This window comes from Jannaschia rubra, from assembly GCF_001403735.1.
In the GTDB taxonomy this organism is placed as follows: Bacteria; Pseudomonadota; Alphaproteobacteria; order Rhodobacterales; family Rhodobacteraceae; genus Jannaschia; species Jannaschia rubra.
Genome location: NZ_CXPG01000020.1, coordinates 556,107 through 665,588 on the forward strand (window position 1 = coordinate 556,107; position 109,482 = coordinate 665,588).

Below are 109,482 nucleotides of genomic sequence, written 5' to 3' on the forward strand. Positions count from 1 at the left end.
GGTGGGCAAGCTGGTCTGCCCTTATCACCAGTGGACCTACGATCTGGACGGGGCGCTGGCACTGGCGCCGCACATGGGCGTCGATTTCCCGCGCGGCCTGCATCACCTCAAGCCTGTGGCGCTGCGCGACGTGGGCGGCATCCTCTATGCCTGCCTGTCGGACGATCCGCCGGACGACATCGACGAACTGGCACGCGTGATGGAGCCGCGCCTTGCGCCCTACGACCTGCGAAACGCCCGTGTCGCCCATGAGCAGGATGTGATCGAGGCGGGCAACTGGAAGCTGACGATGGAGAACAACCGCGAGTGCTATCACTGCGCGTCGAAACATCCGCAGCTGTCGCTTTCGTTCCATGCGGCCGACTTCGGATACGACCCCGACGGCCTGTCCGACGGCGAGCGTGCCGAGTCCGACGCGCTGGCCGAGGCCTACCGCCGTCACGGCGCGCACTGGGATGCCGAAGGGCTGCCCCATGCGGCCGTGGAACATACCGTCGGCTGGCCCACGAATTTCCGCACCCAGCGGCTCATCATCGCGGGGCTGGGCGAAAGCCAGACGCCCGACACGCGGGCGGCGGTGACGCTGCCGCTGGGCGGGCAGGACCGGCCGTGGTCGGGGGACATGCATCTCTGGGGCATCAACTCGTGGAACCACGTCATGTCGGATCACGCCGTCGTCTTCGCGGCCTATCCGCTGGGGCCCGACCGGACGCTGGTGCGGACCAAGTGGCTCGTCCACCGCGACGCGGTGGAGGGGGAGGATTACGACCTCGACAACCTGACGGCCGTCTGGCGCGCGACGAATGCGGAGGACGCGCATCTCGTGGCGCTGGCGCATCGCGGCGTGGCGTCGGCAGGCTATCGCCCTGGACCCTATTCGCGGTTCACCGAACGTGCGCTGGACGAGTTCTCGACCTGGTACGTCGACCGAATGACGGCCCATGGATACGCGGGATGAGCGATTGGGCGACCCGCCGCCGGCGCCGGTTTCCGTCCGACCGCTGGGGCACGTTGACCTGTCGCGCCGTGCGCGATGACGGGCCCGGTGTCCGCAGCTTCCTTCTGACGCCGTCGGACGGCAGCCGCGTAGAACACGACCCCGGCCAGTTCCTGACCTTCCGGATAGAGACGCCCGGTGGCACGGTCGAGCGGTGCTATACCATCGCTTCCTCGGCGGCGCGCGACGGCGGGGTGGAGATCACGGTGAAACGACAGCCCGGCGCGGCATCGGGCGTGCTGCACGATGTAATGACCGTCGGGGCCACCATCGAAGCCTTCGGGCCGTCCGGTCGGTTCGGCCCCGTCGCCTGGCCGGGCGAGGCCCATGCCCTGATCGCCGCCGGAAGCGGGGTGACGCCGATGCTGTCGATCCTGCGGACGGCCGCGGACCGGGGCATCGACCTCGACGCCGTCCTTGTGCAGGTCGCGCCGACCGTCGCCGACCTGATCGCGGGCGACGAACTGGCAGTCCTGTCGCGTTGCCTGCCCCGCCTTCTCGTCACGCGGATCGCCACGCGCGCGGCCGGACAGGTGCGGCCCGATGCGGCGATGCTGACGCGGATCGTGCCCGACATGGCGGCGCGGACGGTGCTCTGCTGCGGACCGCAGGGGTTCATGGAAATGGTGCGCGGGGCGGCACGCGATGCCGGCGTGCCCCCGGACCGCTACGGCGAGGAGAGCTTCGACTTCTCGTCGCCGGAAACCGAGATCACGCCGGGCACCGACGCCCCCCTGCGCCGCATCACCTTCGCGCGCACCGGCCGGGCCTTCGACTGCGCCGAGACGACGACGATCCTCGGCGCCGTGCGGGCGGCGGGCCTGCCGTTGCCGTCCTCTTGCGCGCGGGGCTTGTGCGGGACCTGCAAGACCTTCAAACATTCGGGCGAGGTCGTGATGGCGCACGAGGGCGGCATCCGCCAGCGAGAGATCGACCGGGGATTCATCCTGCCCTGCGTCAGCCGCCCCCTGACCGACATCGTTCTGGATTGCTGAAAGGTTCGCTGCCATGAAGGACACCGTCACCCGCGACCCGCTGCTGCAGCCTTATCGGTTGAAGCATCTGACGCTGAAGAACCGGGTGATGACGACCAGCCACGAGCCCGCCTATCCCGAGGACGGCATGCCCAAGGAGCGGTACCGGGCCTATCACGCGGAACGGGCGAGGGGCGGCGTGGCGCTGGCCATGACCGCGGGGTCGGCCGCCGTGTCGCGCGACAGCCCCCCTGTCTTCAACAACATCCTGGCCTATCGCGATGAGGTCGTTCCGTGGATCGCGGAGTTGACCGACGCCTGCCACGAACACGGCTGCGCGGTGATGATCCAGCTGACGCACCTGGGTCGCCGAACCACCTGGAACAAGGGCGACTGGCTGCCCTCCGTCTCGCCCGGGCCGCACCGCGAACCCGCGCACCGCGCCTTTCCGAAGGTGATGGAGGACTGGGACATCGCCCGCATCATCACCGACTATGCCGACGCGGCCGAGCGGATGCAGGCGGGCGGCATGGACGGGGTCGAGCTTCAGGCCTACGGGCACCTGATGGACCAGTTCTGGTCGCCGCTGACCAATGCGCTGACCGGCCCTTACGGTGCCGACACGCTGGAGAACCGGCTGCGCTTCACCTTCGACGTGCTGGGCGAGGTCCGCAAACGGGTCGGGCCCGAATTCATCGTGGGGCTGCGCTATACCGCCGACGAGACCCAGCCCGGTGGCATCGACGCGGAGGAGGGTATCGAGATTTCCCGCCGTCTGCGCGACAGCGGGATGGTCGACTTCCTGAACGTCATCCGGGGCCGCATCCACACCGACCCCGCCATGACCGATGTCATTCCGATCCAGGGCATGCGCAGCGCGCCCCATCTGGATTTCGCGGGCGAGGTGCGGCGGGCGACCGGCATGCCCACCTTCCACGCCGCCCGGATCCAGGATGTGGCCACCGCGCGCCATTCGATCGCGGAGGGCCTTCTGGACATGGTCGGCATGACGCGCGCGCACATGGCCGACCCCCATATCGTGCGCAAGATCGTGGAGGGCCGGGAGGAGGACATCCGGCCCTGCGTCGGCGCGAACTACTGTCTCGACCGGATCTATCAGGGGGGCGAGGCGCTCTGCCTGCACAACGCCGCCACCGGGCGGGAGCTGTCGATGCCGCACGATATCCCGGCCGCCGCGACGCCCCGTCGCGTGGTCGTCGTGGGCGCCGGTCCCGCGGGGTCGGAGGCCGCGCGGGTGGCGGCCGCGCGCGGGCATGACGTCACCGTTCTGGAGGCGGCGGACGGCCCCGGCGGCCAGGTCCGCCTGACCGCCCGCTCGCCCCGCCGGGCCGAGATGATGGGGCTGATCGACTGGCGCGTCGCACAATGCGAGGCGGCGGGCGTCAAGTTCCGGTTCAACACCTGGGCCGAGGCCGGGGACGTGCAGGCTTTGGCCCCCGACGTGGTCATCGTCGCCACCGGTGGCATGGCGCATACGCGGCTTTATGAGACGGGCGAGGATCAACCCCATGTCGTGACGAGTTGGGACATCCTGACCGGCGATGTCGTGCCCTCGGGCCACGTTCTGATCTACGACGAGGCGGGCGACCACGCCGGCCTGCAGGCGGCCGAAGTCGCGTTGAAGGCCGGGGCGACGGTCGAGATCATGACCCCCGACCGCACCTTTGCCCCGGAGGTGATGGCGATGAACCTGGTGCCCTACATGAAGACCTTGCAGCACGACGACGTGACCTTCACCGTGACCCGGCGCCTGAAGGGGGTGGAGCCTGCCGGCAACCGTCTGCGCGCGACGATCGGCACCGATTATTCGGACCGGCTGACCCATGCGGACTACGACCGGATCGTCGTGAACTATGGCACGTTTCCGCTGGACGACCTCTATTTCGACCTGCGCGACGGGTCGGTCAACGACGGGGCAGTGGACCATGACGCCCTGATCGCGGGCCGCCCGCAGGATGTGCGGACAAACCCGGAAGGAAGCTATCAGCTGTTCCGCATCGGCGACGCGGTGTCGGCACGCAACACCCATGCGGCAATCTATGACGCGCTGCGGCTGATGAAGGACCTGTGACCGGAGATGGTGGCGGTGCAGGGACTTGAACCCCGGACACGCGGATTATGATTCCGCTGCTCTAACCAACTGAGCTACACCGCCACTGGCGCGCGAAATACGGCCAGTCGCGGGGGGCGTCAAGTCCGTGAGCGCCTTTTCATCCTGCCTTGCACATGCCATCGACCGTCGTCGGAGGAGACCGCGATGAAAGATCATTCCGACGCCCTGTCCGACCTGCGCGACCTGCTGGGCAACGGCCACGTCCTGACGGGCGATGCCGTCGCGCATCTGGCGACGGACTGGACCGGCAAGTGGCATGCCGATCCGCTGGCTGTGGTGCGGCCCTCCGATACCGCGCAGGTCGCGGAGGTGGTGAAGCTGGCGGCGCGACACGGGCTGGCCGTGGTGCCGGTGGGTGGCAACACGGGTCTCGTCGGGGGCACGGCCAACACCGGGGCCCTGATGGTGTCGCTGGAGAGGATGGCGGCAATTCGCGAGATCCGGCCGGAGGCAGGAATCGCAATCGTCGAGGCTGGGGTTGTCCTGTCCCATCTTCATGCGGCGGCGGAGGATCACGATCTGATCTTTCCCCTCACCTTCGGCGCACGGGGCTCGGCGCGGGTCGGCGGGTTTTTGTCCACCAACGCGGGCGGGTCCAACGTGGTGCGGTATGGCCCGACGCGGGGGCTGGTGCTGGGGCTTGAGGTAGTGCTGGCGGACGGGCGCGTGCTCGACCTCATGTCGGAGCTTCGCAAGGACAACTCGGGCTACGACCTGCGCGATCTCTTCATCGGGGCGGAAGGCACGCTGGGCATCGTGACCGCCGCCGTCCTGCGGTTGGCCTCGCGCCCGCGCCACCATGCGGCGGCCTTCGTCGCGGTCCGCGACCTGCCCGCCGCGCTGACCCTTCTGCGCCGGCTTCAGGCCGCCACCGACGGCGCGGTCGAAGCCTTCGAGTACATGCCGCGCACCTACATGACCGAACTGGTCAGGCACCGTCCCGACCTGCGACAGCCGTTCGCCCCACGCGACCATCACGTGATGGTCGACCTCGGTGGTCTGTCCCGGCCCTTGGGCGATGTGCTGGAGGATACGCTGGCGGAGGCGGTCGAGTCAGGCGAGGTGCTGGACGCGATGGTCGCCCAGAACGAGGCGCAGCGCCGCCTGATCTGGGAGATGCGCGAGGCGGCGGCCGAAATCACCTTCACCCGCCTGCCCATCGTCGACAACGATGTCGCGCTGCCGCTCGACCGGGTCGAGACCTTCATCGACGACATGCACGCCCGCCTGGCCAAGATGGACCCCGCGGCCGAGACGCTGATCGTCGCGCATCTGGGCGACGGGAACGTGCATCTGACGGTCTATCCGACCGACGACGGCGATCTGGACGGGATTCGTTCCATGGTCGAGGATGTGACGGTCTCGCTCGGCGGATCGATCAGCGCGGAACACGGGATCGGGTTGTCGAAGCTGTCCACCATGTCGCGGCGCAAGGATCCGGTGGCGCTGGACGTGATGCGGGCGATCAAGCGCGCGCTCGACCCCGATGGGCGCATGAATCCCGGCAAGGTGGTCCCCGACGCCTGATCCCCGTCAGCCGCGCGGCGCGAACTGCGTCAGCGCCAGCCCTGCGGCCATCAGGACCAGGCCGCCCACGCGCAGCGGCGACAACGCGACCTGCCTTGCCCCGAACAGGCCGAACTGGTCGATCAGGCCGGCGGAGACAAGCTGCCCCAACAGGACGAAGAATACCGCGTTGCCCACACCGAAGACCGGGGCGATCCAGGTGATCGACAGGACGTAGAAGGCCACGAGGACGCCTGCGCCGAACAGATGCGGCGGCTGACCCGCCAGCCGCGTCAGCGCGCCGGGACCTGTCAGCAGGGTCGCCACCCCGGCGCAGGTCAGCGCCACGGTGAACAGCACCAGGGCCGCCGCAGCCGGTCCGCCGATGTTCGCGCCGAGCCGGGCGTTCAGGGCGGCGAGGACGGGGATGCCGAACCCCGCCGCGAGCATGATGAGGGCGTGATGCGTCATGCCCTGTCCACCCTGTCCAGCCAGCTTCGCAGGGCGCGCGTGGTCACCTCGGGCTGTTCCAGCGTGGGCAGATGGCCCGCGCCTTCGACGACCACCAGCGTTGATCCTTCGAGCAGGTCGTGCATCGCCTCATGCCGGTGGAGCGGGCAGAGCGCATCGTCCCGCCCGCAGAGGACGAGGGACGGCACGGTCACGGTGGCCAGGGTATCCTGACGGTCGGCCCGCGTCTGCAGGGCGCGCGACTGGCGGACGAAGACGGCGGGGCCGAGAGCTTCCGCCATCGCCGTGCAGGTGTCGAGGATCGCGCCGCGACGGGGTCCGTCGGCCAGATAATTGGGCTTCATCTCGTCGCGCATCACAGCGCGCAACCCGCCGTCGCGCACGCTCGCGATCTGGGGTTCGCGGCCTTTGGCCACCTCGGGATGCTCGGCCTTGGGGTTCGTATCCATCAGGCACAGCCCCGCGATCCGGTCGGGGGCCTGCGCCAGCATCTCCATCGCCACGATCCCGCCCATGCTGAGGCCGGCCAGGGCGAACCGGGGCGGTGCGTGGGCCAGCACCTCCGCGGCCAGGGCGGCTGTGGTATCGTGACCGGTGATCGGAGCGATCATGACGGCGCGATCATGGATGGCCGCGATCTGGGGGGCGAACAGTCGCGCGTCGCACATCATTCCCGGCAAAAGCAGCAGCGCGGTCAACGGCAGCTCCCGGAAAGGATCGGGACCATCGGTCCGATGGGGGAGGGCAGGGTGGTCATCTGCGGCATACTCCGGCGGCTGCACCCCTGTTTCTGGCCTGCTTCCGGCTTCCATCGCAAGCGCCGGGGCGTGGAATCGGGGTCCGTAGCTTTTGCATACGGTAACAGGGGCGCGGACACGACGTGGCAGGTTTCCGCCGATCATGAAATATGGAAGTCGGGCGCAGGAAGGCAGGTTCATCAACGTGTCCGTCCCGGTCGCGCCGAGGCTTCCATCCACGTTAACCATTACGCGCTTTCTGGCGGGTTTCCGCCGTGCTAGCCTCGTCTTCGATGGTTCATGCCTTCGGGAGAGAATGAATGACTGAGTTCTTCTTGCTCGCCGTTGCGGTGTTCGCCGCGCTGGTTCTGGTGAGGCTGCTGACCCATGACTGGAAAGCGCCTGAGGACACCGAGGAGGCGGAGGGCTAGACGTCCGCGCCCAGATGTCGCGCGCCACGGGCGCGGGCCAACTCCATCTGCCGCATCCTTTCCCGGAACCGGTTTCGATCGGCCTCGGCGAAGGTGTCGAGGCAGAGGTGACAACTGACCCCCGCCTCGTATTCCGGGCGCGACTTGTCCGAGGGATCGAGCGGCCGGCGGCAGGCATGGCAGAGGACATGGTCGCCGGGCACGAGACCGTGCCCCACGCTGACCCGGTCGTCGAAGACGAAGCAGCCCCCGTGCCACAGGCTGTCGGACGCGGGCACGTCTTCGAGATACTTCAGAATCCCGCCCTGCAGGTGCATCACGTCCTTCACCCCCTGCGCGCACAGGAAGGCGGTGGATTTCTCGCAGCGGATGCCGCCCGTGCAGAACATGGCGATCCGCCTGCCCTGGAACCGTGCCGCATTGGCCGCCCACCACGTGGGGAACTCCCCGAAGGACGCTGTGCCGGGGTCCACCGCGCCAGCGAAGCTGCCGATCGCGACCTCGTACGCATTCCGCGTGTCGATCACGACGGCGTCCGGGTCGCGGAGGACCGCATTCCAGTCGCCCGGCTCAACGTAACGTCCGACGTTGCCCAGCGGGTCGATATCGGGTTGACCCATCGTCACGATCTCGCGCTTCAGGCGGACCTTCATCCGCCCGAACGGCGACGTGTCCGCACGGCTGATCTTCGGCTCCAACCCGGCACATCCGGGCAGGCCGCGCAGATGGTGCAGCAGAGCGTCGATGGCCGCCCGCGTGCCGGCGACGGTTCCATTGATCCCCTCGGGTGCCAGAAGGAGCGTGCCCGTGATCCCCTGCGCCTCGCAGAGGGCCTGCAACGGGCCCTGAAGGGTCGCGAGGTCGGCAAATGCCGTGAAACGATAGAAGGCTGCGATGACGGTCATGGGATGCCGATATGCCGTTGCGCCCGCCCCCTCAACCCGTAGGCTGCGACGGACAAGGAGAGTGACGCCATGACCAACGCCCTGATCGTGATCGACGTGCAGAACGGCTTCTGCCCCGGCGGCAACTTGGCCGTGGCGGGGGGCGACCGCATCGTGCCGGGCATCAACGCGCTGATGGAAGACTTCGACCATGTCATCCTCACGCAGGACTGGCATCCGAAAGGACACTCATCCTTCGCGTCCTCGCATTCCGGCGCACAGCCCTATTCGACCACGCAAATGTCCTATGGCCCCCAGACGCTCTGGCCCGACCACTGCGTCCAGGGCACCGAGGATGCGGAATTCCACCCCGGTCTGCGGACCGACCGTGCCCGTGCCATCGTCCGCAAGGGGATGAATTCCGCCATCGACAGCTACTCCGCCTTCTTCGAGAACGACCGCACCACGCCCACGGGTCTCGACGGGCTGCTCCGCACGCTGGGCGTGACCGACCTGACGCTGGTGGGGCTGGCCACCGATTTCTGCGTCGCCTTTTCCGCCATCGATGCCGCGCGGCTGGGGTTTGCCGTGACCGTGCGGCAGGATCTGACCGGCGCGATCGACCTCGACGGCTCGCTCGCGCGGGCGCGCGACGACATGGCCGCTGCCGGCGTCACCCTCGCCTGATCCGGGCGCCCACCCTTTCCAGGAATTCCGCACATGATCGACATCGCCACGCGCGTCTGGAACCAGCGATGGAGGATCGACCCGATCGTCCGATCCCTGATCGACACCGATTTCTACAAGCTGCTGATGTGCCAGTCGGTGTTCCGCAACCACCCGGACACGCGCGTGCGGTTCAGCCTCATCAACCGCTCCTCGGACGTGCCCCTCGCGCGGTTGATCGACGAGGGAGAGTTGCGGGAACAGCTCGACCACCTGCGATCGCTGTCGCTGACGCGCGGGGAGTCCACCTGGCTGCGCGGCAATACCTTCTATGGCAAACGCCAGATGTTCCGTCCCGATTTCATGGAGTGGTTCGAGACGATGCGCCTGCCGCCCTACGACCTGCAGCGGGTGGGCGACCAGTACGAGCTGACCTTCGAGGGCAGCTGGCCCGAGGTCATGCTGTGGGAGGTTCCGGCCCTTGCCATCCTGATGGAACTCCGCTCCCGCGCGGTGCTGCGCGACATGGCCCGGTTCGAGCTTCAGGTCCTCTACGCCCGCGCGATGACGCGGGTGTGGGAAAAGGTGGAGCGGTTGCGTGCCCTCGACGGGTTGCGGCTTGCGGATTTCGGCACCCGGCGGCGCCATTCCTTTCTCTGGCAGGACTGGTGCGTCCAGGCCCTGCACGAGGGGCTGGGCAGTGCCTTCACCGGCACGTCCAACTGCCTCATCGCCAAGGACCGCGACGTGGAAGCGATCGGTACCAACGCCCACGAACTGCCCATGGTCTATGCCGCGCTGGCCGAAGGCGACGCCGCCCTCGCCCGCGCGCCCTATGACGTGCTGGCCGACTGGCAGGAGGAGCACGACGGCAACCTGCGCATCATCCTGCCCGATACCTACGGCACGCCCGGCTTCCTGCGGAACGCGCCCGACTGGCTGGCCGGCTGGACCGGCATCCGCGTCGATTCGGGCGACCCGGCCACGGGCGCCGAAACCGCGATCCGCTGGTGGAAGGAGCGGGGGGAGGACCCGACGGAAAAGCTCGTCATCTTCTCCGACGGGCTCGACGTGGCGAAGATCGAGGAACTCCACGCCCGCTTCGCCGGCCGCGTCCGCGTGTCCTTCGGCTGGGGCACGCTGCTGACCAACGACTTCCGCGGCCTCGTCGCCGGCGACGCCCTGGCCCCGTTCTCGCTAGTCTGCAAAGCCGTCTCGGCGGACGGCCGGCCGACGGTCAAGCTGTCGGACAACCCGAGGAAAGCGATGGGGCCGTCGTCGGAAGTCGAACGCTACAAGCGGGTGTTCGGGGTGGGCGAGCAGGTGGGGATGGAGGTGGTGGTTTAGGGGCCGGAAATTAAATCTTCAATTGAGTACACTAGCCCAACAATAAACATTCGAGTCCGGATCGCATCATTTAGGCGTATCTTAGTTTTTACGCCGCCTGAGTCATCGAAATCTGCGTTGTGTACGATTAAATTTCGTCGATTTGCAATCGACGAAAGTAAGCCTCGACAACTCTTTGCCGTGAGACCAAGATATGCGCCGATTTTCTTCCATTTTTCGTCAGCCTTCCAGATGAACGAAAGTCCATCTGCAACGTCATTCGGAGATTGAAATGTCATTCGTTCGACTGTTTCACGTATTAGTGAGCGAAAGGCTATCGCACTTGCGGCGGAATTATTTTCCAGTAACGAGTATATACTATCAAATCGGCACGCCTCCGAAAGAAGCCTTTTTTCTTGAACGATGCTATTCTCAAAACGATGCGTCGAGATTTCGATGATGAGCTGCGTGATGTAGTCATCAAGCGCAGACACCGTGCTCACCCAAACAAACCGGAGTGCGAAATCAGCCCTTAGCCCGTTTTTATTAAGGTGATTATAAATAACAATAGCTTCATCCGCCTCTTCAATGTGTTGAAGAAAGCGGTTACCGGCTGCAGTCTTCATCAAGTAGAATCTCAATTTTTTCTACAATAGCATTAAAGATTAGATTGAAACTTTCAGCATTCTTTACGGCATTATCGAGAGCATTCCCATATAGACCTTTAGCACTCAACGCAGCGCGATCCATGGAAAAAACAGGAACCTCATCTTCATTTGCATAATGAATAAGCGATTGAAAATCTGGTATCCGAGCCAATGCGTAGATACCCTCGATGTCGTAACGTAGTTCAGCCTGCCACTCTTCATACGCTGCTTTGTAACAAGATTTTTTATAGGTCATCCCGTTCTTTTGGAGGCGAGGGAAAAGTTGATCTTTCACAACGCCATCGACAAGTCGGATTCTTTCGTCGAATTTCTTGGCGGCTTTACTCGAGTGCTTGTTAAATCTTGAATTTAAAGTCCCTAAAAATTTCGGAACGGTACCGGGCAGTCTATATTCCGCCGACTCAAAGCGGTCTAGGTGCATTTTTTTCCAGTTCGTCCAGCGTGTTAAGTATTCACCTAACGTCTTCACTGCCATTGCGGAAAAGGGATCTGGATTGGTCGGGACAATGAAAGATGAGCAAAACATCAAAAAGTTTTGATTGATCGCGCCAAGGCCAGGGTTCAGATCAATTAGCGTTATATCGATATCATGGTATTCCTCAATTTCACTTACAAGTTCGCTTAGTGCTCCTGGGAGATTTTTCAATGCCGAAAGGGAGCCGGCAGTCTCTTGAGCAAGGCTTAGTTGACCTTCATAAATTGAGAGTTCTGGGTGCCCTGGAAGGAGAAACAGTTCGTCATTATTTGTAGCAGTCGGACAATCAAAGGGTTCGATTGCTGAAGGCTGTCCGTCGAAGACCGGCAGGACTCCATCTTTAATATTTTTACTTCGGGTATTGGCGTCCTCGTAGTAGGCATCGAACCTATCGGTTCCCAAGACCATTGCCGATAAATTAACCTGAGAGTCACCATCGACAAGAAGGACCTTTTTTCCTTTCTCAGTATATTTCCATCCAATATTATATGCTGATACAGTTTTCCCGACGCCGCCCTTATGATTGAATATAGCAATACGTTCAGTCATGAGAGAGCCTTGTTAATGATTAGCAGTCGTGATCGTGCACTATGGAAGACGGCCCCGCAACGCCTTTATTTCCCCCCGCCGCTTCTTCGCCTCCACCCGCTTGCGCTTCTGGTTGGCGGAGACCTTCGTCTTCACCCGCTTCTTCGGCACCACCGTCGCCGCCCGCACCAGCTCCGCCAGCCGGTCCCGTGCGATGTCGCGGTTGCGGGCCTGACTGCGTTCGTCGGAGACCTGGATGACCACCGCCCCGTCCTTCGTCCAGCGTCGGCCCGCCAGCCGCCGCAGGCGTGCCTTGACCGGGCCGGGGAGGGAGGGCGAGCGGTCGGCCTCGAACCTGAGTTCCACCGCGCTCGACACCTTGTTGACGTTCTGCCCGCCGGGGCCGGAGGCGCGGACGAACTGCTCGGTCAGCTCCCAGTCCTGGATCTCGATCTTGGGCGTGACGGTCAGGGGCATGGCGATTCCGCTACGGGTCGAAATTAAGAAGGCCGCCCCTAGTGTGGAGCGGCCTTCCGAAAGGTTCAGGAGGCGGGGTCGGTTAGACGCATCCACCCCGGATGAGAACGTCCAAGGGCTGCCTCAGACGTGGACACCCGAAGTTGTCCCGACCGCATTCTCCACCATCTTTCTTGACACTGGATCACCTCCTTTCAATGGGTTGCCGATGGGGTACGTTCGCACAGATGTGGTGTGCGTCAACCCCCTTTACGCAACCCGTTGCGCAAACTTCCGCGTGATGACGCGAAACGGCACCAGCGCCAGCAGCGCGATCGACAGCTTGACCGACCAGTCCGCCAGCGCCAGCCCCACCCAGTAGGGCCCGACCGCCGTCACCGCGTTCGCCCAGGCGACGTCGCCCCAGCCGGCGGACAGGGGCAGGAAGGCGGCGAAGGCCAGGGTGAAGAAGATCGCCGTGTCCACCACGCTGCCCACCAGCGACGACACCAGCGGCGCCGTCCACCACGCCCGGTCCCGCAGGCCGGAGAAGACGGCAAGGTCCACCGTCTGCGCCGCGAGAAACGCCGCGGCCGAGGCCAGCGCGACGCGCGGCGTGACCAGCGGCCCGAACTCCCCCGCGATCTGCGTGCCGATCAGGGAGCAAACCAGCCCCGCGGCGAACCCGCTCAGCACCACGCGGCGGGCCGCGCGGGGGCCGTACAGACGGTTGGTGACGTCGGTCACGAGGAACGCCAGCGGATAGCTGAACGCCCCCCAGGTGAGCCAGCCGTCGGCCACGAGGAACTGCACGCCCACGTTCGACGCGACGACGATGACGGCCATCGCGATGATGGCGGGAAAGAGCTTCATGGATCTGGTCCGTTTTGACATGGTGGTCGGAGACATGGCCCGAAAGGGCAGGGCCGCGATCTACTCCGACGCCTTCCACGGTGCAAGGTGGTCGGTCCGGAACGCCCGGGGAACGGCATCGCGCCCGTCGAGGATCAGATCGGCCATGACTTCGGCCACCTTGGGCGCCATGCCGAACCCGATCTTGAACCCGCCGTTGACGATATGATGCCCGGGCCGGCACGGCCAGGCCCCCAGAAACGGCGCGCGGGAGCGGGCACGGGGGCGGACGCCGGCCCAGCGGGCGATGACCCTGGCCCCGGTCAACGCGGGCACAGCCGCGATGGCCCGGTGCAGGACGCAGTCCAGTTGCGTGTCGGTCGTATCGGGGGTGTCGAACTCGCGCTCCGACGTCGATCCGATCGCGGTGGTGCCGTCGGCATGAGGCACGATATGCAGGCCGTCCGCATAGAGTTGCGGCAGGTCGCGGCGGTCGAGGTCGAGAAGGATCGCCTGACCCTTGACGCCCCCGCCCGCCGGTCTTCCGCGGTCGTCCCGCATCGCAGCGAGCCCCTGCCAGCCGGTGGCATGCAGCACCTCACCCGCGACGTCTCCCCGCCGTACGATCTCACCGCCATGCTCGCGGATCGCCATCGCCAGCGCCTCACAAGCGCGACGGGGATGGAGGCGGGCGGTCAGCGTATCGCGGATCACCAGCGCCGTGCCGGGCGACCAACCGTCCGGCGCAGGCTCCACCGACCACTCCGCCCGCCCCTGCCAGAGCGCCGCCACCCCTGCCGCGCGCTCCTCTGCGCGGGCCAGCGCTTCGGCACCCGCGATGGGTTGCAACCGGCCGGTGCGGGCATAGCCCGGATCGTCCCCGGCATCCGCGACGCCGGCCCACCAGTCGTCAGCCATGAGCAGGCTCTCCAGTTGAAACGCCTTCTTCTCGTTCCATTGCTCGGGCACATGCGGCGCCAGCGCGCCCACGATGCCGCCCGAGGCACCCGCGCCGATACCAGCAGGGTCGATCACCCGGACGCGCGCTCCGCGTCGCGCCATTGCCCAGCCGCAGGCCAGCCCGAAGGCGCCCGCCCCCAGAATCGTCACGTCGACAGTCATCGCGCCCCTTTCCGTCCGGTCCCATCAGCGCCATAGGACAGGACATGGACGGCGAAAACCTCTCTCCGGCGATCGAATGGCGCGACGGCACGCCCGTCGCTCTCCGGTTCGACGATCCCTACTATTCACTCGCCGGGGGCGCGGCCGAGACGCGCCATGTGTTCCTGGCGGGAAACGGCATTCCCGCGCGTCTGCGCTCCGGGTTCCATATCGCCGAACTCGGGTTCGGCACGGGCCTCAATGCGCTCGTGACCGCGCAGTCGTGGAAGGGTGACGGACGGTTGCGCTTCACCTCCTTCGAAGCGTTCCCGATGACGCGTGACGACATGGCAAAGGCCTTGGCCGCGTTCCCCGAACTCGGCGGCGGCGCCTTGCTGGACCAGTGGCCGGGGTCACGCATCGTCCTGCCCGGCATGGACGTCGAGCTCGTGATCGGAGACGCGCGTGAGACGTTGCCCGTCTGGGAAGGGCACGCCGATGCCTGGTTTCTGGACGGGTTCTCACCCGCCCGGAACCCCGAACTCTGGACCCCGGACCTGATGGCCGAGGTGGCGCGTCACACGGCGTCGGGCGGAACCTTCGCCACCTATGCCGCGGCGGGGCACGTCCGTCGCGCGCTCGCGTCCGCGGGTTTCACCGTCGAACGGGTGCCCGGCTTCGGCCGCAAGCGCCACATGACGCGCGGGTGTCTGTCGCGATGTGATCCGGCCTAGTTGCCGCGCGTCGCCTTCGACCCGGCCGGCGCAAGCTCTGCATAGCCCGATTTCAGCCATGACATCAGGCGCACGTCGCCCGTGCTGCCGCTGAGCCGCGCGCGATAGGGCAGCAGGCTTTCGGACACGCGCATGATATAGTTGCGCGTCTCGGCGAAGGGCACGTCCTCGATCCAGTCCACGATATCCACCGACGGATCGGCGGGGTGGCCCATGTCGGACGACCAGCGATGCGCGCGGCTTGGGCCTGCGTTGTATGCGGCGGGAACGAGAACGGGGGAAAAGCCGAACTCCGTCTCCAACTCGCCCAGATAGGCGGTGCCGAGGCGCGCATTGTAGAGCGGGTCCGAGGTCAGCGATGCCTGCCGGTACTCCGCCCCGAGCAGCTTCGCCATCTCGCGCGCGGTGCCCGGCATCAACTGCATCAGGCCGGACGCGCCCGCGTGGGACACCACGACCGGATCGAACTCCGACTCGCGGCGGGCAATTGCCAGCGCAAGCTCGGGCGCCACGGGGCTGTCGAGCTGGGCAAGGTCGGTCAAGGGGAAATACCCCTCATGCAACTCATGCCCCGCTTGTGCGGCCCGCTTGGCGATCAGGAGGGCGATGTGCGGATCGTCCATCTCGTCCAGCGCCACGTCGATCAGGCTGCCGATCTCCGGCCGTGTCAGGCTCTCGGCCAGATGGGTCATGAACCGCTCGGCCAGCGTCCGCTCGCCCGCCGCGTCGAGCAGGCGTGCGGCGGCCAGAACGCTGCTGCCGGCGAAGGTGGTGCGGTCAAGCGGCGGAAAACTCTCTGTCCCTGCAAGGAGCGGATCGGCGGGCAGCGACGCCCGTTCGGCCGCGAGCTGGCCGTAGAAGCTCGTCTGATACTTCGCCCCCATGCCATAGGCCGAGGCCGCGCCCGCTGCGTCGCCCGAAGCTTCCAGCGCCCGGCCCAGCCAGTATCCGGCGCGCCCCTTGCTGATGGGCGACAGGACGTTGGCATCGAAGGTGCGGAAGTGCTCCACCGCCCGCGCCGGGTCGTTCATGAACCGCAGCGCGATATACCCGGCCAGCCATTCGTTCGCGGCGACGGTGCTGTCCGCCTCCTCGGTCGACAGTGCATTGGGCAGGTGATGGTTCGCCGCGACGCGGTAGGCATCCTCGCGGCGGCCGTCCTGCATCAGGCCGCGTGCCAGCCGCTCGCGATGCTGGGCCCAGGCCTCCGGGTGGCCCAGCGTGTCGGCGCTTTCGTCATGCGCGAACAGCAGCGTCAGCGCGTCGTCGATGCGGCCACGGTCGAGCCGCCAGCGGAACCGTTCGTAGGCCAGCCCCTGATGGTCGCGCCAGCCTTCGGGCACCGCCTCGATCAGGGTGTCGACCCCGCCGCGCCCGTCGCGCAGGGCAATGCGCGCCCGCGCCAGCGCGGCCTCCGGGCCCGAGACGCGGTCCAGGACCCGCTTCGCGGACTGCGTGTCGCCCGACCAGGTCATCGCATCCAGCCGCGCAGCGTCGAAAGGGTGCAGCAGGGTGCCGAAGATCTCGCGGAAACCCGCCTCGGCCGCGGCGGACATGGGGCGGGTCAACCAGGCCTCGATCGCCACGGTTTCAGCCTCGGTATCGCGGCCCAATGCCTGCAATGCGATGGCAAGAACGAGCGCCCCGTCCGGTGTCTCCGGCGTCCGGCCGTCGAAGAAGGCCACGATGCGGTCCGGCGCCGTCGCCGGCGGAATGTCCTGCTCGACCTTGGCTCTCAAAAGCTCCAGCCCCGGCCAGTCGGGGTTCCGCTGCAGAAAGGCCTCCCCCTCCGCGAACGTCCCCTGCCGCGCGCGGAGCAGGTGCCACATCAGGATGTCGCGGGCCACGGGATCGGCGATCGGCGTGAGGGCGGCGCGGATCGCGGTCTCGCCCCCGGTCCGGAGCGCGGCCATGCCCGCGGGCAGTGCGGGATCGGCGAGAGCGGGTGACCCGCAGGACAGGGCGGCACAGACGGCCAGGGCAAATCGGAATGTCATGGCGCGACCATAGCGTGAATTCGCGGCTTGCGCGACGGGCAATCCTGCGCCCGATTAAAGATCAGCGCCTTGCCGCGCGACCCTGCCGCCGTTAGGTTCCGCGCGACCCCCGACCGACAGAAGGACGCGTCGATGTTCAAAGGCTCCATGCCCGCGCTGGTGACGCCCTTTCGGGGCGACGAGGTCGATTTCGACGCGCTCGACGCCCTTGTCGACTGGCAGATCGACGAAGGCAGCGACGGTCTCGTACCCGTCGGCACCACCGGCGAGAGTCCGACCCTGAGCCACCGCGAACACGAAGCCGTGGTCGAGGCCGTCGTCCGTCGTGCCGCGGGCCGTGTGCCCGTGATCGCCGGCGCAGGTTCCAACAGCACGCGGGAGGCGCGGCGCCTGGTGGAACACGCCAAGGCCGTTGGCGCCGATGCGGCGCTGGTCGTGACGCCCTACTACAACAAGCCGACGCAGGCGGGACTGATCGCTCATTTCACCGCCGTGGCCGAGATCGGTCTGCCGATCATCATCTACAACATTCCCGGCCGTTCCGTCGTCGACATGTCGCCCGTCACCATGGGGGAGCTTGCAAAGCTGCCCGCCATCGTCGGCGTGAAGGACGCGACCGGCGATCTGGCCCGCGTGTCGGCGCAGCGCATGACGTGCGGCACCGATTTCATCCAGCTTTCGGGCGAGGACGCGACGGCGCACGGCTTCAACGCGCAAGGGGGCACGGGGTGCATTTCCGTCACCTGCAACGTGGCGCCCGGCCTGTTGGCCCGAATGCAGGCGGCTTGCCTCGCAGGGGATTATGCCCCCGCGCTCGACATCCAGGACAGGCTGATGCCGCTGCATCAGGCCATATTCGCCGAGCCGGGCGTGGTTGGAGCGAAATACGCATTGTCGCTCCTGGGGCGCTGCGCGCCAGACGTCCGCCTGCCGCTGGTGGGTGCGACCGATGGCGTGAAGGACCGCATCCGCGACGCAATGGTCCACGCGGGCCTCATCGACTGACCGCCCCGGCTGGACAGCGCCGGGGGCCGCGCCTATCTGGCGACCATGGCCAAGGACGTCAAAGACAAGAACTACAAGGTGATCGCCGAGAACCGGCGGGCGCGATACGATTACGCGATCGAGGACGATCTGGAATGCGGGATCATGCTCGAAGGGTCCGAGGTCAAGTCGCTGCGGCAGGGCGGCGCGAACATCGCCGAAAGCTATGCCGAGGTTAAGGACGGCGAGCTATGGCTCGTAAACGCGTACATCGCCCCCTATTCGCAGGCCAAGACCTTCGGGCATGAAGAGCGGCGTCGGCGCAAGCTGCTGGCATCCAGGCGCGAACTGTCGAAGCTCTGGAACGCCAGCGCACGCGAGGGCTACACCATCGTGCCGCTGGTGATGTACTTCAACCACCGCGGCATGGTGAAGCTGAAGGTCGGCGTCGGCAAGGGCAAGAAGACCCACGACAAGCGCGAGGCATCGGCCAAGCGCGACTGGCAGCGTCAGAAAGCCCGGCTGATGAAGGACCACGGCTGAACCCCCATCCGCGCATCGTCGCTTGGGCGGCCTTGCCGGAGCCGGGCTTGCCAGACCGGCGGCGGGCTGGCACCTGACGATCTGGATCGCCGGAAGGAACCCGTCCCATGTCCATCCTCTCTGCCCTGCGCCTGAGCCGTGCGCCGGTCGCGGCCTTCATGGCCGTGGGCCTGACCTGGGGCTGCGTGGCGGCGATGGCGCCTGTGCTCAAGGCACGGATCGGCGTCGATGACGCGACCTTCGGGCTGCTGCTGCTGGGCACGGCGGTGGGGCTCGCGACGACCCTCTATGTCGCGCCGCGCTGGGACAGGCGGATGCGCGCGTTGGCCTTGCCGGTGGGCACCGTGATCCTCGGTCTGGCGGCGATGCTGCCTGCGGTGGCCTACACGTTGCCGCTGTTCTTTCTCATCCTCACGGTGATGGGCGCGACCTCCGGCCTCACGGACGTCGTGATGAACGCCCGCGTCTCGGAAATCGAATCCCGCCACGGGCAGAGCTTGATGAACGTGAACCACGCTATGTTCTCGGTGGCCTATGCCGTCTCGGCCCTGCTGACCGGCGCCATGCGCGAGGCGGGGTGGCCGCCCGAGACGATCTTCCCCGTGATCGGCGTCCTCGTGCTGTCCACGGCCCCGTTCCAGATGATGCAGGTCCTGCCGCCCGAAGACGGCGACGGACCGGCGCCACGCCTTCCGCTGAACCTCGTGGCGGTCTGCGGCGTGATCGTCCTGATCGCCTTCATGGCCGAATCCACCGTCGAATCCTGGTCCGCCCTGCACGTAGAGCGGACGCTGGGCGGCGGGGCGGCCGAAGGCGCCTTTGGCCCGGCGATGCTGGGCATGACCATGGCCGTCGGGCGTTTCTCGGGGCAGGCCGTCGCCGCGCGCCTGTCCGAACTCGGGGTGATCCGGGTCGCCACGGGGTTCGCCGTCGTGGGCGTCCTGATCGCCGCATCTGCACCCACGCCGACGGTGGCCTATGCGGGCTTCGGCATGATGGGCCTCGGCATTTCGGTGATCGGGCCGATGGGGCTTGCGCTGGCCGGTCGGATGTCGGCGCCCGGCCTGCGGACGGCGGTGATCGCGCGGGTCGCCGTGATCGGCTTTCTCGGCTTCTTCATCGCGCCCGCGCTCATGGGTCTGGGCGCGCAGGTTTTCGGCCTGCGGTTGGCCTTTGCACTCGTCGCGGTTCTGCTGACGGTGATCTGGCCGCTCAGCGCGGCGGCGCGGCGGGTTCCCAGTCGCCCCTGAACCCCCTGGGGACCAGCAGGTTGTGCGGCCCGAGGTCGTGGATGTCCTTCTCGCCGCATAGCGCCATCGTCGTGTCCAGCTCCTTGCGGATGACTTCCAGCGCATGGGTCACGCCCTGCTGGCCCATCGCGCCCAGGCCGTAGACGAAGGCGCGCCCGATGTAGGTGCCCTTCGCGCCCAGGGCGAGCGCCTTCAGCACGTCCTGACCCGACCTTATGCCGCCGTCCATGTGGACCTCCACCCGGTCGCCCACGGCATCGACGATCTCGGGCAGCATGCGGATAGACGACAGCGCACCGTCGAGCTGCCGCCCGCCGTGGTTCGATACGACGATGGCGTCCGCGCCCACCTGCAGCGCCATGCGCGCATCCTCCGCATCAAGGATACCCTTGAGGATCAGCTTGCCGCCCCACTTGTCCTTGATGCGCCGGATCTTGTCCCAGTCGAGCCGGGGGTCGAACTGCTCCGCCGTCCAGGACGACAGGCTCGACGCATCCCCCACGCCCTTGGCGTGTCCCACGATGTTGCCGAAGAACCGCCGCTTCGTCCGCGCCATTCCCATCCCCCACCGGACCTTGGTCGCTAGGTTGGCGATCGACGCGGGCGTCAGCTTGGGCGGTGCCGACAGGCCGTTCTTCAGGTCCTTGTGCCGTTGCCCCAGGATCTGCAGGTCCAGCGTCAGGACCAGCGCGTCGCAGCCTGCCGCGCGCGCCCGTTCGATCAGCCGGTCCACGAAGTCCTCGTCCTTCATCACGTAGAGCTGGAACCAGAACGGCTTGGTCGTATGTTCGGCCACGTCCTCGATGGAACAGATCGACATGGTGGACAGGGTGAAGGGCACGCCGAAGGCCTCGGCCGCGCGGGCCGCGAGGATCTCGCCATCGGCGTATTGCATCCCGGTCAGGCCGACGGGGGCCAGCGCGACGGGCATCGTCACCTCGCGCCCGATCATGGTGCCGGCGACCGATCGCCCCTCCATGTCGACGGCGACGCGCTGGCGCAGGCGGATCAGGTCGAAATCCGTCTCGTTCTCGCGGAAGGTCTGCTCGGTCCAGCTGCCCGACTGGCAGTAGTCGTAGAACATCCGCGGCACGCGGCGGCGATAGAGGGCGTGCAGGTCGTCGACGGTGGTGATGACGGGCGGCATGGGCGGTCTCCGGCGATGTTCGGGTGATGCTAGCGGGTCGGTCCGGGTGGCTCAATCCGCGAAAGGATCGGCTGGATAGGTCACACCCGTCAGAAACAGGCCGAACGGCGGCGCGACTGGCCCGCATGCGGCGCGGTCGCGGGCGGCCAGGGCCTGCGCCACCCGTTCCGGCGGCCAGGCGCCCGCGCCGACGCGCTCCAGCGTGCCGGCGATGGACCGCACCTGATTGTGCAGGAACGACCGCGACCGCAGGTGCAGGCGGATATCCTGACCGGTGGCGCAGGGCACCTCCTCGACCGTGATCTCGTCCATCGTCTTGACCGGCGACTTCGCCTGACACCCTGCCGCGCGGAAGGTGGTGAAGTCGTGCCGTCCGATCAGATGCGCCGCCCCCTTACGCATCGCCGCGACGTCGAGCGGTCCGATGACACGCCACGCCTGTCCCGCGTCGAGCGCGAGCGGTGCCCGTCGCGCGATGATGCGGAAGGTATAACGCCGCTCGACGGCCGAAAACCGGGCGTGCCAATCGTCCGGCACCCGCGCGCAGGCGACGATGGCCACGGGCGCTGGCTTCAGGTGCCAGTTGACCGCTTCCGACAGGCGGAACGGCGCCCAGTCGCGGCGCAGGTCCGCATGCGCCACCTGTCCAGTCGCATGCACGCCCGCGTCGGTCCGCCCGGCGGCCGAGACCGCTCCCATGTCCGGCTCCAGCTTCCGCAACGCCTCCTCCAGCGTCTGCTGGACCGATGCGGGGCCGTCCTGACGTTGCCAGCCCGCGAAGGGGCGGCCGTCGTATTCGATGCGGAAGGCATGGCGGGGCATGGCCCGCTGATACGGCGGTGCGCCGGCGGGGCGCAAGACGCCCCGAGGGACGGGCGGTTTCCCTTCGCCCGTTCCGCGCCTACATTGCCCGCGGAACCCCTGGGGATGTTTGCGCGACATGATCGGACGGATGGCGGACGCGGTGACGCGCGGGGTGGGCGACCTGACGGCAGGCGTGACCGAGGTGTTCGACCCGACCCTGCGGCTGGGCGTTACCGGCCTGTCGCGGGCCGGCAAGACGGTTTTCATAACCTCGTTGGTGGCCAACCTGATCGACCGGGGCCGGATGCCCGGCTTCACTGCCGGCAGCCGGATCGAGACCGCATTCCTGCAACCGCAGCCCGATGATACCGTGCCGCGCTTCGACTACGAAAGCCACCTGTCCGCGCTCACGTCGCGCGACCCGCACTGGCCCGAAGGGACCCGCGCGGTGTCGGAGTTGCGGCTGTCGTTCAAGGTCCGTCCGGCGGGGCTTCTGTCGGGGTTGCGGGGGGTGCGGACGGTCCATCTGGATATCGTGGACTATCCGGGCGAATGGCTGCTGGACCTCGGCCTGATGGAAAAGACCTACGACGAATGGTCCGAACGCGCACTGGCGCGCCTGACCTCCTGGAACGCTTCCGACTACGAGGCGGCGATGCAGGCCGTGGATGCGACCGCGCCGCTCGATGAGCCGATCGCCCAGAAACTCGCCCGCAGCTATACCGCGGCACTGCACCTTGCGCGCGATGCCGGCGCCTATGACCTGACACCCGGCCGGTTCCTTCTGCCCGGCGATCTGGAGGGATCGCCCGCCCTGACGTTCGCGCCCCTGCCGCCCGGCGAGGCCCCTCGCGGCAGCCTGCGCCGTGAGATGGCCCGCCGGTTCGAGGCCTACAAGTCGCAGGTCGTCCGCCCCTTCTTCCGCGACCACTTCGCCCGGCTCGACCGGCAGGTGGTGCTGCTCGACGTGCTGGGCGCATTGCGGCGCGGCCCCCGCGCGGTCGAGGAGATGCGTGCGGCCATGGCCGACATCCTGACCGCGTTCCGCCCCGGCACGCTGGGATGGCTCATGTCGCTTCTGGGTGCTCGCCGCGTCGACCGGCTGCTGTTCGCGGCGACCAAGGCCGATCACCTGCACCACGGCCAGCACGCCCGCCTGACCGCCCTGACCGAAGCGCTGGTCCGCGATGCGCGCAGCCGGGCCGATTTCGCCGGCGCCCGCACCAGGGCCATGTCCATCGCCGCCCTGCGCGCCACCGTCGAGGAGACGCGCGAGCATCAGGGCGTCGACCTGCCCGTCGTGCGCGGGCGCCTTCTGTCGACGGGGCGCGAGGCGGCGCTTTATCCGGGCGAGCTGCCCGACGATCCGTCCCACATCCTGAACCCCGCGCGGCAGGGGGCCGATGCCTGGCTCGACGGCGACTACGACCTGATGGACTTCGCGCCCGCGCCTCTGACCCTCCGGCCGGGGGAGGGGCCGCCCCATATCCGCCTCGACCGCGCGGCGGAGTTCCTGCTGGCGGACCGCCTGTGACCTCGCTTGCAATGGCTTGCATCGTGTCTAGCTATGGGACGACGCATCACCGGGATCGCCAGCCATGACCGACAGACCCCCACCCCGGTCGATCCTGTTCGACATCGACGATGCCGCACCGCGGACGCCCCGACCCGGAGCCGTCACCCTCGACGCCAGCGGCCCAATCGACCCGGCGTCGGCGCCACCCATCCCCGATGACGAAGTGCCGCCCGCCGCATCGGGCCGCGCGATGCAGACCATGGCCCTGCTCGCCACGCGGCGGCGGTCGCGGCTGGGCCGGTGGTTCTGGGGCCTGTTGGGCGCGGTGCTCACCTTCGCGATCTCGGTCGCGGCCTGGTCCTTCGTCACCGGGTTGTTGGCGGCGAACCCGGTGCTGGGCTGGGTCGCCACGGCGCTGATCGCGGCCTTCGTCGCCGTCAGCCTCGCCATCGCCTTGCGCGAACTCGTCGCGCTGTCGCGGCTCGCACGGATCGACGACCTGCGGACCGCGGCGCTCTCGGCGACGGACCTCACGTCCGCACGCCGCTTCGCCGACAGCCTCGTGGCCTTCTACGCGGGCCGTCCCGACACCCGCTGGGGGCGACAGGACGTCGCCGCCCGAAAGGACGACGTCTTCGACGCCGATGCCCTGATGGCCCTGGCCGAGCGTAGCCTCCTCGCCCCCCTCGACGCCGCCGCGACCCGCGAGGTCGAGGCGGCGGCCCGGCAGGTCGCGCTGGTGACGGCGGTGGTGCCCTTGGCACTGGCCGATGTGGTCGCCGCGCTGACGTCGAACCTGCGGATGATCCGGCGCATCGCGCTCATCTACGGCGGACGGGGCGGCACGCTTGGGTCCTGGCGGCTGGCGCGGACGGTGCTGACGCATCTGGCGGCAACCGGCGCGGTGGCGGTGGGCGACGACCTGATCCAGTCCGTCGCGGGCGGCGGCGTCCTGTCCAAGCTGTCGCGCCGGTTCGGCGAGGGCGTGGTCAACGGCGCGCTCACGGCCCGCGTGGGCGTCGCCGCGATCGAGGTGTGCCGGCCGCTCCCCTTCACCCACGAACGCCCGCCGCGCGTGACCGACGTGATCGGACGCGCCCTCACGGGGCTGTTCGGACGGTCGGGCGCCTGACGCGGCAGGTTTGCCACGTGGCCTTTCAATTCTGCTCCGCCCACTGCCGCGGGCTGCAAGGCTGCCCTAGGGTCGCACCGCGCAGTGTGTGGGGACGATCATGGAAGTGACGCTCGGGCTTTTGGCCCTGTTGATCGTATTCGGCATCCCCGGCACGATCATCGGCATCCTGATCCATCTTCGCCGCCTGGGCCGGCGCCTGAAGGACGTGGAGCGACGGCTGGCGATCCTGACGGCCGGGCCTGCGGACGGTGCGCCCGTCGCGCGGACCGATACGGGTCCCGCGTCTCCGCCGCTTCGCACGCCCGACGCCATCCTGCCGACGCCGCCCGTCGAGCCCGCGGCCAAGGATAGCCCCTGGCCCGCCGTCGCGCGGCCGGAGAGGGAGGGGCCGGGGCCGGTCGACCGCCTGTTCGCCTGGATGGCGGTCAACTGGTTCTATGTCGTGGCGGCCGCCTCGCTGGCGCTGGCCGGCATCTTCCTCGTGCAATACGGCGCCGAACGGGGTCTGCTGCCGCCTTCGGTGCGCGTGCTTTCGGCCGCGATCTTCGGCGCCGCGCTGATCGGAGCGGGCGAGTGGATCCGCCGCCGCTGGGGCGACGGCGAGGACGTGGCCACCGCCTATCTGCCTTCGGTCCTGTCGGGGGCAGCGGTCGTCACGCTCTTTGCGGCGATCCTGGGGGCGCGGCATCTTTACGACCTGATCGGACAGGGCACCGCACTGATCGGGATGGCTTTCGTCGCTATGGGCGCGGTGGTGCTCGGGTGGTTCCACGGGCCGGTCCTCGTGGCCGTGGGACTGATCGGCGGTGCGGTCGCCCCCTTCGTCGTGGGCGGCGACCGGGGGTCGGATCTGTGGCCCCTGCACGGGTATTTCCTGATCCTGACGCTTGGGGGGCTGGCGGTGGATGCCGTGCGCCGCTGGCAGGGTCGCTGGGTCAGTATCCTCGCCCTGACCCTCGGGTTCGGGGCCTCCGCCCTCCTGGTCACGGGCGCGCCGGAGACGACGCTCGCTCACCTGCTGGCTTGCGCCGCAATGGCACTCGCGGCGCTGGCACTGCCCATCGGACGGTCGGTGCCGGACCATGAGGCTCCGACCGTGACCGAAGCCGTGATCCGGCGCAGGCCGCCGCCAGTCACCACGTTGATCGCCTTCGGTGCGGTCGCCGTGGCCTCGGCGCTGGCCGTGCTGGGGACAAGCGACAGCTTCTGGCCTGCCGTCGCGGTGCTGGCCCTGCTGTTCGGCGCCGTCGCGCTCTGGGCGGCACCGGCGGAGGGGGTGCAGGACGCGGCCGTCCTGCCCGTGGTCGGGTTGATCGCGTCGGTCGCCCTCTGGCCGGCTCCGCCCGGCGATGCGGCGGTCACGCTCGTCCTGATGGTCGGGGCGGCCATGTCGGCGGCGGCGCTTTTGCGTTCCCTGCGGACGGCGGCGACACTCCGGCTTGGCTGGTCGCTCGGCACCGTGCTGATCGCGCCGGCAACGGGTCTTGCCCTGCATCTTTCGTGGCAGGCTCCCTTCCTGGTCGGGGCCTATGCCTGGTCGCTGCACGCGCTGGCGGTTGCGACGGGGCTGACGCTGGCCGCGGGGGTCTGGGCGGCGCGGGACGGCGAGGACCGTCTGCGCCCCTCGCTCGCAGCGCTCGTGGCCTTCACGCTGATCGCCTATGCCCTGGCCCAGATCGCGGGGGAGGCGGCGCTGACGGCAGCGGTGGCGACGATGGCCGCGCTGGCGGTTTGGATGGCGCGGCGGTTCCGGCTGCCGCTTCTCGACTGGTTCGTGATCCTGGCCGCGCCTTTCACCGTCTGGCGCCTGACGGCAGAGCCGGGGATCGCGTGGCATGTCGACGGCCCGTTGCCTCCCGCGCTGCTGTCGCTCGGAACCTCAGTCGCGGGCTTCGCGCTTGCCTGGATGTGGCTGCGCGGGCGCGGTGCGGCCACGCCCGTGGCGGTCGCGGAAACGGCCGCGCTGTCGGCGGGCGGCTATGCCCTGACCGTCCTGCTCTGGCGCGGGCTTCGCGCGGCGGGTTGGGAAACCGGGCATCTGAACCTCGGCCTGACGGCGACGATCTGGCTGTCGCTGATGTGGGCGCAACTGGAACTGCGTCACCGGGGTGGAGGCCTGCCTTGGCTGCGCTCCGCTCTCGCGGCGTTGTTCGCGCTGTTCGCGGCGCTGGCGCTGGCGGGTGCGGTCTTCCTCGGCCCGCTGTTCAACGATTCAACCTCGTTCTTCCGGTCCTTCGTGCAGGGCTGGCCAATCGTGAACAGCCTGATCCCGGCCTACCTCTTGCCTGCTGCAATCCTTCTCGCCGCGGGATGGCAGCAGCGGCGCGTGCATGGTCCGGGCCAGCCAGGCCGAAACCTGACCATCGCGGGAACGGCGCTGGGCGCGTTCTGGGCCGTCCTCGCAATCCGGCACTTCTGGCGCGGAGCGGGCGAGATGGTCTGGTGGTACGGCATCTCGGACCCGGAACTGACCAGCTATACCGTGGCCCTCCTGATCCTCGGCGGCGTGCTGTTCTATCAGGGGGTCGCGAAACGGTCGGATACCTGGCGCCGGGCGGGAACGGCGGTGCTGGCCCTGACCATGCTCAAGGTCTTCCTGATCGACGTGTGGTCGCTGGGCGGCCTGATGCGCGTCGGGGCCCTTTTCGCGCTGGCGGCCGCGCTTCTCGGCCTCGCGTGGCTCTATCGCTGGGCGAGTGGAGCCGGCGCATCGGGAGCGGTGCCTTCCGCCGGGCCGGACTGACCGGCGAGCGGCACGGGCCGTCCGCGTCGTATCGGCAGGCAGAGTGGGCCGAGCACGAGCGCGCAGGTCGCCATGAAGGCAAGGAACAGGGACAGGGACATGGGGCAGCACCTCCTGAAGCGGAGACTGCACCGCAAACATGAAGGTTCCGTTAATCCGGCAGCCCAAGGCCCGACAGGACCGGCGGCACCAGATGCCCGCGGACCAGCGGCGGCAGCATGGCGCGCGCGGGCCAGGCCTGCGACAGCGGCATGAGCAGCCTGTCGCGCACCCAAGGCAGGACGCGGCTGTCGGATTGATACTGTGGCGTAAACGCCCCGCTCAGCGCCTGATAGGCCCGGACATGGGCGCGCCGGGCGTTGAACATGCGCCGCCCCGCCTCCTCCACCGGACCATCGGTCAGCGCGCGCACCAGCGCCCAGGCGTCGAGCAGCGCCATGTTCGCACCCTGGCCCAGTTGCGGGCTGGCCCGGTGCCAGGCATCGCCCAGATGCACGATGCCATCCGAGAACGGGCGCCGCAGCGTGCCGTGGGAATAGCATGCCATCGTCATCGCGTCGTGCGCGCCGATCCCGGCGAGGAAAGGCTCGACCGCGGGCCAGAGGGCAGTCGCTTCCGCCTTCCAGTCGTCGAGGGGACGCGCGCGCCAAGCGTCATGCGCGGCGCGGGGCATCGACCAGAAGACTGCGGCAAGCTCCGGCCCCTGCGCCGTCTGTCGCCCGACGGGCAGGATCCCGATCATCCTGTCGGCCCGGCGATAGCATTGCCGAAGCTCGTCACGGGGCAGGTCGGTGCCCTGGGGCCAGGCCACGTTGCCCCAGATCGCGCCGTAGGGCAGCGGCCGGGCGCGCAGCGGCGAGAGCACCGAACCGGCGCCCGCCGCATCCACCAGCAGGTCGAAGGCGGCGCTTCTGCGGTGGCCGATCAGCAGGCGGGTACCGTCCCGGCCGGTGATATCGGCACCCAGTTCGAACGCGGCACCGGCCTTTCGCGCGGCGTCCAGCAGCACGCCGTGAAGCGCGGCCCGGTGCATGGCGAGCCCGTGCCAGCCGCGGCCGGTCGGGTCATAGGTCACGTCGAGAACCTGCCGCCCCGTCCGCGCCTCGTGCCCTGCCATGCGGCGGATGCCCCGGCCCAGCGACCGGGCCGCCGGTCCCGCACCGAGCGCCTCGAGAACCGCCAGCCCTACCGGCTGCACCACGAGGCCCGACCCGACGGGCAGGGGCGCCGCGAACCGGTCGAAGACGGTGACGTCGTGGCCGCATCGTGCAAGCCCGGCCGCCGCCCCCAGACCCCCGATACCCGCCCCCGCGATCCCGATGCGCGCCATGTCCCGTCCCGCTTGCCGTTGCCGTCCGCGCCCGCCTATAAGGCGCGCGATGACGGGGCCAGTGTCCATAGCGTCCGATGTCGGACGAATTAGCCCCCCGGCGCCCTGATCCGCAGGGCGGCCGGGCAAAGGTGTCGCGCGACGGCATCGACATTCACGCACGCAAGACCCGAAGGACGCCTGACATGAGCGCCGAGTCCCACGACTACAAAGCCACGCTGAACCTGCCGCAGACCGACTTTCCCATGCGTGCGGGCCTGCCGAAGCGCGAACCCGAATGGCTGGCGCGGTGGGAGGCCATGGGCATCTACGACCGCCTGCGCGAAAGGCGCGACCGCGCGCCCTTCACCCTGCACGACGGCCCGCCCTATGCGAACGGGCACCTGCACATCGGCCATGCGCTGAACAAGACGCTCAAGGACATGGTGGTGCGGTCGCATCAGATGATGGGGTTCGACGCGCGGTTCGTGCCCGGCTGGGACTGCCACGGCCTGCCCATTGAATGGAAGATCGAGGAAGCCTATCGCGCCAAGGGCCGCGACAAGGATGCGGTCGACGTGATCGAGTTCCGGCAGGAATGCCGCGACTTCGCGGCGGGCTGGGTCGATGTCCAGCGCGAGGAGTTCAAGCGCCTGGGCATCACCGGCAACTGGGCCGATCCCTATCTGACGATGAACTTCCACGCCGAGGCGGTGATTGCAGCCGAGTTCCAGAAGTTTCTGATGAACGGTCTGGTCTATCAGGGGTCGAAGCCCGTGATGTGGTCGCCGGTGGAAAAGACCGCATTGGCCGAGGCCGAGGTGGAATATCACGACCGTCAGGTGGATGCGGTCTGGGTGAAGTTTCCGGTGATCCAGGCGCAATCGGACATCTACGACAGCGAAATCGTCTACGCCGAGGAGGAGGAGACGCAGGAGGGCCGCGCGGAGATCGTCAAGGCCGGCACCCGGCGCGAGCGGGAGCTTCTGTCGGCGACCGTCCTGATCTGGACGACGACGCCCTGGACCATTCCCCAGAACCGGGCGATCTGTTTCGGACCGGGGATCGGATACGGGCTCTACGAGGTGACGGGTCGGCCCGAGGAGTGCTGGGCCCGGATCGGCGACCGATACCTGATCGCGGACGCACTGGCCGAACAGACGCTGGCAGCCGCGCGGCTGGAGTCCGGAATGTGGCGGCGTCTGCGCGCGGTGCAGACGGAGGAACTGGCCGCGCTGGTCTGCGCCCACCCGCTGCGCGGCGTAGCGGGTGGAAATGGCGAATGGGACTATGACGTGCCGCTGTTTCCAGGCGACCATGTCACCGACGACGCGGGCACGGGCTTCGTGCATACCGCGCCCAGCCACGGCGACGACGACTACCAGATCGGGTTGAAGCACGGGCTGGAGATGACCTTCAACATCGAGGCCGACGGCAGCTATCGCGCCGACCTTCCCCTGTTCGGCGGCAAGGCAATCATTCGCCCGAACGGCAAGCCGGGCGACGCCAACAAGGCGGTGATCGACGCGCTGGTCGGGGCGGACGCCCTGCTGGCGCGGTCGCGCATCACCATCAGCGATGCCCATTCGTGGCGGTCCAAGGCGCCTGTCATCCGCCTGAACCGCCCGCAGTGGTTCGCCGCCATCGACCGACCCGTGGGCGACGGTCAGGACGAATACGGGGAAACAGTGCGGGGTCGCGCGCTTACCTCCATCGACAAGCTGGTCGAATGGACACCGCGCACGGGTCGCAATCGCCTCTATTCCATGATCGAGAACCGGCCCGACTGGGTGCTGTCGCGGCAGCGCGCCTGGGGCGTGCCGCTGACCTGTTTCACGCGGGTGGGAGCCAAGGCAACTGACGACGACTTCATCCTGCGCGATGAGGCGGTGAACGCCCGCATCGTCGCCGCCTTCGAGGCCGAGGGCGCGGACGCCTGGTATCGCCCCGACGCCAAGGCGCGATTCCTCGGCTCCGATCACGATCCCGCCGAATGGGATCAGGTGTTCGACATCCTGGACGTCTGGTTCGACTCCGGCTCGACCCATGCCTTCGTCCTGCGCGACCGGCCGGACGGCACGGCGGACGGCATCGCCGACGTCTATCTGGAAGGGACCGACCAGCATCGCGGCTGGTTCCATTCGTCGATGCTGCAGGGCTGCGGCACCATCGGGCGCGCCCCCTACCGCGCCGTCGTCACGCATGGCTTCACGCTGGACGAGAAGGGCGTGAAGATGTCCAAGTCGCTGGGCAACACCATCGTCCCGCAGGAAGTCGTGGACCAGTACGGGGCCGACATCCTGCGCCTCTGGGTGGCGACCGTGGATTACACCAGCGACCACCGGATCGGGCCCGAGATCCTCAAGGGCGTGTCCGACGGCTATCGCCGGCTGCGCAACACGATGCGGTTCCTTCTGGGGTCCCTCACCGATGACCCGCCGGTCGATCCGCTGGAGATGCCGGAGCTGGAACGCTGGGTGCTGCACCGGCTGTCCGAGCTCGACGATCAGGTGCGCCGGGGATACGCCGACTACGACTTCGCGGGCGTCTGGCAGGCGATCTTCCAGTTCGCCACCGTGGACCTGTCGGCGTTCTACTTCGATATCCGCAAGGACGCGCTCTATTGCGACGGCGACACCCCTCGCCGCCGCGCCGCGCGCACCGTGCTGGGCCTGTTGCACGAACGGATGACGACCTGGCTTGCCCCGATCCTGCCCTTCACGATGGAGGAGGTCTGGCTGGAGGTGCATCCGGGTGACGACAGCTCGGTCCACCTGCAGGATTTCCCGTCGGCGCGTCCCGGCTGGCGCGACCCGGCGCTGGCCGACAAATGGTCGCGCATCCGCAGCACCCGCCGCGTCGTTCTGGGTGCGCTGGAGGAGGCGCGGCGCGACAAGGTCATCGGCTCCTCCCTCGAGGCGGCGCCCACCGTGCATGTCGACGGATCGACGGCGGCAATTCTGCGTGACGTCAACTTCGACGACATCTGCATCGTCAGCGGGATCGAGGTGACGACGGACCCCGCGCCGGACGATGCCTTCACCCTGGCCGACGCGCCCGGCGTGGCGGTCGTCTTCGCGCAGGCCACGGGCGGCAAATGCGAGCGGTGCTGGAAGATCCTGCCCGATGTCGGCCACCATGGGCACGACGGGGTCTGCCGCCGGTGCGACGCGGCGCTGTCCTAGGCGCCCCGCTCCGGCGTCACGCCTGCCGGCGCTGACGCTGCAACTTCTGCTCCAGAAGGCCCGCCCGCTGCGGATAGCGGGCGGCGTGCAGCTTGGCCCAGGGCGCTTCGACGCCCAGACGTTCGCAGAGCAGGACCAGACGCTCCAGAAGGAAGGGCCGGTTGCCCGTCATCTCCCATGCGCGTTCCAGCAGCAGGCGGGCCGCGACGGGGTCGCCCGCCGCCAGATGCAGGTTGGCCCGCTGCACCATCATGTCCGGGTCCGCCATCGTCTGGTTCGGATGGCCGTCGAGAAGCCGCGCGAGCGCGTCGGTATCGCCCGTCCGCGCCAGCATCCGCGCGACTTCGGCCAACCAGTCCGGATCGTCGATCCTGACCTGCCCCAGAATGGCGTCGACGTAGGCAAGAACCTTCCGCTGTCCGTCGGGTCCAAGGCGCACCGCCTGGAGGGGGCGCGACCGGATCGGCGGGCCTTCGGCGGGATCGTCGACGTTGAAATCGGCGAAGAGCGAGGTGTAGCGGCACCCCGAGGCGATGGTGTGGGGCAGGAAATCGCGCCAGCGGAAGCGGCAGGTCTGATGGGTTCCGATCTCGATGCAATGCGTCTCGGGCGAAGCGAAGAGCATGTTGGCGAAGCCAGCACCGTGGTAGGACATCATGATCTCGGCCTGCGCCAACAGGGCCACCTGTTCGAGGGGGGAATAATCCTCGAAGTAGACGATCTCGAACCCTCGCTTGGCCAAGGCGCGGGTCAGGGCCGCCTCGCCTTTCATCGGACGGTGGCGCTGCGACTTCCGCCCGACCCAGAACCGGCGCGGCAAATGGCTCCAGTCGCCCCCTTCGATGCGGGAGAGGGCCGTTTCCCGCAGCAGCAGCAAGGTATCGTCGCAGGAATTCATGTCGAGCACGAGCATCGACTTGCGGTCGGGGACGCGTCCAAGCCAGTGCGGTGTTTCCGGCGCCTCCTCCTCCAGCCCGTCGATGGCGCTGGCGCCCGTCTGAAACCAGAGGTGCCGGGCATTCAGGACCGACAGGCAGCGGTCGTAGGAATGATTGCCCGACAGGAACTCGACCCGACCCCGGAGGCGGGGGAAGATCTGGTCGATCCAGTCGCGGATGAAGGTCTTCACCTCGGCCCGGTCGCTGTGGATCAGAACCCGGCCGGTGAAGTCGTCGCGGTCGACAAGGCAGAGTTGGCCCAACGTTTCCGTGGCGAAGTGGTAGAAGTTGAACGCGTTGCGCGTGTCGATCACGAAATCCAGCCCGTCGATCGATCCCTCCCACACCGGGGGCACGGGATCGGCCGCCCGCAGTTCGGCGAAATGCGCGGCCGTCTCCGCGTCGGCGTCGAAATGCCCTTCGTTTGCCCAGCTGTACTTGTTCCGCAGGCGCGTCCCCGCGGCCCCGTTGAGAATGTGCTTGCCGTCGATGGCCAGGAAGTGCCCTTCGGTGGTGACGTTCTCCAGTACGACGGGAACCGTCCGCATGAGGAGGCCGGACCGAAAGATGCGGTCCCTGAATGTCGAGGTGACGTAGTCGCGGGTGGCGGTGCGGAACTTGTCATAGTCGCTGACCGAAGCGGCGGCGATCCGCCCCTTCGGTCGCCGCTCCCACATCTGCGGCAAGGGCGCGGTCGTCCAGAGACCCGCATCGACGCCCGGTGCGAAGAAGAACTCCTGCGGGGGGCGCCGCCAATCGAGTTGAACCCTGGGATTGAAGCCGTTCATGACGCGGGCATGGCATGGGGCGGTGACGGTGTCATGGCAAAACCACGGCCCCGCGGCTTCGCGCGGCCGGGTGCCGACTCGCCGCCGTCAGCGGGTCGTCAGAACTCCACGCCCGCCTGCGCCTTCACGCCGGACCGGAAGGGGTGCTTGACCAGTTCCATCTCGGTAACGAGATCGGCCACCTCGATCAGCTCCTCCGCCGCGTTGCGGCCGGTCAGGACGACATGCGTCATCGGGGGCTTTTCGTCGCGCAGGAAAGCCACCACCTCGGCCACATCCACATAGCCGTAGCGGATCGCGATGTTGATCTCGTCCAGCAGGACCATCCGGTTGCCGGGGTCGGCGATCAGCTCCTTCGCGGTGGCCCAGGCCGCCTGCGCCATCTCGGTGTCGCGGGACTTGTCCTGCGTCTCCCAGGTGAATCCCTCGCCCATGGTGTGAAAGGCGCATCGGTCGGTGAAATGGGCCAGGATCAGGTCGCGTTCGCCGGTGGACATGCCGCCCTTGATGAACTGGACGACGGCACAGGGCATGTCATGGGCGATGCAGCGGAAGATCATCCCGAAGGCGGCGGACGACTTGCCCTTGCCCTTGCCCGTGTGGACGATCACCAGACCCTTTTCCTCGGTCTTGGTGGCCATGATCTTGTCGCGCGCGGCCTTTTTCTTGGCCATCTTGGCGTTGTGGCGGTCGGCGTCGTCGGGTTGCGGCTGGATGTCTGACATGGGGGCCTCCGGTTCGGAACGATCCTAGCCATCCTCCGCCGGGCACGCCACCGTTTGCGGACCGGCCTTGGCGGGGCAGTGCCTGCCCGCCGCCCCGGATGAGGGCCCCAAACGTCCGAAGCCCGACACGAAGATGGTCTCCGCCCTCGCCAAGGCCAGCTTCAAGGCCCGCCGCAAGATGGAGGAGGCCATCGACGACGAGAAGGAAGCCTGGCGGGAGGCCCGCAAGGACGAGAACCGCCGCGCCCGCCTGATGCTGCGCCGCCTGAACTCGCGGCGTCTGGACTTCGTGGCGCGCGATCCCCAACCTGCGGACTGATCCGCCGTTAACCTGCCGTTCATCTATCTGGGCGAGACCGGGAACATGCGCTTTCCGGTCTTTCTTGTTCTGATCCTGTCCGCCTGCAACACGGCCCACCCCCTCGACCGCCTCGACCGGTCCGGGGCGGCCAGCGCCGGGGGGCATGATTTCCGCGTCAACTGGAACCTCGAGTCCGCTCAGGCAACCCGAACCAACGTGACCTGGAGGCCCGGCTTGCCGCAGGTGGTGATCGCCGCCGTGGAGGCCACGGAACAGGTCACGGGATGCGCCGTCAAACCCGGCAGCGCGGTGGGCGACATCGCGTTGGTGAACATGGCCCTGGATTGCCGCGCCGGTGACCCGGCGCGACAGGGTCGTTAGCGGGCGGCCTTCTGGCGCTCACCTTCCGCCTTGCAGATCGCGTCGGCCTGGCCGACCGACATGCTGGCGGGGCGGTCGATGGAGCGGTCCCAGACGACCCGCCTGGGGGTATAGAGCTGGCATACGACATTGCCCGCCTCGGTCGGGACGGTAACCGGCGCGGTCTCATAGTTCTCGGGGCTGGGGACGCAGCCGGCGACGAGGCCGGCGGCAACGATGGCGAAAGCACAGCGGGTCATAGGGGGTCTCCTCGGTTCGGGGGCATCCTGCGCGGCGTGGCGCAACCTGCCGGTCAGGCCGCAGCTTTGCCAAGCGCGCTGCCGTGGCGGCAAGGGATTCCCGGCAGGTCGGCTCACCTTGGGGGCGATTTGTTGCATCGTTGCCCGCGCGGTGCGGGGCGGTCCAATCCGCCGATCCGCACCCGTCAGTCCCGACCCCGCGCCAGCCGGTCGATCAGATCGCGCGCCGAATTGGATCGGGGCCGCCAGAGCCCGCGGTCGATGGCTTCGGCCAGGCGGTCGGCGATGTCGGCCAGGGCGGGCGCATTGGCCTCGGCGATGAAGTCGCGGGTCGCCTCGTCCTCCAGCACGGCGGCAGCGACCAGATCGAAATGGTGGTCGCGCACGGCGCCCGTGGTCGCGGCGAAGGCGAACAGGTAGTCTACCGTCGCCGCGATTTCGAACGCGCCCCTGTAGCCGTGGCGCTTGACCCCCGCGATCCACTTCGGGTTGACCACGCGGGAGCGGACAACGCGGCCGATCTCCTCCTCCAGGGTGCGGATGACGGGGCGTTCTGGGCGGGAATGGTCGTTGTGATAGATCGGTCGCCGGACGCCCTGAAGCATCTCGACCGCAGCCGCCGCACCCCCTTCGAACTGGTAGTAGTCGTCGGAGTCGAGGAGGTCATGCTCCCGGTTGTCCTGATTCTGGACGATGGCCTCAACTTGGCCCAGCCGCTGCCGCAGGCCGTCGTGATCCGGCGTGCCCTCGCCCGTGCCATAGGCATAGCCGCCCCATTCGACATAGGATGTGCCGAGGTCGGCCGCGTCCGACCACAGCCTCTCGTCGATCATCGCCTGAAGGCCCGCGCCGTAGGCGCCCGGTTTCGAGCCATAGACCCGGGCGGCGCTCTCGCCCGCGCGGAACCGCGCTGCGGCGGGGTTGTCCTCCTCCGCCTCGTCGAGCGCCTGCACGGCGCGCGCGGCGGCATCGACGAGCGCCATCTGCTGCGGAAAGGCGTCGCGGAAAAAGCCCGACACCCGCAGCGTGACATCCACGCGCGGGCGCCCGAGCGCGGTGGCGGGGATGATTTCGAACCCCGTGACGCGGCGATTTGCGGCGTCCCAGCGGGGCCTGACCCCCATCAGCGCCAAGGCCTGCGTGATGTCGTCGCCGCCCGTCCGCATGTTGGCCGTGCCCCATGCCGTGACCAGCATCGCGCGGGGCCAGTCGCCATGGTCCTGCAGGTGCCGCTCGACCAGCAGGCTGGCGGACTTCCAGCCGAGCTTCCATGCGGTGGGCGTCGGCACGGCGCGGCTGTCTACGGAATAGAAATTGCGCCCCGTTGGCAGGACGTCGGGCCGCCCGCGCGTCGGCGCGCCGGACGGGGCGGGGGCCACGAACCGGCCGGACAGCGCCGCGAGCAGCCCCTCGCCCTCGGCCGGGCCGCAGCGGTCCAGCACATCGCGCAGCCGGTCCGCATCCTCCAGCACCGCGCGGGTCGCGGGGCCGGGGGGGGGTGCCTCTCCGGTCAGCAGGCGCGTGGACAGCGTCTCGATCCGCTCCACGGTGTCGCCATGGCTGCGCCAGGCATCGTCCCCGGTCAGCGCATCGGGACGGGGGCCATCCCAAAGCGCGGCCATCTCGCAGTCGAGGGGGTCGAACCCCAGCCCCAGGTCGGCGGCGATGGCGCGCGGCAGGCTGCCCTCCTCGCCTCGCGGCAGGCGCAGCAGGGCCTGAAGCAGGTCGTCGCGCAGGCGTCCTTCGGGGCTTATGCCGAAGATGTGCAAACCGTCGCGGATCTGCGCCTCCTTCAGGTCGCAGAGATAGGCGTCGAGCTTCGCCAGATCGCCTTCGTCGCCCGAGAACCCTGCGTCGACGTCGATGCCGGTGACGGAGGCTAGACTGAGGATCTCGCCCCGCAGAACGTCGATCCGTCGGGGGTCCACGCCCGCGGCCTCGTAGTATTCATCGACCAGCCCTTCCAGATCGCGCATCGGGCCATAGCTTTCGGCGCGCGTGAGCGGCGGCGTCAGGTGGTCGACGATGACTGCCTGCGCCCGACGCTTGGCCTGCGTGCCCTCGCCCGGATCGTTGACGATGAAGGGGTAGACATGGGGCATCGGCCCGAGCGCGATCTCGGGCCAGTCGGTGTCGCCCAGGGCCACGGCCCGGCCGGGCAGCCATTCCAGATTGCCGTGCTTGCCCATGTGGACGACGGCGTCCGAATTCGCCCGCAGCCAGGCGTAGAAGGCGAGGTAGTTGTGCGGCGGCACGAGGTCGGGGGAGTGGTAGGTGTCGGTCGGGTCGATGTTGTAGCCCCGCGCGGGTTGCAGCGCCACGACCGCCTTGCCGCAGCGATGGATCGACAGGGCAAAGTGGCCGCCGGTTCCGTCCTCGGCTTGGCAGAAGAAAGGGTCGTCCGCAGGCGCCCCCCACCGTTCGGCGATCCGTTCCCGTGCGGCGAGCGGCAGGGTCGCGTGGAACCGCAGGTAGGCGTCGAGCGGCAGCCGCTCACCCCCTGTCCGCTCCGCCCGGTCGGTCAGCCAGTTCGTCGGCCCGGCCATGATCCGCGCCATCAGCGCGGCGGCGTCCTCGGGAGGGGTGGCGTCATACCCCGCGCCGGCCAGCAGCCGCAGGACGTGGACGGTCGCCGCCGGCGTATCCAGCCCCACGCCATTCGCCAGCCGCCCGTCGCGGTTCGGATAGTTCGCCAGCACCAGCGCGACGCGCCTGTCGGCGGGGGCGAGGCGGCGCAGCCGGCACCACTTCGCGAGAAGGTCGGCCACGAAGACGATCCGGTCGCCCTGCGCCTTCCACGTCGCGATGGGGCACTGCGTCGCCGTATCGAAGAAGGCTTCGCCCTTGAACCCGATGGCGCGGGCCAGGACCCGGCCGTCAAGTTCCGGCAGGGCGACGTTCATGGCGATGTCGCGCGCCGCGAGACCGGTCAGCCCGGCCTGCCATGCCTCCTCCGTCCCGCCCGACAGGACCGCCTGGAACACCGGCGCGGCATTTGCATAGGGCGCCGCGAGGGGGTTCGCGGCCGGGTCGCCCACGGCGAAGCTGGTCAGGTTCAGGATGGCATCCGGAGGAGCGGCGGCGAACAGCGATTCGAGCGTCGCCTGCGACACCGGGTCCTTGAGCGACGCCACGAAGACGGGCATCGGGTTCATTCCCGCCCGCAGCAACGCCCGCACCATGCGGTTCACCGGGTTCAGGCCCGCGCCTTGCAGCAGCGCGCGGTAGAAGACGACTGGGACCACGGGGGCATCGTCGGTCCAGGCCGCGCGCAGGGTGGCGAGATCGGCGTCCTGCAGGCCGGGCCAGTAGAGGCCCGCGCGCAGAAGGGGGCGGGCGGGGGCGGGGCGGTCCTTTCCCCGGACCATGGCGCGGGCATGGGCGAGGAAGGTCGTCGCGTTCTGCGGGCCGCCTTCGACGAGGCAGGACCAGAGGGCGTCGTAATCCTCGGCCGACACGGTGCTGAGGTCGCGCAGTTCGGCGTCGGGCCGGTCATCGCCCGGCAGGGCGGCGAAGGGCACGCCGGCCTCGTGCAGGCGGGCGGCGTATTGCTCGAGGCCATAGGACCAGTATCCGCGCCCGCCCAGGATGCGCGCGATCACCAGCCCCGAGCGCGTCGCGCAATCGTCGAGGTGCATGTCGACCGACATCGGGTGGCGCAGGTGCATCAGGTTCGCCAGCCGCAGGTCGGGCGGATCCTCCATCGCGGCACGCGCTCCGGACAAGGCCGCGAGTTCGGTATCCGCGGCGGTGATGACCACGACTTCGGCGGGTGTCTGCCCCAGGTCGACGGCCTCGCCCTTGTCGATTGAACCGGGCTGGGCGGCTAGGAGGTGCATGGCAGTCCCTTTTCATGACACGTGACGGGATGGCAAAGAAGCGCGTGACCTTGGCCCTTCGACAAGGCAAGAGGTGGCCCTAGAACAGGAGGTGCCAGATGATCCAGCCGCAGATGACCCAGGAAGTCGCCGATGCCGTGGCCGAGGGGCGACCCGTCGTCGCTCTCGAATCCACGATCATCAGTCACGGAATGCCCTGGCCGCAGAACGCCGAAGTCGCCTTGCAGGTGGAGCAGGCGGTCCGCGACAACGGCGCCGTGCCCGCCACGATCGCCGTGATCGACGGCATGCCCTGCGCCGGCCTGTCCTCTACTCAGGTGGAGCGGCTCGGCCGCGACAAGGGCGTGGTCAAGACGGCGTCGCGCGATCTCGGGGCCTGCATCGTCAAGCGGTTGACGGCGGGCACCACGGTCAGCGCGACCATGCGGATCGCCCGCCTGGCCGGCATCGGCGTCTTCGCCACCGGCGGCGTGGGCGGCGTGCACCGCGGCGACGGCATGGACATCAGCGCCGACCTGACCGAGCTGTCGCTGACGGACGTGCTGGTTGTCTGCGCCGGGGTGAAGTCGATCCTGGACATCCCGCGCACGATCGAGGTGCTGGAAACCCTGCGTGTTCCCGTCGTCACCTTCGGCACTGACGAGTTTCCCGCCTTCTACACCCCGCGGTCCGGCTTCACGACGGGCGAGCGCTTCGACGACCCCGCGCAGATTGCGGCCGCGCGCCGGGCGAATGCCGATCTGGGTCTGGGCACGGGGATGCTGGTCGCGAACCCCATCCCCGACGAACATGCGCTCGACGCCGACGAGATCGGCGCCACCATCGACGCCGCGCTTGCCAAGGCGGAGGCCGAGGGCGTGGGCGGCAAGGACGTCACGCCGTTCCTTCTGGGCCACCTGAACGCCGTGACCGAGGGGCGCGCGCTCGGGGCGAACATCGAACTGGTGCTCAACAACGCCCGGCTCGCCGCGCGCATCGCGGTGGCCGAGGCGCAACTTTAGGGCCGCCGGACCGCAGGTCGGGACGGGCTGCGCCATTCAGCGCAATGCCGCCTCGATCGCCGGGCGGTCCAGCCCGGCCTGTCCGATCACGACGAGGCGCGCGCCCCGGGTATCGGACCCCAACGGCCGGTCGAAATAGTGATCCACCCGGGGCCCGACCGCCTGCACCGTCAGGCGCATGGGCTTGCCCGCGACCGAGGCGAAGCCCTTGAGGCGCAGGATGCCGTGGTCGCGGATCACCTGCGACAGCTTGCGCGCGAAGGCGGCGGGATCGTCAACCTCCGGCGTCTCGACGACGAAGCTCTCGAAGGCGTCGTGGCCGTGCTCGTGGTGGTCGTCGTCGTGGTGGTCGTCATCCTCGTCGTGATGGTGATGATGATGCACCTCGTGACGGGCTGCGATGTCGTCCTCCGCACCCTGGCCCCGCCCCAGAAGGACGTCGGCGGGCAGCGCGCCCATGACGGCGGGGATGACCTGAACGCCGTCCCGCGCCTCATTCCGGATACGCGCAAGCAGCGCATCGGTCGCGCCGTCCAGCAGGTCGGTCTTGTTGACGACGATCATGTCGGCGCAGGCCACCTGATCGGCGTAAAGTTCCGATAGCGGTGTCTCATGGTCGAGGCCGTCGTCCTGCGCGCGCTGCGCGTCCACGGCCGCGACGTCCGCCGCGAAGGTGCCGGCCGCGACCGCCGGTCCGTCCAGCACCGTGATGACGCCGTCCACGGTCACTTTCGTCTTCAGGCCAGGCCAGTTGAACGCCCGGACCAGCGGCTGCGGCAGCGCAAGGCCCGATGTCTCGATCACGATGTGATCGGGCGGCACGGGACGCGCCAGCAGCGCCTCCATCGTCGGAATGAAGTCGTCGGCCACGGTGCAGCAGATGCAGCCGTTGGACAGTTCCACCACGTCATCCTCGGTGCAGGTCTCGATCCCGCATCCGGTGAGAATGCCGCCGTCCACGCCCAGATCGCCGAATTCGTTGATGATGAGGGCGATGCGCCGGCCGCCCGCGTTCTGCAGCAGGTGACGGATCAGGGTCGTCTTGCCCGCGCCCAGAAAGCCTGTGACGATGGTGGCGGGTATCTTCGATTGCATGGCGGGCCTCGTGTCGAAAAAGGGTGAACGGATGATCGTCTGCGGCGGCTGCCTGCCGGAGCGGACGGAGAAGATGGTGGCGGCGCTGCGGTCGGCAGTGCCGGATTGCCCGGTCGAGGTGGCCGCCTGCCTCAATGCCTGCGGGCAGCCCGTGTCGCTTGCCTTTCGCGCGCCGGGGCGGGCCGTCTATCTGTTCGCGGGCACGGACCCGGTGGATCAGGCGGCGGAGGTCGCGGCCTTCGTCGGACTCTGGCGCTCGGCGCCGCGGGGCGTGGTGACGGACGCACGCCCCTGCGGGCGGCTCCGGACGACGCTGCGCGGCTGCATTCCGGCCTAGGTCGGAGCCGGCCGCGCCCAGAGCCAGCCCGCGACCGCCCCGAGGAACACCCAGATCGCCGCCGACACCGCCAGCACGCGCGCCGCGAAATGCGCCGACAGTTCCGGCGGGCTGACGCCGAAATAGGTGTCGAGCGTGGGCGCCCCGACGATATGCGGCAAGGCAATGGCGACGGCCCCGGCGAAGACGGCAACAGGGCCCTTGCCGAAGGCGAAGGCGGCAAGCCCCCCCGCCGTCAGTACGACCGTCGCCGACCACCAGATCTGCCGCGCGCCCAGTTCCGCCGCGATCGTGCCCGGCAGCTCCGGTGCCAGCCCCATCGCCGGGGCCAGCGCCACCGCAATGAATCCGGCAAGGCCCCAGATGGCGCCCTTGCGGGCATCGACCGAATGACCGGCCCGCGCGGCCAAGGCGAAACCTACGACAAGCAGCAGGGCGAAGCCGATCCAGGACACGAGGCTCATGGCCAGCGTGCCCGCATGGCGCATCATCTCACCGTCGATTGCGGGGGCGCCTGCGATGGACTCGGGACCGCCGGTGCCGAAATGCACCCGGTCGCCCGATTCGTAGAGTTCCCCTTCCAGAAGAAGCGGCACCACGAATGTCAGTTGCAGCAGCACGGCGAACAAGCCGGCGACAAGCCCGGCGATCAACCCGCCGGTCAGCACGTGTTTCGTCATGGAACGACCCTCAGTGGCAGGGAAATGCCATCGAGTGGCGCTGGTCATGGGCCACGTCGTGGATCGTCTGCGAATGGCTGAAGCCCGCCACGAAGATGAGGCCGAGCCCCAGGATCGCGGCGAAGGCCAGCCCGGCGAGGTCCCTGCCTTTGGGAACGGCGTGGCCGGCGGTCTGCATGGGGGCGGTCTGCGTTCGGGTCGTCATGATGTCTCTCCTTCGTCCCGTCACACCCGACGGGGTTGGGTTCACGTCGCGCAGGGCTGGTCTCCTGGCTTGCGGGTCGAAGCTTGGTGCCGCCTTCCCGGGGCATGCCCCAGTGGCTTCGTGGCACCGCGCTCACCGCTTACAGTCGCGGGGGCGGCTGCGGCATCGGGGTCCTGGTTGGATCCCCCTCACCGCATTCCCATTTCATTCCCCGATGGCCTTAGGCCGGGGAAACCTTGCCCATCCGTGATGCGCGGGACGGCCCGTGGCGTCAAGGGCGTTCGCCGCGCACCTCGCGCGGCTAATCCCGCCATCGGTCCTTGACCTGACGGCCCGGCAACGCGGAAAAGCGGTCATGCAATTCTCGCGCCTGCGACTGAACGGCTTCAAGAGCTTCGTGGACCCGACCGATCTGCTGATCGCCGACGGGCTGACGGGTGTGGTGGGGCCGAATGGCTGCGGCAAGTCCAATCTGCTCGAGGCGCTGCGGTGGGTCATGGGCGAGAACCGCCCGACCGCCATGCGCGGCGGGGGGATGGAGGACGTGATCTTCGCGGGTGCCGCATCGCGGCCCGCGCGCAATTTCGCCGAGGTGACGCTGGCCCTCGACAACAGCGCGCGCACCGCACCCGCCACGTTCAACGACGCCGACGCGCTGGACGTAGTGCGGCGCATCACCCGCGACGCCGGATCGGCCTATCGCCTGAACGGCCGCGAGGTGCGGGCGCGCGACGTGCAGATGCTGTTCGCCGACGCTTCGACGGGGGCACACTCCCCGGCTTTGGTCCGGCAGGGGCAGATCTCGGAACTGATCAACGCCAAGCCGCAGCGGCGCAGGCGAATCCTGGAGGAAGCAGCGGGGATTTCGGGGCTCTACCAGCGGCGGCACGAGGCGGAGTTGAAGCTGAACGCGACGGAGGCGAACCTGGCACGCGTCGACGACGTGATCGAGCAGCTCGCCACGCAACTCGCCGCGCTTGCCCGGCAGGCCCGGCAGGCGGCGCGGTATCGCGACATAGCGGCCCGCCTGCGCCATGCGGAGGGCCTGCTGCTCTATCGTCGCTGGCGCGAGGCCGAGGAGGGGCGTGCCATTGCCGATGCGACACTGCGGACCCGCCTGACCGAGGCCGCCGCCGCCGAACGGGCCGCCGTACAGGGCGAAACGGCGCGGACCGCCGCCGAAGACGCGATGCCCGCCCTGCGGGAGGAGGAAGCCGTGGCCGGCGCCATCCTGCAACGCCTGTCGGTTCAGCGTGACACCGTGGCGGAGCGCGAGCGGCAAGCGCGCGAGGCGATCGAGGCACTGGAGACGCGGATCGCCCAGTTGATCGCCGACGCGGAGCGGGAGGGCACGCTCAACCGCGACGCGGGCGACACCATCGCGCGGCTGACGACGGAGGAAGAGGAGCTCGTGCATGCCGCCGAGGGCGAGGACGACGCCCTGCGCGCCGCCCAGACGGAGGCGAAGGAGGCGGCCGACGTCCTGGGCAAGCGGGAGGAGGAACTGGGCATCCTGACCGAGGATCTGGCGCGGTTGTCGGCGCGTCACCAGTCGGTCAGCCGGATGGCCGAGGATGCCGGGAAACGGGTCGCCCGCATCACCGCAGACGCCGACGGCGCCCGAACGGCGGCTGACGCCGCACGGACGACGCTGGCCGAGGCAGACGGCCGTGTCGCCGCCGCCGCCGCCGACCTTGCCCGTGCGCAGGATGCCGCCACGGCTGCCGAAGCGGCCCTGACCGGGGCCGAGACAGCGCGCGAGGCGGCGCAGGACGCCGAAGGCCGCGCCCGCACGGAACGGGCCGAGGCCGAGGGCGTGGCCAACACGCTGGGCGCGGAGGTCAGCGCGCTGGCCAGGCTTCTGACGCGCGACACGGGCGAGGGGGAGCCGCTGCTCGACCGCCTGACCGTCGCGCCGGGGTTCGAGGCGGCTCTGGGCGCGGCCTATGGCGACGACCTGCGGGCCTCCGAGATCGACAAGGGGGAGGAGGACACCGGCTGGGCGACGCTGCCCCCTTACGACCGCGCGCCCGACCTGCCCGAGGGGATCGTGCCGCTGGCGCCTCACGTTCAGGGCCCGGATGCGATGGCGCGGGGGCTGGCGCAGATCGGGCTGGTGGCGCCGGAGGAAGCGGCACAGATGCAGCCGCGCCTGCATCCCGGTCAGGTCCTCGTGTCCACCGACGGCGACCTCTGGCGGTGGGACGGGTTTCGCGCGTCGGCCGAGGCGGCGCCGTCCTCGGCCGCGCTTCGCCTGCGGCAGGTGAACCGGCTGGCCTCGCTCCGTCAGGATCTGGAGGAGGCGACGGGCCGGGCGGAAGGCACGCAGGCCGCGCATGAGGCGCTGGCCCGGACCCTGACGCGCCGCAAGGAGGCCGAGGCCGAAGCGCGCGAGACCCGCCGCGCCGCCGACCGCGCCATGACCGAGGCGGGCCGGGCGCAGGCGCAGGCCGAGGGAGCGAAGGCCACCGCGGCATCCCGTCTGGAGACCGCGCAGATGGCCGTCGCGCGGCTCGAGACCGAGATGCTGGAGGCCCGCGAGGCGCAGCGCGAGGCCGAGGCCACCCGGCGCGGCCTGCCCCCGCTCGACGGGGCGCGGCGGGCGCTGGACACGATCCGCACCACGGTCGAGGCGGCGCGGATGGCGATGATGGCCCGACGCGCGCAGGCCGATGCGATGAAGCGTGACGCGCAGACCCGCGCCGCCCGCGCGCAGCAGGTCGGCAAGGAGCTTGGAAGCTGGCGCCAGCGGCTGGAGAGTGCGGACAGGCGGCTTTCCGACCTGACCGACCGGCGTGCACGATCCGAGACGGAGCTGGAGGCCGCCCGGGCCGTGCCGCCCACTCTTGCTGTGCAGCGCGACGATCTGGCCGGAGAGATCGACCGCGCGGAACGACGGCGCGCAGCCGCAGCCGACGCGCTGGCCGAAGGCGAGACCGCGCTGCGCCAGCGCACGCAAGGCGCCCGCGATGCGGAACGGCGGGCGGGCGAGGCGCGGGAGGCGCGAGCCCGGGCCGAGGCCCGGCTGGAGGCGGCGCGCGAGACCGCGACCCTGGCCGAGGAGCGGATCGCGGAGGTACTCGACACGACACCTGCGGAGTTGCTGTCGGTGCTGGGGGTGGACCCGGAGGGCCTGCCCCCTGCCGAGACGATCGAGGGAGAGGTGGTCGCCCTGAGACGTCAGCGCGACGCGCTCGGCGCGGTGAACCTGCGGGCAGAGGAGGACGCGGCCGAGGTACGCGGGGAGCACGACCTGCTGGCGAGCGAGAAGATCGACCTCGACCAGGCCGTCGCGGAACTGCGCGCCGGCATCGCCACGCTGAACCGCGAGGGGCGACAGCGCCTGCTCGATGCCTTCGACACCGTGAACGCCAACTTCTCGACGCTGTTCCGGCACCTGTTCCAGGGCGGCGAGGCGCGGCTGGAGCTGGTCGAATCCGATGATCCGCTGGAAGCGGGGCTCGAGATCATGTGCCAGCCGCCAGGCAAGAAGCTGTCCACCCTGTCGCTCCTGTCAGGGGGAGAGCAGACGCTGACCGCGCTCGCGCTGATCTTCGCGGTGTTCCTCGCCAATCCCGCGCCGATCTGCGTGCTCGACGAGGTTGACGCCCCGCTCGACGACGCGAACGTGACGCGGTTCTGCGACATGCTGGATGAGATGACGCGCCGGACTGCCACGCGATTCCTCATCATCACGCACCACGCGGTAACGATGGCGCGCATGGACCGCCTGTTCGGGGTCACCATGGTGGAGCAGGGGGTCAGCCAGCTCGTCTCGGTGGATCTGAAGAAGGCCGCCGCGCTGGTTGCCTGAGGCCGCGACGACGCCATGGTCATTCGGAACCGAACGCCGGTGCCGCGCGCTTGTCACGATGGACCTTCGCATCGAAACCCGCCTCGACTATGACTTTCCCCTCATGACCGATCTGCTTTTGCAGATCGAGGTCGCACGAATTGCCGGACAGGAGGTGCAGGAGGACGCGCTGTTCACCACGCCTGTCGAAGGGTTCCGGCGGGTTGCGGGCGACGCGGCCCTGGGCACGCGCGCCTGGATGCAGGTCGGAGGCCGGCTGGAGGTGACGTATACCGCGCAGATCCGGGTGACGCGTCCTGCGCCCGACCTGACGGCACTATCCGCGACCCCGCCGCGCCTGACGCCGGCGGAAGCGACGCCGTATCTCATGGCGTCGCGCTATTGTCCGTCCGACGTCTTCGAGGCGTTCGTCGGTTCGGAATTCGCGGGGCTTCAGGGCGGTCCAATGGTAGCCGCGATCCGCGACTGGATCTTCGGCGCCTTCGCCTATGTTCCGGGGGCCAGCACCTCGACGACGACGGCGGCGGACACCTTCCTGCAACGTCAGGGCGTCTGCCGTGACTATGCTCATGTCGCCGTCGCCATGGCGCGGGCGGCGGGGATCCCGGCGCGAATGGCTAGCGTCTACGCCCCCGGCGTCGATCCGCCCGACTTCCACGCGGTGGCCGAAGTCCTGCTCGACGGCGCTTGGCACCTGGTGGATGCGACGGGCATGGCCGATGCATCCGAGATGGCGGTGATCGGGGTAGGGCGCGATGCGGCGGACGTTTCTTTCATGACGTCCTTCGGCGCGGCGCGGCTGAACGCGCAATCGGTCGCCGTGTCTGCCGCCTGAGGCGGCGCGTCACAGCAGGCCGATCAGGATGGCGATGCCGAGCGCCAGGCCCCATGTCCGCCAGAGCACCGCCACCATCCTGTCGATGTCGCAGGGACCGGCGTCCTTGCGTCCCATGGGGTTGACCCAGGGGAAATCCTGCATCCGGCCGTCATAGCTGCGCGGCCCGGCCAGCGACAGGTCGAGAAGCGGGGCCGCCGCCGCCTCGGGCCAGCCCGCATTGGGCGAGCGGTGTTGGCGCGCATCGTTGGGAACCCGGTGCCAATGCCGTAGCGCCAGATGCGACAGCAGGATCAGAAGGGCGGTCAGCCGCGCGGGGACCCAGTTCATCACGTCGTCCAGCCGCGCCGCCGCCCAGCCGAACGCCTCATGGCGCGGGGTGCGGTATCCGATCATGCTGTCGGCGGTGTTGACGACCTTGTAAGCGAGCATCCCCGGCAGGCCGCCGACAACGAACCAGAACGCGGGTGCGATCACGCCGTCGGACAGGTTCTCGGCCGCGCTTTCGATGGCGGCGCGACTGACCTGCGAGGCCTCCATCGCGGTGACGTCGCGGCCGACGATCCGCGCGACGGCCTGCCGCCCCGCGCCCACGTCGTCGCGCAGCGCGGTCGCCACGGCGCGAACGTGGTCGGCCAGGCTGCGCTGTGCCAGAAGGGTCGCGGCGGCGATGGCCTCCAGCACGCCGAAGTCCGGCACGGCGGCAATGAACCCGCCCAGGATCAGGGCGACGATCAAGAGACCCGCGATGGCCACCACACCCTTGAGTTGCCGCCGGTCGCCCCGGTTCAGCCGCCCGTCGCACCATTCGACGGCACGCCCCATGACGACCGCTGGATGCGGCACCCGCGACCAGAGCCATTCCGGCTCACCGAACACGGCGTCGAGGATCATCGCCGCGGCCAGGATCATGCCAGCGTCCTTTCCAGCCGTTCCCAGCCGTCACGGGGCGGCAGGCCCAACCGCAGCCACCCCGTCGAATAGGGAAAGACCCGCGACCAGATGCGGTGCCGCGCCAGACGGTCCTGCATGGCGGCCGCGTCGCCGACGTCGAACAGGCGGTACAGGTCGGTCCCGCCCACGCACGTCCCATGCGGTGCGAGCAGCCCGTCGAGCTGCGCGGCATCGGCGGCCAGACGCCCGCGGGTGCGCGCGGCCCAGTCGGGATCGGCCAGCGCCGCTGCTCCGACCCGCAGGGCGGGCCCGGCCACGGGCCAGGGCCCCAACATCCCGGCCAGTCGTGCCAGCAGGTTCGGGTCGCCCATGGCGAACCCCAGGCGCAGGCCGGCCAGGCCCCAGAACTTGCCGAAGCTGCGAAGGACGATGGTCCCCGGGCGTGCTGCCAGCGACATCAGGCTGATCTCGGGCGCGACATCGCAGAAGCTTTCGTCGATGACGGTGAGCGGAGCGCTGGCATCGGCAGCCGACCAGCGGCGTCCGTCGGGGTTGTTGGGGTGGACCAGGACGCGCGCATCCGCCGCGCCTTCGGCCAGGGTCCAGCCGGCGGCGGTGAAGGCGGCGGCATGTTCGTTGTAGGTCGGGCCGGGGATGTCCACCGATCCGGCCGGCAGCAGCGCCGGGATGCGCGCGATCAGGGCCGAGGCGCCGGGAGCGGCCAGCACGGCAGCGCCGTCAGGCACGTTCCAGAACCGCCGTGCCGCATGTTCCAGCGCCTGTCTTGCGTCGCGGTCGGGCAGGGCCGTCCAGTCGCGGTCCGTGAAGGTCGGAAGGGGGTACGGCTCCGGATTGATACCGGTGGAGAGATCGATCCAGTCCTCCACCGCGCCGCCCCAACGCGCGCGCGCCGCATCGAGACCCCCGCCGTGGTCGCGTTCGCAGGCCACGAACGTCAGGCGGGCAGCGGTGGATGCCGGGTCACGAAATGACCCTTGATCGCGGGGGGCCATTGCCGGAAAGGCACGACGCCCGTGTCCGTCTGCGCGTGCATTCGGGCATAATCCACGATGCCCTGCGCCGCCTCGGCCGTTGGATCGAAACGGCCGAGCGTATAAGCCATCTTGCCCGGCGCCTGGAGCGCGATGTTGCAGGCCCCCGAACACCCCATCAGGCACGAATGGCGGCGCGTCTGCACACCGTCGATGCCCTGCGCCGCCGCCTCGACCAGCGCGGCCAGCGCTTCTCCGTCGCTGAGTTCGGTGCCGGCGGTCCAGCCGTCGCGCTTGCAGGTGTCGCAAATGGTGATCGTCGTGGGCATCGGAACTCCGGTCGTCGGGCATCTGTGCTGTCCGCCCGATGGATAGACGGCGGGTCGCCGAGGGGCAATCGGCAGGATCACGCCGGGTGCCCGACACCGGCCGGGGGCGTTAAGGTTTGCTTAAGGAATGGAACGCATCGTCGAGGCAGGAAGGGGTTCCTGTGCGGCTTCGCCGCGAGAGGTATTTACATGTTGCGTGCATTCAATCCGGTGCTGGCGGTCGGTCCCTGTTTCGCATCCGACGCCGAATTTCGAAAGGCACGACAGGCCCTCGCTCGCGAGGGGATGACGCTCCTGTCGGCAAGGACCCAAGACGAGGCGGCGCTGATGCTGTGCGAGACGGCGCCATCGGTGGTGATGATCCACCTGTCGCTGGACGACGGCAGTCCGCTCGCAGTGGCGGATTTCGCCAACTATCGCCGCCCGGACGCGCGGGTGATCCTGCTGGGCGGGGGTGGGCTGATGGCCGATGGGTCGCTCTTCGCGCATGTCGGTAACGCCCATGCGTTGATCTCGGGCGACATGCCCCCCACCGACCTGACCGCCCTCATCGCTTTCCACGCGGGCGCGGCGTCGATGATGCACTAGCCCGGCTTGCCGACCGCGTCGCGTCCGTGCGGCGCGGTCCAGTCGATGTCCGGGCCGACCGGCACGATGCGGTGCGGATTTATCGTGTCGTGGCTGAAGTGATAGTGCCGGGAAATATGGTCCAGATCCACGGTCCCGGCCACGCCCGGATGCTGGAACAGCTCGCGCGTATAGGCCCAGAGGTTCGGATAGTCGACGATCCGCCGGCGGTTGCACTTGAAGTGGCCATAATAGACCGTGTCGAACCGGACGAGGGTGGTAAACAGCCGCCAGTCCGCCTCGGTCAGCCGATCGCCCGCCAGATAGCGCGTCTGCCCCAGCAGGTCTTCCAGCCAATCGAGCGTATCGAACAGCGCCGCGACCGCCTCGTCATAGGCGGCCTGCGTGGTGGCGAACCCGGCCTTGTAGACGCCGTTGTTGACCGTCTCGTAGACGCGCGCGTTGATGTCGTCGATCCGGGGGCGCAGGTCCTCGGGATAGAAGTCGACGTCGTTGCCGGTCAGCCCGTCGAAGGCGTCGTTGAACATGCGGATGATCTCGGCCGATTCGTTGGACACGATGGTCCCCCGCTCCCTGTCCCAGAGCACCGGAACGGTGACGCGGCCCGACACGTCCGGTTTGGCGCGGATATAGACGTCGCGCATGAACGGCAGGTTCATGAGCCGGTCGCCCGTCGCGCCGGGGAAATCCGTGGCGAAGGTCCAGCCGTCGGACAGCATGTCGGGATGCACGACGGAAACGCCGACCAGGCTGTCCAACCCCTTGAGGCTGCGGAAGATCAGCGTCCGGTGCGCCCAGGGGCAGGCAAGCGAGACGTAGAGGTGATAGCGCCCTGCCTCGGCCGGGAACCCGCCATCGCCGGTGGGACCGGCGCTGCCGTCCCGGGTGATCCAGTTGCGGAACCCGGCGGTAGACCGGACGAACCGGCCGCCCGACTTCTCCGTGTCATACCAGTCGTCGTGCCAGACGCCGTCGATCAGCTGTCCCATTCTGTCCTCCGTTCGTGCGATGACTGAAAGGTGGTGCTGCGGCGCCGGAAGGGAAACGCCGGCGAACGCGCAGGCTCTGCGCCCTGACGAACCGTCAACGTCAATCGAAGGTGCCAGCCACGCGTGCGGTCAGCATGAAGGCCCGCGCCGTCCGCGTCTCCGCGAAGCGCATGATCTCGGTGTCGGACGCGGTTTCGGCGAAATCGGCGAAGACGCGGTCGAAGGTCCGCAGGAAGTGGTGGACGGTCTCGCGGAACACGGAATCGTCCTTCATGCGCCCGGTCGTCAGCGCCACGCTGGAACGGTCGCGGATGCCGCCCAAGGCCGCCACGTCCGACCCATGCGTGCCGTCCGCGAAGGCGCGCCAGAGGACGGGGTCGGCGCGATGGACCGACAGATCGTCCATGTAGATCCCGTCCTGCGCCAGAAGGGTCAGCAGGTCCTGCGACGCCTTCACCAGTTGCGCGGTCGGATGGTGACGCAAGGCATCGCGCAGCACGCGGAACCCCTCGGCATCCCGCTCGTTCGCGGGAAAGTCGAGCGCGCGGATGAAATCCTCCGGCGGCAGGGGGTCGGCATCGCGTTCGGTGGGCTCCAACGCGAGACCGGGTTGCATGGATTCGGTCAGGCGCAGGCGGGGGCGCAGGCGGGTCAGGGCCGCGTCGTCGTCCTCGGGCCGCTGCATCGCCGCGACCTCGGCGGCCAGGGCATCCTGCGCGCGCGACATGCGGTCGATGCGGTCCTCGACCTCGGGAGGCAGGCCGGCGGGCGCGCCTTGGCCACCGTCGAGCCAGGTCATCCGCATCTGCTCGATCATCGTCTGCAGGCGCGCGCTTTCCTCGCGCATGGTCCGCATCGTCCGGGCGACGGCGGCCGCGACCCAGACGAGCGCGACCGGCAGGAGCACACCCAGGATGGTGAACGTCGCGGCCAGCGGGCTGGCGCGCGTCAGCCGTGCCTCTTGCGGATCGAGGGTGAGGAAGAACCACCCTACCAGCAACAGCCATCCCGCACTCAGGATGAGGGCGACCACCTCGGGCAGCGACAGGGCTGCGGCCCGCGCCGCCCGGCCCTGAGGCCTGCCGCGGTGCCCGGCCGTCAGGCGGGGGTGGCGATGGGAGGTGTCGGTCATCGCGCGCGCCCCGGCGTCACTTGTATTCGACGAGGGTGACCTCGTAGTCGCGGGTGCCGCCCGGCGTGCGGACCTCGACGCTGTCGCCTTGCTCCTTGCCGATCAGCGCGCGGGCGAGGGGCGACTTGATGTTGAGAAGCCCGTTCTCGATATCGGCCTCCTGTTCGCCCACGATCTGATAGGTCCTTTCCTCCTCGGTCTCCTCGTCGACCAGGGTCACGGTCGCGCCGAACTTGATCGGGCCCGACAGCTTGGCGGGGTCGATCACCTCGGCCAGCGAAATCAGCCCCTCCAGCTCCTTGATGCGGCCTTCGACGAAGGACTGCTTTTCCCGCGCGGAATGGTACTCGGCGTTCTCGGACAGGTCGCCATGCTCCCGCGCCTCGGCGATGGCGCGGATGATGGAAGGGCGTTCCTCGGATTTGAGGAGCTTCAGTTCCTTCTGAAGGGCATCGAGACCCCGTGGCGTCATGGGAAACTTTTCCATGCAAATCTCCTGCCGGGGGCGGCCCCGCTGCTCTCGTTTTCCGGACTGTATCAGGGGTGCGGGCAGGCGCAACGGGCTCGCGCACCCGTGCAGTGTCACCCTGGCTCGACGGTGGCGGACGGGTCAGAACGACCCCGTCACCCCCATCTCGGCGCTGCCCGACACGACGAGGCCCGGAGGCGGCGGGCTGTCGGACTCCGACGGCGGCCTGGGCGCTCCGTCGACGCCGCAGGCGCCCAGCAGAAGAAGCAGGGGGAAAAGGCGGATCATGCCAGCAGCTCCTTCCAGCGCGCCACTTGGGCGCGGACGTTGTCGGGCGCCGTGCCACCATAGGAGGTGCGGGAGGCGACGGAATTGTGCACCCCCAGCACCCCGAAGACATCTTCGGTGATGCCGTCATGCACCGATTTCATCTGGTCGAGCGTCAGGTCCGGCAGGTCGACACCCGCCTCCTCGGCCATGCGGACCAGCGTGCCGGTAACGTGGTGCGCCTCGCGGAAAGGCAGGTCCAGTTCCCGAACCAGCCAGTCGGCGAGGTCGGTGGCGGTCGAGAACCCGCTCGACGCCGCGGCCTCCAGATTGTCCTTCTCGGCCGTCATGTCGGCCACCATCCCCGTCATCGCGGCCAGCGCCAACATGAGGCTGTCGGCGGCGTCGAAGACCTGCTCCTTGTCCTCCTGCATGTCTTTGGAATAGGCCAGCGGCAGCCCCTTCATCACCATCAGCAGCGCCGTCTGCGCCCCGAAGATGCGACCGATCTTGGCGCGCAGAAGCTCGGCCGCGTCGGGGTTCTTCTTTTGCGGCATGATGCTCGACCCGGTGGTCCAGCGGTCCGACAGGCGCACGAACCGGAACTGCGCCGAGGACCAGATCACCAGCTCCTCCGCCAGCCGGCTCAGGTGCATGGCGCAGAGCGACGCGGACGACAGGAACTCCAGCGCGAAATCCCTGTCGGACACGGCGTCGAGCGAATTGGCCGATGGCCGGTCGAAACCCAGGGCCGCGGCCGTCATGTCGCGGTCGATGGGAAAGGAGGTGCCGGCCAGCGCGGCGGCCCCCAGCGGGCACTCGTTCATCCGCCGGCGCGCATCGGTGAAGCGCGACAGATCGCGGGCGAACATCTCGGCATAGGCCAGCATGTGATGACCCCATGTGACCGGCTGCGCGGTCTGCAGGTGGGTAAACCCAGGCATCACCCAGTCGGCCCCCGCCTCGGCCTGGGCGACCAGCGCGCCGATCAGCCGGGGCAGGGCGTCGATGGCCGCGTCGCATTGGTCGCGTACCCACATGCGGAAATCGAGCGCGACCTGATCGTTGCGCGACCGCGCGGTGTGCAGACGTCCGGCGGCGGGGCCCATGATCTCGGTCAGGCGCGCCTCCACGTTCATGTGGATGTCCTCCAGCGCGGTCGAGAACGCGAAGGTGCCGCCCTCGATCTCTGACAACACCGTGAGGAGGCCTTCCCGCATCGCCTCCGCATCCGTATCGGTGACGATACCCTGCGCGGCCAGCATCGCGGCATGGGCCCGGCTGCCCTCGATGTCCTGAGGGGCCATGCGGCGGTCGTATCCGATCGAGGCGTTGATCGCCTCCATGATCGCATCGGGCCCTTGCGCAAACCGGCCGCCCCACATCTTGTTCGACCCGGATTCGGACTTCGACATCGGAACGCCCCATGCTTGAGAAACTTCGCCTTGCCCTATACGGCCTCGCCCTGACGCTCGCCACCCCTGCGCTGGCGCTCGACCCCGCGCTCCTGATTGGGGAAATGGAAACGCTGGAGCCGGTCGAAAGCTACACCCCCGCCATCACCGGCTACCTGCGCGAGGATGGATCGACAGGTGACCTGTCGGACTACGCCGGAAAGGTCGTCGTGCTGAACTTCTGGGCGACGTGGTGTGGCCCCTGCAAGGCCGAGATGCCGTCGCTTCAGGCCCTGCAGGACGAGCTTGGCCCCGAAGGCCTGGACGTGGTGACCGTGGCCTTCGGACGCCACAATCCGGCCGCGATGCGGGACTTCTGGGACGATGCCGGCATCACGAGCCTGCCGCTGTATCTGGACCCGCAGACCGAACTGGCGCGGGGGTTGGAGGTCAGGGGCTTGCCGCACAGCTTCGTCATCGGCCGCGACGGCCGCATTCTGGCGCAGCTCATCGGCGACGCCGACTGGTCCGCGCCCGAGACGCTGGCCGTGATACGCGCCTATCTGGAGGATGAAGCGCCGGAATAAACGCAACCGGAGCTCTTGCCTTCGCCTGGAGAGCATCCGATCTGCCCTCCGACCCCGGATTTGATCGTGCGTCCCGGATGCGGGGTATCCCGCTGTTCGGCGCCCGAGGCTGTCCATGTCGTATCTGATGGTTCTGGGGGGTCTCGCGGCCCTTCTTCTGGGCGGGGGTGCGCTCGTCTCGGGGGCGGTGGCCATCGCGCGCCGCTGGGGGCTGTCGCCCCTCGTGATCGGCGTGACGCTCGTCGGCATCGGCACCTCCCTGCCCGAACTGCTGACCAGCCTGCGGGCGGCCTTCGCCGGTGCGCCGGGGCTCGCCTTCGGCAATGTGATCGGCTCGAACACGGCGAACGTCCTTCTGATCCTCGGCCTCTCCGCGCTCGTGGCGCCCATTGCCTTCGCGCGGCGGACCTGGCGGCGGGAGGGGCTGACCGTCCTTGCGGTCAGCGTGGTGACCGCGCTCTGGATTGCGCTGTCCGGGGGTCTCGGCCGGTTCGGGGCGGCGGCCTTCCTGCTGACCCTTGCCGGGCTGATGACCTGGCAACTCCGCAGCGGCGGGGACGACGCGGAGGACGAGGCGGCGGACGACATGTCGATGCCCCGTGCCTGGCTCGCCGTGGCGGTGGGTTTCGCGGGCGTCCTCATCGGGGCGGAGCTTCTGGTGCGCGGCGCCATCGACATCGCCCGCGCCCTGGGCGTCAGCGAGGCGGTGATCGGGCTGACCGTAGTGGCTGTCGGCACGTCGCTGCCCGAACTCGCCACATCCGCCGTGGCGGCCTGGAAGGGGCGGTCCGACGTGGCCCTGGGCAACGTGCTGGGGTCCAACTTGTTCAACCTGCTGGGCATCCTCGGCTTGACGGGCCTCGTCATCCCGATCCCGGCCGAGGCGCGGTTCGCCACACTGGACCTGCCGGTGATGGTAGGGACGGTCGCGCTTCTGCTGACCATCGGATGGCGGGGCACGATCGGCCGGGTCGCCGGGGGTGGCATGGTCGCGGCCTACGCGGGATATGTCTGGATGCTGCAGATGTGATGCCGCGGTGCGGCGCTTGCATGGAGGCGGGTCACATCGTAGCTGTCGGTCGGATCAGTCGCGCAACATCCTTACCCGGAGAGATCATGAGCTTTCGCCTGCAACCCGCCCCCGCCGCCCGTCCCAACCGGTGCCAGTTGTTCGGCCCCGGATCGAACCCCAAGCTGTTCGCCAAGATGGCGGCGTCGGAGGCCGACGTCATCAACCTCGACCTGGAGGATTCGGTGGCACCGTCGGACAAGGACGCGGCGCGGGCGAACGTCATCGCGGCCATCGGCGACGTGGACTGGGGCGGCAAGGTCCTGTCCGTGCGGATCAACGGTCTCGATACGCCTTACTGGTATCGCGACGTGGTCCACCTGCTGGAACAGGCGGGCGACCGGCTGGACCAGATCATGATCCCCAAGGTCGGCTGCGCGGCGGATGTCTATGCCGTCGATGCGCTCGTCACCGCTGTCGAGGCGGCAAGGGGCAGGACGCGCCGCGTCGATTTCGAGGTCATCATCGAAAGCGCCGCCGGGCTGGCCCATGTCGAGGAGATCGCGGCGAGTTCGCCCCGTCTCGTCGCCATGTCGCTGGGCGCCGCCGATTTCGCGGCCTCCATGGGGATGCAGACGACCGGCATCGGCGGGACCCAGGAAGACTACTACATGCTGACCCAAGACGGCGAACGCCATTGGTCGGACCCCTGGCACTGGGTTCAGGCGGCCATCGTCGCGGCTTGCCGGACGCATGGCGTGCTGCCCGTCGACGGACCCTTCGGCGACTTTTCCGACGACGAGGGCTACCGCGCGCAGGCCCGCCGGTCGGCGGTTCTGGGAATGGTCGGGAAATGGGCGATCCACCCCAAGCAGATCGCCCTGGCGAACGAGGTCTTCACCCCGTCGGACGCACGCGTGGCCGAGGCGCGCGAGATCCTGGCCGCGATGGAGGAGGCGAAGGCATCGGGCGCGGGGGCCACGGTGTACAAGGGCCGGCTGGTGGACATCGCGTCGATCAAGCAGGCCGAGGTGATCGTGCGCCAGGCCGAGATGATCGCCGGGGGTGCTTCGCGGGCGGAGTGACGGCGAGTCAGGCGCGGGCCGCGCGCGTCAGTTTGCGCTGCAGGTCGTCAAGGGCTTCCTGTCGCGTCCCGCTCAGCTGGCCCTCGCCGAGGGTTTGAAGGAACGGCTGAAGATCGCGCCAGGCGGTGCCGTCGTCGATGCGGGCGAGTCGTCGGCCGACACGGCCCATCGCGGCCTGGCCAGATCCGCATTGGGCAACCAGCCAGCGGGCGAGCGACAGCATCTCGTCCGCCTCCTCCTCGCCCAGGCGCCAGCGTCGCCGGGTCTCGACCAGCAGCCGGGTTCGGTCATCCCGGGTGGGCAGGTCATCGAGCTCGGTGAAGGCGCATCCGAGCGTGACCATGGCCAGCACCGGATCGTCAATGCCCTCCACCGGGTGTTCCTTGGACTGGCGACGGAAGGGCCGGCCTGCGGGGCGCGTTGCGCGCCACGGTCAGCGCGTCGTCCGCCACGCCGAGCGCGTCGCGCGGATTGCCGCGCGCCCACCAGAACAGCGCACCGCCCAGGGCGGTCAGGATGGCGATGGCTACGGCCATCGGGTGTCCTCCGACGCGAAACACGAATGGCGTAGCGTCCGGCTTACCCTTCGGCAAGCGCGGCATGGCGCTCGCGGGAACGGCGCGTCGCGCGGCGGCACGCAAGCCACGCGGGCGGTCCCGGCCGATGTTGCATCGCGGCGCCCGGAACGTCATATCGGGCGCATAGCGCGTGGAGGCCGACGACGATGACCCAGTATCTCGACTTCGAGAAGCCGCTGTCCGAGATCGAGGGCAAGGCCGAGGAACTGCGCGCCATGGGACGCGCCGATTCCAAGGTCGACGTCAGCAAGGAGGCCGCGCAGCTTGACGCCAAGGCGCGGGACATGCTGGCCAGTCTCTACAAGGGGCTGACGCCCTGGCAGAAGGCGCAGGTCGCCCGCCACGCCGAACGGCCCCATTGCAAGGACTATGTCGACGCCTTGTTCACCGACTGGACGCCGCTCGCCGGAGACAGGAACTTCGCCGACGACCACGCGGTGATGGGCGGCCTCGCGCGGCTGGACGGACGGTCCGTCATGGTGATCGGCCACGAAAAGGGCCACGACACGCGCACCCGCATCGAACGCAACTTCGGCATGGCCCGTCCGGAAGGCTATCGCAAGGCGATCCGCCTGATGGAGATGGCCGACCGCTTCGGCCTGCCGGTGGTCACGCTGATCGACACGCCGGGCGCCTATCCCGGCAAGGGCGCCGAGGAACGCGGACAGTCCGAGGCCATCGCCCGGTCGACGCAGGCCTGCCTGCGCCTTGGCGTGCCCCTGGTCAGCGTCGTCATAGGCGAGGGCGGGTCCGGCGGCGCCGTGGCCTTCGCCACCGCGAACCGCGTCGCCATGCTGGAACATTCGATCTATTCGGTGATCTCGCCGGAAGGCTGCGCCTCGATCCTGTGGAAGGACGCCGACAAGATGCGCGAGGCGGCGGAGGCGCTGCGCCTGACCGCGCAGGACCTGCTGAAGCTGGGCGTGATCGACCGCATCGTGACCGAGCCATTGGGCGGGGCGCACCGCGACCGGGACGCGGCCATCGCGTCGGTCGGAAAGGCGCTGCAGGCGATGCTCACGGAGTTCGACGGCAAATCCACGGACGAAATCCGGAGCGCACGCCGGACCAAGTTCCTCGACATGGGGTCGAAGGGCCTCGCCGCCTGATCCGTCAGACCCGGCGGCGATAGACTCCTTCGGGCAGGTCCAGCGCCGTCGCCAGATCGCGCAGCTGTCCCGTCGTCAGGGTGATGCGGACCGGCTCGCCCGTGCGTGGATCGGCCTGCGTCAGCGTCACGCATTCCTCGAAAGCCGCGATAACGACATCTTCCGCAGGCGCGCGCCCGGTCTCGCCCTCGTCGACGAGCGTGATGACGGTGGCGTCGAACTCATGCTCGATCGAGAACATCAGGCAGATTCCCGCAAAGACGAATGCGGAAAATCGACGTGGGGCGCTGACATCTGCTGTCTCCTTCGATATTGCGATGGACAGTACAGAACCTCCGGGGAATTTCCATGCGCACACTCATTCTCGCCACCCTGGCGGCAGCCGGCCTGTCGGCCTGCGTCGCGGTGGAGCCTGCGACCGCCCCCGCGCCGGTCGCACCGCAAAACGTCCCGCCGCCGATTTCCAGCGGGGCTGCCAACAGTAACTTCCAGGCCGCGGTTCGCCGCGTGGAACCCGCGGCGGAGACGCTGTGCCGCCAGCGGGCGCAGGCCGCGAACTGCGACTTCCTGATCCGCATCCACCCCGACCCGAACGCGCCGCCCAACGCATTCCAGTCGCTCGACCCGCGGGGCCGTCCCATCCTGACCTTCACCCGGTCGCTGATCGCCGAGACCCGCAACCAGGACGAGATCGCCTTCGTCATCGGCCACGAAAGCGCCCACCACATCGAACAGCACATCGCGCGTCAGCAGCGGTCGGCCAGCACCGGCGCGCTGGTAGGCGGGCTGATCGCCTCGGTCGCCGGTGCCGATACGGCCACGGCGAACGAGATCAGCCGCATCAGCGCGGGCGTCGGCGCGCGCCGCTTTTCCAAGGATCATGAGCTGGAGGCGGACGCGCTCGGCACGATCATCACCTCCCGCGCGGGTTACGACCCGGTGCGCGGCGCCGCGTTCTTTACCCGCATCCCCGATCCGGGCGACCGCTTCCTCGGGACGCATCCGCCCAACGCATCGCGCATCGACGTCGTGCGCCGCACCGCCGCGGGGTTGTGACGACAGGGGCCGGGGGGGCGACCTTCCGGCCCCTTCTTACGTTCAGGCGCTGCTTGCGACAGGTGTGCCCCAGAGGTCGTATTCACTCGCCTCGTCCACCTCGACCGTCAGGATATCGCCGGGCGACAGGCGCGCGAAGTCGTGGTCGATGAACAGGTTGCCGTCGATTTCCGGCGCATCCGCCTTGGTGCGGCAGGTGGCACCCTCGTCGTCCACGGCATCGACGATCACCTCCAGCCGGCGGCCGACCTTCCCGGCCAGCTTCTCGGCCGAGATCGCCTGCGCCTTCTCCATGAAGCGGGCGAAACGGTCTTCCTTGACGTCCTCGGGCACATGACCCGGCAGCGTGTTCGACCGCGCGCCGGCCACGTTCTCATAGCGGAACGCCCCGACCCGGTCGAGTTGCGCCTCGTCCAGCCAGTCCAGAAGCGTCTGGAACTCCGCCTCCGTCTCGCCCGGATAGCCGACGATGAAGGTGGACCGCAATGTGATATCGGGGCAGATCGCGCGCCATTCGGCAATGCGGTCCAGCGTCTTCTCGGCGGCTGCGGGACGCGCCATGCGCTTTAGCGTCTCGGGATGCGCGTGCTGGAACGGCACGTCCAGATAGGGCAGGATCAGCCCATCGGCCATCAAGGGCACGAGGTTGCGCACGAAGGGATAGGGATAGACGTAGTGCAGCCGGACCCAGGCCCCGAGGCCCCCCAGATCGCGCGCCAGATCGACGATGTGCCGCCCCGCGCCGGCGCGGTCCTTCCAGTCGGTGCCATAGGCCGAAGTGTCCTGGCTGATGACCAGAAGCTCCCGCACGCCGGCATCGACCAGACGCTCCGCCTCGCGCAGGACGGCCTTGGCGGGGCGCGACTGAAGGCGCCCGCGCATGTCGGGGATGATGCAGAACCGGCACTTGTGATTGCAGCCTTCGGAGATCTTCAGATAGCTGAAGTGCCGGGGCGTCAACGACACGCCCGACGCGGGCAGCAGGTCGACGAAGGGATCGGGGGAGGGGGGTGCGGCGGCATGGACCGCGTCCAGCACCTGCTCGTATTGCTGCGGCCCGGTCACGGCCAGAACCTTCGGATGCGCGCCGGTGATATACGCCGGGTCCGCGCCGAGGCATCCCGTCACGATCACGCGCCCGTTCTCGCGCAGGGCTTCGCCGATGGCGTCGAGGCTTTCGGCCTTGGCCGAGTCGAGGAACCCGCAGGTGTTCACGATGACCGCCTCCGCCCCGGCATAGTCAGGGCTGATGGCGTAACCTTCGGCCCGCAGCCGGGTCAGGATGCGTTCGCTGTCGACCAGCGCCTTCGGACAGCCGAGGCTGACCATCCCGATGCGAGGCTGGCCGGGGCGGGCATCCGACGGCAGTACGGCGCGCGGCGCGAGGTCGGGGCGAAGATCGGGCGGGTTCTGCGACATGGGCGCCACATAGGGCCATGCCCGCCGCTGCGGAAGCCCTTGCGGCCCGGCGGAGGGCGATTCATCGTCGCGTAAAGGAGGGACTGCGCATGAAATGGCTGATCCGCACGGCGCTGACGCTGACGATGGTGCTGGCTTTGGCGGTCGCGGTCCTGCTGCTCATCCCCGCCGAACGCATCGCGGGGCTTGCCGCCGACCGGTTCGAGACAGCCACGGGCCGCAAGCTGTCCATCGCGGGGCCGGTCAAGGCGACGCTCTGGCCGCGCATCGGGGTCCGCGCCGAAGGGATCGTCGTCGCCAACGCCGACTGGTCCGACGAGGGGCCGATGCTGACGGCCGATACGCTGGAGGTGGGGATCGCCGCGTCGTCGATGTTCGGTGATCTTGCCATCCGCACGCTGGAGGTGACGGGCGCGCGGCTCATCCTGGAGAAACGCTCCGATGGAACCGGCAACTGGACTTTCGGCGCGCCGTCCCGGCCCGGTGCGGCCCCGGGTTCCGGCACGACCCGGACGCGCGATGTCGCGGTGGACCGCGCCGTCCTGACCGGCGCCGAGATCACCTGGATCGACCATGCGGCGGGAACGAACCTGCGGATGCGGGCGGTCGACCTGGAGACCCGCCTGTCCGATCTCGACAGCCCCGTGACGGTCGATGCCTCCGCGCTGGTGAACGGCGAGGCGCTGACGGCGCGGCTGTCGGCCGTCGCACTGCGCCCGCTGATCGACGGGGCGCTGACGCCCGTGACGCTGGACCTGACCGGCGGCGCCAGCAGCCTGCGGGTCGAGGGACGCGCCGACCGGGACCCGCCATCGTTCGAGGGGCGGATCGAGGGCGAGACGACCGACCGGTTCGCACTGTTGCGGGCCGCCGGCATCGCCGTGCCGGACCTGCCGGAGGGGCTGGGCGCGCGCCGCATGGAGATCGACGCCGCCGCCACCCTGGCACCGGCCGGCACCCTCCACCTGCGCGACATGGTGCTGGACCTAGACGGAAACCGCCTGACCGGCGCCATCGACGTCGACCCCTCCGGCGCCCGCCCGCGGGTGACCGCGACCCTGGCGGCCGAAACGCTGAACCTCACCGGCCTCAGCCGTCAGGGGCAGGGGGGCGAGACCGCGCTGGTATCCGAGACCGGCTGGGGACGCGAGGAGATCGACGTGTCCGGCCTCTTCGCCGCGGACGGTGACGTCACCTTCGCCTCCGGCCCGATCCGGATGGGTGACGTCACACTGGACGATCTGCGCGCCCGTGTCGCCGTGGAAAACGGCCGCGCGGTCGTCACCCTGCAACCGCTGATCGCCTACGGCGGCACGGTGACGGGGGATGTCGTCGTCAACGGTCGGGGCGGCCTGTCGACCCGGGCCCGGCTCGACATGTCCGGGCTTCAGTTGCAGCCCCTGCTGACCGGCTTCGCCGATTTCGACCGCTTCGTCGGACGGGCCGACCTGGCCGTGGATCTTCTGGGCGCGGGCGACACCGCACAAGCGCTTGTGGAGAGCCTCGCCGGCACGATCGACCTGCGGGTGGGCGAGGGCGCGATCCTCGGGCTCGACATCGTCGGAATGGTGCGGACGCTGGACCTCGGCTATCGCGGCGAAGGGCAGAAGACGGTGTTCGACGATCTGGCGGCCAGCTTCGTCGTGACCGATGGGGTGGCGCGGAACGACGACCTGTCGCTGACCGCGCCCTACCTGACGGCCACGGGGGCGGGCGACGTCGACCTGGGCGCGCAGACGATAAGCTATCGCTTGATGCCCACGCTCCGCGCCGACCGCGACGGCAAGGGCGTCACAGTTCCGATCTCGGTCGAAGGGACGTGGTCCGATCCCCGTGTCCGTCCCGACCTCGAATACCTTGCCCGGCAGAGGATGGAGATCGAGCGCGCGGAACTGGAGGCGCGCGCCCGGGCCGAGGCCGACGAGGCGCGCGCCCGCACCGAGCGGATCGCCCGCGACCGGCTGGCGCAGGAGCTGGAGGTTCCGGCCGAGACGCTGGACAGCCGCGAAGCCATCGAGGACGCGATCCTCGACCGGGTGGAGGATCAGCTTCTCGACCTGCTCACTGGGCGCTGACCGTCGCGCTGGACCCGGGGCGCCGCGCGCGCTATCTGCCCTGTCTCAACGGAGGGTCCACAATGAGCGTCAGTCTGGTCGGCACGGTCGTCAAGCCAATCCACCCGGACGGCAGGAAGTTCATCGCGGCCTTCGCGATCGCGACCGTCATTCTGTGGTTCATTTGGACACCGCTGGGCCTCCTGGGGCTCGTCCTGACGATCTGGTGCTACTACTTCTTCCGCGATCCCGTCCGCACGGTTCCGATGGACGAGGGGCTGATCGTGTCCCCCGCCGACGGCATCGTCTCGCTGGTCGAGCCTGCGGTCCCGCCGGCCGAACTGGGGCTGGGGCCGGATCCGCTCACGCGGGTATCGGTGTTCATGTCGGTCTTCGATTGCCATGTGAACCGGGCACCCGTGGCGGGTGAGGTCACGGCGGTCGCCTATCGGCCAGGCAAGTTCCTGTCGGCCGATCTCGACAAGGCGTCCGAGGACAACGAGCGCAACGGGATCGTCCTGACCATGGCCGACGGCACGCGGCTGGGCGTGGTGCAGATTGCGGGGCTGGTCGCGCGGCGCATCCTCTGCGAGGTCGACCGGGGCGTGCGCCTCGACCGGGGCGACCGCTTCGGCCTGATCCGCTTCGGCTCCCGGCTCGACGTCTATCTGCCCGACGGGACGGCGCCGCGCGTCGCCGTCGGCCAGAAGATGACCTCGGGCGAGAGCATCATCGCGGTCCTTGGCGACGACCGCCCCGCCATCGCGAGGGTCGAATAGATGCTCGACACGGATAACAACGGCTCCGGGCGACTGCCCCTGGTCACGCTGGTACCGAACCTGGTGACGATTTTGGGCCTGTGTTTCGGCCTCACCTCGATCCGCTTCACCTTCGCCGACCAGTTCCATTTCGCGGCGGGCCTGCTGATCCTGGCCGCGCTGGTCGATGGGCTCGATGGGCTACTCGCCCGCCGGCTCAATGCGTCGTCGCCGTTCGGGGCGGAGCTGGACTCACTGTCGGATTTCGTCTGCTTCGGCGTCGCCCCGGCCCTCATGGTCTATCACTTCGGGCTGGAGCGTCTGGCCGGCATGGGATGGCTTGCCGCGTTGTTCTTCGCGATCTGCTGCTGCCTGCGGCTGGCGCGCTTCAACGTCGCGGCCAAGGCGGAAACCTCTGACGGCAAGTCGTTCACCGGCGTACCCGCGCCGGCCGGCGCGATGCTGGGCATCTTTCCGGTGACGCTCTACCTCGCCGGGTTCGCAGACCTGCGCGACATGCAGATCCTCATCGCGATCTGGGTCGTTTTCGTCGGCGCGATGATGATCGCGCGGTTCAGCACCATCTCGCTCAAGGCGATGCGCGTCGACCGCGACAACGTGGTCTACGTCCTGCTCGGCGCGGCGCTCATCATCGGTCTGATGCTCACGCGCATCTGGCTGTTCCACGTCTGCGCGACGGTCATCTATCTGGCGATCCTGGGATGGGGCCTCGTCCGGCGCCGGGCCTGACCCCCCCGACCTAGCGTTTGCGATCGCGGCGCGACGACATGGGCTGGAAGGCCACGGAGACATGCGCCTCGCAATAGGGCTTGCCCGTCTGGGTCTGAAGTCCGCAGAACCAGAACTTCTCGGTCGCAGGGTCGCCGATAGGCCACTTGCAGGTCCGTTCGGTCAACTCCATCAGGCTGATCTTCTTGGCCGTCTTCTCGACCGCGTTCACCTTGGCCAGCGCCTCGGGCGAGATCTCGTTGGCCGATGGCTGCGGCGGCAGCGGCTGGCCCGCCATCAGCGGCTTGCGAAGTGAGGTGACATTGGTGCCATGGGGAACGGCCGCCATGGTGCGCGGCTCGTCATCGTCCTCCTCCTCCTCGACGGCGGGCGCCTCGGCGGGCTGCTCGGGCTCGACCACGGGCTCCGGCGCGGGCGCGCGGGCGGGCTTTGCCGCAACCGGCGTCGCCGCAGCGGCGTCAGCCTTGCCGTCGTCCGCGTTCCGGTTCGACAGGCCAAGGCGATGCACCTTGCCGATGACCGCGTTGCGGGTCACGCCGCCCAGTTCCTTGGCGATCTGCGAAGCGGACGCGCCTTCGCCCCACATGCGCTTGAGCGTCTCGACGCGGTCGTCGGTCCAGGCCATTCATCTCTCCTCAAAACTCTCCGTGCCGGCCGCGCGCCTCTGACTGGGGTGGCGATCCCGGGGGAAATGCTATTCTAAGCACTGGGCGCGCCGGTCACAAGAAGCGCGCGCAATCCGGAGGCCGCTTCATGTCCGATACCACCGAGAGGCAACAGGGCACCCGTCGCTTCGGGCGCGTCAACTGGCTGGGAATGTGGACGCTGGCCCTGCGCGAGACGCGCCGCTTCCTCGCCGTCTGGACGCAGACCCTCATGGCGCCGCTGGTGACGGCGGGATTGTTCCTGCTGATCTTCAACGTGGCCATCGGACCGACGCGCGGCGACGTGATGGGCGTGGGTTTCGTGCATTTCCTGGCGCCCGGCATCCTGATGATGACGGTGATCCAGAACAGCTTCGCCAATGTGTCCTCCTCCATCGTGATCTCCAAGGTGCAGGGCAACATCGTCGACACGCTGATGCCGCCCCTCTCGGCGATGGAGCTTCTTGTGGGCTATCTGGCCGGCGGCATCCTGCGCGGCCTGCTGGTCGCCACGGCCATCGCGGTGATCCTGTTCCCGTTCATCGGCCTCTGGGTCCAGAACCCCCTGCTGGCCCTGGTCTGGATCGCGCTCGGCGGGGCGTTCCTGGGCTCGCTCGGCATTGTTGCGGGGATCTTCGCCAACAAGTTCGACCAGATCGCGGCGATCACGAACTTCATCGTGACCCCGCTCAGCTTCCTGTCGGGCACGTTCTATTCGCTCGATTCGATGCCGCCGATCCTGCGGACGATCAGCCATGCGAACCCGGTCTACTACCTGATCGACGGGTTGCGGTTCGCGGTGCTCGGCGCGTCGGACAGCCCGCCGGTGCTGGGTTTCGTCGTCGTCGCCCTGTCGACCCTCGCCGTTGCGGCGCTGGCCTGGTGGATGTTCCGCACGGGATACCGGCTCAAATCCTGACCGCCGCTAGAGGCCCAGGCACCAGCGCATGATCGCCTTCTGCGCATGCAGCCGGTTCTCGGCCTCGTCGAAGACGACCGAGCGGGGTCCGTCGAGCACGGCGTCGGTGATTTCCTCGCCGCGATGGGCGGGCAGGCAGTGCATCACCAGCGCATCGGCGGGAGCGGCGGCGACCAGCGCCTCGTTCACCTGATAGGGCCGCAGCAGGTTGTGGCGCCGCTGGCGCGAGGATTCCGCGTCGCCCATGCTGACCCATGTATCGGTGACGATCAGATCGGCGTCGGCGACGGCCGCCGAGGGATCGCGCTCGATGCGGACGTCGCTGCCCGCCCGCCGTGCCGCCCCGATCAGGTCGTCGCGCGGGTCGAGTTGCGGCGGCCCGGAGAAGGTGAAGTCGAACCCGAAGCTGCCAGCCGCATGCAGGAACGACTGCGCCACGTTGTTGCCGTCGCCCATCCAGGCGATCCGCTTGCCGCGGATCGACCCGCGATGTTCCTCATAGGTCATGACGTCGGCCATGATCTGACAGGGATGGCTGCTGTCGGTCAGGCCGTTGATGACCGGCACGCTGGCATGGTCCGCCATCTCGGTCAGGATGTCCTCGCCGAAGGTGCGGATCATGATGAGGTCGACATAGCGCGACAGGACGCGCGCCGTGTCGGCGATCGTCTCGCCATGGCCGAGCTGCATGTCGGTGCCCGACAGCACCATCGTGGTGCCGCCCATCTGCCGCACGCCGAGGTCGAAGCTGATGCGGGTGCGGGTGGAGGGCTTCTCGAAGATCAGCGCGACGACACGGCCGGCGAGGGGCAGCTCGTCGTCGGGCGTGCCTTTCGGCCGGTCGCCGCGCGCCGTCTTCATCTGCCGCGCCTGGTCCAGGATCGCGCGCAGGTCGCCCGGATCGGTGCTGTGGATGTCGAGGAAATGGGTCATCGGGATCTCCGGTCGGAAAGGCCGGGGGCTGTCTGCCCCCGGACCCCCGAGAGTATTTTCGACAGGAAGACGTCAGGCCCTTTCAAGGGCGGTGGCGGCGCGGTCCAGACGGGCGACCGCCTCGCGGATGTCCTCGTCGGGAATGTTGAGCGCGGGCAGGATGCGGACCACGTTGTCGGCGGCGGGCACGATGCAGGTCCGCTCGGCATAGGCCGCGTCGAGCAGGTCGGTATTGGGCACCCGGCATTTCAGCCCCAGCATCAGGCCCGCCCCGCGGACCGCCTCGAACACGTCGGGGTGGGAAGCGACCAACCCCTCCAGCCCCTGCCGGAACAGGCCCGCCTTGCGGCGCACCTCGCCCAGGAAGTCGTCGTTGGCGACGATGTCCATGACGGCGTTTCCCACGGCACAGGCGAGCGGGTTGCCACCGTAGGTCGAGCCATGGCTGCCCGCCGTCATGCAGGAGGCGGCGTCTTCGGTGGCGAGCAGCGCCCCCAGCGGGAACCCCCCGCCGATGCCCTTGGCCACCATCATGATGTCGGGCGCGATGCCGGCCCATTCATGGGCGAACAGACGCCCCGTCCGGCCCATGCCGCACTGCACCTCGTCCAGGATCATGAGCGCGCCGGTCTCGTCGCAGAGGTCGCGCAGGCCCTTGAGGCACTGGTCGGGCACCGGCACGATGCCGCCTTCGCCCTGCACCGGCTCAAGGATGACGGCGGCCACATCGGGAGCCTTCATCGCCTCGTGCAGCGCGTCGTGGTCGCCGAAGGGCAGGTGGCGGAAGCCGGGCAGGAGGGGGCCGAACCCCTTGGTCATCTTTTCGGACCCGGCGGCCGCGATCCCGGCGGAGGAGCGGCCGTGGAAGCTTCCGGTGAACGCCAGGATCACGTGGCGCTCCGGCTGCCCCCGGTCGGACCAGTAGCGGCGCGCCATCTTGACGGCCAGTTCGCAGGCCTCCGTGCCGGAGTTGGTGAAGAAGCAGGTGTCGGCGAAGGTCGCCTCAACCAGCTTTTCGGCCAGCGCCTCCTGCTGGGGGATATGGTAGAGGTTCGACGTATGCCAGAGCGCCCCCGCCTGTTCGGTCAGCGCCCGCGTCAGCGCGGGGTTCGCATGGCCCAGGACGTTGACGGCGATGCCCGCGCCCAGGTCGAGAAAGCGTCGCCCGTCCGCTTCCACAAGCCAGCTTCCCTCGCCCGAGACGAAGCTCAGAGGCGCGCGGTTGTAGGTGGGGAGAACGGCGGAAATCATGGCGCTCGGGCCTTCTGTCGGTTGGATGGAACGCTTGGCGTGGCGCAATTCGACAGACCTGTCAATTCCGGCGGGGGCGGGGCGGCGCGATCCGGTCGGCCGCGTGCCCCTGCGGCATCCATGTCTCGACAAGGCGGGGGATTCGGGGGCATGGGTGACACATGATCTGGCCCCGCACCCGCGCATTGTCCGTCCATCTCCTGACCGCGACCGGCGTCGTCTTCGCGATGTTCTCGCTTCTCGCGGCGGTCGAGGGGGCCTGGTCGGGCATGTTCCTGTGGTTGCTCGTCGCGCTGATCGTCGATGGCATAGACGGCCCGCTGGCCCGCCGCTGGGACGTGACGCTGCATGCGGCCCGCTTCGACGGGGTGCTGCTGGACCTCATCATCGACTACCTGACCTATGTGTTCATCCCGGTCTACGCGCTCTATGCCTCGGGGCTGGTCGCGGGCTGGGCCGGCTGGGGCATCCTGATCGTGGTTCCCTTCGCCAGCGCCCTCTACTTCTGCGATACGCGGATGAAGACCGAAGACGCGAGCTTCGAAGGCTTCCCCGGCACCTGGAACATGGTCGCGCTGGCGGTCTTCATCCTGGAGCCGAATCCATGGCTGACGCTCGTGGTCTCGATCCTCCTGTCGATCGCGATGTTCCTGCCGCTGCGCTTCGTGCATCCGATGCGGACGCAACAGTGGCGTCCGCTGACCCTGACCGTGACGACGCTCTGGATGGTGCTGGCGCTGGTCGCGGCCTGGGGCGAGTTCGGGCTCGGCCCGTTGCTCGGCTGGGTCTTCGCGGCCTGCAGTGCCTATCTTCTGGTCGCGGGACTGGTGCAGCAGGCTTTGGCGGGTCTGTCGGGCCGCGGTTGACGGCTCAGAGGTCTAGCGACCCATCCTCGTTCGGCGTCACGCCATCGGGCAGCGGACCCTCCAGCGGTTCCTTCCGGCGGATCAGGATATCGCCGTTGGGCAGGATCTCGGGGGCGTGGTAGGTATCCAGATCATCGACCACTTCGCCCAGTTCGTCCTGCAACCGGCGCAGAACGGGGGCCGCGTCGCGTGCCAGGCCCTTCAGGTCGCGCAGCGCCGGCTCCATCTGCTCCGACAGGCCGTCGAGGAACAGGCGGAACCCGCGCTCCATGTCGCCCGACCCCGCGTCGGTATCGGTATCCTGGGCGACGGCGGGCGTCGCGGCGAGCAGCAGGGCGAGGACGATCTGTTTCATCACCCGAATGTGGGGTCCGTCGGCGCGAGATCAAGAATGACGGGGAAATGGTCCGACGCATCCAGCAACGCCTGACGCAACACCGCATCTCCGGTCGCCTCCGCATCGTCGAAGGGGTGCAGGATGCGCCAGGTCGCGCGCGGCCGCAGGTCGGGGCTCACCATGGCGAAATCGAGCAGCGCGTTCAGGTATCGCCGGTTCCCGTTGTCCCAGAACCGCGCCGTCGAGGGCAGCGCCGCGCCGATGCGGGGCGGACGCGCGCTCGGGTCGAACAGGGCGTTCCCGCCGCTGCCCAGCACGATCTCGACCCCGGACCGGCCGAACAGCGTCTCGAAGGCGTCGAGGCCGGGGCCGTCGTTGAAATCGCCCGCCACGATCAGGCTGCGACCCTGGGCCAGATGCTGATCGACGCGGCGGCGCAACCAGACGCATTGGGCCAGTTGCTTGCGCCGGTTCAGGATATTCAGCCGCAGCGCGTCCTGCGGGTCACTTGCGCCATGGGCGGATTTCGATTTGGCGTGCACCCCGATCAGATGCAGCGGCCCGATGGGCGTCACCAGATCCAGCTCCACCGGCGGCTTCGACCAGACGAGATGCTCCGCCCGCAGGTCGCTGTCGAGGTCGAAGCCGAACATCCGGTCGAACCGGGGGGCGTCGTCCGCTTCGCCCGGGGCGTGGCGGGGGGTGACGCGGGCGGGGTCGAACATCAACGCCAGTTCCTGACGCGTATCGTTGGCGAAACCGATCATCGCCCGCGACACCCGCAGCCCCCTGTCCTCGGCGAAGGTCTCCAGCGCCACGCGGGTCGACCGGCTGGGGCTGTCGTCGGGCGCCTCGACCACCAGAACCGCATCGGCGTCCACATGACGCAGCACATGGGCCACGGCGTCGAGTTGCCGCGCCTTGGTCACGCCGTATCGCGCCGACCAGTCGTCGGTCGCGTCGGGGGTGCCGTCGTCGCGGAACAGCCGGTCGAACCATTCCACGTTCCACGTCACCAGACGAAAGGTCACGCCGTTCCGGCCTGGATGTTCTCCCACGCGCGGTTGACGGCGATCAGCCGCTTCTCGGCCAGCTTCACCGCCTCCTCCGGCAGGCCCCGCGCCATCAGGCGGTCGGGGTGGCTTTCGCGCACCGCAGCTCGCCAGGCGGCGCGGATGTCTTCCATCGCCGTGTCGCGGGTCACGCCCAGCACCTCATAGCAATCGGGCTCACCCCCGGCGAAGCGGGCGCGCAGGCTGCGGAACTCCCGGTCGGGCAGGCGGAAGATGGCGGCGACCCGGTGCAGGAAATCGTCCTCCGCCGGGTGATACTGGCCGTCGGCCATGGCGATGTGGAACAGCCCCTCCATCAGGTCGCGCAGGGTATCGGCATCCTCGGCAAACATCGTCTTGATGCGGCGCGCATAGTCCTCGTAGCCGGCGACATCGGTGCGGGCGAGGTCGAAGACCCGGGCGGCATGGGCCGTCTCGGACGGAGCGATCGTGAACACTTCGCGGAAGGCCGCCACCTCGTCACGGGTGACGCGGCCGTCGGCCTTGGCCATCTTGGCGCCCAGTGCGATCACCGCGATGGTGAAGGCGACGGACCGTTCGGGCGGGGTCCTCAGGCGGTCGAACAGGCCCGACAGGGCCTCGCCCGGCGCAAGGCTCGACAGGGCGTCCAGGATGCGGGTCCAGAGGCTCATGCCGCCACCCTAGCGCGAGGTCAGCGCGACGAGAACGGCAATCTCGGAAAGTTGCTGGATCGTGCCCAGCACGTCGCCCGTCTGTCCGCCGATCCGCGACCGGGCCAGATGCCCGACCCCCAGCAGGACGCCCGCGACCAGCATTGCCGCCACCAGACCGTGCCCGCCGAAGAACAGGAGCACGAGGCCGGCCAGCAGCAGCCCGGCCTGCGCGGCCCAGGCGGGGGGGCGCCCGGCGCCCCGCGACACGCCGTCGTCCCGGGCGGCAGGCAGCCAGCGCATCGCGATGGCCATGGGCGCGCGGCTGACGATGGCGGCCGCCAGCACCACCTCGACCATCTGTCCCTGTTGCAGCGCGATGGCGATCAGCGCCCACCGCAGCAGCAGCGACAGGACCAGCGCGATCACGCCGTAGGTGCCGATCCGGCTGTCGCGCATGATCTCCAGCCGACGGTCGCGGGTGCCCCCGCCCCAGAGGCCGTCGGCTGCATCGGCCAGCCCGTCCTCGTGCAATGCCCCCGTCAGCAGGATCAGCGACAGAAGCACCACCGCCGCGACCACCGGCGGCTCGGCCCCCATGGCGCCGAGGGCCGTGCCCACCCCCGCCGCGATCGCCCCGATGAGCCCGCCCACGACGGGCCAGGCCCAGGCGGCGCGCGCGGCGGGATCGGTCGGCCGCCCGCGGACGGGCAGGCGCGTCAGGAGCATCGCGGCCGAAACAAGGTCTGACGTCGGGGACATGTCGTTCCACGGCTGGAAATGGTTCGCTCCGTCGCATATCGCGGGCCACCGGCACCGTAAAGCCGGAGCCGCCCGGAGACCCGATGACCGATCTGACCAGCCTCGCCGCGATCCGCGCGATCCTCGCCGCCGCCCCGGATGCGTCGGGCGCCGCCCGCAGCGCAGCCGCCGACCGCAACCTGCAGCTGACCAAGCCCCCCGGCGCGCTTGGCCGGCTGGAGGATCTGGCCGCCTGGTATGCCGGCTGGCGCAACGATCCGCGTCCCCGGATCACCGCGCCGCAGGTCCTGATCTTCGCGGGCAATCACGGCGTCGCGGCGCAGGGCGTCAGCGCCTTCCCGGTCGCCGTGACGGCGCAGATGGTCGAGAACTTTCGGGCGGGCGGGGCGGCGATCAACCAGCTTGCCGAACTGGCCGGGGCCCGCCTCGACGTCCATGCGCTCGACCTCGACCGGCCGACGGCCGACTTCACCCAGGGCGCCGCGATGACGGAGGCCGAGGTCTGCGCGGCCTTTGCGACGGGGTGGACGGCCGTCGACCCGAAGACCGATCTTCTGGTCACAGGCGAAATGGGCATCGGCAACACCACCTCGGCCGCCGCGATCGCGGGCGCGCTCCTGGGCGGGGAAGGCTGGGCAGGGCGGGGCACCGGCGTGGACGACGCGGGCCTCGCGCGCAAGGCGGCCGCCATCGCGCAGGGTCTTGCCGCCAACCCGGACCGCAGCGGCCTCGGCGTCCTCATGGCGCTCGGCGGACGGGAGGTGGCGGCCGTGGCCGGCGCCATCGCGGGGGCGCGTGCGCGGCGCATCCCGGTCATCCTCGACGGCTTCATCTGCACCGCGGCCGCCCTCTGCCTCCATGTCGAAGACGCGCGGGCGCTGGACCATTGCGTCGCGGGCCATCTGTCGGCCGAGGGCGCGCACGACCGGATGCTCGCGGCGCTCGGGATGCAGCCGCTCCTGTCGCTGGGGCTGCGATTGGGCGAAGGTTCGGGCGCGGCGCTCGCGATTCAGGTGCTCCGGGGGGCGCTGGCCTGCCATTCCGGCATGGCGACCTTTGCCGAGGCGGGGGTGTCAGGCGCCTAGCCCCGCGCGTCGCGCTCGGCCACCATCGCGGACAGGGCATCGGCCATGATCCGCGTCTCGGCCCCGCCGGTGACGCCGCCGATGCCGACGCGTCGGCCCAGCCGCCACCACATGCCGGGCACCCAGGCATTGCCCACAGGCTGCCGCAGGCGAACGACGAAGCCGTTGGACGGCTTGAAGCTGAACAGCGCCCGATCCACCGAAGCGATATCGGCCAGCGGCGCGATGGGCCGGCCGTCTTCCTGGCGCAGGCCGTCTGCGTCCAGCGCAATGCCCTGCATCGACCCGCGCCACCCCTTCTGCGCCAGCACCAGCGTCGCGAGCCCCAATCCGATCAGGAACACTTGCCACGCCGCGCTCGCCGGCGGATGCACGAAGCCCAGCCAGAGCAGCATGGCCCCGAGCGCGAGTTGAACGGCAAAGGCCATCGTGCGGCGCATGGCCGAGGGGCGCAGGACGTGAAGCGGTTCCATTCCCCGGCCCTAGCGCCCCGCCCCCGTCCGCACAATGGTGGGCGGACGTCTGGCGTTCGGCGGCGGGCGCGGCTACCTCTGGCCCATGCTCAACACGATCCGCCACGGCGGCCCCACCGACCGACCGCCCCTGTTGATCGCGCATGGTCTGTTCGGATCGGCGCGAAACTGGGGGGTGATCGCCAAGCGCCTGTCGGATACGCGGGAGGTGGTCGCCGTCGACATGCGGAACCACGCCGGCAGCGACTGGGCCGACAGCCATTCCTATGCCGATCTGGCCGAGGATCTGGCCGAGGTCATCGGCGACCGGCCCCATGACGTGCTCGGCCATTCCATGGGCGGCAAGGCGGCGATGGTGCTGGCGCTGACGCGGCCCGACATCCTGCACCGGCTGATCGTGGCCGATATCGCGCCCGTGACCTATGCACATACGCAATCGCATCTGATCGACGCATTGCGCGCCGTCGACCTCAGCCGCGTGACCCGCCGGTCGGACGCGGCCGAGCAGCTTGGCGCCGTACCCGACGACGGCACCCGGTCGTTCCTGCTGCAATCGCTCGACGTGGGCGCGGGGCGCTGGACGCTGAACCTCGATGCGCTTCAGGCCGAGATGCCGGGCATCATCGGCTTTCCCGATCTGGGCGGCGCCTTCCATGGCCCCGCGTTCTTCCTGTCGGGCGGGAACAGCGACTATGTCCGCCCCGAGCACCGCGACCGGATCAAGGCGCTGTTCCCCGCGGCCCGCTTCGCGAAGATCCCAGGCGCGAACCACTGGCTCCACGCCGAGAAACCGCGCGAGTTCGAGGCCGCCGTCCGCGCCTTCCTCGACGCCTAGGGCGTCAGCCCCTCAGGCTCCGGCAGGCCGTGCGCCCGGCAGCAGGCGGTCAGGGTGTTCGCCAGAAGGCAGGCGATGGTCATGGGGCCCACACCGCCCGGCACCGGCGTGATCGCACCGGCGACCCGGACCGCGCCATCGAAATCGACGTCGCCTACCAGCCGCGTCTTGCCCTCACCCGCATCCACGCGATTGATGCCCACGTCGATCACCGTCGCGCCGGGCTTGATCCAGTCGCCCTGCACCATGCCCGGCCGACCGACCGCCGCCACGACGATATCCGCCCGGCGCACCACGCCGGTCAGGTCACGCGTCCGCGAGTGGGCGACCGTCACGGTGCAGTCGTCACCCAGCAGAAGCTGCGCCATCGGCTTGCCCACGATGTTGGACCGGCCAACCACGACCGCCTCCATCCCCGACAGCGAGCCGTGGTGGTCGCGCAGCATCATCAGGCACCCGAGCGGCGTGCAGGGCACCATCGCCTTCTGTCCGGTGGCAAGGCGGCCGACGTTCAGCACATGGAACCCGTCCACGTCTTTCGCGGGATCGATCGCATCCAGCACGGCGGCGGAATCGATATGGCCCGGCAGGGGGAGCTGCACCAGGATGCCGTGGATCGACGCATCCGCATTCAACTCCCCGATCAGCGTCAGCAGCGCGTCCTGCGCGACCCCCGCGTCCAGCCGGTGTTCCACCGATTTCATCCCCACCTCGCGCGTCTGCCGCCCCTTGTTGCGGACGTAGACGGCGCTGGCCGGATCCTCGCCCACCAGCACGACGGCCAGACCGGGAGTGATGCCGTCGGCGCGCAGCCGCTCCACATCACCCGCGATCCGCTGGCGCAGACGGGCGGCGAAGGCCTTTCCATCGAGGATCGTGGCGGTCATGGGCGCTCCTTCCGGTATGGACAGAAGGTGTATCCGACGGGCGGCACCGTCAGAACAACCCCTCCACCTCGCCCGCGTCGTTCAGGCGGATCGACTCGGCCGACGGCACACGGGGCAGACCCGGCATCGTCATGATCTCGCCGCAGATGACCACGACGAACCCGGCCCCTGCCGACAGCCGCACTTCGCGTACGGGGACGGAATGGCCGGTGGGCGCGCCGCGCCGTTCGGGGTCGGTGGTGAAGGAATACTGCGTCTTGGCCATGCAGACCGGCAGATGGCCATAGCCGTCGGCTTCCCACGCCTTCAACTGGTCGCGGATCTTCTTGTCGGCCAGCACCTCGTCGGCGTGATAGATGCGCTTGGCGATGGTCTCGATCTTCTGGAACAGCGGCATCTCGTCGGGGTAGAGCGGCGCGAAGTTCGCCTGCCCTGCGTCGGCGATCTCGGCCACCCGGGCGGCCAGCGCCTCGGTGCCCTTCGACCCTTCGGCCCAGTGCTTGCAGACGATGGCCTCCGACCCCTGGCCCGCGACGAACTCCTGCACCGCGGCGACCTCGGCCTCGCTGTCGCCGGTGAAATGGTTGATCGCCACGACCACGGGCACGCCGAACGATTTCAGGTTGCCGATATGGCGCCCGAGGTTGGCGCAGCCCGCCTTCACGGCATCGACGTTCTCGGCCCCGAGGTCGGCCTTGGCCACGCCGCCATTCATCTTCATCGCTCGAACCGTCGCCACCAGCACCACGCAATCGGGCGCCAGGCCGGCCTTGCGGCACTTGATGTTCATGAACTTCTCAGCGCCGAGGTCGGCGCCGAACCCGGCCTCGGTCACGACGTAATCCGCTAGCTTCAGCGCCGTGGTCGTGGCGATGACGGAGTTGCAGCCGTGGGCGATGTTGGCGAAGGGTCCGCCGTGGACGAAGGCGGGGTTGTTCTCCAGCGTCTGCACCAGGTTGGGCTGCATCGCGTCCTTCAGAAGGACTGTCATCGCTCCGTCGGCCTTGATGTCGCGGCAGTAGACGGGCGAGCGGTCGCGGCGATAGGCCACGATCATGTCGCCCAGCCGCCGTTCCAGATCGCCCAGGTCGGTGGCGAGGCAGAGGCACGCCATGACCTCGCTCGCCACGGTGATGTCGAACCCGGTCTCGCGCGGGAAGCCGTTGCTGACGCCGCCCAGGCTCGCCGTGATCTGGCGCAGGGCCCGGTCGTTCATGTCCACCACACGCCGCCAGACGACGCGGCGGGTGTCGATTTCCAGCTCGTTGCCCCAGTAGATGTGGTTGTCGATCATCGCCGACAGCAGGCTGTGCGCGCTCGTGATGGCGTGGAAGTCGCCGGTGAAGTGCAGGTTCATCTCCTCCATCGGCACGATCTGCGCGTATCCGCCGCCCGCGGCGCCGCCCTTCATGCCGAAGTTCGGGCCGAGCGACGCCTCCCGGATGCAGACCATCGCCTTCTTGCCGATCGCGTTGAGCCCGTCGCCGAGACCCACCGTCGTGGTCGTCTTGCCTTCGCCCGCGGGCGTGGGATTGATCGCCGTCACCAGGATCAGCTTGCCGGTCGGCCGGTCCTGCACGCCGTCGATGAAGGACTGGCTGACCTTGGCCTTGTCGTGGCCATAGGGCAGCAGGTCGTCCGCCCCGATGCCGATGGCGGCGCCGATGTCCTGGATCGGGCGCTTGCTGGCGGCGCGGGCGATTTCGATGTCGGTCTTGAAGGTCATGGGGCCGGGTCCTTTCGTCGCACGCGGTCTAGCACGATGCCTATGCCGACGGGCAGGGGCGGCGTTCGCGAAAACCGACATTCCGGCGCGCAACCCCGCCTTCGGTCGACGCAGCCAGGGGCGGGGGCGACTCGCGGAACCGAAACCGGATGTTAAGTGTTGGTCGTGCAAGAACTTTGAAAGCCATCGGCAATTCCCCGCCGATCCACACGACGGAGACATCGCATGACCGCCACCAGCCTTCTCATCCACGCCGGTTTCGTGACGGGCCTGGCCCTCGCCCTGCTCACGGGTTTCGCGCTGGCCTGACGGATCAGCCGCGCCATGCCCTTTGATCGGGCACATGCAGCCGGATCGCGTCGCCCAATCTGACGAACCCTTCCCGTTCCACCCACGCCGTCACGCCGCGTCGCCCCTGGGCCGCGGCCTTGAACGCGCGACCATGTCCCGGCCGCTCGCCTTCGATCACGCGGGCGGGCAGGGTGCAGGGACGGTTCGCCATATCTACCACCATCGTCGCTCCGCCCTCGACCTGGAGTCGTGACGAGGGCGGCAGATGCGTGAAGTCGGGGATGCCCGAGACGACCATCGTAGCGCCGAGCCAGGCCGGGTCCAAGGCATCGAGATCCATCGCCGCGGCGATCTCAGCCACTTCCTCCGCGCTCAGGATCGAAAGCTGCCGGGTGTTCCGTATCTCGGTCCCCAGCGGATACTGCGCCGTGACGCGCGAACAGGAGGGACGGACAAGGCCGCCGTGGTCCTCTCCCTCGGGCCCTGCGAACGTCAGCCGTAGCGCCTCACGCGGGGCGGACGCCAGCGCGAGGTCGCGCGACGCCACCGTGCCGAGCCAGACGATGCGCCCCTGCGTCTGCGTGGGGTTCAGGGCGGGCATGGCGGTCTCCGGTCTCAGGCGTTTCGACGAAGCCAGAGGAGAAGCGATAGCAGAAGCGCCACGGCGAAGGAAAACTCCAGCAATTCCTCCACCACACCCGCAAGCATCCCCTGCGCCTCACTCACCTCGATGCCGAAGGGGGCAAGCTTGCGCCCCAGCCCGTCGATCCCCTTGGCGACGATCGCCACGACCGTGCCGACCGTTATAAGGATGGCCCATCGATGGCCCGCGCGCAACGCGGCCACGAAGTCCCGCCGGTTCCGCGCGACGAGGCGGTAGAGGCAGACCAGCGCGAGCGCGATGACGGCCACACCCACCAGCTTCAGCAAAAGCGGCGCGTCCCCGGTATAGGTCCGCAGCTTCAGGATCCCGTTCTCTGTGAACCGCTTGTCGAAATCGAGTTCCCGCATCGCGAACAGGGCCGTCAGCACGGGAAGATGCCATTGCGGTCCGAACGCGAGGCGCGGCAGGTGCACGACGAACAGGCCCGTGACCAAAAGCAGCGTGACGACCGTGGCCAGTTCCACGGCGCCGCCTTCCTTCCAGAGGCCCGCGTTCTGCCAACCGACAATCAGCGCGAGGACGACCGCCGTGAGGCAGACGAGAGCCGTCGTCCGCGGCGACGGCGCGGAATCTGTGGCGAGCATCGGGGACTCCGGTTCGGCGATTGCGGCAACCTTCTAACTGCGGCGATCGGCGGAAAAAACCCCGGAAAGCGAACACCCCGGTGCGGGACCGGGGTGTCGTTGCGTCAGGCGCTCGGTTCGGGCTCGGGAGCGATGTCCGGCCCCTTGGGCTTGCGCGGTTTGGTCTTGGGCACCGACGTCAGGCTGCCACCCCCCAGATCGGCGGAATCGTCGTCGTCGCCGCGGTTCAGCGGCTCGCCGTTGATGACCTTCATTATCTCGGGTCCGGTCAGCGTCTCGTATTCCAGCAAGCCCTGCGCCAGGTTCTCCAACGCGTCGGCCTTTTCGGTCAGGATGCGCTTGGCGGTCTCATAGCCATCGTTGATGATGTCCTTGACCTTGTCGTCGATCAGCTTCTGCGTCTCGGACGAATGGTTCGTGCCGCCGCCGTAGGCGCCCAGGTATGACTGCTGTTCATTCGCATAATCGACGAAGCCCAGTTCCTCATGGGCATAGCCGTATTGCGTGACCATCGCGCGGGCCATCTGCGTGGCCTGCTTGATGTCCTGCGACGCGCCCGAGGTGATGTTCTCCTTGCCGAAGATCAACTCCTCCGCCACGCGCCCGCCCATGGCCATGGCGATGCGGGACGTGAACCACAGATAGCTGGCCGAGATCCGGTCCCGCTCCGGCAGCGACAGGACCAGACCCAGGGCACGGCCGCGGGGGATGATCGTGGCCTTATGGATCGGGTCGTGCTGCGGGACGTTCAGGCCGACGATGGCGTGCCCGGCCTCGTGATAGGCCGTCAGCTTCTTCTCGTCCTCGGTCATGACCATGCTGCGCCGTTCGGCACCCATCATGACCTTGTCCTTGGCCTGCTCGAAATCCTCCATCGTGACGACGCGCCGACCGATGCGGGCGGCCATGAGGGCCGACTCGTTCACCAGGTTGGCAAGGTCCGCGCCCGAAAATCCCGGCGTGCCGCGCGCGATGATCCGCAGGTCCACGTCCGCGCCCAGTGGCACCTTGCGCGAATGAACGGCGAGGATCTTCTCGCGCCCCTTGATGTCGGGGTTCGGGACCTGCACCTGCCGGTCGAAACGTCCCGGCCGCAGGAGCGCGGGGTCGAGGACGTCGGGGCGGTTCGTGGCGGCGACGATGATGATCCCCTCGTTCGCCTCGAAGCCGTCCATCTCGACCAGAAGCTGGTTCAGCGTCTGCTCGCGCTCGTCGTTGCCACCCCCATAGCCCACGCCACGCGACCGGCCGACGGCGTCGATCTCGTCGATGAAGACGATGCAGGGAGCGTTCTTCTTGGCCTGCTCGAACATGTCGCGCACGCGGCTCGCGCCGACGCCCACGAACATCTCGACGAAGTCCGACCCCGAGATCGTGAAGAAGGGGACGCCCGCCTCGCCCGCCACGGCCCGTGCCAGCAGCGTCTTGCCGGTACCCGGAGGGCCGACCAGCAGCGCGCCCTTGGGGATCTTGCCGCCCAGGCGCGAGAACTTCTGCGGGTTGCGCAGGAACTCGACGATCTCCTCCAGGTCTTCCTTCGCCTCGTCGATGCCGGCCACGTCGTCGAAGGTGACGCGACCCTGCTTTTCGGTCAGCAGCTTGGCCTTCGACTTCCCAAAGCCCATGGCGCCGCCCTTACCGCCGCCCTGCATCCGGTTCATGAAGAAGATCCAGATGCCGATCAGCACGAGGAACGGCAGCCACAGCGACAGCGCGCTGAGGAAGCCCGACTGTTCCTGGCTCTCGGCGCTGATACTGACGTCGTTGGCCAGCAGCGTCTCGGTCACATCGACGTCCGATGGTTTGATGGTGATCTGTTGCGCGCCGCCCGTTCCGGTGAAGACGATCCGTTCCCCGTCGAGCGTGACGGAGGAGACGGTGCCGTTCTCGACCTGGCCGATGAAGTCGGAATAGGGCACCTCGCGCGCCGACATGGCCGAATTGCCGTTGGAAAACAGCTGAAACAGCGCCATGACGAGGACGAAAAGCACCACCCAGAAGGCGATATTGCGCGCGTTACCCAAGGGATATCTCCGATCTGGGCCCGGACCTCGTCCGCGCCATGTGTTTGGAGGGCAACATAGGCGCCTGCCCCCCCGGGTTCAATCGCCCAGGGGGCCGCAGGGGCGGAGTGTCGCGGAAAAGGGGCGTGCGAGCCGCAGATCGTATCCTGCCGCCAGGCCGGCCAGCGGGGCGGCGATCAGCGTGCCGTCCGCGGCCCGGACGGCGGGCGAGGACATCAGGGACCGGCGCGGCAGCCCCGTGTTGCGCCATGGCACCTTCGTCACGTCGTCGCCCAACGCCCCGACCGTCCGCCCCTCGCCGCCCGGCCCGGCGATCCGCCACCGCCCGTCCCACAGAACGCCCTTGCCGGTGGCGGGCAGGACCATGGGTCCGGCGCAGGCCGATGTTTCGCGCGCGAAACAAATGCCCTCCGCCGTGCCCCGGATCAGGCACCCCGCGAGCGTCACGGCCGCCATGTCGGGGCCGATGGCGGCCAACAGTCGGGATTGTTCGGCATCGCGTGGCATTGGCGCCCCGCCGATCCACGCGAGGGCGGCCAGGATCAGTCGACGGAGTTGCTCAGGCTCACGCGTGCGCAGGTCCTCCACGGCGTCAGGGGCAAGGATCAGGTCGCCGCGATCCTCCGTCACGACCCGGATGGCCAGATCGGCGGTCCGCCGCGCAAGCGACAGACGCGCCTCCCTCAGCCGCGCGGCGCTGCGTGCCAGCATCAGCGGGTCGAGGTCGAGCGTTGCCATCGCCTTGCGCACCGCCACCCTCTCGAACCTTTCGTCGTCGTTGGACGGATCTTCGATGGCGGTAATGCCACGGGCATCCAGCATTTCTCGCAGGGCCGCCCGCGTCAGGTCCAGAAAGGGGCGACCGAAGACGACCGGCCCGATGTCGCGCCATTCGGGAATCGCGGCCAACCCGTCGATCCCGACCCCACGACGCAGGCCCATCACCAGGGTTTCCGCCACGTCGTCGGCGGTATGGCCCAGCAGGACGACGGGCAGGTTCGCGGCCTTCGCCCATCGAACGAGGGCGGCATAGCGCGCGTCGCGGGCGCGGGCCTGAAGGGCAGGACCGTCGATCAGGGTATCGACCGTTAGCGTGGAATGACCGATGCCGAGCCTGCCGCAGAGCGCGGCGACCTGTGCCGCCTCCTCTGCCGACCCTGCGCGCAATCCATGGTCGACCGTGGCCGCCGTGATCGCTGTGCCTGTCGCTTCCGCCCAGTCCAGCGCCGCGAGGAGGAGCACGGTGGAGTCCCCCCCGCCTGAGACGGCGATGCCGATGGCGGAGGGGGGGGTGTCGTAACGCGACCGGATCAGCCGCTCGATCGCCGCTTTGCCCGGGTCAGGAGCAGCCAAGACCCGCGCGCGCCGAATTGGCCTGCGCGACTGCAGGCGACTGCGGAAACCGCACCGCGACCTCCGACAGGGTCAGGCAGGCTTCGTCCGTTTGCCCCAATGCGCCGAGCGCCGTGCCCAGCCCGACCAGCGCCTCGGGTGCCTTCGGCCCTTCCGGTGTGCCGGAGAACGATTCGAGGAATGCCCGTGCCGCATCGGCATGCTGATTGTCCGCCGCGAGCGCCTTGCCGCGCAGGAACTGCGCCTCCGCCGACAGCGGGCCGGTCGGATAGGCCGTCACGAACTGCTCGAACGCCTTGGCGGCATTGGCGTTCTCGCCCGCGTCCAGCATCGCCTTGGCGCGGTCGAAATCGCCGCGTTCGCCCACGGCAAGCTGTGCGCCGCCCCCGTCCGACGGTGCGTCGGCAGGAGGCGTGATGCTGCCACCGGCCGATCCGTTGTCGCTTTCGTCGCTGTCGCCCAGCGGGCCGGGGTTCGGCAGCGAGCCGAGATCGCAGTCGGGCGTCAACTCGCAAAGCTGGAAGCGCAGATCTTCGATCCGGGCGGATCCGTCGCGGGACACGCTCTCGATGCGGAACTCCATGCGTTCGGTGGCCTGCGTCAGACGCTGAAGCTCCGCCTCGATGGCGTTGACGCGGTCCGGCACGGTCGAGCCGCCGGTGGAGACCGAGGGCGCGCCAGTGGTGTTCAACTCGCCCCGCAGCTTTTGCATCTCGACGCTGAGGACGGCAAGCTGCTGGCGGATGTCGGCAAGGGTCTGGTCCTGCTGCGCCGCCGCAGGTGCGGCCAGCGCCAGCATCAGGACGGCGGCGCGCAGCATCATACGCCCGCTCCGGCCGCCAGCACCGTCACCGCGCGGCGGTTCTGGCTGTAGCAGGCTTCGGTCGAGCAGACCTGCAACGGACGCTCCTTGCCATAGCTGATGGTCCGCAGGCGGCCTGCCGACACGCCCTGGCTGATCAGGTAGTCGCGCGCCGCATTGGCCCGGCGACCGCCCAGGGCGAGGTTGTATTCCCGCGTGCCCTGTTCGTCGGCATGGCCCTCGACCAGCGCGGTATAGCCGGGGTTGGCGTTCATCCACCGCGCCTGGGCCGCCAGGGTGGTCTGCCCCTCCGGCGTCAAGGTGGACTGGTCGACGAGGAACAGGACGCGGTCGCCGACGGTCTGCTGGAAATAGGCGACCGAAGCGGGGTCGTTCGCGCTGCCGGGAACGACGCCGCCGGCACCGAAGCCGCCGTTCGCGCCGCCGGCCGCGCCATCGGCGCCGCCGCGGCCCAGACGGTCGCCGCAGGCGGTCAGCGCCATTGCGGCCACAAGGAGAAGTGCGGTGGATTTCATCGTGTCAGATCCTTATCGAAGAAGGGGGCCCCAGGCGGGGTCGGAGGCTGCGGCCGGCGTTGCGGCGCGTTGAAGGTTCCGGCCTGTGATGTCGACCGTATAGAGCGCCGGTGCGCCCTGTGCACCCGAAGTCTCGCGCGTGAACATGACCACGCGCCCGTTCGGCGCCCAGGTCGGGCCTTCGTCGAGGAAGGCGCCGGTCAGCAGACGCTCCTCCGACCCGTCGGTGCGCATGACGCCAATGTGGAAGCGTCCGGCGTTCTGCTTGGTGAAGGCGATGTAGTCGTCCTCGGGCGACCAGACCGGCGTGCCGTAGCGGCCTTCACCGAAGCTGATCCGGCTGCCCTCTCCGCCGGATGCCGGCATGACATAGAGCTGGGGCGCACCGGAACGGTCGGATTCGAACACCAGCCGGCTGCCGTCGGGGCTGTAGCTTGGGGCCGTCTCGATGGAGGGGGCCGTCGTCAGCCGCGTCTGCGCGCCGGTGTTGAGGTCGAGTTGGTAGAGATCGGTGTTGCCCGCCACCTCGGCCGAATAGACGACCTTGCTGCTGTCGGGGCTGAAGCGGGGGGCGAAGCTCATGTTCTGGTCGACGCCGCCCACGGTCTGCTTCTCCAGCGTGGCCACGTTGATGACCGTCACCTTCGGAAAGCCCGATTCGTATCCGGTATAGATGATCCGGCTGCCGTCCGGGCTGAAGCGGGGGGCGAGCACGATGCTGTCGGAGGAAGTCAGGTAGGTCACGTTCGCGCCGTCGTAGTCCATGACCGCCAGGCGCTTCTGCCGCGCATCCTTGGGACCCTGTTCGGACACGAAGACGACGCGGCTGTCGAAATAGGGGCCTTCGCCGGTGATGCGCGAATAGGCGGCGTCGGCCACCTTGTGCGCCATGCGCCGCCAGCCGTCGGCGGTGCCCACGAACTGCAACCCCTCGCCCAGCGGCGCTTCCGAGAAGACGTCGTAGAGGCGGAACTGCACCACGATGCGCCCGTCCGGTTCGGCGAGAACGGAGCCGGTGATGAGCGCCTGCGCGTTGATCGCCTTCCAGTCCGAGAACTGGATCGGGGCGTCGAAGCTTCCGATGCGGGCGATGTGGGCGTCCTGCGGGATTTCGCGGAACAAGCCCGTGTTGGTCAGGTCGGCCGAGATCACGCGGGTGATGTCCTGCGCCAGATCGTTGGCGGCATCGTTGCGCGCGACGAAGGTCGGCACCGCGAAGGGCAGGGGTTCGATCACCCCGTCCGTGATCTCGATCTTCAGCGGGCCGGGGGATTGCGCTGCCAGCGGAGTGGCGAGCATCAGCGCGGCGAAGAATGCCGTCACCCACGGGGCCTTGATCAGTTTCTTCACCCTGGACCTCTTGGTTTCCATTTCGGTGTCATGCTCCGTATCGCCAAAGTGACGCGGTTTCTCAATGGGGTGGGCACGGCCGGTCCACGCGGGGCGGGCCTCCGCACGATCGCGACGGTTGCGGCAGGCCATCAGCGACCCCGCATCTGTTCGGGGTTGAAGGTCATCTCGATCTCCTGCCACTGCTCGTACTTGTCATCGGGGAGGTCATAACCGTCGCGTCCCGTCGTTGCGCAACGGATGATCGCCCGGCGCCCGGCCTCATAGGCCTGGTTTGCGGCCGCCTGCGATCCACCCTCGAACCCAATCAAACGGATCGTGTCGGTGCGGGGTTTCCCGTCGCGGTTCATCTCCATGAAGATCGTGACCTGCGTCCGCATCGCTTCGGTCGAAAGGCTTCCGAGGTTCCAGCAGGCGCTGACCGCAACGCGCAACCCGTCCCGCTCACCCTGCGTCAGGGGCGGGCCGGCGGGGGCGGACGTCGGGGCATCGGGGGTGCCCGTTCCGCCGCCCAGGGCCTCGGCCAAGGCGGAGGCGGTATCGATCTCGCGCGGGGTGTCGTTTGCGGGCGGCGTCGCGGCGGGCGGCGTCGCAGGCTCAGCCGAGGTTTCCTGCGCGGTCTCGGTCGCGGCGGGGGCCGAGGGCGTCTCGGCCGGGGTCTCGGTCTGCGCCACCGCCGGTGCGGCGCGGGCCGGACGGCGCGCCGGGCGACGTGAGCGTTCGGGGGCAGCGGCGGGCGTCTCGGCCTCGGTCACGATGATGGGCGCGGCCTCCTCCGGCGCGGCGGGCGTCTCGACCGGCTCGACGGGTTCCTCGGGCGTGACCTCCTCCGATGGGGCGGGGGCCGGTTCGACCACGGGGGCCGTTTCGGTCATCGGCGGCGGCGCGGGCGCGGGTGTCGGAGCCACGCGCGGGGCGGGGCGCGGGGCCGGGCGCACGGATGGCGGCGCGTCGGGTGCCTCCGCCGGTGCGGCGGGCTCGTCCGGCGTCTCGGGGGCCACGTCGGTCACGGGCGGCGGGACAAGCTGCGCCACGTCCGGGGTGGCGTCGGGCGGGGTGGGTGCGGGCGTCACCGGCTGCGGCGCCGGGCGGGGCGGGGGCGCCTCCTCCGGTGCGGGCTCGGGCACGGATGGCGCGGCTTCGGGCGTCACGGGAGCGACGGGCGCGGCAGGGGCCGGGGCAGCGGAAGGAGCGGGCGCGGCCGACGACAGCGCATCGAACTCGGCGGAGGACACCACAGAGACGGCGGCGACGGTCAGCTTGTCGTCGTCGTCCACGGGATTGAACAGGCCGGCGACCAGCGCCCAGACGATCAGACCAGCATGTGCCGTCCCCGACAGGGCCAGCGCCGTCCGCTGTTCCATCCTATTGGCCCGCCTCGTCGCCGGCGGGTGCATCATCCAGGGTGGGGCCGCCGGCCTCGGTCACGAGGCCGATGTTGCGGAAGCCGCCCGCATTGAGCGCCCCCATCACGACCATGACTTCGGAATAGGGCACGGCCCCGTCGGCGCGCAAAAAGACCTTGTCGCCCTCGCGCTCCGCCGCGACAGCCCGAAGGCGGGTCAGGAACTCCTCGCGCGGGACCTCGGTCGAGCCGATGAGGATGCGGCCGTCGGCCGCGACGGTGACGGCCAGCGGTTCCTCCTGCTCCTGTGGAAGGGGAGCGGCGGCCGTTTCCGGCAGTTCGATCGGGACGCCCGCCGTCAGCAGCGGCGCCGCCACCATGAAGATGATGAGCAGGACCAGCATCACGTCCACGAAGGGCGTGACGTTGATTTCGGACATCGGCGCGCCGCCGCTGCCCACGCGCCTGCGACGGCGGGTATTGGCGCCGCCGCCAGGCTGGATCGTTCCGCCACCCATGTCAGACCCTCCCCATCATGCCGCGTCGAGCTGGCGCGACAGGATCGTCGCGAACTCGTCCGCGAAAGCTTCGTAGTTGCCGGTGATGCGGTCCGCGTCGCGGTTGAGCTTGTTGTAGAAGACCACGGCCGGAATCGCCGCCAGAAGACCGAGACCCGTGGCCAGCAGCGCCTCGGCGATGCCCGGGGCCACGACGGCCAGGTTGGTGTTCTGGCTGATGGCGATCTGCTCGAAGGCGTGCTTGATGCCCCAGACGGTGCCGAACAGGCCTACGAAGGGGCCGGTCGACCCGACGGTGGCGAGGAACACCAGCCCGGAGGTCAGTCGGTCGCGTTCCTTGGCGATGGCCACGTCCATGGTGCGGTCGATGCGCGACTGGGTTCCCGCGATCAGACCCCCGTCGTCGCGGTGGCTGCGCGTCCATTCCTGCATGGCGGCGGCGAAGATCCGTTCCGACGCCGACCGGGGGCGGTCGCCGATCTGGTCGTAGAGCTCGTCCAGAGGCTCCCCCGACCAGAAGGCGCGGTCGAAGGCGGCGGCACGGCTGCGCGCGCGCCGGAACTGCGTGATCTTCTGCAGGAAGATCGCCCAGACCCAGATCGATGCCGCGAAGAGCATGATCATCACGATCTGGACGATGAACGTCGCACGCAGGAAAAGCGCCCAAAGCGAGAAATCGATCTCGCTGGCGGCTGCCAGTACTTCGGTTTCCATCTGGACTGCCCGTCCTTGGTTGTCGGACCGTTTGTCGGCCCCTTTCAATTCGCGGCACGCTAGCAGATGCCGAAAGCCTTGGCGAGATGCATCATCGCATTGGCGATTTGCTGCGTGGATAGCCCAGGTGACGTCTCTCGCGGGAAAGATGCGGCGCCGGCGGCCGCTCCGACAGCGAGATCTGTCGGGCGAGCGTCGCCAATTCCGGCGGGCGATCCGGCCCTTGCGCGGCGCCGTCCGGACGGGGTTGCGCGACGGCAGGCATCGTCGCGGAGCCTTCTGCGTCGTTCCGCGCCGGGGCCCATGGCGGGACCTCGGACCAATGGCAGGCACGGCGCAGCGTCGGCAGATGGGCGGCGAGGCCCATCAGCGGAAAACGCATCTCGGCCTCGGCGCCGGTCAGGTCGGAGAAGCGCAGGTGGAGCGTCTCGGCCCGGGCCAGATCCTCGATCAACTCGCGCGCGGGGCGGTAGTCCCAGTGGCCGAATGCCTCGCCCGCGCCGTCGACCTCGAATGCGACGGAGGTGACGTCGGCACCGTCAAGCCGGAGATCGACGGGCCATGTGCCGGAGCCCGTCGATGGCGTCGCGCAGTCGTGGGCGACATAGGCGGAGGTCCGGTCGCCCAGACAGCGCAGCATCAGCATGGCCCGCCGCCGGGGGCCGCAACGCAACGGCCGGTCGCTGGCCACCGAGAGGTAGACGTCGGTGAAGCCCGAAACGGCATCGTCCTCCGTCCGCAGCGTCCAGCGGGGCAACGGTTCGTCCGGTGGCTTCGCCGGTGCGGTCGGCGGTGCGACGGTTGCCGTCTGTTGCATCACATCGCGCAGCTGGATCGGCCATGGCGGCAGCGGCGCCTCCGCCACGGCGACAGGGGAGGGTGGGACCGGCGCGGAAGGCAGCGAATGACCGATGGCCACACCCGAGAGGGCGGCGATCGCATAGGCGACGGATCGCAGGAACGGGCGCATGACGGATCCCCTCGCTGAGTTGCGGGGGACCCTGTCACAGGGGATTTAACGAAGGGTTACAGCCCCGTGCATCGCCTGCCTTATCCGCCCAACCCGCGCACCGCATCGGGCAGGGGGCGGGGCCGGCCGCCGAGGTCCATGCAGACGATGGTGACGCGGGCGCGGAACAGCGCGGTTCCGTCGCGCAGGATCGTCTGGTCGAGTGTCAGGCGCGCAGGGGTCGTGCGGGCCACGGCGGTTTCGACCGTCAGGGCGTCGTCGTAACGGGCGGGGCGCATGTAGTCCGCCTCGACCCGCGTGACCGCGAAGACGAGGCCCGCGTCGCGCATGGCGGTCTGGTCGATGCCCGCCTCACGCACCATTTCGGAGCGGGCGCGTTCGATGAAGCGCAGGTAGTTGGCGTAATAGACGATCCCGGCGAGATCGACGTCCTCGTAGTAGACGCGCAGGGGCCAGCGGTGCGTCACTGCGCCCGACCCAGCCGGGCCGAGAGGCGCAGCGCATGGCTCGGGTCCTGCGCCATCACCGGCAGGACGGGGTCGTAGGCCGCGCGCATCAGGTCGGCGATGTCGGGCCGCAGCACCGCCGCGTCGCCCAGAAGCGCCAGCGGCGAGCGGTCGGTGAAGGCCCTGTCGGACCAGAGGAGCATGGCCTGCACCATCTGGTTGAGCGCCAGAGTCTCGGCAGGCACCTGCGCCAGCGCCTCGTCGATGCGGATGAAGCTGAAGCAGGCCTTGATGCCGCCGGCGTCGTCGAAGCGGAACACGCGGTACTGGTTCGCATCCGCCGTCTTGAGCCGCGCGACAAGCGGCCCGAGGTCGGGTACCAGACGGTCGAGGTTGGGCGTGGCCGTCAATTCGTCCCACTCGCGCAGGAAGAAGACCATCAGGTTCGCGCCCAGTTCCGGGTCGGTCTCGGCCATGCGGTGATCGGTCAGGACACAAAGCGCCTCGATCGCGCCCTTCAGCACGGCGACCGTCTCGTCGGTCACGCCGAAGACGACGGGCACGATGGGGCGGCCCCAGCGGGCGAACAGGAACGTCCCGTCGGCGCGGGTGAACAGCGCCTCCACAACGTCGGCAGTAAGGGGGGCAGGTTCGGTCGTCATGGGGTCGGTGATTGCCACGACCGCCCGCCGCCGTCCAGCAGGGGTGCTGGACGCGCGGGCGCGGCGGGTCTAGGCCCGGGGAAACGCCCGGAGGCCGCCCATGTCCGACATCACTCCCGCAAGCTGGACCGCCCTGACCACCCTTTCCGACCGCGCGCAGGCCGAGGGCCTGGGCCAGGCACTGGAGGAGACGCTGGAGCCCGACGGCGTGGGCGTCTTCGAGATGGAGGACGGATCGGGCCTGTGGGAAGTCGGCGCCTATTTCGCCGAGGCGCCCGACGAGACGGGTCTCGCCCTGCTCGCGGCGGCCTATGGCGCGCGGCCCTTCGCCGTCTCCGAGATCCCCCCGACCGACTGGGTGGCCCACGTCAGGCGGGAGCTGAGCCCGGTCGAGGCAGGCCGCTTCTTCGTCTACGGCAGCCATGACGCGGACCGCGTGCCCGAGGGTCGCGTCGCGCTTCTGATCGAGGCGGCGATGGCCTTCGGCACCGGACACCACGGCACGACCAAGGGCTGCCTTCTGGCCTTCGACGGGCTGTTGGAGGGCGGCATGGCACCCGGTCGCGTGGCCGACATCGGCGCGGGAACGGCGGTGCTGGCCATGGCGGCGGCGAAGGTCTGGCCCGACGCCACGGTCATCGCGTCCGACATCGACGAGGTCGCGGTCGAAGTGGCGCGCGCGAACGCGCAGGTGAACGACCTGAAGGATCGCGTCGAATGTCTGGAAGCGGCGGGGTTCGACCATCCCCGATTGGCGGCCGAAGCACCCTTCGACCTGATCTTCGCGAACATCCTCAAAGGCCCGCTGGTCGAAATGGCGCCGGACCTTGCCGCCCATGCCGCGCCTGCCGGCCATGCGATCCTGTCGGGTATCCTGAACCCGCAAGCCGACGACGTCGCCGCCGCCTATGACGCAGCCGGGTTCGACCTGACGGAGCGGCAGGTGCTGGGCGACTGGACGACGCTGACCCTGACGCGGCGATAAGGGAACGCAAAAGGCCGCCCCGGACGGAGCGGCCCAGACTGTCGTGGCGACGGTGCCGTCAGCGGTGGTTGGTCCATGTCGCGATCTCGGCGCGTTCGATGCCGATATCGTTGAGTTCCCGGTCGGTCAGACCGCTCAACATCCGCACGGTAATTCGGCGATCGTTCCAGGCCATCAGGTTGCCCAGAAGGGTCCCGATGAGGCCGTTTGCGGGCCCGGGACGGGCGGGGGTGAACGTGTCGAAGGTGGCCATGGTGCGATCCTGACTGAATGGCTGCGGGTGTATGCAGCGCTGTCGGCCGCATCGGATGATCGGCAGATAGGCATGCCCTCCGACGCGCGCAAATGGCAAAGCGGCATGGCTGTCATGCTGTTTCTGCATGGCAGAAACCCGACCCTTCGCAATTGGATTACGTAGGCGAAGCAAGGGCACCGGGGTTTCTGCGGCGCGGCAAGGCTTCGCCACACTGGCCCTGCGGAAGATGACGTGCTAGTTTTGGATCAAAGCAAGAACACCGGGGCAGGGCAGATGCGCATCATTGGGATCGATCCGGGACTTCGGGCCTGCGGCTGGGGGGTGATCGACGTCGATGGCCCCCGCCTGCGGCATGTCGCGAACGGCACCTGTCGGCCGTCGGGTTCCGACATGGGATCGCGGCTGATGTCGCTCCACCTTCTTCTGACGGCTGTCCTGGAAGCGCACCGCCCGGACGCGGCGGCGGTGGAGCAGACCTTCGTCAACGCGGGCGGTCAGAGCACGCTGAAGCTGGGGCAGGCGCGGGGCATCGCGGTCCTGGTGCCGGCACAGGCGGGCCTGACGGTCGGGGAATATGCACCCAATGCGGTCAAGAAGGCGGTCGTCGGCGTGGGTCACGCGGCCAAGGCGCAGATCGCCCATATGGTCGCCATGCAACTGCCCGGCTGCGCGCCAGATAGCGCCGATGCCGCGGATGCGCTCGCGGTGGCGCTCTGCCACGCCGTGCACCTGCAGATGTCGTGCAGGGTGGCCGCCGCGGTGGCGCGCGCATGATCGGGCGGTTGACCGGGCGGCTCGACTGGAAGGGGTCGGACCAGGTGCTGCTGGACGTGCAGGGCGTGGGCTACGTCGTCCACTGTTCGGAGCGCACGGTCGCGGCGCTGCCGCCGGTCAAGTCGCCCTGCGCGCTCTGGACCGAGCTTCTGGTGCGCGAGGATCTGCTGCAGCTGTTCGGTTTCCTGACCGTGCAGGAGCGTGAATGGCACCGGCTGCTCACCTCGGTGCAGGGGATCGGCGCGCGCGGGTCGCTGGCCATTCTGGGTACGCTCGGTGTCGATGGGGTCGGGCGGGCCATCGCGATGGGCGACGCGAACGCCATCAAGGCGGCGCCCGGCGTCGGCCCCAAGATCGCGCAGCGCGTGGTACTGGAACTGAAGGGCAAGGCCCCGGCCATGATGGCGATGGAGGGGGGGGACGTTCGTCCCCCCGCACCCGATGCCCCCGCGGCGCCCCCGTCCGATACCAAGGCCGCTGCCCAGTCCGAGGCCCTGTCGGCCCTGACGAACCTCGGCTACGCCCCCGTCGACGCCGCCCGCGCCGTGGCCGAGGCGGCTGGCGGGGCAAGCGACACGCAGGGCATCATCCGCTCGGCGTTGAAACTGCTCGCCCCGAAGGAATAGGCAATGGCCCGTGACCCCCTTCTCGACCCCGCCGTGCCCGACGACGTGCCGGACGACCGAGCGTTGCGGCCGCAGACCCTGGACGAGTTCATCGGGCAGGCCGAGGCGCGCGCGAACCTGCGCGTCTTCATCGAAAGTGCCCGGCGCCGAGCCGACGCGATGGATCACGTGCTGTTCCACGGACCGCCGGGGTTGGGCAAGACGACGTTGGCGCAGATCATGGCGCGGGAACTGGGGGTCGGGTTCCGCATGACCTCCGGCCCGGTGCTGGCCAAGGCGGGCGATCTGGCCGCGATCCTGACCAATCTGGAGGCCCGCGACGTCCTGTTCATCGACGAGATCCATCGTCTCAACCCGGCGGTGGAGGAAGTCCTGTATCCCGCGCTGGAGGATTTCGCGCTCGACCTGGTGATCGGGGAAGGGCCGGCCGCGCGGACCGTGCGGATCGACCTTCAGCCCTTCACGCTGGTGGGGGCGACGACGCGGCTCGGTCTTCTGACGACGCCGCTGCGCGACCGCTTCGGAATTCCCACGCGGCTGGAGTTCTATACCACGGCCGAGCTGCACCAGATCGTCACGCGGGGCGCGCGGCTGATGGGTGCCCCGGCCAGCGACGACGGCGCGCAGGAGATCGCGCGCCGCGCCCGCGGCACGCCGCGCATCGCGGGCCGCCTGCTGCGCCGGGTCGTCGATTTCGCCGTGGTCGAAGGCGACGGCACCGTCACGCGGGCGATCGCGGACCGGGCGTTGACGCGGCTGGGCGTCGATCATCTGGGCCTCGATTCCGCCGACCGGCGATACCTCGGGCTTATCGCCGAGAACTACGGCGGCGGGCCGGTAGGGATCGAAACCATCGCCGCCGCTCTGTCGGAGTCCCGCGATGCGCTGGAGGAGGTGATCGAGCCCTATCTGCTGCAACAGGGCCTGATCGCTCGCACGCCGCGGGGGCGGATGCTGGCGCACAAGGGCTGGACGCATCTCGGGCTCGACGTGCCGCGCGGACAGACCGACCTGTTCGGCTGAGACACCGGGGTTTCCCCCGGCGCCCGGCGGGCCTAGTGTCCGCCCGACCCGACCCAGAGAGCCGCAATGATCAAGCTCGACATTCTGTCAGACCCCATCTGTCCATGGTGCTACATCGGCAAGGCGCATCTGTTCCGCGCGTTGCAGCGGCACCCCGACCACCCGTTCGCGCTCGAATGGCATCCGTTCCAGCTCAACCCCGACATGCCCGCGGGCGGCATGGACCGGCGCGCCTATCTGGAGGCGAAGTTCGGCGGCAAGGACGGGGCCGTGCGGGCCTATGCCCCGGTGGTCGAGGCGGCGGAGGCGGCGGGGCTGACCATCGCCTTCGACCGGATCGAGCGGACGCCGAACACGCTTGACGCGCATCGCCTGATCCATTGGGCCGGGTTGGAGGGGCGGCAAACGCCGGTCGTGCAGGCCCTGTTCGAGGGGTATTTCGAGAAGGGCCGCGACATCGGCGACCGGGATACGCTGGTGGCGATTGCCGCCGAGTCCGGGCTGGACGGCGCCATGGTCGCGCGATTGCTCGCGTCGGACGCGGATGCGGAGGACATGCGCGTCCGCGACGCCCACGCGCGTGACCGTGGCGTGACCGGCGTGCCGACTTTCGTCGTGGACAACCGCCATGTGTTGCGCGGGGCGCAGCCACCGGAGCTTTGGGAGCAGGTGATCGCCGAGATCCTGGAGCAGCTTCGGACAGGCGAGGCTTGACGCCGCCCGAACCCGACGCGCCTGCCGTTCCGCAGGCGCGCCCCGAAGCGCCGACGCCGCAGCCGCCGCGACCGGCGGCCCGCGCGTCGCAGGCCCTGTCGATGCCCGAATTCGTGGCCCTGATGGCGATGCTCTCGGCCACCATCGCCTTTTCCATCGACGCCATGTTGCCCGCCCTGCCGCAGATCGGGCGCGAGTTGTCGCCGGGCAACCCGAACGCGGCACAACTCGTTATCGTGGCCTTTGTCGTCGGCATGGGGGCGGGCACGCTGTTTACCGGGCCGCTGTCGGACGCGGTCGGGCGCAAGCGCGTCATGCTGGGAGGCGCCTTCCTCTATTGCGTGGGCGCGGCGCTCTGCACCGTGGCACCGACGCTCGAGACGATGATCGCGGGGCGCATCGTGCAGGGGCTGGGCGCGTCGGGTCCGCGTGTCGCGGCGCAGGCGATGATCCGCGATCTTTACGCCGGACGGGCCATGGCGCGGGTGTCGAGCTTCGTGATGATGACCTTCACGCTGGTCCCGGCCATCGCGCCGCTGGTCGGCGCCCTTATCATCGCCGGGTTCAGCTGGCGCGGCGTGTTCTGGGCCTTCGTCGTGTTTTCGGCCGCGACGGGCCTCTGGCTTCTGATCCGGCAGCCCGAGACGATGCCGCCCGCGCTGCGCCGCCCGCTCAACGTCACGCGTCTGCGGCTGGCCGCGGCGGAGGTCTTCGGCGATGCCAACGTGCGTCGCGCCATCGCCGTCCAGACGCTGGTCTTCGCGATCCTGTTTGCCTGCATCACCAGCGTGCAGCCGATCTACGACCTGACGTTCGGCCGCGCCGACAGCTTTCCGCTGTGGTTCGGCATCGTGGCGGTGCTGGCCGGCTCAGCCTCGTTCCTCAATGCGCGGCTGGTGGTGCGGTTGGGGATGCTCTGGCTGATCCGCCGGTCGCTCTCGACGCATGTGGCGCTGTCGGTCCTGCTGGCGGGCGCCTGGATCGCGGGCATCCTGCCCGAAGGGGCACTGTTCCCGGCGTTCGTGGTCTGGCAAGTGGCGACCTTCGCGCTGGCAGGCCTCAGCATCGGGAACCTGAACGCCATCGCGATGCAGCCGATGGGCCACATTGCCGGCATGGCGTCGTCGGTCATCTCGGCCACGGCAACCATCGCGGCCATGGCGCTGGTGGTGCCCATCGGTCTGGCCTTCGACGGAACCCCGCTGCCGCTCATCCTGGGATCCCTGGCCTGCGGTGCGGTGGCGCGACTGCTGTCGCAGGCTTTGGCGGAGGGCTGAACGCCTCAGTCCGCCCGAACCTTCGCCGCCCCCGCATGAACGGCGAGGTCGCGCGCGATGGAGAAAGCGCCCTTGATCCGGTCGGCCTCCGACGCGAAGTCCTGCGCGATCACGAGCTTGTCGCCCTTGATCTTCGCCGCGCCCTTCTGCTCCTTGATGAAATCCACCAGACCTTCGGGGCGGGCGAACCTGTTGAGGTGGAACTCCACCGTCGCGCCCTTGCCACCCACGCTCAGGCGCGAAATGCCCGCCGCCTTGCAGAGCGCCTTGATGCGCACGACCCGCAACAGCACGTTCACCTCGCGCGGAAGGGGACCGAACCGGTCGATCAGTTCGGCCGCGAAACCCTCCAGCTCCACCTTGCGGTCGAGGCCCGACAGGCGGCGATAGAGGCCCAGGCGGAGGTCAAGGTCGGGCACGTAGTCCTCGGGGATCAGGACCGGCACGCCCAGGTTGATCTGCGGCGACCAGTCGTCGGACAGCGCGTCGGGCAGGTCGGCCTTGCCCGCCTTCAGCTTGTCGATCGTCTCCTCCAGCATGGACTGGTAGAGTTCGAACCCGACTTCGCGCATGTGGCCCGACTGTTCGTCGCCGATGATGTTGCCGCCACCGCGCAGGTCAAGGTCCTGGCTCGCGATATTGAACCCCGCGCCGAGCGCGTCGATGGAGCCCAGCACCTTCAGGCGCCGCTCCGCCTGCGGCGTCAGCTTGGCGCGCGGCTTGGTCGTCAGGAACGCGTAGGCCCGTGTCTTGGACCGTCCGACCCGCCCCCTGATCTGGTAGAGCTGGCTGAGCCCGAACATGTCGGCGCGCCAGATCACCATGGTGTTGGCGGTCGGGATGTCGATGCCCGACTCGATGATGGTGGTGGACAGCAGCACGTCGTACTTGCCGTCGTAGAAGGCGTTCATCCGCTCGTCGAGATCGCCCGCCGCAAGCTGCCCGTGCGCGATCACATGGGTCAGCTCCGGAAGCTGTTCGCGCAGGAAGGCCTCCATCTGCGACAGGTCGCCGATGCGGGGGACGACGACGAAGGACTGGCCGCCGCGATAGTGTTCGCGCAGCAGGGCCTCGCGCACCTGCACCGTGTCGAATTCGGAGACATATGTACGGATCGCCAGGCGATCGACCGGCGGCGTGCCGATGATCGACAGGTCGCGCACCCCGGTCAGCGACATCTGCAAGGTGCGCGGGATGGGCGTGGCCGACAGGGTCAGGACATGGACGTCCGACCGCATCTCCTTCAGGCGCTCCTTGTGCGTCACGCCGAAGTGCTGCTCCTCGTCGATGATGAGGAGTCCGAGATCGGCGAACTTCACCTGCTTGGCCAGCAGGGCATGGGTTCCGATGGCGATGTCGACGGTGCCGTCGGCGATGCCCGCGCGCGTCTCGGCGGCCTTCTTGGCCGGCACGAAGCGCGACAGCTGGCGCACGCTGATGGGCAGGCCGCGGAACCGGTCCTCGAACGACTTGGCGTGCTGGCGGGCCAGAAGCGTCGTCGGCGCGATGACGGCAACCTGCTTGCCGCTGGTCGCCGCGATGAAGGCCGCGCGCATCGCCACCTCGGTCTTGCCGAAGCCCACGTCGCCCACGACCAACCGATCCATGGGCCGGCCGGAGGCGAGATCGGTCGCCACGTCCTCGATGGCCTGCAACTGGTCGTCCGTCTCCTCATAGGGGAAGCGGGCAGCGAAGGTCTCCCACATGTCGCGCGGCGGCTCCAGGATGGGGGCCTTTCGCAAGGCGCGTTCCGCCGCGATCCGCATCAGGCGCTCCGCGATCTGGCGGATGCGCTCCTTCAGGCGGGCCTTGCGCGCCTGCCATGCCCCGCCGCCCAGCTTGTCGAGCAGCCCCTCCTCCTGTCCGAAGCGGCTGAGAAGCTCGATGTTCTCGACAGGCAGGAACAGACGGTCGCCGCCCGCGTATTCCAGCGTCACGCATTCATGGGGCGCGCCCGCGGCCGTCACCGTCTCGAGCCCGACGAAGCGGCCGACGCCGTGATCGACGTGGACCACCAGGTCGCCCACCGACAGGGCCTGCGCCTCGGTCAGGAAGTTTTCGGCCCGGCGTTTCTTCTTCTTGCCGCGGATCAGGCGTTCGCCCAGCACGTCCTGTTCGGAGATGACGGTCAGCCGGCCCTTTCCGACCGGCCCCTCCCACCCCCGGTCCAGTGCCCAGACGGCGAGCCCGACCTCGCCCTTCGCCACCTCCTCCAGCCGCTTGACGGCGCGCGCGCCGGTGACCCCGTGATCCTCCAGGAGGCCCTGCAACCGCTCCCGCGCACCGCCGGAGTAGGAGGCGATGACCACCCCGCCGTCGCCGCGCTTGTCGGCGATATGGGCGGCGAGGGTGTCGAACAGGTTGACGTTCTCGAGCTGCCGCTCGGGTGCGAAGGACCGGCCGATGCGGCCGCCCGCGTCGATGACGCCCGGCCCCGGCGCGGTGGGCAGGGGCGACAGGTGCAGCGTGCGGATATCCGACAGGGCGGCATCCAGTGCCTCGGGCGACAGGTAGAGCGTCTCGGGGCGCGCGGGCTTGTAGACGGAATCGACGCGACCCTTGGCCACCATCGCCTCGCGCCGGTTGTCGTACATGTCGGTGATCTGAACCCAGCGTTCGTCGTGATGCGCGGGGGTCGCATCGTCCATGACGAAGGTGGCGTCGGGCAGGTAGTCGGGCAGCGTCTCCAGCGTCTCGTGGAAGAAGGGAAGCCAATGCTCCATCCCCTGCGCCTTGCGGCCCGCGCTGACGGCCTCGTAGAGCGGATCGTCGGTGCCGGCGGCGCCGAACTCGATGCGATAGGTCTGGCGGAAGCGGGTGATCGCGGGGCCGTCGAGAATGACCTCGGACACCGGGGCCAGTTCGATCATCTTGAGTTGTTCGGTCGTGCGCTGCGTCACCGGATCGAAGCGGCGCAATCCGTCGAGCGTATCGCCGAACAGGTCGAGCCGGACGGGCGCGGGCTGACCCGGCGGCCAGATATCGATGATCCCGCCGCGGGGCGACCAGTCGCCCGGCTCCATCACGGTAGGCGTCTGGCTGAAGCCCATCCGCACCAGGAAGTCGCGCAGCGCCGCCTCGTCGATGCGCTGGTCCACACGGGCGGCAAAGCCCGCGCCCTTGAGCGTTGCGCGCGCCGGAAGACGCTGCGTCACGGCAGAGAGCGTCGTGAGCAGGATGAACCTGCCGGTGAACCCATGCGCCAGCGCCGTCAACGTGGCCATCCGCGTGGCCGAGATCTCGGCGGCGGGGGAGACGCGATCGTAGGGCAGGCAGTCCCAGGCCGGGAAGCGCAGGACGGTGACGCCCGCCTGATGCGCGCGGATCGCGGCGGCCATCGCCTCGGCCCGCTTGTCGTCGCGGGCGACGTGGACGACCGGCTTGCCGCCCTCCAGCTCGCGCAGCAGGACGCGGGCGTCGAAACCCTCCGGCGCGCCGCCGACGCGGATGTGGCCCTGCGGCAGCGGTGAGGGGGAGGTGTCGGACATGAAGCCGTCAGGTAAGCGACCCGGCCCCGGTGTCAACCGCCGTCAGTAGCCAAGCACGTTGACGTTGAGGTTGACCCACATGCCCCACATCGACGTCACGAAGATCGACACGATCCCGATGCCCTGGATCCACCGGCGCGTGCGGGCCAGAAGGTTGCCCAGATCGGCAGGCTCCAGCCCCCCGACCCGCCGTGCGGCGCGCAGCGTGATCCAGCCCACGATCGCCAGCGGCAGGAACAGGCACAGGATGGCCTGCGCGAATTCCACCCCGTAGACGAAACCCAGAAGCAGCAGCGTGGTCAAAAGGAAGAAGCTGAAGCCCGTGGTGATGAGCCCGGTCTCGTCGGCGATGAAAAGGATGCGGCGCGCGTTGATATTGGCGAGGACATGCATGTCGCCCAGCGATTGTTCATGCCCTCGCGCGGCCCGCCGAACCATGTCGAAGGGCACGCCGACGACCCAGTGCGAGACCGTCGACCACAGCACCGCCAGCACGATCCAGAACCAGAGGTTCGAAAAGGATCGCAGGTCGATGGCCTCCATGGCCAGTTCGAGGAAGAAGAAGTCCAATGTCTCGCAGTCGCTTTCGCCGGTCGCGCCCATGTCGCCCGGACCGGTGGGAAATGGCAAGGCGGGGATGGTTGATCCCCGGGGCCGGGCATGGCACCGAAGCGGGGTGTCGCAGAGGTGCATCATGACGGACCACGCCCCCTTTCCCCGATCCCGTCCGCGCCGCCTGCGCCGGACTCCCGCCCTCCGCGCCCTGGTACGCGAGGCACGGCTGTCGGCCGACGACCTGATCTGGCCCGTCTTCGTCTGCGACGGCGAGGGCGCCACGATGGAAGTCGCGTCGATGCCCGGCGTCATCCGCCGGTCGGTGGACCTGACGGCCGAGGCGGCGGAGGAGGCGTTCCAGGCCGGCATCCGCACCATCTGCCTGTTTCCCTACACCGACGCCGCGCTCAAGACCGACGATTGCGCCGAGGCGTGGAATTCCGACAACCTGTCGAACCGCGCCACCCGCGCCATCAAGGCGGCCGTGCCGGGCATGTCGGTGATGACGGACGTGGCGCTCGACCCATACAACGCCCAGGGGCATGACGGCATCGTGCGGAACGGTGTCATCGTGAATGACGAATCGGTCGAGGCGCTGGTGCGGATGGCCATGGCGCAGGCAGAGGCGGGGGCGGACATCCTGGGGCCGTCGGACATGATGGACGGGCGCATCGGCGCGATCCGCACCGCGCTGGAGGAAGCGGGGATGCAGGACGTGACGATCATGTCCTATGCCGCCAAGTATGCCTCGGCCTTCTATGGCCCGTTCCGCGACGCGACCGGATCGTCGGGCGCGCTGACCGGCGACAAGAAGACCTATCAGCTCGATCCCCTCAACGCCGAGGAAGGGCTGCGCTGCGTGGCGCGCGACCTGGCGGAAGGCGCGGACATGGTGATGGTCAAGCCCGGGATGCCCTATCTGGACATGGTGCGCCGGGTGAAGGACGCCTTCGCCGTGCCGACCTTCGCCTATCAGGTATCGGGCGAATACGCGATGATCCGGGCGGCGGCAGGCAACGGCTGGATCGACGGCGAGCGGGCGATGATGGAAAGCCTGATGTCGTTCCGCCGGGCGGGCTGCGACGGGGTGCTGACCTATTTCGCGCCGGAGGCGGCGCGCCTGATCCGGGCAGGCTGGGAATAGGGCCACTTGGCGGACAGCCGCCGATTGCGCGCGACCGCCTTGCATCGCTCCGGGAATCCCGCCATGTGGAGTTGGCGACGTTAATGCTATCGACGACACTGCTCCTTTCGGTTCAGACTTTCGATCTAACACTGACCGAGCCGACCTGCCGCATTCCGCGGGCAGCACTGACAAGGAGTATCGACGATGGCAACTGGCACCGTCAAATGGTTCAACACCACCAAGGGCTTCGGCTTCATCGCCCCCGATGGCGGCAGCAAGGATGTGTTCGTGCACATCTCTGCCGTCGAGCGCGCGGGCCTGACCGGCCTGGCCGACAACCAGAAAGTGACCTTCGACATCGAGCCCGGCCGTGACGGCCGCGAGAGCGCGACCAACATCGCGCTGGCCTGATTTCGCGCCGCCCCTCGGGGCGGTCGCAACGGTCGAAATGGCGTCCCCAAGGGGGCGCCATTTTTTTTGTTCCCGATGTGTGATGGCAAGTAGCGCGTAGTCGGTCAGGAAGCGACGGCGCCGTCGGAAACGTCGGCCTGCGGTCGGACCGGGACTGAGATCTCGTATCGATAGTCGTCCTTGCCGAACTCCCGCCGGGCCGTGCCGCGCAACTGCGACGGCACGATCTGGTCGAGGATCATCGACCCGAAACCGCTCCGCTCCGGCGGCTGCACCGCGCCGAGGCCGTTTTCCTGCCAGCGCAGGGCATAACCGGTGTCGGCCAGCCGTTCCCAGTCGATGGCCAGCTTGCCCGCCCCGCTACGGAGCGCGCCGTGCTTGACGGAATTGGTCGTCAGCTCGTGGATCGCCATGGAGATCGACTGCGCCTCCATGGCCGTGAGTTCAATCTGCGGACCCGTGATGGTGATTTGCCGCGATCCGGGTTCGTGGTAGTCGGCGAGCTGCCTGGTGACGACGGCGTCGAGGGTCAGCCTGTCCCAGTTGCCGCCCGTCAGGTCGGCGTGGATGCGGGCGAGCGCCTGGATGCGCCCTTCGAAGCGCGACAGGAACGTCTGCAGATCGTCGGAGGTCGCGGCGGTGCGCTTGGCGATGACCGACACCAGGGTCAGGAGGTTGCCGACCCGGTGCTGCAATTCCGCCGTGATCGCGTCCTTGAGTTCCTGCGTTCGGACCAGGTCGGTCACGTTCTGGGACTTCTGGATTATGAAATCGATGGACCCGTCCGCCTCGACGACGGGCTCATGCCGGCAGGTCCACCAGACCTCCCGCATTCCCGAAGGGGCGTCCGCGTCGGGGATGGCATAGGGCAGGCGTTCCACCACGGTGGGCTCGCCGTCAAAGGTGGCGCGAAAGGCCGCTTCGATCGGTGCACGATGGACGGATTGGCCGGGAAAGGCATCGAACACATGCTGTCCGCGAATGTCGTCCAGCGTCCGGCCGACGGCGTCGAGATAGGCCGCATTCGCGGTGACGATCCCCCACGACCGATCGAGCACCAGAAGCGGCACCGGTGCCATCCGAAACAGCGCCTCGAAATCGGGTCCGTCGTCGGCCATCGCAATCCCCATATCCAATGGCGGATTCATAGCCTATCGCGCGGTTCACGCAAGACGGGTCATGCAGCGGTGCAAGGCCGGCGTTCCGGCCTTGCCGGCCTGGTTCAGACCGCCACGCCGACCGGGCAGGTCACGCCCGTGCCGCCGATGCCGCAATACCCGCCGGGATTCTTGGCCAGGTACTGCTGGTGATAATCCTCGGCATGATAGAAGGGCGGGGCGTCCACGATCTCGGTCGTGACGTCGCCGTATCCGGCATCGCGCAGCCGTTCGGCAAAGACCTCGCGCGATTTCCCGGCGGCCTGCTTCTGGGCATCGGAATAGGTATAGACCCCCGACCGGTACTGCGTGCCGACGTCGTTGCCCTGCCGCATTCCCTGCGTCGGATCGTGACCTTCCCAGAAGGTGCGGAGCAGGTCGTCATAGCTGATCCGTTCGGGGTCATAGATCACGCGCACGACCTCGTTGTGGCCGGTGCGGCCGGTGCAGACCTCCTGATAGGTCGGGTTGGGGGTGTAGCCGCCGGCGTAGCCCACCAAGGTCATGTGGACGCCGGGCAGCTTCCAGAACATCCGTTCGACCCCCCAGAAGCAGCCCATGCCGAACATGGCTTCCTCCATCCCGTCGGGGACGTCGTTCGACAGGGGGCGGTCATACACGAAATGGGTCTTTGCCGTCGGAACCGGCGTGTCGCGGCCGGGCAGGGCGGTGTCCTGCGACACCATTTCGGCCTTCTTTCGTTGGAACAGCATCATGATTTCTCCTTCCCCGTTGATATGGGGTCGCGTGGCGTCCTTGGCGAGGGGGGCCTTGAAGGTGCGTCACCCTGGCGTCTCTCCGGCAAGCGCCTTTCGCATCAAGGCGACGAGCTGATCCCGTTCTTCCAGCGTCAGACCGGCCAAAGCCGCCTCGTTCTCGGCTTGGGCCGCGGCGATGGCAGGCTCGCGCAGGGCGCGGGCACGTTCGGTCAGGAAGACCCGCTGCGAGCGACCGTCTGCCGGGTCGCGGCGGCGCAGGATCATGCCGTCGCGTTCCATCCGCGACAGCGTGTTGGCCATCGTCGCCTGTTCGATGTCGAGCCGGGTTACGAGATCCTTCTGGGTGAGGCCGTCCGTTTCCCAAAGCTCCAGCAGGGTCGGGAAGGTGCCGGTGGTCAGGCCCAGCGGTTTGATCCGCGTCGTCAGGCCCCGCGCGAACACCCGTGCGAGGTGGTTGATGAGGTATCCCGCCGATCCATCCTTCAAGAACTCCAAGGGTTGCCTCCTGATTGCATAGCTGGCTATCTAAAATTAGATAGCCAGCTATACACCTAGGAGGAAGATCCAAGCAATGACCAAGACACTCCATCCGGTCGCCGGCAGCACCGCCCTGCTGACCATCATGATATTCTGGATCGTGACCGTCTCGTCCGAGGTTTCGGGCAATGCGGACTGGGTCATGGCCGTCAAGACGGCGATCCCCTGGGGGTTCATCGTCCTCGTCCCCGCGCTCATGGCCACGGGCATCAGCGGCATGCACCTGGGTGCCGGCCGGCGCGGCGCGCTGCTGGCCCGCAAGCGGTGGCGGATGCAGGTGATCTCGGCGAACGGATTGCTCATCCTCGTGCCGTCCGCCTTGTTCCTTGCCATGCGGGCACAGGCCGGACAATTCGACGCCGCGTTCTTCGCGGTTCAGGGGGTCGAGCTTGCGGCCGGCGCGGTGAACATCGCGCTCCTCGGTTTGAACATGGCCGACGGGCTTCGGATGACGGGCAGGTTGCGTCGACGCGCCGCCTGACCCGCGCCGGCGTTGATCGGGATGCGGCCACATGGAAAGATCGACCTGGGCGCAATCCGCGCCGTCAATCGGGGAGTTCGACAATGCGACATCACCTGAAGACATGGACCATCACCGCCGCGCTGATCCTTCCGGGGCCGCTGGCCGCCCAGGACATGACGGCCGGCCGTTGGATCGACCTGACGCACCCCTTCAACGCCGACTCGGTCTACTGGCCGACCGCCAAGATGTTCGAGCAGGAGGAGGTCTTCGCGGGCCATACCGACGGTGGCTGGTACTATTCCGCCTACAACTTCTCGGCCGCGGAACACGGCGGCACCCATCTCGACGCGCCGATCCATTTCGCCGAGGGCGGCAGCACCTCCGACGCCATCCCGGTCGAGCAGATGATCGGACCGGGCATCGTGATCGACGTGACCGCGCAATCCGAAGCGGATGTGGATTATCTTGTGACCGCCGACGACATCCGCGCCTTCGAGGCCGAGCACGGCGAGATCCCGCAAGGCGCCGTCGTCCTGCTCAACACCGGGCGCGCAAGCCTCTATCCCGACCGGGAGCCCTACATGGGCACCGCCGCGCGGGGCGAGGAGGCGGTGAAGGACCTGCATTTCCCCGGGTTGGGCACCGATGGCGCGATCCTGCTGGTCGAGCGGGGGATCGGCGCGGTGGGCATCGACACGCCCTCCATCGACTACGGCCAATCAGCCGACTTCGCCACGCATGTGGAGCTGATGACCAACGGCATCCCCGCCTTCGAGAACGTGGCGGACATGTCGGACCTGCCGCCGACCGGGTCCACCATCGTGGCGCTTCCCATGAAGATCGAGGGAGGCTCGGGCGGGCCGCTGCGGATCGTGGCGCATTTGTCCGAATAGCGAAGGGAACGAAGGAAAAGGGGCCGCTTCAATTGAAGCGGCCCCCGATTGTCGTCCCGATCCGTGGCCCGCAGGCCGCGATCAGTTCTGGGCGTAGTATTCGATGACCAGGTTCGGCTCCATCAGCACCGGATAGGGCACATCCGACAGGCCCGGGGCACGGACGAAGGTCGCGGTCATCTTGGAATGGTCGACCTCGATATAATCGGGGACGTCCCGCTCGGCCAGCTGCGTCGCTTCCAGCACGACGGCCAGTTGCTTGGACTTGTCACGAACGGCGATCACGTCGCCCTCCTTGACGCGGTAGGAGGCGATGTTCACGCGCTGGCCGTTCACGGTCACATGGCCGTGGTTCACGAACTGGCGGGCGGCGAAGACGGTCGGCACGAACTTGGCGCGATAGACCACGGCGTCGAGACGACGCTCCAGCAGGCCGATCAGGTTCTCCCCGGTGTCGCCCTTGACGCGGGCGGCTTCGGCATAGATGCGCTTGAACTGCTTTTCGGTCAGGTCGCCGTAGTAGCCCTTGAGCTTCTGCTTGGCGCGCAGCTGAAGGCCGAAGTCGGACATCTTGCCCTTGCGGCGCTGACCGTGCTGGCCCGGGCCGTACTCACGACGGTTGACGGGCGACTTGGCGCGGCCCCAGATGTTCTCGCCCATGCGACGGTCGAGCTTGTACTTGGCAGACGTGCGTTTGGTCACGGCTGATCTCCTCTGGACTGAGGGCGTTGTCCTTTGGCCAAAGCCCGACAGGCATCCCCTTGCGGGGGCCACCAACACCAATGGAAGCCGCCTGTTATGGCGCAATGGACGGGCTGTCAACAGCGCGTGCGGAACCCGCGGAAAGGGGTATGCGGGTGGCGGGAAAAATTCCATCCACCCGCGCCTGAACGGTCGAAACGACTTGTGCGCTCGCACATGCCCCCGACATGTTCTGCCCCTTCGAAATCGGCTGTTTTTATTGCCCTTTTGCGACCACTGCCCGGTCGATGGCCGACATTAGACCGCCTGTGAATCGCGCGTCAAACCCCGATTCGCGCCCGATTCGCAATTCCTTGAAAACGAGTCGTATTTTTATGGGGTGTTCCCGAAGACGAGTGCGTCGGTGTCGAACCCGTTGAAGTCCAGCACCTCGATCGCGGCGCGCAGACGATCCACGGGGGCACGCGGCGTCCGGTCCAGGATCGCCCCGCCCCGCCCGTCGGCCCGAACCAGCACCGCCGTCCGGTATCCGTCGTCGGCCCATAGAACCCACTTCTCTGTCGTGGTGCCGTCCTGCGTCACCCTGAGCCGCCCGAGCGGCGCGACGCGGGCGGTGCCGGTTGCCGTCGGCTCACCGTCGCAGGAACGGCGCAGGGTCATGGTGTCGCCGGCAGCCGCCCAGTCCGTCACGGTGTCGGGGCAGGCGGCCCCCCCCGGTTCGGGGAAACGGGCGACGTGATGCCAGCGACCGGCAAAGCGCGCGGCGTCGAAGTCGGCCTTGGAGGCGATCGGCACGGCCGGGTCACGCCAGATGCGCGGCGCCTCCGGCGCGGTGCCGCAGGCCGAGAGAAGCAGAACAAGGGCGATCGCGCGCATTCCCCGTCCTAGCGCGGCATCGGGATTTCGACCATCGGAAGCCCGGCCAGTATCGCCCGCGCCCCCGCGCCCATCAGTTGCGACAAGGCACGGTCCCGCGTCCGCAGGCCGCCGGTATAGGTGCCATAGGCAGGCAGGATCAGCCGCCGGTCGTCGCGCAGGAAACAGGGACGGGACACCGCGCGTCCCCGCACCGACAGGCTGGCCTTTGGGTGATAATGGCCGGATACCTCGTGCCGGCCGTCGTCCGTGGCGACATGCCGGAAAGTCACGGCGCCGCAGGTCACGCCATCGGCCGCGTGCCCGCCAAGGCCCGTGGGCGCCGGATCGTGGTTTCCCGTCACCCAGGTCCAGTCGCGCCCGGCCATCGTCGCAGCCAACCTGTCGCGCACGTCCTGCGGCAAGGCGGCGGCGGCATCCATGTCGTCGAAGCTGTCGCCCAGGCTGATGACGGCGGCCGGGTCTGTGGCGGCGATATCGGCGTCGAGCCGGGCCAGCGTCTCGACGATTTCATAGGGCGGAAGCAGGGAGCCGCCGCGCCGGGCCATACGCTCCGACTTTCCAAGATGCAGGTCGCTCACCACCAGAAGGCCGGCGGCGGGCCAATGGAGCGCGCCGGACGGCCGGGCGACCATCCGTTCCCCGGCAAAAGTGAAGGCGTGTCCGTTCCCCATTTGTCTTCTGAATCACGCCGCGCCGCCGGGCGCAAGCGCGTCAGTCGAGGGTCAGCCCCGCCTCGGCCATCAGCCGCCCGGCTTCCTCCTGAATCAGGCGGCCCTCGGCGGCGCCCTTGATCGGCACGCGTCCCATCTCCAGAAACAACGGCGCGGCCAGCGGCGACACACGCGGCAGGGCCACCTGATCGATGCGGTCGCCCACGGTATCGAGGAGCAGTTCGACCCGCCCGAAGTCGATATGGCCGCGCATCGCCTCCTCCTCGGTGATCGACAACATCAGGTGATCCGGGTCGTGACGGCGCAGCGTGTCGTAAAGGATGTCCGACGAGAACGTCGCCTGCCGCCCCGATGACCGCTTGCCCGGAAAGTTCCGGTCGATCAGCCCTGCGACGATCGCGGCGTTGCGGAAGGTGCGTTTCATCACCGCGTTGCCGTTCAGCCACCCGTCCAGCGCCGCATGGATGCCGTCGTGCGCGAGCAGCGGCGCAACGTCCTCCACCGGCCGCAACCCCCAGATCAGCACGGCGTAGTCGGTGGCGACGAAGCCCAGCGGGTCCAGCCCGGCTTCCTCCATCCGCCGGGTGACGAGAAGGGCGAGCGTCTGGTGTGCATTGCGCCCCGCGAACCCGTAAAGGCACAGGTGATGGCGCCCGTCGCGGGGGAAGGTCTCGACCAGCAGGCGACCCGGCTCGGGCATGCGCGAGAACCTGGCCTGAAGCTCCAGCCATTCGCGCGTGTGGTCCGGGAACCGATCGAAGTCGCCCCGATGCAGGATCTGCTGGATACGCTCGGCCAGTTGCACCGAAGTTGACCACTTGTACCCCATGAAGGTCGCGATGCGCGGCTCCCGGCTGGGGTTGGGGCTGACCTCGACCGTCATCTCGCGCATGGATTCGAAGCGCACGACCTGTCCGCCCATCAGGAAGGTGTCGCCGGGGGTCAGCGTGGCGGCGAAGCCTTCCTCGATCTGGCCCAGCGGCATTCCGCCCCGCCCGCGGAACCTGACCTTGAGCGTGTCGGTATCGATGATGGTGCCCAGGTTCATGCGGATCTGCCGCGCCGCGCGCGGGTCGCGCAAACCCCAGATCCCCGGCGCCCGCTCCTTCAGTCGCTGATACCGGTCATAGGCCCGCAGCGCATAGCCCCCCGTCGCCACGAAATCGAGACAGCGGTCGAAGGCGGCCCGGCTCAGCATGGAATAGGGGCCGACGGTCCGCACCTCGGCGAACAGGTCGTCCTCGTGGAAGTCGCCGGCGCAGGCCACGCAGGCGATGTGCTGGCAGAGCACGTCCCGCGGCCCGTCCAGCCGAAGATCGCCGTCGAGCGTGCCCTCCCGCGTCGCGTCCAGTGCCGCCAGGCATTCCACCACCTCGAACCGGTTCGCGGGCACCAGCCGAGCCTTGCTGGGCGCGTTGTAGCGGTGGTTCGCCCGCCCGATCCGCTGCACCAGGTTCTTGACCTTCTTCGGCGCCCCGATCTGGATCACCAGGTCCACGTCGCCCCAGTCGATCCCGAGATCCAGGCTGCCGGTCGCGACGATGGCGCGCAGCCTGCCGTCCACCATCGCCTGTTCGACGCGCAGCCGCGCCTCCCTCGACAGGGCGCCGTGATGGATGCCGATGGGCAGATCGTCCTCGTTGGCGAGCCAGAGATGGTGAAAGAAGATCTCGGCCTGCGCCCGCGTGTTGTGGAAGATCAGCGTCGTCCTGTGCCGCCGCACCTGTTCCAGAACGTCGGGGATGGCATAGCGCCCGCCCGCGCCCGCCCAGGGCGGCGCCTCGGTCGTCGACAGCATGGCGATGTCGGGCGGTGGCCCCGGATCGGCCCGCAGCACCGGGCAGGGGTCGGGATGCCGCGCGAGGTAGTGCGCGATGACGGCGGGGTCGTCGACCGTCGCAGACAGCCCGACGCGCCGAAGGCCCGGCGCCAGCGCCTGAAGGCGGCTCAGGCAGAGCATCAGCTGATCGCCGCGCTTCGATTCGGCGAGCGCATGGATTTCGTCCACCACGACCCGCTGCAAACCCGCGAAGGTGCGGGCGGCATCGGGATAGCTGACCATCAGCGCCAGCGACTCCGGCGTCGTCAGCAGGATGTGCGGCGGGTCTGCCCGCTGGCGTTTCCGCTGCGCCTGACCGGTGTCGCCGGTCCGGTCCTCGACCCGGATGGCGAGGCCGGCCTCCTCGATCGGGATGGCGAGGTTGCGGCGGATATCGTTGGTCAGCGCCTTGAGCGGGCTGACATAGAGCGTGTGCAACCCCGGCCGGTCGCCTTCGGCCAGTTCGACCAGCGTTGGCAGGAACCCTGCCAGCGTCTTGCCGCCCCCCGTCGGCGCAATCAGCAGCAGCGAGGGCGCGTCCTTCCGGTCCAGCATCTCGACCTGATGGGGATGCAGCGCCCAGTGACGGCGGGTGAAGAAACCGGCAAGCGCAGGCGGCAGGGCAGGGGGTGGCGTCATCCCCCGCAGCCTAGCGCCGGCGGGACAGGAGGGAAGCCCCCGCCGACCTCAGCGCGCCGAAAGCTCCGCGCTGTAAAGATCGGCCAACCGCCGCGCGGTGACGATCTCCAATCCGGCCAGTCGCGCGGCGTCCGACCCGACGTCCGCGATGGCCAGCGCCTCCCGGCTCTCCGACAGCACGCGGAGTTGGGCGTCCAGCGCTGTCTTCAACTCGGCCGTGGTCATGCTCGCGGCGGATGCGGTGACGAAGGGATGCAGCGTTTCCGGCACGCAGCGGGTAACGGCACAGGTGTCGCGCAACGCGCCCTGCAACGCTTCACGCGACAGGGCGACGAACTCGATCTGCTCGACCGTCTGCGGCGCGGCGCGCGGCGCCGCCACATCGGACCTGAACCCGCTTTGCAACACGAAGGCCGTCGCCATCAACGTGGCGATGATCGCCGCCGGCAACAGGGCCGACCCCGGCCGAAAGTCGCGCCCGATATCCGAAATATCCGCCATATGCCTGCCTTGCCTGCTGCTCGCGCGTTTTCGCGTCGTTTCATGAAGGCGAGTCTAGGGAGGAAATCAGGCAAAATTCAGGCGACAATCCGCCGTCAGTGGATGATTTCCTTTTCGTCCACGAACAGGTTTGCCCAGGCGCGATCCACCAGTTCGGGCGTCATGCGGTAAGGCAGCCCTTCGAAATTGCAGGCCGCGATCATCTGGTCGATCAGGAAGATGCCGTGAAAGTTGGCATAGACGTTGTCGATCTCGGGATACTTCGACTTCAACAGATGCAGCAGCGACGCCTCGTCGAGTTCGAACTTCTTCTTCTTGGCGACCATTGCGAAGATCTTGAGGAATTCCGCCTGCGTCGGCCCGTCGATCAGTACCTTGAAGAAGATCCGGCGCAGCGCCGCGACGTCGAAGATCTT

General features: G+C 68.7%; 109 protein-coding genes, 1 tRNA gene and 1 riboswitch (2 of these 111 running past the window's edge). Of the genes, 43 read left to right on the forward strand and 67 right to left on the reverse strand.

What is annotated here, in order from left to right:
• The 3 genes in view from JAN5088_RS12390 to JAN5088_RS12400 are tightly spaced (at most 13 nt apart) and all read left to right on the forward strand, a layout consistent with a single transcriptional unit that may run on beyond the window.
• Nucleotides 1–958, forward strand: partial view of an aromatic ring-hydroxylating oxygenase subunit alpha gene (locus JAN5088_RS12390; protein ID WP_199502154.1) — the 3' portion only. Its footprint begins 308 nt before the window's first position; 958 of the gene's 1,266 nt are visible here — the last part of the coding sequence; its start codon lies off the left edge, out of view; it ends in the stop codon at nt 956–958.
• Complete coding sequence (locus tag JAN5088_RS12395) at nt 955–1,992, forward strand: flavin reductase family protein (protein ID WP_055683106.1); 1,038 nt, start codon at nt 955–957, stop codon at nt 1,990–1,992. Before JAN5088_RS12390 ends, JAN5088_RS12395 begins: the two co-directional genes overlap by 4 nt.
• Before the next feature lie 13 nt (nt 1,993–2,005).
• Entirely contained in the window at nt 2,006–4,063 is a 2,058-nt protein-coding gene (locus JAN5088_RS12400) for an NADH:flavin oxidoreductase (RefSeq protein ID WP_055683107.1), read from the forward strand.
• Nucleotides 4,064–4,070: 7 nt separating this feature from the next.
• Here the strand turns inward: JAN5088_RS12400 and JAN5088_RS12405 are convergent.
• A tRNA-Met gene (locus JAN5088_RS12405) sits at nt 4,071–4,147 on the reverse strand.
• A 102-nt stretch (nt 4,148–4,249) separates the two neighbouring features.
• Here JAN5088_RS12405 and JAN5088_RS12410 point away from each other — a divergent pair.
• Nucleotides 4,250–5,632, forward strand: a complete 1,383-nt coding sequence (locus JAN5088_RS12410; RefSeq protein ID WP_055683108.1) for an FAD-binding oxidoreductase — start codon at nt 4,250–4,252, stop codon at nt 5,630–5,632.
• Between the two features lie 6 nt (nt 5,633–5,638).
• Here JAN5088_RS12410 and JAN5088_RS12415 read toward each other — a convergent pair whose 3' ends face one another.
• From JAN5088_RS12415 to trhO, 3 genes are all read right to left on the reverse strand, one after another.
• The gene (locus JAN5088_RS12415; protein ID WP_055683109.1) at nt 5,639–6,082 is read right to left on the reverse strand and encodes a DMT family transporter; all 444 of its coding nucleotides are present in this window, start codon (nt 6,080–6,082) and stop codon (nt 5,639–5,641) included.
• The gene (locus tag JAN5088_RS12420; RefSeq protein ID WP_055683110.1) at nt 6,079–6,780 is read right to left on the reverse strand and encodes an alpha/beta fold hydrolase; all 702 of its coding nucleotides are present in this window, start codon (nt 6,778–6,780) and stop codon (nt 6,079–6,081) included. Before JAN5088_RS12420 ends, JAN5088_RS12415 begins: the two co-directional genes overlap by 4 nt.
• A 466-nt stretch (nt 6,781–7,246) precedes the next feature.
• Nucleotides 7,247–8,155 carry an oxygen-dependent tRNA uridine(34) hydroxylase TrhO gene (gene trhO, locus JAN5088_RS12425; protein ID WP_055683111.1) on the reverse strand — a complete coding sequence of 303 codons (909 nt, stop codon included), beginning with the start codon at nt 8,153–8,155 and terminating at the stop codon, nt 7,247–7,249.
• 69 nt (nt 8,156–8,224) lie between these two features.
• On the opposite strand from trhO, the gene pncA reads away from it, so the two are divergent.
• Complete coding sequence (gene pncA, locus JAN5088_RS12430) at nt 8,225–8,821, forward strand: bifunctional nicotinamidase/pyrazinamidase (protein WP_055683112.1); 597 nt, start codon at nt 8,225–8,227, stop codon at nt 8,819–8,821.
• A gap of 33 nt (nt 8,822–8,854) precedes the next feature.
• Nucleotides 8,855–10,147, forward strand: a complete 1,293-nt coding sequence (pncB, locus tag JAN5088_RS12435; protein ID WP_177220050.1) for a nicotinate phosphoribosyltransferase — start codon at nt 8,855–8,857, stop codon at nt 10,145–10,147.
• Here the strand turns inward: pncB and JAN5088_RS18675 are convergent.
• The 5 genes from JAN5088_RS18675 to JAN5088_RS12450 all read right to left on the reverse strand — a co-directional run bounded on the left by JAN5088_RS18675 (nt 10,144) and on the right by JAN5088_RS12450 (nt 14,227).
• Nucleotides 10,144–10,752 carry a HEPN domain-containing protein gene (locus tag JAN5088_RS18675; RefSeq protein WP_143114657.1) on the reverse strand — a complete coding sequence of 203 codons (609 nt, stop codon included), beginning with the start codon at nt 10,750–10,752 and terminating at the stop codon, nt 10,144–10,146. The genes pncB and JAN5088_RS18675 overlap by 4 nt on opposite strands.
• Nucleotides 10,733–11,818: a ParA family protein gene (locus JAN5088_RS18340; RefSeq protein WP_074962473.1), complete on the reverse strand. Its 1,086-nt coding sequence runs from the start codon at nt 11,816–11,818 to the stop codon at nt 10,733–10,735. Before JAN5088_RS18340 ends, JAN5088_RS18675 begins: the two co-directional genes overlap by 20 nt.
• Before the next feature lie 39 nt (nt 11,819–11,857).
• Nucleotides 11,858–12,274 (reverse strand): alternative ribosome rescue aminoacyl-tRNA hydrolase ArfB, encoded by a 417-nt coding sequence (gene arfB, locus JAN5088_RS12440; protein ID WP_055683113.1) that lies wholly within the window; start codon nt 12,272–12,274, stop codon nt 11,858–11,860.
• 249 nt (nt 12,275–12,523) lie between these two features.
• Nucleotides 12,524–13,126 (reverse strand): queuosine precursor transporter, encoded by a 603-nt coding sequence (locus tag JAN5088_RS12445; protein WP_082429988.1) that lies wholly within the window; start codon nt 13,124–13,126, stop codon nt 12,524–12,526.
• A 60-nt stretch (nt 13,127–13,186) separates the two neighbouring features.
• Complete coding sequence (locus JAN5088_RS12450) at nt 13,187–14,227, reverse strand: NAD(P)/FAD-dependent oxidoreductase (RefSeq protein WP_055683115.1); 1,041 nt, start codon at nt 14,225–14,227, stop codon at nt 13,187–13,189.
• A 44-nt stretch (nt 14,228–14,271) separates the two neighbouring features.
• On the opposite strand from JAN5088_RS12450, the gene mnmC2 reads away from it, so the two are divergent.
• Nucleotides 14,272–14,940: a tRNA (5-methylaminomethyl-2-thiouridine)(34)-methyltransferase MnmC2 gene (gene mnmC2 / locus JAN5088_RS12455; protein WP_055683116.1), complete on the forward strand. Its 669-nt coding sequence runs from the start codon at nt 14,272–14,274 to the stop codon at nt 14,938–14,940.
• Here the strand turns inward: mnmC2 and JAN5088_RS12460 are convergent.
• Nucleotides 14,937–16,937, reverse strand: a complete 2,001-nt coding sequence (locus tag JAN5088_RS12460) for a lytic transglycosylase domain-containing protein (protein WP_074962516.1) — start codon at nt 16,935–16,937, stop codon at nt 14,937–14,939. The two genes, mnmC2 and JAN5088_RS12460, sit on opposite strands and share 4 nt — an antisense overlap.
• A 132-nt stretch (nt 16,938–17,069) precedes the next feature.
• On the opposite strand from JAN5088_RS12460, the gene dapA reads away from it, so the two are divergent.
• The 3 genes from dapA to JAN5088_RS12475 all read left to right on the forward strand — a co-directional run bounded on the left by dapA (nt 17,070) and on the right by JAN5088_RS12475 (nt 19,714).
• On the forward strand, nt 17,070–17,942 hold the full coding sequence (dapA, locus tag JAN5088_RS12465) for a 4-hydroxy-tetrahydrodipicolinate synthase (RefSeq protein ID WP_055683118.1): 873 nt from the start codon (nt 17,070–17,072) through the stop codon (nt 17,940–17,942).
• A 45-nt stretch (nt 17,943–17,987) separates the two neighbouring features.
• The gene (gene smpB, locus JAN5088_RS12470; RefSeq protein ID WP_055683119.1) at nt 17,988–18,464 is read left to right on the forward strand and encodes an SsrA-binding protein SmpB; all 477 of its coding nucleotides are present in this window, start codon (nt 17,988–17,990) and stop codon (nt 18,462–18,464) included.
• A gap of 107 nt (nt 18,465–18,571) precedes the next feature.
• Nucleotides 18,572–19,714 (forward strand): MFS transporter, encoded by a 1,143-nt coding sequence (locus JAN5088_RS12475; protein WP_055683120.1) that lies wholly within the window; start codon nt 18,572–18,574, stop codon nt 19,712–19,714.
• Here JAN5088_RS12475 and JAN5088_RS12480 read toward each other — a convergent pair.
• Nucleotides 19,677–20,861 carry an alpha-hydroxy acid oxidase gene (locus tag JAN5088_RS12480; RefSeq protein WP_055683121.1) on the reverse strand — a complete coding sequence of 395 codons (1,185 nt, stop codon included), beginning with the start codon at nt 20,859–20,861 and terminating at the stop codon, nt 19,677–19,679. The genes JAN5088_RS12475 and JAN5088_RS12480 overlap by 38 nt on opposite strands.
• Before the next feature lie 51 nt (nt 20,862–20,912).
• Nucleotides 20,913–21,683: a tRNA pseudouridine(38-40) synthase TruA gene (gene truA, locus JAN5088_RS12485; protein ID WP_055683122.1), complete on the reverse strand. Its 771-nt coding sequence runs from the start codon at nt 21,681–21,683 to the stop codon at nt 20,913–20,915.
• A gap of 118 nt (nt 21,684–21,801) precedes the next feature.
• Here truA and JAN5088_RS12490 point away from each other — a divergent pair, with 118 nt between their 5' ends.
• From JAN5088_RS12490 to JAN5088_RS12500, 3 genes are all read left to right on the forward strand, one after another.
• Nucleotides 21,802–23,199 carry a YcjX family GTP-binding protein gene (locus JAN5088_RS12490; RefSeq protein ID WP_055683123.1) on the forward strand — a complete coding sequence of 466 codons (1,398 nt, stop codon included), beginning with the start codon at nt 21,802–21,804 and terminating at the stop codon, nt 23,197–23,199.
• A gap of 64 nt (nt 23,200–23,263) precedes the next feature.
• The gene (locus JAN5088_RS12495) at nt 23,264–24,313 is read left to right on the forward strand and encodes a YcjF family protein (protein WP_055683124.1); all 1,050 of its coding nucleotides are present in this window, start codon (nt 23,264–23,266) and stop codon (nt 24,311–24,313) included.
• Between the two features lie 100 nt (nt 24,314–24,413).
• Nucleotides 24,414–27,059 carry a DUF2339 domain-containing protein gene (locus JAN5088_RS12500; RefSeq protein WP_055683125.1) on the forward strand — a complete coding sequence of 882 codons (2,646 nt, stop codon included), beginning with the start codon at nt 24,414–24,416 and terminating at the stop codon, nt 27,057–27,059.
• 151 nt (nt 27,060–27,210) lie between these two features.
• On the opposite strand, the gene JAN5088_RS12505 is transcribed toward JAN5088_RS12500, so the two are convergent.
• Nucleotides 27,211–28,389 carry an FAD-dependent oxidoreductase gene (locus tag JAN5088_RS12505; RefSeq protein ID WP_055683126.1) on the reverse strand — a complete coding sequence of 393 codons (1,179 nt, stop codon included), beginning with the start codon at nt 28,387–28,389 and terminating at the stop codon, nt 27,211–27,213.
• A gap of 185 nt (nt 28,390–28,574) precedes the next feature.
• On the opposite strand from JAN5088_RS12505, the gene ileS reads away from it, so the two are divergent.
• Nucleotides 28,575–31,553, forward strand: coding sequence for an isoleucine--tRNA ligase (ileS, locus tag JAN5088_RS12510; protein ID WP_055683127.1), 2,979 nt, complete (start codon nt 28,575–28,577; stop codon nt 31,551–31,553).
• Between the two features lie 16 nt (nt 31,554–31,569).
• Here the strand turns inward: ileS and JAN5088_RS12515 are convergent, their stop codons facing one another.
• Both JAN5088_RS12515 and cobO read right to left on the reverse strand, forming a co-directional pair.
• Nucleotides 31,570–33,279 (reverse strand): glycosyltransferase 61 family protein, encoded by a 1,710-nt coding sequence (locus JAN5088_RS12515; protein ID WP_055683128.1) that lies wholly within the window; start codon nt 33,277–33,279, stop codon nt 31,570–31,572.
• 98 nt (nt 33,280–33,377) lie between these two features.
• Nucleotides 33,378–34,004 (reverse strand): cob(I)yrinic acid a,c-diamide adenosyltransferase, encoded by a 627-nt coding sequence (gene cobO, locus JAN5088_RS12520; protein WP_055683129.1) that lies wholly within the window; start codon nt 34,002–34,004, stop codon nt 33,378–33,380.
• Nucleotides 34,005–34,137: 133 nt separating this feature from the next.
• On the opposite strand from cobO, the gene JAN5088_RS12525 reads away from it, so the two are divergent.
• Nucleotides 34,138–34,323, forward strand: coding sequence for a hypothetical protein (locus JAN5088_RS12525; protein ID WP_143114659.1), 186 nt, complete (start codon nt 34,138–34,140; stop codon nt 34,321–34,323).
• 45 nt (nt 34,324–34,368) lie between these two features.
• Nucleotides 34,369–34,686, forward strand: a complete 318-nt coding sequence (locus JAN5088_RS12530) for a hypothetical protein (RefSeq protein ID WP_055683131.1) — start codon at nt 34,369–34,371, stop codon at nt 34,684–34,686.
• On the opposite strand, the gene JAN5088_RS12535 is transcribed toward JAN5088_RS12530, so the two are convergent.
• Together JAN5088_RS12535 and cobN are read right to left on the reverse strand one after the other, a co-directional pair.
• Entirely contained in the window at nt 34,683–34,925 is a 243-nt protein-coding gene (locus JAN5088_RS12535; protein ID WP_055683132.1) for a hypothetical protein, read from the reverse strand. The two genes, JAN5088_RS12530 and JAN5088_RS12535, sit on opposite strands and share 4 nt — an antisense overlap.
• Nucleotides 34,926–35,110: 185 nt before the next feature.
• Nucleotides 35,111–38,764, reverse strand: a complete 3,654-nt coding sequence (gene cobN, locus JAN5088_RS12540) for a cobaltochelatase subunit CobN (protein WP_055683133.1) — start codon at nt 38,762–38,764, stop codon at nt 35,111–35,113.
• A gap of 98 nt (nt 38,765–38,862) precedes the next feature.
• Between cobN and JAN5088_RS12545 the strand changes: the two genes are divergently transcribed.
• Entirely contained in the window at nt 38,863–39,765 is a 903-nt protein-coding gene (locus JAN5088_RS12545; protein ID WP_055683134.1) for a pseudouridine-5'-phosphate glycosidase, read from the forward strand.
• Between the two features lie 36 nt (nt 39,766–39,801).
• Here the strand turns inward: JAN5088_RS12545 and cobW are convergent, their stop codons facing one another.
• On the reverse strand, nt 39,802–40,860 hold the full coding sequence (cobW, locus tag JAN5088_RS12550; RefSeq protein WP_055683135.1) for a cobalamin biosynthesis protein CobW: 1,059 nt from the start codon (nt 40,858–40,860) through the stop codon (nt 39,802–39,804).
• Here cobW and JAN5088_RS12555 point away from each other — a divergent pair.
• Nucleotides 40,835–41,197, forward strand: a complete 363-nt coding sequence (locus JAN5088_RS12555) for a DUF1636 family protein (protein ID WP_082429990.1) — start codon at nt 40,835–40,837, stop codon at nt 41,195–41,197. The two genes, cobW and JAN5088_RS12555, sit on opposite strands and share 26 nt — an antisense overlap.
• Here JAN5088_RS12555 and JAN5088_RS12560 read toward each other — a convergent pair.
• Together JAN5088_RS12560 and JAN5088_RS12565 are read right to left on the reverse strand one after the other, a co-directional pair.
• Nucleotides 41,194–41,877: a CbtA family protein gene (locus JAN5088_RS12560; RefSeq protein WP_055683137.1), complete on the reverse strand. Its 684-nt coding sequence runs from the start codon at nt 41,875–41,877 to the stop codon at nt 41,194–41,196. The two genes, JAN5088_RS12555 and JAN5088_RS12560, sit on opposite strands and share 4 nt — an antisense overlap.
• A gap of 10 nt (nt 41,878–41,887) precedes the next feature.
• Entirely contained in the window at nt 41,888–42,082 is a 195-nt protein-coding gene (locus JAN5088_RS12565) for a CbtB domain-containing protein (RefSeq protein ID WP_055683138.1), read from the reverse strand.
• A 37-nt stretch (nt 42,083–42,119) separates the two neighbouring features.
• A riboswitch (cobalamin riboswitch) is annotated at nt 42,120–42,336 on the reverse strand.
• Between the two features lie 101 nt (nt 42,337–42,437).
• On the opposite strand from JAN5088_RS12565, the gene smc reads away from it, so the two are divergent.
• Nucleotides 42,438–45,896 carry a chromosome segregation protein SMC gene (gene smc, locus JAN5088_RS12570; protein WP_055683139.1) on the forward strand — a complete coding sequence of 1,153 codons (3,459 nt, stop codon included), beginning with the start codon at nt 42,438–42,440 and terminating at the stop codon, nt 45,894–45,896.
• A gap of 58 nt (nt 45,897–45,954) precedes the next feature.
• Nucleotides 45,955–46,731: a transglutaminase-like domain-containing protein gene (locus JAN5088_RS12575; protein ID WP_055683140.1), complete on the forward strand. Its 777-nt coding sequence runs from the start codon at nt 45,955–45,957 to the stop codon at nt 46,729–46,731.
• Nucleotides 46,732–46,740: 9 nt separating this feature from the next.
• Here the strand turns inward: JAN5088_RS12575 and cbiB are convergent, their stop codons facing one another.
• From cbiB to JAN5088_RS12590, 3 genes are read right to left on the reverse strand one after another with little or no spacing between them, the layout of a single operon-like run.
• Nucleotides 46,741–47,643 carry an adenosylcobinamide-phosphate synthase CbiB gene (gene cbiB, locus JAN5088_RS12580; protein WP_055683141.1) on the reverse strand — a complete coding sequence of 301 codons (903 nt, stop codon included), beginning with the start codon at nt 47,641–47,643 and terminating at the stop codon, nt 46,741–46,743.
• Nucleotides 47,640–48,575, reverse strand: a complete 936-nt coding sequence (locus JAN5088_RS12585; protein WP_370736415.1) for a threonine-phosphate decarboxylase — start codon at nt 48,573–48,575, stop codon at nt 47,640–47,642. Before JAN5088_RS12585 ends, cbiB begins: the two co-directional genes overlap by 4 nt.
• A 5-nt stretch (nt 48,576–48,580) precedes the next feature.
• On the reverse strand, nt 48,581–48,946 hold the full coding sequence (locus JAN5088_RS12590) for a DUF1636 family protein (protein WP_055683143.1): 366 nt from the start codon (nt 48,944–48,946) through the stop codon (nt 48,581–48,583).
• Nucleotides 48,947–49,135: 189 nt separating this feature from the next.
• Between JAN5088_RS12590 and JAN5088_RS12595 the strand changes: the two genes are divergently transcribed.
• A complete protein-coding gene (locus tag JAN5088_RS12595; protein ID WP_055683144.1) occupies nt 49,136–49,534 on the forward strand; it encodes a hypothetical protein in 399 nt (132 codons plus the stop codon).
• Here the strand turns inward: JAN5088_RS12595 and JAN5088_RS12600 are convergent.
• The 5 genes from JAN5088_RS12600 to argH form a co-directional block, all read right to left on the reverse strand.
• Nucleotides 49,531–50,523, reverse strand: coding sequence for a glutathione S-transferase family protein (locus JAN5088_RS12600; RefSeq protein ID WP_055683145.1), 993 nt, complete (start codon nt 50,521–50,523; stop codon nt 49,531–49,533). The genes JAN5088_RS12595 and JAN5088_RS12600 overlap by 4 nt on opposite strands.
• Before the next feature lie 100 nt (nt 50,524–50,623).
• Nucleotides 50,624–51,655, reverse strand: coding sequence for a hypothetical protein (locus JAN5088_RS12605; protein ID WP_055683146.1), 1,032 nt, complete (start codon nt 51,653–51,655; stop codon nt 50,624–50,626).
• Nucleotides 51,656–51,671: 16 nt separating this feature from the next.
• The gene (gene greA, locus JAN5088_RS12610) at nt 51,672–52,142 is read right to left on the reverse strand and encodes a transcription elongation factor GreA (RefSeq protein WP_055683147.1); all 471 of its coding nucleotides are present in this window, start codon (nt 52,140–52,142) and stop codon (nt 51,672–51,674) included.
• Nucleotides 52,143–52,265: 123 nt separating this feature from the next.
• A complete protein-coding gene (locus tag JAN5088_RS18680) occupies nt 52,266–52,412 on the reverse strand; it encodes an argininosuccinate lyase (protein ID WP_143114663.1) in 147 nt (48 codons plus the stop codon).
• Nucleotides 52,409–53,806, reverse strand: coding sequence for an argininosuccinate lyase (gene argH / locus JAN5088_RS12615; protein WP_143114665.1), 1,398 nt, complete (start codon nt 53,804–53,806; stop codon nt 52,409–52,411). The genes JAN5088_RS18680 and argH overlap by 4 nt, the downstream gene beginning before the upstream one ends.
• Before the next feature lie 11 nt (nt 53,807–53,817).
• Between argH and JAN5088_RS12620 the strand changes: the two genes are divergently transcribed.
• The 3 genes from JAN5088_RS12620 (at nt 53,818) to JAN5088_RS12630 (ending at nt 56,466) form a co-directional block, all read left to right on the forward strand.
• On the forward strand, nt 53,818–54,372 hold the full coding sequence (locus tag JAN5088_RS12620; protein ID WP_055683148.1) for a TlpA disulfide reductase family protein: 555 nt from the start codon (nt 53,818–53,820) through the stop codon (nt 54,370–54,372).
• Between the two features lie 115 nt (nt 54,373–54,487).
• Nucleotides 54,488–55,402, forward strand: coding sequence for a calcium/sodium antiporter (locus JAN5088_RS12625; RefSeq protein WP_055683149.1), 915 nt, complete (start codon nt 54,488–54,490; stop codon nt 55,400–55,402).
• An 86-nt stretch (nt 55,403–55,488) separates the two neighbouring features.
• Nucleotides 55,489–56,466 (forward strand): L-malyl-CoA/beta-methylmalyl-CoA lyase, encoded by a 978-nt coding sequence (locus tag JAN5088_RS12630; RefSeq protein ID WP_055683150.1) that lies wholly within the window; start codon nt 55,489–55,491, stop codon nt 56,464–56,466.
• A 7-nt stretch (nt 56,467–56,473) separates the two neighbouring features.
• Here JAN5088_RS12630 and JAN5088_RS12635 read toward each other — a convergent pair whose 3' ends face one another.
• Nucleotides 56,474–56,839: a hypothetical protein gene (locus JAN5088_RS12635; protein WP_055683151.1), complete on the reverse strand. Its 366-nt coding sequence runs from the start codon at nt 56,837–56,839 to the stop codon at nt 56,474–56,476.
• Nucleotides 56,826–57,002: a hypothetical protein gene (locus JAN5088_RS18920; RefSeq protein ID WP_158448486.1), complete on the reverse strand. Its 177-nt coding sequence runs from the start codon at nt 57,000–57,002 to the stop codon at nt 56,826–56,828. Before JAN5088_RS18920 ends, JAN5088_RS12635 begins: the two co-directional genes overlap by 14 nt.
• 188 nt (nt 57,003–57,190) lie before the next feature.
• Here JAN5088_RS18920 and JAN5088_RS12640 point away from each other — a divergent pair, with 188 nt between their 5' ends.
• A complete protein-coding gene (locus JAN5088_RS12640; protein ID WP_055683152.1) occupies nt 57,191–58,153 on the forward strand; it encodes an acetyl-CoA carboxylase carboxyltransferase subunit alpha in 963 nt (320 codons plus the stop codon).
• Between the two features lie 4 nt (nt 58,154–58,157).
• Here JAN5088_RS12640 and JAN5088_RS12645 read toward each other — a convergent pair whose 3' ends face one another.
• The gene (locus tag JAN5088_RS12645) at nt 58,158–58,394 is read right to left on the reverse strand and encodes a DUF8831 family protein (RefSeq protein WP_055683153.1); all 237 of its coding nucleotides are present in this window, start codon (nt 58,392–58,394) and stop codon (nt 58,158–58,160) included.
• Nucleotides 58,395–58,501: 107 nt separating this feature from the next.
• On the opposite strand from JAN5088_RS12645, the gene JAN5088_RS12650 reads away from it, so the two are divergent.
• Nucleotides 58,502–59,209 (forward strand): M48 family metallopeptidase, encoded by a 708-nt coding sequence (locus JAN5088_RS12650; RefSeq protein ID WP_055683154.1) that lies wholly within the window; start codon nt 58,502–58,504, stop codon nt 59,207–59,209.
• A 42-nt stretch (nt 59,210–59,251) separates the two neighbouring features.
• Here JAN5088_RS12650 and rimO read toward each other — a convergent pair whose 3' ends face one another.
• Nucleotides 59,252–60,628 (reverse strand): 30S ribosomal protein S12 methylthiotransferase RimO, encoded by a 1,377-nt coding sequence (gene rimO / locus JAN5088_RS12655; protein ID WP_055683355.1) that lies wholly within the window; start codon nt 60,626–60,628, stop codon nt 59,252–59,254.
• 89 nt (nt 60,629–60,717) lie between these two features.
• Here rimO and JAN5088_RS12660 point away from each other — a divergent pair, with 89 nt between their 5' ends.
• From JAN5088_RS12660 to pssA, 3 genes are all read left to right on the forward strand, one after another.
• Nucleotides 60,718–62,703, forward strand: coding sequence for an AsmA family protein (locus tag JAN5088_RS12660; protein ID WP_055683155.1), 1,986 nt, complete (start codon nt 60,718–60,720; stop codon nt 62,701–62,703).
• A gap of 62 nt (nt 62,704–62,765) precedes the next feature.
• Nucleotides 62,766–63,461, forward strand: coding sequence for a phosphatidylserine decarboxylase (locus JAN5088_RS12665; RefSeq protein ID WP_055683156.1), 696 nt, complete (start codon nt 62,766–62,768; stop codon nt 63,459–63,461).
• The gene (pssA, locus tag JAN5088_RS12670; RefSeq protein ID WP_055683157.1) at nt 63,462–64,190 is read left to right on the forward strand and encodes a CDP-diacylglycerol--serine O-phosphatidyltransferase; all 729 of its coding nucleotides are present in this window, start codon (nt 63,462–63,464) and stop codon (nt 64,188–64,190) included.
• A gap of 10 nt (nt 64,191–64,200) precedes the next feature.
• Here pssA and JAN5088_RS12675 read toward each other — a convergent pair whose 3' ends face one another.
• A complete protein-coding gene (locus JAN5088_RS12675; RefSeq protein ID WP_055683158.1) occupies nt 64,201–64,815 on the reverse strand; it encodes a GcrA family cell cycle regulator in 615 nt (204 codons plus the stop codon).
• Between the two features lie 128 nt (nt 64,816–64,943).
• Between JAN5088_RS12675 and JAN5088_RS12680 the strand changes: the two genes are divergently transcribed.
• A complete protein-coding gene (locus tag JAN5088_RS12680) occupies nt 64,944–65,753 on the forward strand; it encodes an ABC transporter permease (RefSeq protein ID WP_055683159.1) in 810 nt (269 codons plus the stop codon).
• Nucleotides 65,754–65,759: 6 nt separating this feature from the next.
• Here JAN5088_RS12680 and argF read toward each other — a convergent pair whose 3' ends face one another.
• A complete protein-coding gene (gene argF / locus JAN5088_RS12685) occupies nt 65,760–66,686 on the reverse strand; it encodes an ornithine carbamoyltransferase (protein WP_055683160.1) in 927 nt (308 codons plus the stop codon).
• 72 nt (nt 66,687–66,758) lie between these two features.
• Nucleotides 66,759–67,937, reverse strand: coding sequence for an aspartate aminotransferase family protein (locus JAN5088_RS12690; protein ID WP_055683161.1), 1,179 nt, complete (start codon nt 67,935–67,937; stop codon nt 66,759–66,761).
• 161 nt (nt 67,938–68,098) lie between these two features.
• Here JAN5088_RS12690 and JAN5088_RS12695 point away from each other — a divergent pair, with 161 nt between their 5' ends.
• Nucleotides 68,099–68,803, forward strand: coding sequence for a CDP-alcohol phosphatidyltransferase family protein (locus JAN5088_RS12695; RefSeq protein ID WP_055683162.1), 705 nt, complete (start codon nt 68,099–68,101; stop codon nt 68,801–68,803).
• Between the two features lie 4 nt (nt 68,804–68,807).
• On the opposite strand, the gene JAN5088_RS12700 is transcribed toward JAN5088_RS12695, so the two are convergent.
• Genes JAN5088_RS12700 through cobS form a run of 4 tightly spaced genes read right to left on the reverse strand, consistent with a single transcriptional unit; the run spans nt 68,808 to nt 71,586 of the window.
• Nucleotides 68,808–69,158, reverse strand: coding sequence for a hypothetical protein (locus JAN5088_RS12700; protein ID WP_055683163.1), 351 nt, complete (start codon nt 69,156–69,158; stop codon nt 68,808–68,810).
• The gene (locus JAN5088_RS12705) at nt 69,158–70,171 is read right to left on the reverse strand and encodes an endonuclease/exonuclease/phosphatase family protein (RefSeq protein WP_055683164.1); all 1,014 of its coding nucleotides are present in this window, start codon (nt 70,169–70,171) and stop codon (nt 69,158–69,160) included. The genes JAN5088_RS12700 and JAN5088_RS12705 overlap by 1 nt, the downstream gene beginning before the upstream one ends.
• Nucleotides 70,168–70,845 (reverse strand): TerB family tellurite resistance protein, encoded by a 678-nt coding sequence (locus JAN5088_RS12710; RefSeq protein WP_055683165.1) that lies wholly within the window; start codon nt 70,843–70,845, stop codon nt 70,168–70,170. Before JAN5088_RS12710 ends, JAN5088_RS12705 begins: the two co-directional genes overlap by 4 nt.
• Before the next feature lie 9 nt (nt 70,846–70,854).
• Entirely contained in the window at nt 70,855–71,586 is a 732-nt protein-coding gene (gene cobS / locus JAN5088_RS12715) for an adenosylcobinamide-GDP ribazoletransferase (protein ID WP_055683166.1), read from the reverse strand.
• Between the two features lie 83 nt (nt 71,587–71,669).
• Between cobS and cobT the strand changes: the two genes are divergently transcribed.
• Complete coding sequence (gene cobT / locus JAN5088_RS12720) at nt 71,670–72,671, forward strand: nicotinate-nucleotide--dimethylbenzimidazole phosphoribosyltransferase (protein ID WP_055683167.1); 1,002 nt, start codon at nt 71,670–71,672, stop codon at nt 72,669–72,671.
• On the opposite strand, the gene JAN5088_RS12725 is transcribed toward cobT, so the two are convergent.
• A complete protein-coding gene (locus JAN5088_RS12725; RefSeq protein WP_055683168.1) occupies nt 72,668–73,144 on the reverse strand; it encodes a hypothetical protein in 477 nt (158 codons plus the stop codon). The two genes, cobT and JAN5088_RS12725, sit on opposite strands and share 4 nt — an antisense overlap.
• Nucleotides 73,145–73,229: 85 nt before the next feature.
• Between JAN5088_RS12725 and JAN5088_RS12730 the strand changes: the two genes are divergently transcribed.
• The gene (locus JAN5088_RS12730; protein ID WP_055683356.1) at nt 73,230–73,979 is read left to right on the forward strand and encodes an alpha/beta fold hydrolase; all 750 of its coding nucleotides are present in this window, start codon (nt 73,230–73,232) and stop codon (nt 73,977–73,979) included.
• Here the strand turns inward: JAN5088_RS12730 and folD are convergent.
• The 15 genes from folD to JAN5088_RS12805 form a co-directional block, all read right to left on the reverse strand.
• Complete coding sequence (folD, locus tag JAN5088_RS12735; protein WP_055683169.1) at nt 73,976–74,866, reverse strand: bifunctional methylenetetrahydrofolate dehydrogenase/methenyltetrahydrofolate cyclohydrolase FolD; 891 nt, start codon at nt 74,864–74,866, stop codon at nt 73,976–73,978. The two genes, JAN5088_RS12730 and folD, sit on opposite strands and share 4 nt — an antisense overlap.
• A 49-nt stretch (nt 74,867–74,915) precedes the next feature.
• On the reverse strand, nt 74,916–76,592 hold the full coding sequence (locus tag JAN5088_RS12740; RefSeq protein ID WP_055683170.1) for a formate--tetrahydrofolate ligase: 1,677 nt from the start codon (nt 76,590–76,592) through the stop codon (nt 74,916–74,918).
• 313 nt (nt 76,593–76,905) lie between these two features.
• The gene (locus tag JAN5088_RS12745) at nt 76,906–77,484 is read right to left on the reverse strand and encodes an MOSC domain-containing protein (protein WP_055683171.1); all 579 of its coding nucleotides are present in this window, start codon (nt 77,482–77,484) and stop codon (nt 76,906–76,908) included.
• 14 nt (nt 77,485–77,498) lie between these two features.
• Nucleotides 77,499–78,131 (reverse strand): hypothetical protein, encoded by a 633-nt coding sequence (locus JAN5088_RS12750; protein ID WP_055683172.1) that lies wholly within the window; start codon nt 78,129–78,131, stop codon nt 77,499–77,501.
• A gap of 104 nt (nt 78,132–78,235) precedes the next feature.
• The gene (gene ftsH, locus JAN5088_RS12755; protein ID WP_055683173.1) at nt 78,236–80,155 is read right to left on the reverse strand and encodes an ATP-dependent zinc metalloprotease FtsH; all 1,920 of its coding nucleotides are present in this window, start codon (nt 80,153–80,155) and stop codon (nt 78,236–78,238) included.
• Nucleotides 80,156–80,233: 78 nt separating this feature from the next.
• Nucleotides 80,234–81,508 (reverse strand): tRNA lysidine(34) synthetase TilS, encoded by a 1,275-nt coding sequence (gene tilS / locus JAN5088_RS12760; protein WP_082429994.1) that lies wholly within the window; start codon nt 81,506–81,508, stop codon nt 80,234–80,236.
• On the reverse strand, nt 81,495–82,331 hold the full coding sequence (gene ybgF / locus JAN5088_RS12765) for a tol-pal system protein YbgF (protein ID WP_306455477.1): 837 nt from the start codon (nt 82,329–82,331) through the stop codon (nt 81,495–81,497). Before ybgF ends, tilS begins: the two co-directional genes overlap by 14 nt.
• Nucleotides 82,328–82,846 (reverse strand): peptidoglycan-associated lipoprotein Pal, encoded by a 519-nt coding sequence (gene pal / locus JAN5088_RS12770; protein ID WP_055683175.1) that lies wholly within the window; start codon nt 82,844–82,846, stop codon nt 82,328–82,330. Before pal ends, ybgF begins: the two co-directional genes overlap by 4 nt.
• A 12-nt stretch (nt 82,847–82,858) precedes the next feature.
• On the reverse strand, nt 82,859–84,145 hold the full coding sequence (gene tolB, locus JAN5088_RS12775) for a Tol-Pal system beta propeller repeat protein TolB (protein WP_055683358.1): 1,287 nt from the start codon (nt 84,143–84,145) through the stop codon (nt 82,859–82,861).
• Between the two features lie 182 nt (nt 84,146–84,327).
• Nucleotides 84,328–85,560: a cell envelope integrity protein TolA gene (gene tolA / locus JAN5088_RS19450; RefSeq protein WP_055683176.1), complete on the reverse strand. Its 1,233-nt coding sequence runs from the start codon at nt 85,558–85,560 to the stop codon at nt 84,328–84,330.
• 1 nt (nt 85,561) lies between these two features.
• On the reverse strand, nt 85,562–86,059 hold the full coding sequence (gene tolR, locus JAN5088_RS12785; RefSeq protein ID WP_055683177.1) for a protein TolR: 498 nt from the start codon (nt 86,057–86,059) through the stop codon (nt 85,562–85,564).
• A gap of 15 nt (nt 86,060–86,074) precedes the next feature.
• Entirely contained in the window at nt 86,075–86,773 is a 699-nt protein-coding gene (gene tolQ / locus JAN5088_RS12790) for a protein TolQ (RefSeq protein ID WP_055683178.1), read from the reverse strand.
• Between the two features lie 91 nt (nt 86,774–86,864).
• A complete protein-coding gene (locus JAN5088_RS12795) occupies nt 86,865–87,743 on the reverse strand; it encodes a type VI secretion system-associated protein TagO (protein WP_055683179.1) in 879 nt (292 codons plus the stop codon).
• An 80-nt stretch (nt 87,744–87,823) separates the two neighbouring features.
• Nucleotides 87,824–88,210 (reverse strand): tol-pal system-associated acyl-CoA thioesterase, encoded by a 387-nt coding sequence (gene ybgC, locus JAN5088_RS12800; RefSeq protein WP_055683180.1) that lies wholly within the window; start codon nt 88,208–88,210, stop codon nt 87,824–87,826.
• Nucleotides 88,207–88,851 carry a hypothetical protein gene (locus JAN5088_RS12805; RefSeq protein WP_055683181.1) on the reverse strand — a complete coding sequence of 215 codons (645 nt, stop codon included), beginning with the start codon at nt 88,849–88,851 and terminating at the stop codon, nt 88,207–88,209. The genes ybgC and JAN5088_RS12805 overlap by 4 nt, the downstream gene beginning before the upstream one ends.
• Before the next feature lie 100 nt (nt 88,852–88,951).
• Between JAN5088_RS12805 and JAN5088_RS12810 the strand changes: the two genes are divergently transcribed.
• Nucleotides 88,952–89,836, forward strand: a complete 885-nt coding sequence (locus tag JAN5088_RS12810; RefSeq protein ID WP_055683182.1) for a 50S ribosomal protein L11 methyltransferase — start codon at nt 88,952–88,954, stop codon at nt 89,834–89,836.
• Between the two features lie 58 nt (nt 89,837–89,894).
• Here JAN5088_RS12810 and JAN5088_RS12815 read toward each other — a convergent pair whose 3' ends face one another.
• Complete coding sequence (locus JAN5088_RS12815; RefSeq protein ID WP_055683183.1) at nt 89,895–90,089, reverse strand: DUF1127 domain-containing protein; 195 nt, start codon at nt 90,087–90,089, stop codon at nt 89,895–89,897.
• Between the two features lie 276 nt (nt 90,090–90,365).
• On the opposite strand from JAN5088_RS12815, the gene ruvC reads away from it, so the two are divergent.
• The 5 genes from ruvC (at nt 90,366) to JAN5088_RS12840 (ending at nt 94,506) form a co-directional block, all read left to right on the forward strand.
• On the forward strand, nt 90,366–90,866 hold the full coding sequence (gene ruvC, locus JAN5088_RS12820) for a crossover junction endodeoxyribonuclease RuvC (protein ID WP_055683359.1): 501 nt from the start codon (nt 90,366–90,368) through the stop codon (nt 90,864–90,866).
• Nucleotides 90,863–91,492 carry a Holliday junction branch migration protein RuvA gene (ruvA, locus tag JAN5088_RS12825; RefSeq protein WP_055683184.1) on the forward strand — a complete coding sequence of 210 codons (630 nt, stop codon included), beginning with the start codon at nt 90,863–90,865 and terminating at the stop codon, nt 91,490–91,492. The genes ruvC and ruvA overlap by 4 nt, the downstream gene beginning before the upstream one ends.
• Before the next feature lie 3 nt (nt 91,493–91,495).
• A complete protein-coding gene (gene ruvB, locus JAN5088_RS12830; RefSeq protein WP_055683185.1) occupies nt 91,496–92,515 on the forward strand; it encodes a Holliday junction branch migration DNA helicase RuvB in 1,020 nt (339 codons plus the stop codon).
• Nucleotides 92,516–92,581: 66 nt separating this feature from the next.
• The gene (locus JAN5088_RS12835) at nt 92,582–93,229 is read left to right on the forward strand and encodes a DsbA family oxidoreductase (RefSeq protein WP_055683186.1); all 648 of its coding nucleotides are present in this window, start codon (nt 92,582–92,584) and stop codon (nt 93,227–93,229) included.
• 101 nt (nt 93,230–93,330) lie between these two features.
• Nucleotides 93,331–94,506, forward strand: coding sequence for a multidrug effflux MFS transporter (locus tag JAN5088_RS12840; RefSeq protein WP_055683360.1), 1,176 nt, complete (start codon nt 93,331–93,333; stop codon nt 94,504–94,506).
• Between the two features lie 5 nt (nt 94,507–94,511).
• Here JAN5088_RS12840 and mfd read toward each other — a convergent pair whose 3' ends face one another.
• Together mfd and JAN5088_RS12850 are read right to left on the reverse strand one after the other, a co-directional pair.
• Nucleotides 94,512–97,994 (reverse strand): transcription-repair coupling factor, encoded by a 3,483-nt coding sequence (mfd, locus tag JAN5088_RS12845; RefSeq protein ID WP_055683187.1) that lies wholly within the window; start codon nt 97,992–97,994, stop codon nt 94,512–94,514.
• Nucleotides 97,995–98,036: 42 nt separating this feature from the next.
• Nucleotides 98,037–98,624 carry a component of SufBCD complex gene (locus JAN5088_RS12850; protein WP_233489776.1) on the reverse strand — a complete coding sequence of 196 codons (588 nt, stop codon included), beginning with the start codon at nt 98,622–98,624 and terminating at the stop codon, nt 98,037–98,039.
• A 64-nt stretch (nt 98,625–98,688) separates the two neighbouring features.
• Here JAN5088_RS12850 and hemB point away from each other — a divergent pair, with 64 nt between their 5' ends.
• Together hemB and JAN5088_RS12860 are read left to right on the forward strand one after the other, a co-directional pair.
• Nucleotides 98,689–99,693, forward strand: coding sequence for a porphobilinogen synthase (gene hemB, locus JAN5088_RS12855; protein WP_055683188.1), 1,005 nt, complete (start codon nt 98,689–98,691; stop codon nt 99,691–99,693).
• A gap of 186 nt (nt 99,694–99,879) precedes the next feature.
• Nucleotides 99,880–100,086, forward strand: a complete 207-nt coding sequence (locus JAN5088_RS12860) for a cold-shock protein (RefSeq protein ID WP_055683189.1) — start codon at nt 99,880–99,882, stop codon at nt 100,084–100,086.
• Between the two features lie 104 nt (nt 100,087–100,190).
• Here JAN5088_RS12860 and JAN5088_RS12865 read toward each other — a convergent pair whose 3' ends face one another.
• The 3 genes from JAN5088_RS12865 to JAN5088_RS12875 all read right to left on the reverse strand — a co-directional run bounded on the left by JAN5088_RS12865 (nt 100,191) and on the right by JAN5088_RS12875 (nt 102,457).
• Entirely contained in the window at nt 100,191–101,204 is a 1,014-nt protein-coding gene (locus JAN5088_RS12865) for a sensor histidine kinase (RefSeq protein ID WP_055683190.1), read from the reverse strand.
• A gap of 104 nt (nt 101,205–101,308) precedes the next feature.
• Entirely contained in the window at nt 101,309–101,959 is a 651-nt protein-coding gene (msrA, locus tag JAN5088_RS12870; protein ID WP_055683191.1) for a peptide-methionine (S)-S-oxide reductase MsrA, read from the reverse strand.
• A 66-nt stretch (nt 101,960–102,025) separates the two neighbouring features.
• On the reverse strand, nt 102,026–102,457 hold the full coding sequence (locus tag JAN5088_RS12875) for a MarR family winged helix-turn-helix transcriptional regulator (protein ID WP_055683192.1): 432 nt from the start codon (nt 102,455–102,457) through the stop codon (nt 102,026–102,028).
• 76 nt (nt 102,458–102,533) lie between these two features.
• Between JAN5088_RS12875 and JAN5088_RS12880 the strand changes: the two genes are divergently transcribed.
• Together JAN5088_RS12880 and JAN5088_RS12885 are read left to right on the forward strand one after the other, a co-directional pair.
• Nucleotides 102,534–102,980 (forward strand): hypothetical protein, encoded by a 447-nt coding sequence (locus tag JAN5088_RS12880; RefSeq protein ID WP_055683193.1) that lies wholly within the window; start codon nt 102,534–102,536, stop codon nt 102,978–102,980.
• An 83-nt stretch (nt 102,981–103,063) separates the two neighbouring features.
• Complete coding sequence (locus JAN5088_RS12885; RefSeq protein ID WP_055683194.1) at nt 103,064–103,855, forward strand: cyclase family protein; 792 nt, start codon at nt 103,064–103,066, stop codon at nt 103,853–103,855.
• Nucleotides 103,856–103,936: 81 nt separating this feature from the next.
• Here the strand turns inward: JAN5088_RS12885 and rpsD are convergent, their stop codons facing one another.
• From rpsD to JAN5088_RS12915, 6 genes are all read right to left on the reverse strand, one after another.
• Entirely contained in the window at nt 103,937–104,557 is a 621-nt protein-coding gene (rpsD, locus tag JAN5088_RS12890; protein ID WP_055683195.1) for a 30S ribosomal protein S4, read from the reverse strand.
• Between the two features lie 372 nt (nt 104,558–104,929).
• On the reverse strand, nt 104,930–105,433 hold the full coding sequence (locus JAN5088_RS12895; RefSeq protein WP_055683196.1) for a lipocalin family protein: 504 nt from the start codon (nt 105,431–105,433) through the stop codon (nt 104,930–104,932).
• Between the two features lie 8 nt (nt 105,434–105,441).
• Nucleotides 105,442–106,107, reverse strand: coding sequence for a ligase-associated DNA damage response endonuclease PdeM (gene pdeM / locus JAN5088_RS12900; RefSeq protein ID WP_055683197.1), 666 nt, complete (start codon nt 106,105–106,107; stop codon nt 105,442–105,444).
• A gap of 40 nt (nt 106,108–106,147) precedes the next feature.
• Nucleotides 106,148–108,565, reverse strand: a complete 2,418-nt coding sequence (locus JAN5088_RS12905; RefSeq protein ID WP_055683198.1) for a ligase-associated DNA damage response DEXH box helicase — start codon at nt 108,563–108,565, stop codon at nt 106,148–106,150.
• Nucleotides 108,566–108,613: 48 nt separating this feature from the next.
• Nucleotides 108,614–109,066 (reverse strand): hypothetical protein, encoded by a 453-nt coding sequence (locus JAN5088_RS12910; protein WP_055683199.1) that lies wholly within the window; start codon nt 109,064–109,066, stop codon nt 108,614–108,616.
• 95 nt (nt 109,067–109,161) lie between these two features.
• Nucleotides 109,162–109,482: the final stretch of a DUF8689 domain-containing protein gene (locus tag JAN5088_RS12915; protein WP_055683200.1), read on the reverse strand. 999 nt of this gene lie beyond the right edge of the window; 321 of the gene's 1,320 nt are visible here — the last part of the coding sequence; the start codon falls outside the window, past its right edge; its stop codon occupies nt 109,162–109,164.

Excerpts from the sequence above, each read along its gene's own strand:
- JAN5088_RS12395 (WP_055683106.1), top strand. The coding sequence starts at position 955 with ATGAGCGATTGGGCGACCCGCCGCCGGCGCCGGTTTCCGTCCGACCGC.
- JAN5088_RS12400 (WP_055683107.1), top strand. The coding sequence starts at position 2,006 with ATGAAGGACACCGTCACCCGCGACCCGCTGCTGCAGCCTTATCGGTTG.
- JAN5088_RS12410 (WP_055683108.1), top strand. The coding sequence starts at position 4,250 with ATGAAAGATCATTCCGACGCCCTGTCCGACCTGCGCGACCTGCTGGGC.
- JAN5088_RS12415 (WP_055683109.1), bottom strand. The coding sequence starts at position 6,082 with ATGACGCATCACGCCCTCATCATGCTCGCGGCGGGGTTCGGCATCCCC.
- trhO (WP_055683111.1), bottom strand. The coding sequence starts at position 8,155 with ATGACCGTCATCGCAGCCTTCTATCGTTTCACGGCATTTGCCGACCTC.
- pncA (WP_055683112.1), top strand. The coding sequence starts at position 8,225 with ATGACCAACGCCCTGATCGTGATCGACGTGCAGAACGGCTTCTGCCCC.
- pncB (WP_177220050.1), top strand. The coding sequence starts at position 8,855 with ATGATCGACATCGCCACGCGCGTCTGGAACCAGCGATGGAGGATCGAC.
- JAN5088_RS18675 (WP_143114657.1), bottom strand. The coding sequence starts at position 10,752 with ATGAAGACTGCAGCCGGTAACCGCTTTCTTCAACACATTGAAGAGGCG.
- JAN5088_RS18340 (WP_074962473.1), bottom strand. The coding sequence starts at position 11,818 with ATGACTGAACGTATTGCTATATTCAATCATAAGGGCGGCGTCGGGAAA.
- arfB (WP_055683113.1), bottom strand. The coding sequence starts at position 12,274 with ATGCCCCTGACCGTCACGCCCAAGATCGAGATCCAGGACTGGGAGCTG.
- JAN5088_RS12445 (WP_082429988.1), bottom strand. The coding sequence starts at position 13,126 with ATGAAGCTCTTTCCCGCCATCATCGCGATGGCCGTCATCGTCGTCGCG.
- JAN5088_RS12450 (WP_055683115.1), bottom strand. The coding sequence starts at position 14,227 with ATGACTGTCGACGTGACGATTCTGGGGGCGGGCGCCTTCGGGCTGGCC.
- mnmC2 (WP_055683116.1), top strand. The coding sequence starts at position 14,272 with ATGGACGGCGAAAACCTCTCTCCGGCGATCGAATGGCGCGACGGCACG.
- JAN5088_RS12460 (WP_074962516.1), bottom strand. The coding sequence starts at position 16,937 with ATGACATTCCGATTTGCCCTGGCCGTCTGTGCCGCCCTGTCCTGCGGG.
- dapA (WP_055683118.1), top strand. The coding sequence starts at position 17,070 with ATGTTCAAAGGCTCCATGCCCGCGCTGGTGACGCCCTTTCGGGGCGAC.
- smpB (WP_055683119.1), top strand. The coding sequence starts at position 17,988 with ATGGCCAAGGACGTCAAAGACAAGAACTACAAGGTGATCGCCGAGAAC.
- JAN5088_RS12475 (WP_055683120.1), top strand. The coding sequence starts at position 18,572 with ATGTCCATCCTCTCTGCCCTGCGCCTGAGCCGTGCGCCGGTCGCGGCC.
- JAN5088_RS12480 (WP_055683121.1), bottom strand. The coding sequence starts at position 20,861 with ATGCCGCCCGTCATCACCACCGTCGACGACCTGCACGCCCTCTATCGC.
- truA (WP_055683122.1), bottom strand. The coding sequence starts at position 21,683 with ATGCCCCGCCATGCCTTCCGCATCGAATACGACGGCCGCCCCTTCGCG.
- JAN5088_RS12490 (WP_055683123.1), top strand. The coding sequence starts at position 21,802 with ATGATCGGACGGATGGCGGACGCGGTGACGCGCGGGGTGGGCGACCTG.
- JAN5088_RS12495 (WP_055683124.1), top strand. The coding sequence starts at position 23,264 with ATGACCGACAGACCCCCACCCCGGTCGATCCTGTTCGACATCGACGAT.
- JAN5088_RS12500 (WP_055683125.1), top strand. The coding sequence starts at position 24,414 with ATGGAAGTGACGCTCGGGCTTTTGGCCCTGTTGATCGTATTCGGCATC.
- JAN5088_RS12505 (WP_055683126.1), bottom strand. The coding sequence starts at position 28,389 with ATGGCGCGCATCGGGATCGCGGGGGCGGGTATCGGGGGTCTGGGGGCG.
- ileS (WP_055683127.1), top strand. The coding sequence starts at position 28,575 with ATGAGCGCCGAGTCCCACGACTACAAAGCCACGCTGAACCTGCCGCAG.
- JAN5088_RS12515 (WP_055683128.1), bottom strand. The coding sequence starts at position 33,279 with ATGAACGGCTTCAATCCCAGGGTTCAACTCGATTGGCGGCGCCCCCCG.
- cobO (WP_055683129.1), bottom strand. The coding sequence starts at position 34,004 with ATGTCAGACATCCAGCCGCAACCCGACGACGCCGACCGCCACAACGCC.
- JAN5088_RS12525 (WP_143114659.1), top strand. The coding sequence starts at position 34,138 with ATGGTCTCCGCCCTCGCCAAGGCCAGCTTCAAGGCCCGCCGCAAGATG.
- JAN5088_RS12530 (WP_055683131.1), top strand. The coding sequence starts at position 34,369 with ATGCGCTTTCCGGTCTTTCTTGTTCTGATCCTGTCCGCCTGCAACACG.
- JAN5088_RS12535 (WP_055683132.1), bottom strand. The coding sequence starts at position 34,925 with ATGACCCGCTGTGCTTTCGCCATCGTTGCCGCCGGCCTCGTCGCCGGC.
- cobN (WP_055683133.1), bottom strand. The coding sequence starts at position 38,764 with ATGCACCTCCTAGCCGCCCAGCCCGGTTCAATCGACAAGGGCGAGGCC.
- JAN5088_RS12545 (WP_055683134.1), top strand. The coding sequence starts at position 38,863 with ATGATCCAGCCGCAGATGACCCAGGAAGTCGCCGATGCCGTGGCCGAG.
- JAN5088_RS12555 (WP_082429990.1), top strand. The coding sequence starts at position 40,835 with ATGGTGGCGGGTATCTTCGATTGCATGGCGGGCCTCGTGTCGAAAAAG.
- cobW (WP_055683135.1), bottom strand. The coding sequence starts at position 40,860 with ATGCAATCGAAGATACCCGCCACCATCGTCACAGGCTTTCTGGGCGCG.
- JAN5088_RS12560 (WP_055683137.1), bottom strand. The coding sequence starts at position 41,877 with ATGACGAAACACGTGCTGACCGGCGGGTTGATCGCCGGGCTTGTCGCC.
- JAN5088_RS12565 (WP_055683138.1), bottom strand. The coding sequence starts at position 42,082 with ATGACGACCCGAACGCAGACCGCCCCCATGCAGACCGCCGGCCACGCC.
- smc (WP_055683139.1), top strand. The coding sequence starts at position 42,438 with ATGCAATTCTCGCGCCTGCGACTGAACGGCTTCAAGAGCTTCGTGGAC.
- JAN5088_RS12575 (WP_055683140.1), top strand. The coding sequence starts at position 45,955 with ATGGACCTTCGCATCGAAACCCGCCTCGACTATGACTTTCCCCTCATG.
- cbiB (WP_055683141.1), bottom strand. The coding sequence starts at position 47,643 with ATGATCCTGGCCGCGGCGATGATCCTCGACGCCGTGTTCGGTGAGCCG.
- JAN5088_RS12590 (WP_055683143.1), bottom strand. The coding sequence starts at position 48,946 with ATGCCCACGACGATCACCATTTGCGACACCTGCAAGCGCGACGGCTGG.
- JAN5088_RS12595 (WP_055683144.1), top strand. The coding sequence starts at position 49,136 with ATGTTGCGTGCATTCAATCCGGTGCTGGCGGTCGGTCCCTGTTTCGCA.
- JAN5088_RS12600 (WP_055683145.1), bottom strand. The coding sequence starts at position 50,523 with ATGGGACAGCTGATCGACGGCGTCTGGCACGACGACTGGTATGACACG.
- JAN5088_RS12605 (WP_055683146.1), bottom strand. The coding sequence starts at position 51,655 with ATGACCGACACCTCCCATCGCCACCCCCGCCTGACGGCCGGGCACCGC.
- greA (WP_055683147.1), bottom strand. The coding sequence starts at position 52,142 with ATGGAAAAGTTTCCCATGACGCCACGGGGTCTCGATGCCCTTCAGAAG.
- JAN5088_RS18680 (WP_143114663.1), bottom strand. The coding sequence starts at position 52,412 with ATGATCCGCCTTTTCCCCCTGCTTCTTCTGCTGGGCGCCTGCGGCGTC.
- argH (WP_143114665.1), bottom strand. The coding sequence starts at position 53,806 with ATGTCGAAGTCCGAATCCGGGTCGAACAAGATGTGGGGCGGCCGGTTT.
- JAN5088_RS12620 (WP_055683148.1), top strand. The coding sequence starts at position 53,818 with ATGCTTGAGAAACTTCGCCTTGCCCTATACGGCCTCGCCCTGACGCTC.
- JAN5088_RS12625 (WP_055683149.1), top strand. The coding sequence starts at position 54,488 with ATGTCGTATCTGATGGTTCTGGGGGGTCTCGCGGCCCTTCTTCTGGGC.
- JAN5088_RS12630 (WP_055683150.1), top strand. The coding sequence starts at position 55,489 with ATGAGCTTTCGCCTGCAACCCGCCCCCGCCGCCCGTCCCAACCGGTGC.
- JAN5088_RS18920 (WP_158448486.1), bottom strand. The coding sequence starts at position 57,002 with ATGGCCGTAGCCATCGCCATCCTGACCGCCCTGGGCGGTGCGCTGTTC.
- JAN5088_RS12640 (WP_055683152.1), top strand. The coding sequence starts at position 57,191 with ATGACCCAGTATCTCGACTTCGAGAAGCCGCTGTCCGAGATCGAGGGC.
- JAN5088_RS12645 (WP_055683153.1), bottom strand. The coding sequence starts at position 58,394 with ATGTTCTCGATCGAGCATGAGTTCGACGCCACCGTCATCACGCTCGTC.
- JAN5088_RS12650 (WP_055683154.1), top strand. The coding sequence starts at position 58,502 with ATGCGCACACTCATTCTCGCCACCCTGGCGGCAGCCGGCCTGTCGGCC.
- rimO (WP_055683355.1), bottom strand. The coding sequence starts at position 60,628 with ATGTCGCAGAACCCGCCCGATCTTCGCCCCGACCTCGCGCCGCGCGCC.
- JAN5088_RS12660 (WP_055683155.1), top strand. The coding sequence starts at position 60,718 with ATGAAATGGCTGATCCGCACGGCGCTGACGCTGACGATGGTGCTGGCT.
- JAN5088_RS12665 (WP_055683156.1), top strand. The coding sequence starts at position 62,766 with ATGAGCGTCAGTCTGGTCGGCACGGTCGTCAAGCCAATCCACCCGGAC.
- pssA (WP_055683157.1), top strand. The coding sequence starts at position 63,462 with ATGCTCGACACGGATAACAACGGCTCCGGGCGACTGCCCCTGGTCACG.
- JAN5088_RS12675 (WP_055683158.1), bottom strand. The coding sequence starts at position 64,815 with ATGGCCTGGACCGACGACCGCGTCGAGACGCTCAAGCGCATGTGGGGC.
- JAN5088_RS12680 (WP_055683159.1), top strand. The coding sequence starts at position 64,944 with ATGTCCGATACCACCGAGAGGCAACAGGGCACCCGTCGCTTCGGGCGC.
- argF (WP_055683160.1), bottom strand. The coding sequence starts at position 66,686 with ATGACCCATTTCCTCGACATCCACAGCACCGATCCGGGCGACCTGCGC.
- JAN5088_RS12690 (WP_055683161.1), bottom strand. The coding sequence starts at position 67,937 with ATGATTTCCGCCGTTCTCCCCACCTACAACCGCGCGCCTCTGAGCTTC.
- JAN5088_RS12695 (WP_055683162.1), top strand. The coding sequence starts at position 68,099 with ATGATCTGGCCCCGCACCCGCGCATTGTCCGTCCATCTCCTGACCGCG.
- JAN5088_RS12700 (WP_055683163.1), bottom strand. The coding sequence starts at position 69,158 with ATGAAACAGATCGTCCTCGCCCTGCTGCTCGCCGCGACGCCCGCCGTC.
- JAN5088_RS12710 (WP_055683165.1), bottom strand. The coding sequence starts at position 70,845 with ATGAGCCTCTGGACCCGCATCCTGGACGCCCTGTCGAGCCTTGCGCCG.
- cobS (WP_055683166.1), bottom strand. The coding sequence starts at position 71,586 with ATGTCCCCGACGTCAGACCTTGTTTCGGCCGCGATGCTCCTGACGCGC.
- cobT (WP_055683167.1), top strand. The coding sequence starts at position 71,670 with ATGACCGATCTGACCAGCCTCGCCGCGATCCGCGCGATCCTCGCCGCC.
- JAN5088_RS12725 (WP_055683168.1), bottom strand. The coding sequence starts at position 73,144 with ATGGAACCGCTTCACGTCCTGCGCCCCTCGGCCATGCGCCGCACGATG.
- JAN5088_RS12730 (WP_055683356.1), top strand. The coding sequence starts at position 73,230 with ATGCTCAACACGATCCGCCACGGCGGCCCCACCGACCGACCGCCCCTG.
- folD (WP_055683169.1), bottom strand. The coding sequence starts at position 74,866 with ATGACCGCCACGATCCTCGATGGAAAGGCCTTCGCCGCCCGTCTGCGC.
- JAN5088_RS12740 (WP_055683170.1), bottom strand. The coding sequence starts at position 76,592 with ATGACCTTCAAGACCGACATCGAAATCGCCCGCGCCGCCAGCAAGCGC.
- JAN5088_RS12745 (WP_055683171.1), bottom strand. The coding sequence starts at position 77,484 with ATGCCCGCCCTGAACCCCACGCAGACGCAGGGGCGCATCGTCTGGCTC.
- JAN5088_RS12750 (WP_055683172.1), bottom strand. The coding sequence starts at position 78,131 with ATGCTCGCCACAGATTCCGCGCCGTCGCCGCGGACGACGGCTCTCGTC.
- ybgF (WP_306455477.1), bottom strand. The coding sequence starts at position 82,331 with ATGATGCTGCGCGCCGCCGTCCTGATGCTGGCGCTGGCCGCACCTGCG.
- pal (WP_055683175.1), bottom strand. The coding sequence starts at position 82,846 with ATGAAATCCACCGCACTTCTCCTTGTGGCCGCAATGGCGCTGACCGCC.
- tolB (WP_055683358.1), bottom strand. The coding sequence starts at position 84,145 with ATGCTCGCCACTCCGCTGGCAGCGCAATCCCCCGGCCCGCTGAAGATC.
- tolA (WP_055683176.1), bottom strand. The coding sequence starts at position 85,560 with ATGGAACAGCGGACGGCGCTGGCCCTGTCGGGGACGGCACATGCTGGT.
- tolR (WP_055683177.1), bottom strand. The coding sequence starts at position 86,059 with ATGGGTGGCGGAACGATCCAGCCTGGCGGCGGCGCCAATACCCGCCGT.
- tolQ (WP_055683178.1), bottom strand. The coding sequence starts at position 86,773 with ATGGAAACCGAAGTACTGGCAGCCGCCAGCGAGATCGATTTCTCGCTT.
- JAN5088_RS12795 (WP_055683179.1), bottom strand. The coding sequence starts at position 87,743 with ATGCGCCCGTTCCTGCGATCCGTCGCCTATGCGATCGCCGCCCTCTCG.
- JAN5088_RS12805 (WP_055683181.1), bottom strand. The coding sequence starts at position 88,851 with ATGACGACCGAACCTGCCCCCCTTACTGCCGACGTTGTGGAGGCGCTG.
- JAN5088_RS12810 (WP_055683182.1), top strand. The coding sequence starts at position 88,952 with ATGTCCGACATCACTCCCGCAAGCTGGACCGCCCTGACCACCCTTTCC.
- JAN5088_RS12815 (WP_055683183.1), bottom strand. The coding sequence starts at position 90,089 with ATGGCCACCTTCGACACGTTCACCCCCGCCCGTCCCGGGCCCGCAAAC.
- ruvC (WP_055683359.1), top strand. The coding sequence starts at position 90,366 with ATGCGCATCATTGGGATCGATCCGGGACTTCGGGCCTGCGGCTGGGGG.
- ruvA (WP_055683184.1), top strand. The coding sequence starts at position 90,863 with ATGATCGGGCGGTTGACCGGGCGGCTCGACTGGAAGGGGTCGGACCAG.
- ruvB (WP_055683185.1), top strand. The coding sequence starts at position 91,496 with ATGGCCCGTGACCCCCTTCTCGACCCCGCCGTGCCCGACGACGTGCCG.
- JAN5088_RS12835 (WP_055683186.1), top strand. The coding sequence starts at position 92,582 with ATGATCAAGCTCGACATTCTGTCAGACCCCATCTGTCCATGGTGCTAC.
- JAN5088_RS12840 (WP_055683360.1), top strand. The coding sequence starts at position 93,331 with ATGCCCGAATTCGTGGCCCTGATGGCGATGCTCTCGGCCACCATCGCC.
- mfd (WP_055683187.1), bottom strand. The coding sequence starts at position 97,994 with ATGTCCGACACCTCCCCCTCACCGCTGCCGCAGGGCCACATCCGCGTC.
- hemB (WP_055683188.1), top strand. The coding sequence starts at position 98,689 with ATGACGGACCACGCCCCCTTTCCCCGATCCCGTCCGCGCCGCCTGCGC.
- JAN5088_RS12860 (WP_055683189.1), top strand. The coding sequence starts at position 99,880 with ATGGCAACTGGCACCGTCAAATGGTTCAACACCACCAAGGGCTTCGGC.
- JAN5088_RS12865 (WP_055683190.1), bottom strand. The coding sequence starts at position 101,204 with ATGGCCGACGACGGACCCGATTTCGAGGCGCTGTTTCGGATGGCACCG.
- msrA (WP_055683191.1), bottom strand. The coding sequence starts at position 101,959 with ATGATGCTGTTCCAACGAAAGAAGGCCGAAATGGTGTCGCAGGACACC.
- JAN5088_RS12880 (WP_055683193.1), top strand. The coding sequence starts at position 102,534 with ATGACCAAGACACTCCATCCGGTCGCCGGCAGCACCGCCCTGCTGACC.
- JAN5088_RS12885 (WP_055683194.1), top strand. The coding sequence starts at position 103,064 with ATGCGACATCACCTGAAGACATGGACCATCACCGCCGCGCTGATCCTT.
- JAN5088_RS12895 (WP_055683196.1), bottom strand. The coding sequence starts at position 105,433 with ATGCGCGCGATCGCCCTTGTTCTGCTTCTCTCGGCCTGCGGCACCGCG.
- pdeM (WP_055683197.1), bottom strand. The coding sequence starts at position 106,107 with ATGGGGAACGGACACGCCTTCACTTTTGCCGGGGAACGGATGGTCGCC.
- JAN5088_RS12905 (WP_055683198.1), bottom strand. The coding sequence starts at position 108,565 with ATGACGCCACCCCCTGCCCTGCCGCCTGCGCTTGCCGGTTTCTTCACC.
- JAN5088_RS12910 (WP_055683199.1), bottom strand. The coding sequence starts at position 109,066 with ATGGCGGATATTTCGGATATCGGGCGCGACTTTCGGCCGGGGTCGGCC.